This window comes from Neisseria musculi (assembly GCF_014297595.2).
Classification (GTDB): Bacteria; Pseudomonadota; Gammaproteobacteria; order Burkholderiales; family Neisseriaceae; genus Neisseria; species Neisseria musculi.
Window position 1 is genome coordinate 1,763,874 of record NZ_CP060414.2, and the last position, 111,896, is coordinate 1,875,769.

123 protein-coding genes, 5 tRNA genes and 5 pseudogenes are annotated in these 111,896 nt (G+C 52.8%); 89 read left to right on the forward strand and 44 right to left on the reverse strand.

The features are described from left to right. Positions 1-315 precede the first annotated feature (315 nt). Genes H7A79_RS09230 through pilM form a run of 5 tightly spaced genes read right to left on the reverse strand, consistent with a single transcriptional unit; the run spans position 316 to position 5,384 of the window. The gene (locus tag H7A79_RS09230) at positions 316-2,469 is read right to left on the reverse strand and encodes a type IV pilus secretin PilQ (protein ID WP_187000051.1); all 2,154 of its coding nucleotides are present in this window, start codon (positions 2,467-2,469) and stop codon (positions 316-318) included. 14 nt (positions 2,470-2,483) lie between these two features. Continuing rightward, positions 2,484-3,014: a pilus assembly protein PilP gene (locus H7A79_RS09235; RefSeq protein WP_187000052.1), complete on the reverse strand. Its 531-nt coding sequence runs from the start codon at positions 3,012-3,014 to the stop codon at positions 2,484-2,486. 17 nt (positions 3,015-3,031) lie between these two features. Continuing rightward, on the reverse strand, positions 3,032-3,673 hold the full coding sequence (locus tag H7A79_RS09240; protein ID WP_187000053.1) for a type IV pilus inner membrane component PilO: 642 nt from the start codon (positions 3,671-3,673) through the stop codon (positions 3,032-3,034). Positions 3,674-3,676: 3 nt separating this feature from the next. Next, positions 3,677-4,285: a PilN domain-containing protein gene (locus tag H7A79_RS09245; protein ID WP_187000054.1), complete on the reverse strand. Its 609-nt coding sequence runs from the start codon at positions 4,283-4,285 to the stop codon at positions 3,677-3,679. 1 nt (position 4,286) lies between these two features. Continuing rightward, positions 4,287-5,384 carry a type IV pilus assembly protein PilM gene (pilM, locus tag H7A79_RS09250; RefSeq protein WP_135034360.1) on the reverse strand — a complete coding sequence of 366 codons (1,098 nt, stop codon included), beginning with the start codon at positions 5,382-5,384 and terminating at the stop codon, positions 4,287-4,289. Positions 5,385-5,534: 150 nt separating this feature from the next. On the opposite strand from pilM, the gene H7A79_RS09255 reads away from it, so the two are divergent. The 3 genes from H7A79_RS09255 to hpaC all read left to right on the forward strand — a co-directional run bounded on the left by H7A79_RS09255 (position 5,535) and on the right by hpaC (position 9,413). Further along, entirely contained in the window at positions 5,535-7,961 is a 2,427-nt protein-coding gene (locus H7A79_RS09255) for a penicillin-binding protein 1A (RefSeq protein WP_187000055.1), read from the forward strand. Positions 7,962-8,451: 490 nt separating this feature from the next. Further along, positions 8,452-8,895, forward strand: a complete 444-nt coding sequence (gene hpaR, locus H7A79_RS09260) for a homoprotocatechuate degradation operon regulator HpaR (protein WP_187000056.1) — start codon at positions 8,452-8,454, stop codon at positions 8,893-8,895. Positions 8,896-8,903: 8 nt separating this feature from the next. After that, positions 8,904-9,413, forward strand: coding sequence for a 4-hydroxyphenylacetate 3-monooxygenase, reductase component (gene hpaC / locus H7A79_RS09265; protein ID WP_135034357.1), 510 nt, complete (start codon positions 8,904-8,906; stop codon positions 9,411-9,413). 49 nt (positions 9,414-9,462) lie between these two features. Here hpaC and H7A79_RS09270 read toward each other — a convergent pair whose 3' ends face one another. The 10 genes from H7A79_RS09270 to H7A79_RS09315 form a co-directional block, all read right to left on the reverse strand. After that, entirely contained in the window at positions 9,463-11,580 is a 2,118-nt protein-coding gene (locus H7A79_RS09270) for a peptidase domain-containing ABC transporter (RefSeq protein ID WP_187001677.1), read from the reverse strand. Beyond that, positions 11,577-12,872, reverse strand: a complete 1,296-nt coding sequence (locus H7A79_RS09275; RefSeq protein WP_187000057.1) for an HlyD family secretion protein — start codon at positions 12,870-12,872, stop codon at positions 11,577-11,579. The genes H7A79_RS09270 and H7A79_RS09275 overlap by 4 nt, the downstream gene beginning before the upstream one ends. Positions 12,873-13,221: 349 nt before the next feature. Continuing rightward, on the reverse strand, positions 13,222-13,293 hold the full coding sequence (locus H7A79_RS09280; RefSeq protein ID WP_246408141.1) for a hypothetical protein: 72 nt from the start codon (positions 13,291-13,293) through the stop codon (positions 13,222-13,224). A 302-nt stretch (positions 13,294-13,595) separates the two neighbouring features. Then, a complete protein-coding gene (locus tag H7A79_RS09285) occupies positions 13,596-13,739 on the reverse strand; it encodes a class IIb bacteriocin, lactobin A/cerein 7B family (protein WP_214646373.1) in 144 nt (47 codons plus the stop codon). 434 nt (positions 13,740-14,173) lie between these two features. Continuing rightward, positions 14,174-14,281 carry a bacteriocin gene (locus H7A79_RS09290; protein WP_187000059.1) on the reverse strand — a complete coding sequence of 36 codons (108 nt, stop codon included), beginning with the start codon at positions 14,279-14,281 and terminating at the stop codon, positions 14,174-14,176. Positions 14,282-14,570: 289 nt separating this feature from the next. Beyond that, positions 14,571-14,762, reverse strand: a complete 192-nt coding sequence (locus tag H7A79_RS09295; protein WP_187000060.1) for a hypothetical protein — start codon at positions 14,760-14,762, stop codon at positions 14,571-14,573. 86 nt (positions 14,763-14,848) lie between these two features. After that, the gene (locus tag H7A79_RS09300; protein WP_187000061.1) at positions 14,849-15,034 is read right to left on the reverse strand and encodes a hypothetical protein; all 186 of its coding nucleotides are present in this window, start codon (positions 15,032-15,034) and stop codon (positions 14,849-14,851) included. 13 nt (positions 15,035-15,047) lie between these two features. After that, entirely contained in the window at positions 15,048-15,461 is a 414-nt protein-coding gene (locus H7A79_RS09305; protein WP_187000062.1) for a hypothetical protein, read from the reverse strand. Continuing rightward, on the reverse strand, positions 15,446-15,712 hold the full coding sequence (locus tag H7A79_RS09310; protein WP_187000063.1) for a Blp family class II bacteriocin: 267 nt from the start codon (positions 15,710-15,712) through the stop codon (positions 15,446-15,448). The genes H7A79_RS09305 and H7A79_RS09310 overlap by 16 nt, the downstream gene beginning before the upstream one ends. A gap of 350 nt (positions 15,713-16,062) precedes the next feature. Continuing rightward, on the reverse strand, positions 16,063-16,236 hold the full coding sequence (locus H7A79_RS09315) for a hypothetical protein (RefSeq protein ID WP_187000064.1): 174 nt from the start codon (positions 16,234-16,236) through the stop codon (positions 16,063-16,065). Positions 16,237-16,657: 421 nt separating this feature from the next. On the opposite strand from H7A79_RS09315, the gene H7A79_RS09320 reads away from it, so the two are divergent. The 4 genes from H7A79_RS09320 (at position 16,658) to ribD (ending at position 20,487) form a co-directional block, all read left to right on the forward strand. Next, complete coding sequence (locus tag H7A79_RS09320; RefSeq protein WP_187000065.1) at positions 16,658-17,980, forward strand: TolC family protein; 1,323 nt, start codon at positions 16,658-16,660, stop codon at positions 17,978-17,980. Positions 17,981-18,157: 177 nt separating this feature from the next. After that, the gene (nrdR, locus tag H7A79_RS09325; protein WP_135034356.1) at positions 18,158-18,625 is read left to right on the forward strand and encodes a transcriptional regulator NrdR; all 468 of its coding nucleotides are present in this window, start codon (positions 18,158-18,160) and stop codon (positions 18,623-18,625) included. A gap of 59 nt (positions 18,626-18,684) precedes the next feature. Beyond that, positions 18,685-19,245, forward strand: a complete 561-nt coding sequence (locus H7A79_RS09330) for a cytochrome C (RefSeq protein WP_187000066.1) — start codon at positions 18,685-18,687, stop codon at positions 19,243-19,245. 147 nt (positions 19,246-19,392) lie between these two features. Continuing rightward, a complete protein-coding gene (ribD, locus tag H7A79_RS09335) occupies positions 19,393-20,487 on the forward strand; it encodes a bifunctional diaminohydroxyphosphoribosylaminopyrimidine deaminase/5-amino-6-(5-phosphoribosylamino)uracil reductase RibD (protein ID WP_135034354.1) in 1,095 nt (364 codons plus the stop codon). Positions 20,488-20,666: 179 nt separating this feature from the next. Here the strand turns inward: ribD and H7A79_RS09340 are convergent, their stop codons facing one another. Further along, a complete protein-coding gene (locus H7A79_RS09340; protein ID WP_187000067.1) occupies positions 20,667-20,900 on the reverse strand; it encodes a hypothetical protein in 234 nt (77 codons plus the stop codon). Here H7A79_RS09340 and H7A79_RS09345 point away from each other — a divergent pair. From H7A79_RS09345 to H7A79_RS09445, 21 genes and pseudogenes are all read left to right on the forward strand, one after another. After that, the gene (locus H7A79_RS09345) at positions 20,899-22,203 is read left to right on the forward strand and encodes a nucleotide sugar dehydrogenase (RefSeq protein ID WP_187000068.1); all 1,305 of its coding nucleotides are present in this window, start codon (positions 20,899-20,901) and stop codon (positions 22,201-22,203) included. The two genes, H7A79_RS09340 and H7A79_RS09345, sit on opposite strands and share 2 nt — an antisense overlap. A gap of 291 nt (positions 22,204-22,494) precedes the next feature. Further along, on the forward strand, positions 22,495-23,547 hold the full coding sequence (locus tag H7A79_RS09350; protein ID WP_187001679.1) for a Gfo/Idh/MocA family protein: 1,053 nt from the start codon (positions 22,495-22,497) through the stop codon (positions 23,545-23,547). A 15-nt stretch (positions 23,548-23,562) separates the two neighbouring features. Then, positions 23,563-24,603 (forward strand): glycerol-3-phosphate dehydrogenase/oxidase, encoded by a 1,041-nt coding sequence (locus tag H7A79_RS09355; protein WP_135034885.1) that lies wholly within the window; start codon positions 23,563-23,565, stop codon positions 24,601-24,603. Beyond that, entirely contained in the window at positions 24,600-25,181 is a 582-nt protein-coding gene (locus tag H7A79_RS09360) for an acyltransferase (RefSeq protein WP_135034887.1), read from the forward strand. The genes H7A79_RS09355 and H7A79_RS09360 overlap by 4 nt, the downstream gene beginning before the upstream one ends. A 30-nt stretch (positions 25,182-25,211) precedes the next feature. Next, positions 25,212-26,294, forward strand: coding sequence for a DegT/DnrJ/EryC1/StrS family aminotransferase (locus tag H7A79_RS09365; protein ID WP_187000069.1), 1,083 nt, complete (start codon positions 25,212-25,214; stop codon positions 26,292-26,294). Continuing rightward, entirely contained in the window at positions 26,291-26,413 is a 123-nt protein-coding gene (locus tag H7A79_RS09370) for a hypothetical protein (protein ID WP_255518802.1), read from the forward strand. Before H7A79_RS09365 ends, H7A79_RS09370 begins: the two co-directional genes overlap by 4 nt. A 172-nt stretch (positions 26,414-26,585) precedes the next feature. After that, positions 26,586-28,004 (forward strand): lipopolysaccharide biosynthesis protein, encoded by a 1,419-nt coding sequence (locus tag H7A79_RS09375; protein ID WP_187000070.1) that lies wholly within the window; start codon positions 26,586-26,588, stop codon positions 28,002-28,004. Between the two features lie 37 nt (positions 28,005-28,041). Further along, entirely contained in the window at positions 28,042-29,211 is a 1,170-nt protein-coding gene (locus H7A79_RS09380) for a glycosyltransferase (protein ID WP_187000071.1), read from the forward strand. Positions 29,212-29,284: 73 nt separating this feature from the next. Then, positions 29,285-30,523: an O-antigen ligase family protein gene (locus H7A79_RS09385; protein ID WP_343060873.1), complete on the forward strand. Its 1,239-nt coding sequence runs from the start codon at positions 29,285-29,287 to the stop codon at positions 30,521-30,523. A 1-nt stretch (position 30,524) separates the two neighbouring features. Then, a pseudogene (locus tag H7A79_RS09390) lies at positions 30,525-31,612 on the forward strand (glycosyltransferase family 4 protein). Further along, positions 31,609-32,679, forward strand: coding sequence for a glycosyltransferase (locus H7A79_RS09395; RefSeq protein ID WP_187000072.1), 1,071 nt, complete (start codon positions 31,609-31,611; stop codon positions 32,677-32,679). The pseudogene H7A79_RS09390 and the gene H7A79_RS09395 overlap by 4 nt, the downstream one beginning before the upstream one ends. A gap of 9 nt (positions 32,680-32,688) precedes the next feature. Then, positions 32,689-33,861, forward strand: coding sequence for a glycosyltransferase (locus tag H7A79_RS09400; protein ID WP_187000073.1), 1,173 nt, complete (start codon positions 32,689-32,691; stop codon positions 33,859-33,861). A gap of 1 nt (position 33,862) precedes the next feature. Further along, positions 33,863-34,480, forward strand: coding sequence for a sugar transferase (locus tag H7A79_RS09405; RefSeq protein WP_246407854.1), 618 nt, complete (start codon positions 33,863-33,865; stop codon positions 34,478-34,480). Next, on the forward strand, positions 34,467-35,429 hold the full coding sequence (locus H7A79_RS09410) for an ATP-grasp domain-containing protein (protein WP_187000074.1): 963 nt from the start codon (positions 34,467-34,469) through the stop codon (positions 35,427-35,429). The genes H7A79_RS09405 and H7A79_RS09410 overlap by 14 nt, the downstream gene beginning before the upstream one ends. Beyond that, entirely contained in the window at positions 35,422-36,099 is a 678-nt protein-coding gene (locus H7A79_RS09415) for an HAD family hydrolase (protein WP_135034906.1), read from the forward strand. Before H7A79_RS09410 ends, H7A79_RS09415 begins: the two co-directional genes overlap by 8 nt. A gap of 43 nt (positions 36,100-36,142) precedes the next feature. Then, positions 36,143-36,925, forward strand: a complete 783-nt coding sequence (locus H7A79_RS09420) for a formyltransferase family protein (protein ID WP_187000075.1) — start codon at positions 36,143-36,145, stop codon at positions 36,923-36,925. Further along, positions 36,918-38,093 (forward strand): DegT/DnrJ/EryC1/StrS family aminotransferase, encoded by a 1,176-nt coding sequence (locus H7A79_RS09425; protein WP_187000076.1) that lies wholly within the window; start codon positions 36,918-36,920, stop codon positions 38,091-38,093. Before H7A79_RS09420 ends, H7A79_RS09425 begins: the two co-directional genes overlap by 8 nt. Positions 38,094-38,199: 106 nt before the next feature. After that, on the forward strand, positions 38,200-40,101 hold the full coding sequence (locus tag H7A79_RS09430; protein WP_187000077.1) for a polysaccharide biosynthesis protein: 1,902 nt from the start codon (positions 38,200-38,202) through the stop codon (positions 40,099-40,101). A 146-nt stretch (positions 40,102-40,247) separates the two neighbouring features. Next, positions 40,248-41,390 carry a polysaccharide export protein gene (locus H7A79_RS09435; RefSeq protein ID WP_377057706.1) on the forward strand — a complete coding sequence of 381 codons (1,143 nt, stop codon included), beginning with the start codon at positions 40,248-40,250 and terminating at the stop codon, positions 41,388-41,390. Between the two features lie 29 nt (positions 41,391-41,419). Further along, positions 41,420-41,860 (forward strand): low molecular weight protein-tyrosine-phosphatase, encoded by a 441-nt coding sequence (locus tag H7A79_RS09440; protein WP_135034914.1) that lies wholly within the window; start codon positions 41,420-41,422, stop codon positions 41,858-41,860. A 294-nt stretch (positions 41,861-42,154) separates the two neighbouring features. Beyond that, complete coding sequence (locus tag H7A79_RS09445) at positions 42,155-44,320, forward strand: polysaccharide biosynthesis tyrosine autokinase (protein ID WP_187000078.1); 2,166 nt, start codon at positions 42,155-42,157, stop codon at positions 44,318-44,320. Between the two features lie 504 nt (positions 44,321-44,824). On the opposite strand, the gene H7A79_RS09450 is transcribed toward H7A79_RS09445, so the two are convergent. Next, complete coding sequence (locus tag H7A79_RS09450; protein WP_187000079.1) at positions 44,825-45,010, reverse strand: zinc-finger domain-containing protein; 186 nt, start codon at positions 45,008-45,010, stop codon at positions 44,825-44,827. A 263-nt stretch (positions 45,011-45,273) separates the two neighbouring features. Between H7A79_RS09450 and H7A79_RS09455 the strand changes: the two genes are divergently transcribed. Next, complete coding sequence (locus tag H7A79_RS09455) at positions 45,274-45,579, forward strand: LapA family protein (protein ID WP_135034920.1); 306 nt, start codon at positions 45,274-45,276, stop codon at positions 45,577-45,579. A 6-nt stretch (positions 45,580-45,585) separates the two neighbouring features. After that, positions 45,586-46,755, forward strand: coding sequence for a lipopolysaccharide assembly protein LapB (gene lapB, locus H7A79_RS09460; protein ID WP_187000080.1), 1,170 nt, complete (start codon positions 45,586-45,588; stop codon positions 46,753-46,755). 333 nt (positions 46,756-47,088) lie between these two features. Here lapB and pdxA read toward each other — a convergent pair whose 3' ends face one another. After that, a complete protein-coding gene (pdxA, locus tag H7A79_RS09465; RefSeq protein WP_187000081.1) occupies positions 47,089-48,177 on the reverse strand; it encodes a 4-hydroxythreonine-4-phosphate dehydrogenase PdxA in 1,089 nt (362 codons plus the stop codon). 138 nt (positions 48,178-48,315) lie between these two features. On the opposite strand from pdxA, the gene zupT reads away from it, so the two are divergent. Then, positions 48,316-49,125: a zinc transporter ZupT gene (gene zupT, locus H7A79_RS09470; RefSeq protein WP_135034948.1), complete on the forward strand. Its 810-nt coding sequence runs from the start codon at positions 48,316-48,318 to the stop codon at positions 49,123-49,125. A 417-nt stretch (positions 49,126-49,542) separates the two neighbouring features. Here the strand turns inward: zupT and H7A79_RS09475 are convergent, their stop codons facing one another. From H7A79_RS09475 to H7A79_RS09500, 6 genes are all read right to left on the reverse strand, one after another. Beyond that, positions 49,543-50,418, reverse strand: coding sequence for a cell division protein (locus H7A79_RS09475; RefSeq protein ID WP_187000082.1), 876 nt, complete (start codon positions 50,416-50,418; stop codon positions 49,543-49,545). Further along, entirely contained in the window at positions 50,415-52,163 is a 1,749-nt protein-coding gene (locus tag H7A79_RS09480) for a bifunctional biotin--[acetyl-CoA-carboxylase] ligase/type III pantothenate kinase (RefSeq protein WP_187000083.1), read from the reverse strand. The genes H7A79_RS09475 and H7A79_RS09480 overlap by 4 nt, the downstream gene beginning before the upstream one ends. Further along, complete coding sequence (gene rfaE2, locus H7A79_RS09485; protein ID WP_187001681.1) at positions 52,160-52,669, reverse strand: D-glycero-beta-D-manno-heptose 1-phosphate adenylyltransferase; 510 nt, start codon at positions 52,667-52,669, stop codon at positions 52,160-52,162. The genes H7A79_RS09480 and rfaE2 overlap by 4 nt, the downstream gene beginning before the upstream one ends. Positions 52,670-52,831: 162 nt before the next feature. After that, positions 52,832-52,907: transfer RNA gene (locus H7A79_RS09490), tRNA-His, on the reverse strand. 19 nt (positions 52,908-52,926) lie between these two features. Further along, positions 52,927-53,003, reverse strand: a tRNA-Arg gene (locus H7A79_RS09495). 44 nt (positions 53,004-53,047) lie between these two features. Beyond that, a tRNA-Pro gene (locus H7A79_RS09500) sits at positions 53,048-53,125 on the reverse strand. 221 nt (positions 53,126-53,346) lie between these two features. Between H7A79_RS09500 and folD the strand changes: the two genes are divergently transcribed. The 12 genes from folD (at position 53,347) to H7A79_RS09560 (ending at position 62,161) form a co-directional block, all read left to right on the forward strand. Then, positions 53,347-54,204 (forward strand): bifunctional methylenetetrahydrofolate dehydrogenase/methenyltetrahydrofolate cyclohydrolase FolD, encoded by an 858-nt coding sequence (folD, locus tag H7A79_RS09505; protein WP_187000084.1) that lies wholly within the window; start codon positions 53,347-53,349, stop codon positions 54,202-54,204. An 875-nt stretch (positions 54,205-55,079) separates the two neighbouring features. Beyond that, on the forward strand, positions 55,080-55,658 hold the full coding sequence (locus H7A79_RS09510) for a beta-class carbonic anhydrase (protein WP_135034934.1): 579 nt from the start codon (positions 55,080-55,082) through the stop codon (positions 55,656-55,658). 4 nt (positions 55,659-55,662) lie between these two features. Next, entirely contained in the window at positions 55,663-56,271 is a 609-nt protein-coding gene (gene nadD / locus H7A79_RS09515; RefSeq protein ID WP_135034936.1) for a nicotinate-nucleotide adenylyltransferase, read from the forward strand. A 77-nt stretch (positions 56,272-56,348) separates the two neighbouring features. Continuing rightward, the gene (gene rsfS / locus H7A79_RS09520) at positions 56,349-56,741 is read left to right on the forward strand and encodes a ribosome silencing factor (protein ID WP_187000085.1); all 393 of its coding nucleotides are present in this window, start codon (positions 56,349-56,351) and stop codon (positions 56,739-56,741) included. Positions 56,742-56,983: 242 nt separating this feature from the next. Continuing rightward, positions 56,984-57,739, forward strand: coding sequence for a triose-phosphate isomerase (gene tpiA, locus H7A79_RS09525; RefSeq protein WP_135034940.1), 756 nt, complete (start codon positions 56,984-56,986; stop codon positions 57,737-57,739). Between the two features lie 5 nt (positions 57,740-57,744). Further along, positions 57,745-58,101 carry a preprotein translocase subunit SecG gene (gene secG / locus H7A79_RS09530; protein WP_135034942.1) on the forward strand — a complete coding sequence of 119 codons (357 nt, stop codon included), beginning with the start codon at positions 57,745-57,747 and terminating at the stop codon, positions 58,099-58,101. Between the two features lie 52 nt (positions 58,102-58,153). Next, positions 58,154-58,239: transfer RNA gene (locus H7A79_RS09535), tRNA-Leu, on the forward strand. Positions 58,240-58,461: 222 nt separating this feature from the next. Beyond that, entirely contained in the window at positions 58,462-59,706 is a 1,245-nt protein-coding gene (locus tag H7A79_RS09540) for a tyrosine-type recombinase/integrase (RefSeq protein WP_187000086.1), read from the forward strand. Between the two features lie 483 nt (positions 59,707-60,189). Then, on the forward strand, positions 60,190-60,420 hold the full coding sequence (locus tag H7A79_RS09545; RefSeq protein ID WP_187000087.1) for a helix-turn-helix transcriptional regulator: 231 nt from the start codon (positions 60,190-60,192) through the stop codon (positions 60,418-60,420). Continuing rightward, the gene (locus H7A79_RS09550; protein WP_187000088.1) at positions 60,417-60,737 is read left to right on the forward strand and encodes a hypothetical protein; all 321 of its coding nucleotides are present in this window, start codon (positions 60,417-60,419) and stop codon (positions 60,735-60,737) included. The genes H7A79_RS09545 and H7A79_RS09550 overlap by 4 nt, the downstream gene beginning before the upstream one ends. 143 nt (positions 60,738-60,880) lie before the next feature. Then, the gene (locus H7A79_RS09555) at positions 60,881-61,366 is read left to right on the forward strand and encodes a host-nuclease inhibitor Gam family protein (RefSeq protein ID WP_187000089.1); all 486 of its coding nucleotides are present in this window, start codon (positions 60,881-60,883) and stop codon (positions 61,364-61,366) included. Positions 61,367-61,738: 372 nt separating this feature from the next. Continuing rightward, positions 61,739-62,161, forward strand: coding sequence for a hypothetical protein (locus H7A79_RS09560; RefSeq protein ID WP_187000090.1), 423 nt, complete (start codon positions 61,739-61,741; stop codon positions 62,159-62,161). Positions 62,162-62,287: 126 nt separating this feature from the next. Here H7A79_RS09560 and H7A79_RS09565 read toward each other — a convergent pair whose 3' ends face one another. Next, positions 62,288-62,425 carry a hypothetical protein gene (locus H7A79_RS09565; RefSeq protein WP_187000091.1) on the reverse strand — a complete coding sequence of 46 codons (138 nt, stop codon included), beginning with the start codon at positions 62,423-62,425 and terminating at the stop codon, positions 62,288-62,290. On the opposite strand from H7A79_RS09565, the gene H7A79_RS09570 reads away from it, so the two are divergent. From H7A79_RS09570 to H7A79_RS09710, 26 genes and pseudogenes are all read left to right on the forward strand, one after another. Beyond that, the gene (locus tag H7A79_RS09570; protein ID WP_187000092.1) at positions 62,424-62,717 is read left to right on the forward strand and encodes a hypothetical protein; all 294 of its coding nucleotides are present in this window, start codon (positions 62,424-62,426) and stop codon (positions 62,715-62,717) included. The genes H7A79_RS09565 and H7A79_RS09570 overlap by 2 nt on opposite strands. After that, positions 62,710-63,825 carry a DUF7146 domain-containing protein gene (locus H7A79_RS09575; protein ID WP_187000093.1) on the forward strand — a complete coding sequence of 372 codons (1,116 nt, stop codon included), beginning with the start codon at positions 62,710-62,712 and terminating at the stop codon, positions 63,823-63,825. Before H7A79_RS09570 ends, H7A79_RS09575 begins: the two co-directional genes overlap by 8 nt. 175 nt (positions 63,826-64,000) lie before the next feature. Continuing rightward, entirely contained in the window at positions 64,001-64,993 is a 993-nt protein-coding gene (locus tag H7A79_RS09580) for a DUF927 domain-containing protein (protein WP_246407858.1), read from the forward strand. 213 nt (positions 64,994-65,206) lie between these two features. Further along, complete coding sequence (locus H7A79_RS09585; protein WP_246407860.1) at positions 65,207-65,794, forward strand: hypothetical protein; 588 nt, start codon at positions 65,207-65,209, stop codon at positions 65,792-65,794. A gap of 136 nt (positions 65,795-65,930) precedes the next feature. After that, positions 65,931-66,074 (forward strand): type II toxin-antitoxin system RelE/ParE family toxin, encoded by a 144-nt coding sequence (locus H7A79_RS09590; protein WP_187000094.1) that lies wholly within the window; start codon positions 65,931-65,933, stop codon positions 66,072-66,074. A 53-nt stretch (positions 66,075-66,127) separates the two neighbouring features. Continuing rightward, positions 66,128-66,430, forward strand: coding sequence for a type II toxin-antitoxin system RelE/ParE family toxin (locus tag H7A79_RS09595; RefSeq protein ID WP_085363836.1), 303 nt, complete (start codon positions 66,128-66,130; stop codon positions 66,428-66,430). Continuing rightward, the gene (locus H7A79_RS09600) at positions 66,423-66,746 is read left to right on the forward strand and encodes an addiction module antidote protein (RefSeq protein WP_085363837.1); all 324 of its coding nucleotides are present in this window, start codon (positions 66,423-66,425) and stop codon (positions 66,744-66,746) included. The genes H7A79_RS09595 and H7A79_RS09600 overlap by 8 nt, the downstream gene beginning before the upstream one ends. Before the next feature lie 106 nt (positions 66,747-66,852). Then, positions 66,853-67,017 carry a hypothetical protein gene (locus H7A79_RS09605; RefSeq protein WP_181792178.1) on the forward strand — a complete coding sequence of 55 codons (165 nt, stop codon included), beginning with the start codon at positions 66,853-66,855 and terminating at the stop codon, positions 67,015-67,017. A 271-nt stretch (positions 67,018-67,288) separates the two neighbouring features. Next, a complete protein-coding gene (locus H7A79_RS09610) occupies positions 67,289-67,555 on the forward strand; it encodes a type II toxin-antitoxin system RelE family toxin (protein ID WP_187000095.1) in 267 nt (88 codons plus the stop codon). A gap of 37 nt (positions 67,556-67,592) precedes the next feature. Next, on the forward strand, positions 67,593-67,988 hold the full coding sequence (locus tag H7A79_RS09615; RefSeq protein ID WP_187000096.1) for a helix-turn-helix domain-containing protein: 396 nt from the start codon (positions 67,593-67,595) through the stop codon (positions 67,986-67,988). Between the two features lie 372 nt (positions 67,989-68,360). Next, a pseudogene (locus H7A79_RS15305) lies at positions 68,361-69,562 on the forward strand (tyrosine-type recombinase/integrase). A gap of 177 nt (positions 69,563-69,739) precedes the next feature. Next, positions 69,740-70,006 (forward strand): type II toxin-antitoxin system prevent-host-death family antitoxin, encoded by a 267-nt coding sequence (locus tag H7A79_RS09640; protein ID WP_135037280.1) that lies wholly within the window; start codon positions 69,740-69,742, stop codon positions 70,004-70,006. 2 nt (positions 70,007-70,008) lie between these two features. Then, positions 70,009-70,428 (forward strand): type II toxin-antitoxin system VapC family toxin, encoded by a 420-nt coding sequence (locus H7A79_RS09645; RefSeq protein WP_186999912.1) that lies wholly within the window; start codon positions 70,009-70,011, stop codon positions 70,426-70,428. 248 nt (positions 70,429-70,676) lie between these two features. Next, a complete protein-coding gene (locus H7A79_RS09650) occupies positions 70,677-71,339 on the forward strand; it encodes a hypothetical protein (RefSeq protein ID WP_186999913.1) in 663 nt (220 codons plus the stop codon). A gap of 232 nt (positions 71,340-71,571) precedes the next feature. After that, entirely contained in the window at positions 71,572-73,878 is a 2,307-nt protein-coding gene (locus tag H7A79_RS09655) for a phage tail tape measure protein (protein WP_187000100.1), read from the forward strand. Positions 73,879-73,915: 37 nt separating this feature from the next. Then, a complete protein-coding gene (locus H7A79_RS09660) occupies positions 73,916-74,803 on the forward strand; it encodes a phage tail protein (RefSeq protein ID WP_187000101.1) in 888 nt (295 codons plus the stop codon). Then, positions 74,800-75,018, forward strand: a complete 219-nt coding sequence (locus H7A79_RS09665; RefSeq protein WP_187000102.1) for a tail protein X — start codon at positions 74,800-74,802, stop codon at positions 75,016-75,018. The genes H7A79_RS09660 and H7A79_RS09665 overlap by 4 nt, the downstream gene beginning before the upstream one ends. Then, positions 75,006-76,115: a phage late control D family protein gene (locus H7A79_RS09670; protein ID WP_187000103.1), complete on the forward strand. Its 1,110-nt coding sequence runs from the start codon at positions 75,006-75,008 to the stop codon at positions 76,113-76,115. Before H7A79_RS09665 ends, H7A79_RS09670 begins: the two co-directional genes overlap by 13 nt. Then, positions 76,096-76,683: a phage baseplate assembly protein V gene (locus tag H7A79_RS09675; RefSeq protein WP_187000104.1), complete on the forward strand. Its 588-nt coding sequence runs from the start codon at positions 76,096-76,098 to the stop codon at positions 76,681-76,683. The genes H7A79_RS09670 and H7A79_RS09675 overlap by 20 nt, the downstream gene beginning before the upstream one ends. Positions 76,684-76,755: 72 nt before the next feature. Further along, a complete protein-coding gene (locus H7A79_RS09680; protein WP_187000105.1) occupies positions 76,756-77,016 on the forward strand; it encodes a hypothetical protein in 261 nt (86 codons plus the stop codon). A 15-nt stretch (positions 77,017-77,031) separates the two neighbouring features. After that, positions 77,032-77,328, forward strand: coding sequence for a hypothetical protein (locus tag H7A79_RS09685; protein ID WP_187000106.1), 297 nt, complete (start codon positions 77,032-77,034; stop codon positions 77,326-77,328). An 85-nt stretch (positions 77,329-77,413) separates the two neighbouring features. Beyond that, positions 77,414-77,791, forward strand: coding sequence for a GPW/gp25 family protein (locus tag H7A79_RS09690; protein ID WP_187000107.1), 378 nt, complete (start codon positions 77,414-77,416; stop codon positions 77,789-77,791). Beyond that, entirely contained in the window at positions 77,782-78,924 is a 1,143-nt protein-coding gene (locus tag H7A79_RS09695) for a baseplate assembly protein (RefSeq protein ID WP_187000108.1), read from the forward strand. Before H7A79_RS09690 ends, H7A79_RS09695 begins: the two co-directional genes overlap by 10 nt. Next, positions 78,867-79,409, forward strand: coding sequence for a phage tail protein (locus tag H7A79_RS09700; protein ID WP_246407862.1), 543 nt, complete (start codon positions 78,867-78,869; stop codon positions 79,407-79,409). The genes H7A79_RS09695 and H7A79_RS09700 overlap by 58 nt, the downstream gene beginning before the upstream one ends. A 112-nt stretch (positions 79,410-79,521) precedes the next feature. Then, positions 79,522-80,550, forward strand: coding sequence for a hypothetical protein (locus H7A79_RS09705; protein WP_187001755.1), 1,029 nt, complete (start codon positions 79,522-79,524; stop codon positions 80,548-80,550). Further along, the gene (locus H7A79_RS09710) at positions 80,550-81,410 is read left to right on the forward strand and encodes a phage tail protein (protein WP_187000109.1); all 861 of its coding nucleotides are present in this window, start codon (positions 80,550-80,552) and stop codon (positions 81,408-81,410) included. Before H7A79_RS09705 ends, H7A79_RS09710 begins: the two co-directional genes overlap by 1 nt. A 317-nt stretch (positions 81,411-81,727) precedes the next feature. Here the strand turns inward: H7A79_RS09710 and H7A79_RS09715 are convergent, their stop codons facing one another. Further along, the gene (locus H7A79_RS09715; protein WP_246407864.1) at positions 81,728-81,880 is read right to left on the reverse strand and encodes a hypothetical protein; all 153 of its coding nucleotides are present in this window, start codon (positions 81,878-81,880) and stop codon (positions 81,728-81,730) included. 5 nt (positions 81,881-81,885) lie between these two features. Here H7A79_RS09715 and H7A79_RS09720 point away from each other — a divergent pair, with 5 nt between their 5' ends. From H7A79_RS09720 to H7A79_RS09740, 5 genes are all read left to right on the forward strand, one after another. After that, positions 81,886-82,251 carry an HI_1402-related protein gene (locus tag H7A79_RS09720; RefSeq protein ID WP_246407866.1) on the forward strand — a complete coding sequence of 122 codons (366 nt, stop codon included), beginning with the start codon at positions 81,886-81,888 and terminating at the stop codon, positions 82,249-82,251. Positions 82,252-82,325: 74 nt separating this feature from the next. Further along, on the forward strand, positions 82,326-82,745 hold the full coding sequence (locus H7A79_RS09725) for a hypothetical protein (protein ID WP_187000110.1): 420 nt from the start codon (positions 82,326-82,328) through the stop codon (positions 82,743-82,745). Between the two features lie 178 nt (positions 82,746-82,923). Further along, positions 82,924-83,103 carry a Com family DNA-binding transcriptional regulator gene (locus H7A79_RS09730; protein WP_187000111.1) on the forward strand — a complete coding sequence of 60 codons (180 nt, stop codon included), beginning with the start codon at positions 82,924-82,926 and terminating at the stop codon, positions 83,101-83,103. Beyond that, a complete protein-coding gene (locus tag H7A79_RS09735) occupies positions 83,075-83,917 on the forward strand; it encodes a DNA cytosine methyltransferase (RefSeq protein WP_187000112.1) in 843 nt (280 codons plus the stop codon). The genes H7A79_RS09730 and H7A79_RS09735 overlap by 29 nt, the downstream gene beginning before the upstream one ends. A gap of 55 nt (positions 83,918-83,972) precedes the next feature. Beyond that, complete coding sequence (locus H7A79_RS09740; RefSeq protein WP_187000113.1) at positions 83,973-84,743, forward strand: DNA adenine methylase; 771 nt, start codon at positions 83,973-83,975, stop codon at positions 84,741-84,743. 58 nt (positions 84,744-84,801) lie between these two features. Here H7A79_RS09740 and H7A79_RS09745 read toward each other — a convergent pair whose 3' ends face one another. After that, positions 84,802-85,095, reverse strand: a complete 294-nt coding sequence (locus H7A79_RS09745) for a hypothetical protein (RefSeq protein WP_187000114.1) — start codon at positions 85,093-85,095, stop codon at positions 84,802-84,804. Positions 85,096-85,295: 200 nt separating this feature from the next. Next, a pseudogene (locus H7A79_RS09750) lies at positions 85,296-85,982 on the reverse strand (transposase). Between H7A79_RS09750 and H7A79_RS15235 the strand changes: the two are divergent. The 8 genes and pseudogenes from H7A79_RS15235 to H7A79_RS09780 all read left to right on the forward strand — a co-directional run bounded on the left by H7A79_RS15235 (position 85,884) and on the right by H7A79_RS09780 (position 91,190). Beyond that, positions 85,884-86,138 carry a hypothetical protein gene (locus H7A79_RS15235; RefSeq protein WP_377057454.1) on the forward strand — a complete coding sequence of 85 codons (255 nt, stop codon included), beginning with the start codon at positions 85,884-85,886 and terminating at the stop codon, positions 86,136-86,138. The pseudogene H7A79_RS09750 and the gene H7A79_RS15235 sit on opposite strands and share 99 nt — an antisense overlap. A gap of 806 nt (positions 86,139-86,944) precedes the next feature. Then, positions 86,945-88,102 carry an NAD(P)H-dependent flavin oxidoreductase gene (locus H7A79_RS09755; protein ID WP_187000115.1) on the forward strand — a complete coding sequence of 386 codons (1,158 nt, stop codon included), beginning with the start codon at positions 86,945-86,947 and terminating at the stop codon, positions 88,100-88,102. Positions 88,103-88,193: 91 nt separating this feature from the next. After that, positions 88,194-88,867 (forward strand): annotated as a pseudogene (locus H7A79_RS09760) (IS1595 family transposase). Positions 88,868-89,062: 195 nt separating this feature from the next. After that, positions 89,063-89,446, forward strand: coding sequence for a phage portal protein family protein (locus tag H7A79_RS15240; protein ID WP_434968532.1), 384 nt, complete (start codon positions 89,063-89,065; stop codon positions 89,444-89,446). Then, entirely contained in the window at positions 89,344-89,640 is a 297-nt protein-coding gene (locus H7A79_RS09765) for a hypothetical protein (protein WP_434968555.1), read from the forward strand. The genes H7A79_RS15240 and H7A79_RS09765 overlap by 103 nt, the downstream gene beginning before the upstream one ends. Continuing rightward, entirely contained in the window at positions 89,637-90,542 is a 906-nt protein-coding gene (locus H7A79_RS09770) for a phage head morphogenesis protein (RefSeq protein WP_187000116.1), read from the forward strand. Before H7A79_RS09765 ends, H7A79_RS09770 begins: the two co-directional genes overlap by 4 nt. 2 nt (positions 90,543-90,544) lie before the next feature. Next, positions 90,545-90,754 (forward strand): hypothetical protein, encoded by a 210-nt coding sequence (locus H7A79_RS09775; protein WP_187000117.1) that lies wholly within the window; start codon positions 90,545-90,547, stop codon positions 90,752-90,754. Further along, positions 90,747-91,190 (forward strand): phage virion morphogenesis protein, encoded by a 444-nt coding sequence (locus H7A79_RS09780; RefSeq protein ID WP_187000118.1) that lies wholly within the window; start codon positions 90,747-90,749, stop codon positions 91,188-91,190. The genes H7A79_RS09775 and H7A79_RS09780 overlap by 8 nt, the downstream gene beginning before the upstream one ends. A gap of 405 nt (positions 91,191-91,595) precedes the next feature. Here H7A79_RS09780 and H7A79_RS09785 read toward each other — a convergent pair. Beyond that, positions 91,596-92,244: pseudogene (locus H7A79_RS09785) on the reverse strand (IS1595 family transposase). Positions 92,245-92,358: 114 nt separating this feature from the next. Here H7A79_RS09785 and H7A79_RS09790 point away from each other — a divergent pair. After that, positions 92,359-92,682 (forward strand): hypothetical protein, encoded by a 324-nt coding sequence (locus H7A79_RS09790; protein ID WP_187000119.1) that lies wholly within the window; start codon positions 92,359-92,361, stop codon positions 92,680-92,682. Between the two features lie 289 nt (positions 92,683-92,971). On the opposite strand, the gene H7A79_RS09795 is transcribed toward H7A79_RS09790, so the two are convergent. From H7A79_RS09795 to H7A79_RS09815, 5 genes are all read right to left on the reverse strand, one after another. Continuing rightward, positions 92,972-94,303 carry a GTPase/DUF3482 domain-containing protein gene (locus H7A79_RS09795; protein WP_187000120.1) on the reverse strand — a complete coding sequence of 444 codons (1,332 nt, stop codon included), beginning with the start codon at positions 94,301-94,303 and terminating at the stop codon, positions 92,972-92,974. Between the two features lie 133 nt (positions 94,304-94,436). Continuing rightward, positions 94,437-94,613: a hypothetical protein gene (locus H7A79_RS09800; RefSeq protein ID WP_187000121.1), complete on the reverse strand. Its 177-nt coding sequence runs from the start codon at positions 94,611-94,613 to the stop codon at positions 94,437-94,439. Beyond that, a complete protein-coding gene (locus tag H7A79_RS09805; protein ID WP_187000122.1) occupies positions 94,610-95,317 on the reverse strand; it encodes a restriction endonuclease in 708 nt (235 codons plus the stop codon). The genes H7A79_RS09800 and H7A79_RS09805 overlap by 4 nt, the downstream gene beginning before the upstream one ends. An 18-nt stretch (positions 95,318-95,335) precedes the next feature. Next, complete coding sequence (locus H7A79_RS09810) at positions 95,336-95,833, reverse strand: hypothetical protein (RefSeq protein ID WP_187000123.1); 498 nt, start codon at positions 95,831-95,833, stop codon at positions 95,336-95,338. Continuing rightward, complete coding sequence (locus H7A79_RS09815) at positions 95,767-97,122, reverse strand: DUF2868 domain-containing protein (RefSeq protein WP_187000124.1); 1,356 nt, start codon at positions 97,120-97,122, stop codon at positions 95,767-95,769. Before H7A79_RS09815 ends, H7A79_RS09810 begins: the two co-directional genes overlap by 67 nt. Before the next feature lie 189 nt (positions 97,123-97,311). Here H7A79_RS09815 and H7A79_RS09820 point away from each other — a divergent pair, with 189 nt between their 5' ends. Beyond that, the gene (locus H7A79_RS09820) at positions 97,312-98,316 is read left to right on the forward strand and encodes a hypothetical protein (protein WP_246407868.1); all 1,005 of its coding nucleotides are present in this window, start codon (positions 97,312-97,314) and stop codon (positions 98,314-98,316) included. A gap of 53 nt (positions 98,317-98,369) precedes the next feature. On the opposite strand, the gene H7A79_RS09825 is transcribed toward H7A79_RS09820, so the two are convergent. The 3 genes from H7A79_RS09825 to H7A79_RS09835 form a co-directional block, all read right to left on the reverse strand. Further along, on the reverse strand, positions 98,370-98,879 hold the full coding sequence (locus H7A79_RS09825) for a TPM domain-containing protein (protein WP_187000125.1): 510 nt from the start codon (positions 98,877-98,879) through the stop codon (positions 98,370-98,372). Further along, positions 98,879-99,751 (reverse strand): TPM domain-containing protein, encoded by an 873-nt coding sequence (locus H7A79_RS09830; RefSeq protein ID WP_246407870.1) that lies wholly within the window; start codon positions 99,749-99,751, stop codon positions 98,879-98,881. The genes H7A79_RS09825 and H7A79_RS09830 overlap by 1 nt, the downstream gene beginning before the upstream one ends. Positions 99,752-99,889: 138 nt before the next feature. After that, positions 99,890-100,480 (reverse strand): LemA family protein, encoded by a 591-nt coding sequence (locus H7A79_RS09835; protein WP_135034413.1) that lies wholly within the window; start codon positions 100,478-100,480, stop codon positions 99,890-99,892. 188 nt (positions 100,481-100,668) lie between these two features. Here H7A79_RS09835 and rfbB point away from each other — a divergent pair, with 188 nt between their 5' ends. From rfbB to rfbD, 4 genes are all read left to right on the forward strand, one after another. Then, a complete protein-coding gene (gene rfbB, locus H7A79_RS09840; protein ID WP_187000126.1) occupies positions 100,669-101,751 on the forward strand; it encodes a dTDP-glucose 4,6-dehydratase in 1,083 nt (360 codons plus the stop codon). Between the two features lie 105 nt (positions 101,752-101,856). Continuing rightward, positions 101,857-102,735 (forward strand): glucose-1-phosphate thymidylyltransferase RfbA, encoded by an 879-nt coding sequence (gene rfbA, locus H7A79_RS09845; protein WP_135034415.1) that lies wholly within the window; start codon positions 101,857-101,859, stop codon positions 102,733-102,735. Between the two features lie 81 nt (positions 102,736-102,816). Then, complete coding sequence (gene rfbC / locus H7A79_RS09850) at positions 102,817-103,353, forward strand: dTDP-4-dehydrorhamnose 3,5-epimerase (protein ID WP_135034416.1); 537 nt, start codon at positions 102,817-102,819, stop codon at positions 103,351-103,353. Beyond that, positions 103,350-104,222 carry a dTDP-4-dehydrorhamnose reductase gene (gene rfbD, locus H7A79_RS09855; protein WP_187000127.1) on the forward strand — a complete coding sequence of 291 codons (873 nt, stop codon included), beginning with the start codon at positions 103,350-103,352 and terminating at the stop codon, positions 104,220-104,222. Before rfbC ends, rfbD begins: the two co-directional genes overlap by 4 nt. A gap of 588 nt (positions 104,223-104,810) precedes the next feature. On the opposite strand, the gene H7A79_RS09860 is transcribed toward rfbD, so the two are convergent. From H7A79_RS09860 to H7A79_RS09890, 7 genes are all read right to left on the reverse strand, one after another. After that, positions 104,811-105,008 carry a DNA gyrase inhibitor YacG gene (locus H7A79_RS09860; RefSeq protein ID WP_187000128.1) on the reverse strand — a complete coding sequence of 66 codons (198 nt, stop codon included), beginning with the start codon at positions 105,006-105,008 and terminating at the stop codon, positions 104,811-104,813. Positions 105,009-105,017: 9 nt separating this feature from the next. Beyond that, on the reverse strand, positions 105,018-105,776 hold the full coding sequence (gene zapD, locus H7A79_RS09865) for a cell division protein ZapD (RefSeq protein ID WP_135034419.1): 759 nt from the start codon (positions 105,774-105,776) through the stop codon (positions 105,018-105,020). Further along, complete coding sequence (gene coaE, locus H7A79_RS09870) at positions 105,773-106,393, reverse strand: dephospho-CoA kinase (RefSeq protein ID WP_187000129.1); 621 nt, start codon at positions 106,391-106,393, stop codon at positions 105,773-105,775. The genes zapD and coaE overlap by 4 nt, the downstream gene beginning before the upstream one ends. A 110-nt stretch (positions 106,394-106,503) precedes the next feature. Then, complete coding sequence (locus H7A79_RS09875; RefSeq protein WP_187000130.1) at positions 106,504-107,367, reverse strand: prepilin peptidase; 864 nt, start codon at positions 107,365-107,367, stop codon at positions 106,504-106,506. A 1-nt stretch (position 107,368) separates the two neighbouring features. Beyond that, on the reverse strand, positions 107,369-108,607 hold the full coding sequence (locus H7A79_RS09880) for a type II secretion system F family protein (RefSeq protein WP_135034422.1): 1,239 nt from the start codon (positions 108,605-108,607) through the stop codon (positions 107,369-107,371). A 155-nt stretch (positions 108,608-108,762) separates the two neighbouring features. Then, positions 108,763-110,442 carry a type IV-A pilus assembly ATPase PilB gene (gene pilB, locus H7A79_RS09885; protein WP_135034423.1) on the reverse strand — a complete coding sequence of 560 codons (1,680 nt, stop codon included), beginning with the start codon at positions 110,440-110,442 and terminating at the stop codon, positions 108,763-108,765. Between the two features lie 269 nt (positions 110,443-110,711). Next, positions 110,712-110,787 (reverse strand) — tRNA-Phe (locus H7A79_RS09890). Positions 110,788-111,138: 351 nt separating this feature from the next. Here H7A79_RS09890 and H7A79_RS09895 point away from each other — a divergent pair. Next, positions 111,139-111,759: an isochorismatase family protein gene (locus H7A79_RS09895; RefSeq protein WP_135034424.1), complete on the forward strand. Its 621-nt coding sequence runs from the start codon at positions 111,139-111,141 to the stop codon at positions 111,757-111,759. Positions 111,760-111,896: the final 137 nt, after the last annotated feature.

Genomic DNA, 111,896 nt, shown 5'->3' on the forward strand with positions numbered 1-111,896 from the left:
ATACGCAAAGTATTTATTTAAATTTTAACCCAAGGTCCATGCAGAAGGACAATGACTATTAATTACTTGTATCATTTTTAACTCATTTTGAAGTGATCCATATCCATCCTTATATCTGCTACGTTGATATTCACATATTGTTAGCTGTTGGAAGCCCCCAATGAATGCGGTTCTTGAACCCGTAAACCACCATTGTCCATATCGGATATTTTCTGTTAGTGCAAAGCTTAAGTCTGAAAAAGCAATTAACATAAATGATAATATGAATGAGTGTGTAAATTTTTTCATAATATAGCAGCTCCTTTTGTATTAGATTTAGTACCTCAGATTACTACCAACATTATCTACGATACGTGGTGTAATAAAAATAAGCAGTTCTTTTCGAGTTTCTTTTCGGGCACGCGATTTAAACAGATTACCTAATACAGGTATATCTCCTAACACAGGTACTTTAGAGATAGTGTTACTATTATCTTCTTCATAAATGCCCCCAACAATTAGAGTTCCTCCATCTTCGACCATAGTTTGAGTTTGGAGGCGCTTAGTACTAATACAGGGTTCACCAGATTGATTACATGAAAAATTTGGTGAATCTTTGTTGATTTTTACGCTCATGATTATATGCCCATCAGGTGTAATATTAGGTGTTACAGTTAATCCCAATACAGCCTTTTTAAATGAAGTAGATGTCGCTCCACTTGAAGTTGCTTCTTGATAGGGAATATCCGTCCCCGATTCAATGGTGGCTTCATTTCGATCTTGAGTCAGTACACGAGGATTCGAAATAATCTTACCCCTTCCTTGTTCTTGCATTGCAGCCAACTCCAAGCCCAGCGCACCCGATGAAACCGCACGAACCAGCGCAATGCTGGAAGTGGCGGCAGAAACCGGCAGGCTGATATTCGGATTCATGGCCAGCGGCGAGGCAGAAGGAATCGTATTCGAGCCGCTGAGAATCGTATTGGCTCTTGCCAGGTTGTTGTTATAGTTGGTTGTGGTGTTGCCGGTTGCATCCGCCCAATTGGAAGCCCATGAGGAGCGGCCGTTAATCCCGGTATAGCCGAATTTGACGCCGATGTTCCGTGAGAAACTATCTTCTGCTTCAACAATCCGGGCCTCCACCATCACTTGGCGGGTGGGCACATCAAGCTCGTCAATCAGCTTTTGGAATTTTTGGATAACCGTGCGGTTATCGGTAATAATCAAGGTGTTGGTGGCCGGGTCGATTAACGCGCTGCCGCGTCCGCTCAACAATGTGTTGCGGTCGCTGCTGCTGCCGCTTTCGTCTAAACGCAGGATTTTGCGGAACTCTTCTACGTTTTTATATTTCAACTGGAATGTTTGCGACAACAAGGGGCCGAGATCATCGATTTCTTTTTGCGCCTGCAAGGTGGCTTTATCTTTAGCCAACAGCTCTTCACGGGGCGCAACATTAATGATATTGCCCTGGCGGCGCATATCGAGATTGCGCGCCTGCATCACCAAATCCAATGCCTGATCCCACGGCACATCTTTCAAGGAAAGCGTCATTTTGCCGTTAACGGTGTCGCTGGCAACGATATTCATACCGGATTCTTTGGCGAGAATCTGCAGAATGGTACGCACTTCCACATCTTGGAAATCTAAAGAAATTTTGCGGCCGTTAAACGATTTGTTGGGTGTAGCAGACAAACCCTGCGAAGCGATGTTGGCTTTGCGGCTGATTTCAAAACTGAAGCGGCCATTGGCGGATTGTGTGTCTACATCCCAGCTGCCTTGGTTGCGGATAACCAGTTGGGTATCGTTGCCGATGCGTTTCATGGTTACGTTGCGGACGGGGGTGTTGAAATCGCTTACATCCAAGCTGCGTTGCGCCTGGGCAGGCAGCGGGTAGTTTTTCAGCGTAACGGTGATGCGGTCGTTCTGTTTTTTGATATCCGGCTGGCCGGTAAAGCCCAAGGCATTCAACTCAACAATGCCTGAGTTGCGGACACCTTTACGGAAATCGATATTGGCAGATGCAACCGCCTGCTCGCGGCGGGGCGGATGAACTGCAGCAGATGCGGCCGGGTTGGCGGGTTGTTGCGGGGTCCGGGTGGTTTGGCCGGCCGCCTCACTCACATACACCCACACTTCATTGCCTTTGATTTCGGTGTTGTATTGGCCGGCTTTGTTCAAACCCAACAGAATACGGGTACGGTCATTGTTTTGGGCGGCTGTGATTTGGTTAATCAACGGATCGGCGTATTCCAACACAGGCTGCGGCAATTGCACGTTGGTGTTGCTGAAATCCAGAGCGATACGCGCAGGTGTGGTGGTAATGAAGCCGCGCGGAGTGGCTGCATCTTTATCAAATTTGATTTTGATGATTTTCTGGTTATTTGGCAAAGACGATACGTTGATATCGGTAATGTTGCCTGCAAAGGCCGTCTGAACGGCAAAGCCGATGCTGATGGCGGCAAATATTTTTTTAATGTTGCGTGAGTTCATGAGTAAGCCCCTTGTTATTTGTTGGTTTGAGCGGCGTTATTGTCTGCACTGCTGCTCAACGGTAGTTCTGCTTTTCGGTAAGTCCAGTTGCCGTAGGTATCTTCTACAAGCTCTGTAATCGTAATCAGGTCGGCTGTGATGCTTTGAATCCGACCGTGGTTTTGGCCGATGTAGTTGCCGGGTTGTACGGTATAAACATGGCCGTCGGCCTCCACATAACCGGTAACCCGGTTTCCTTTGCTTAAAGTGCCTACATATTTCAGCGTTTCCAAGCTAAAGTTTTCCAACACTTCTTTCGGACGGCTGGCATTCGGTGCGTTAGCCCCTTGTTGCGCGGCATTCAAACGCTTGCTGTCGAAAGCATTCAGGCCGCTGTGGTTAGGCGGTGTATAGGTTTTGGCCTGGCTGACTGAAGGCGCTTCAAAGGGAATCACTTTCAATTTGGATTGCTGGCGGGTTTCGTTCATCCATTGGTTCAAATCTTCGTGAGCCGGGGTGCAGGCGGATAACGCCAATATGCCTGCGAGCAGTATTTTGTTTTTCATGATGGTTCTCTCAGGAGTTATTGGGGTTTCTGTGCTTCGCTGGCTGCTTTGGCTGCTTCAAGCTCGGCTGCCACTTCTTCGGCAGGGCGAGCTTTATAAGTATTGGCCGTGGCACTCAGGGTCAGCAGGTTGCTTTTGTCGTCTTTATTGCTGATTTTTAATGACTCCAAAGTAATAATCCGCGAAAGAGTGCCGACATCTCGAGCAAATTGGCTGATTTGGCTGTATTTTCCGGTGATGGCGATTTCATACGGCAAAACCTGGATAGGCCCGTCATTAACCGAGGCTCCGGGGGCAACGCTGTCCATACGCAGCCCGTTGGTGGCGCCTGCCTGATGAAGCTCCTGAATCAGATTGGGAATTTCGGCATCGGTGGGCAATTGCTTAAGCAAAACGTTGAACGATGAGCGGATGGCATCCAATTCAGCTTTCAGGTTATCCAAGTTTGCCGCTTCGATACTTTTTTTAGTGTAGGTTTCTTTCAACTCGATTTCTTTGGCGCTGGCAGCGTCCAAAGCTTCCAATTGAGAACGGAAAAGGGCAACGTAGCCCAAAACCAAAACACCTGCGACCACCAAACCTGCCAAAGCCAGCTTGCTAGGCATATTCAGCAAATGGAGCGTTTTAATGTCTAGGTTTTTAAGTGAGTTTGCAGCCATGTTTTATTTCCCTTGTGCGGCGGTTTCGGCTTGGGCGGGAGCCTGGCCGTTTGCTGCCGATAATGTGTAATAAGCTTGGTTTAAAAGTACTTTCAATGTAAATTCTTGTGCGTTATCCACTTTTTTGATGTTTAGCAGCTCCGGTTGCATGAAGATGCCCGTACTGGGGATGGAACGCATAAACATGGCGATTTTGTTGTCGCTGGTGGCTTTGCCGCTGACAGTATAGGTAGTCGGATTCTCGGCATTAATGGCTGTCAGGTAAGTGCCTTCGGGAATCAATACATTGAGCGTGTCAATAATATAGGCCGCCTGAAACCTTTTTTCCTGAAGCTCTTCTACCTTTTGCTTTCTGGCAAGAAAATCTTCTTTCTCTTTTTGCAGCTTGTTGATTTCAAGCAAGTCTTCTTCCAACTTGGTAATCTGCCGGCTTAAGAATTCATTACGCTCTTCCTGGCTGCTCACGGCGTTGCCGATACCTAAATAAGTAAGTGCCGACAAACCGATACCTGCCAACAAGGCAAACAGCATCAGCGTTTTAAACTGTTGCTTTTTCTTTTGCTGAATCTCTTCACGATAAGGAAGAAGATTAATCTTGGTTAATTCAATCATGTTACAGTCCCCTTAATGCCAAGCCAAAGGCCAGTGTTAAAGTCGGTGCATCTATTTGTAGTTGTGGGATATCTACTTTACTGCTGTTATTTGCATACAGAATCGGGTGCACACATTCGGTGGCAGTATTGGTATGCGAGAAAATGGTTTCAGCCAAGCCTGGTTGCTGTGATGCGGTGCCGGTAAGCAGGATGTGTTTTACGTTGGAATATTGTTCGCTCGATTGCGTAGCATAGTAAAACTGCAATACCCGTTGTATTTCTTGAGCCACTTGGATATTGAAGCGGTCGGCAACAGCACTTTGGTAATCAGAGGGCTTGGCAGAGGCATTCATCATTTGGGCGGCTTTTTCTTCGGTAACCTGATAAGTGCGCTGAATGAGCTGGTTGAGCTGTTCTGTGCTCACCGGCGTTTCCTGCCGGTAAAGAATTTGGCCGTTTTGGGCGATCACCGCGTACATTTGGGTGGCATGAATGCCGAAAACAGCAATTTTTTCATGCTCGAGCTCGGGAGCATGCTGGTTAATCCAAAAAGAAAAGGCATTGTTTTGCGCGAATAAGTCAATATCCATGGCCGCAAGCGGCAAATCTGCACTCTCAAAGGCTTCGATGCGCGGCTCTATGTCGTCTTTACGGGCAGCGGTCAGCAAAACACGTTGCCCTGCAGGTATAACGGAAGTGCCGACTGTTTGATAATCGAAGTTCATTTCTTCAATAGGCGCAACTTGGGAAACTTCGAACTCCGCAAAACCGTCCAAATCCAAATCGGTTTCTTTCGCGTTATAAACAACGTTTTCAATGGTAGCCAAGCTCTGTGGCAAAGCTGCAACAAAGTTCTTGGCAGAAGCGTGAAGCTGCGCATAGGAATGTTGCAGATATGTAACAAGCTGTTCGTAGTCTTGTATTTTATTGCCCTTGATAATATTTTTAGGCAGCTTGGTGATAACGTATTTTTCCAACTGGATTTGGTTTAAACTACGCCCTGATAATTGCACCATCTTGATGGCGTGTTGGCCGATATCGATACCGACCGCTGAGCGGTGGCTGAGGTTGGATGACGTTTTACTATTTGTATTCTTTTGTTTTTTTGCTAATTGCATGATGTAACGTCCCTGTTATGTGGAGTGAGTAACAGTTGTATCTTCCGTAACGGATTTCATACGGGTTTACAAAAACATAACCTTGTATTGATGAATCTTTACCTATTTTACTTGATTTGATGCTTTTAATGGTAACTTTATTAATTAGTCATGATTAAAAAAATTATAACGACCTGTATAGGTTTGATTTTGGGCTTGGTTTTGTTTGTTGTAGGTTTGGTTGCAATAGCTATTTTGGTTACCTACCCCAAACTGCCTTCATTAGATGCCGTACAACACTACCAACCCAAAATGCCGCTGACGGTTTATTCTTCCGATGGCGAGGTTATCGGTGTTTATGGCGAGGAAAGGCGGTCTTTCACCAGAATCGGCGATTTTCCGCAGGTGTTGAAAAACGCTGTGGTCGCCGCCGAAGACAAACGTTTTTATGACCACTGGGGCGTGGACGTTATCGGCGTGATGCGCGCGGCGGTAGGAAATCTGACCGGCGGTGTGCAGTCGGGGGCAAGCACCATCACCCAGCAGGTGGCACGCAATTTTTATCTGAGCAACGAGCGTACCTTCACCCGTAAATTCAACGAAGCGTTGCTTGCTTATAAAATCGAGCAGTCATTAAGCAAAGATCAGATTCTCGAGCTTTATTTCAACCAAATTTATCTGGGGCAGCGCGCCTATGGTTTCGCGGCCGCTTCACAAATTTATTTCAATAAAGATGTCAAAGATTTAACCTTGGCCGAGGCCACAATTTTAGCCGGCTTGCCGAAGGCTCCGTCAACATTCAATCCGATTGTCAATCCTGAGCGTGCCCAATTGCGCCAGAAATATATTCTCAACAATATGGTTGGGGAAAAGATGATTACACCGCAGGAACGCGATGCGGCTTTGGCAGAAGAGCTGCACTACAAGCGTTATGTGCAGAAAATCAACCAAAACGCCTTGTATGTGGCTGAAATGGTCCGCCAAGAGTTATACGACAAATATGGCGAAGAAGCTTATACACAAGGTTTCAGGGTATATACCACGGTAAACTCCGCCAATCAGCGCGCAGCAACCGAAGCATTGCGCAAAACTTTGCGCGGTTTCGACCGCGGCAGCAGCTACCGCGGTGCGGAACATTATTTGGACCTGAGTAAAACCGATGATGCCGAAGAAACAGCGGGGCAATATCTGTCAACGCTTTACACGGTTGACGGCATGATGCCGGCAGTAGTGCTTGAAGCTTCCCGAAAAGGAGTGAAAATCCAACTGCCCAACGGCAAGCAACCCACATTAGACACGGCCGCGCTCGGTTTTGCGGTCAAGGCCGTAAACAACAAGAAAATGGGCGATGCGCAAATACGCCGCGGTGCAGTGATCAGGGTGAAGCAAAACGGCAAACGCTGGTCGGTGGGGCAGGAACCCCTGCTGCAGGGTGCCTTGGTGTCGCTCGAAGCCAAAACCGGAGCCGTCCGCGCGCTGGTAGGCGGTTACGATTTCCACAGCAGAGCGTTTAACCGCGCCACACAAGCACAGCGCCAGCCCGGGTCGTCTTTCAAACCTTTTGTTTACTCGGCAGGCCTGGCCAAAGGCATGACCATGGCCACCTCCATCAACGATGCGCCGATCAACCTGCCGGGGCAGGGTAAAAACGGCACGGTTTGGAGCCCGAAAAATTCAGACGGCCGTTACGCCGGCTTTATCACTCTGCGCCAAGCCCTAACCGCCTCGAAAAATATGGTTTCTATCCGTATTCTGATGTCTATCGGCGTGGGCTATGCGCAAGAATACATCCAACGCTTCGGCTTCAGGCCGTCTGAAATACCCGCAGGGCTTTCGATGGCATTGGGCACGGGCGAAACCACGCCGATCAAAATGGCTGAGGGCTATACCGTATTTGCCAACGGCGGGTATAAAGTGTCTTCTTATGTTATCGACCGGATTTACGATGGACAAGGCCGTCTGCGCGCCCAGATGCAGCCGCTGGAAGCCGGACGCAATGCCCCTCAGACGATTGATCCGCGCAACGCCTTTATCATGTATAAAATGATGCAGGACGTTGTGCGTTCGGGCACCGCCGCCGGAGCCAGGGCATTGGGCCGTTCGGATATTGCCGGCAAAACCGGCACCACCAACGACAACAAAGACGCATGGTTTGTGGGCTTCAACCCCGATATAGTAACAGCGGTATATATCGGTTACGACAAACCGCGCAGCATGGGCAATGCGGGCTACGGCGGCAGAATCGCCCTACCCGTGTGGGTGGAATATATGCGTTTCGCGCTCAAAGGCGTGCCTGCTGTCGGCATGAAGGCTCCCGACGGCCTGGTTGCCCGCGGCGGCGACTTCTTCTTGAAAGAACGCCAAACTACCAACCCCGACCTGCCGTTGGATAACCGTTCGAGCCGCCCCGTGCGCAGTGACGAACGCGACACCGAGGTGGGCGAAGGCAGACAACGCCCCTCTGCGCCGCAATACCGCCCGATAGAAACTCCGGTGGAGCCCTTAAACAGAGAAAGCGGAGAACGGGGCGAAAGCGGTGCCGACCAAGCTCCCGCAAGGCCGCCGGCACAGTCTTCACAGTTGGATAACTTATTCTGAAAAACCATCAAACCAAGGCCGTCTGAAAAGTTTCAGACGGCCTTTTTCAGACGACTCCGATGATTCCCCCGCCAATTCCGCCTACATTAATCATATTTACAAAACCGATATAGCGAATCCCCCTTCATTTCCCGTGCCGGACGCAAACCTCAAACCATGCGTAACAGGCTCTGTGCTTGGGCGGCCGGCCAAAACCTCCTCCTTTGCGCCGAGGTGCGGCAACGCCGCAACAAAAATAAAGCGAATCCGCCACCGCCCGCAGCTGCCGTTCAGACGGCTGGCATAATTGCAAAAACGCCCGCTTACCGGGCCGCCCGGCCAAGCAGGATGCCGGGAGGAAATTCACAGGCGGCAGATTTTAAACCGGGCCGTCTGAAAGCCTGTTTTCAATGCTTCTGCAAATAGCATTGAGATTCACAGCGTATTGGAATAATATTAGCCGCTAAACAGCCGATATACCATTACATCAGAAAAACAACGGAGAACCGTCATGCCCCACCCCTCGAAACACGCATCTATGAACATCAGCCTGATTCAGGCGCGTGAAGCCCTGATGACGCAGTTCCGCCCCATTCTGCACAACGCCGGCCTAACCGACCAACAATGGCGCATCATCCGCCTTTTGGCCGAAAACGGTACTTTGGATTTCCAAGATTTAGCCAACCAAGCCTGCATCCTGCGCCCCAGCCTCACCGGTATTCTCACCCGTCTTGAAAAAGCCGGACTGCTGGTGCGCCTGAAACCTTCCAACGACCAACGCCGCGTTTATCTGAAACTCACCGCCGAAGGCGGGCAGCTTTACCATTCGCTCGGTGCCGAAGTCGATAAGTGCTACGACCGCATCGAAACCGTGTTTTCAAAAGAAAAAATGCGGCAACTGCAAAGCCTTTTGACCGAACTCTCCCGCATCAGCGGGCATCTCGACCAACCATAATCCCACCCATGACCGACACACACACCGCAACACACCCCCTGCAACAGCCCTTTCGCGATGCTATGGCCTCATTCGCCGCCGGCGTTCACGTTATCACCACAGACGGCAACGCGGGGCGCTACGGCATCACCATGACCGCTGTCGCCCCCATCACCGACCAGCCGCCCACCATGCTGCTGTGCATTAACCGCCAATCGGCCATCATTCCCATACTTTCCGCCAACAACCACTTGTGTATCAATGTGCTATCTGCCGGCCAGCAAGACATCGCCGAACACTTCGCCGGCCTTACCCCGCTGTCGCCCGAAGAACGCTTCAAATACCATATCTGGCACCGCGGCCAAACCGGCCAACTGCAGGTGGAAGGCGCGCCCGCCCACCTGCACGGCAAAATCACCGCCCGGCACGAAATCGGCACCCATCATGTGTTTTACGTGGAAATCAACGAAATCAAAATAAGCAACACCACCGAACCGGTGCTGGTTTACCTCCGCAGAAACTTCAACAGCCTGAAATAAAGCAAGGCCGTCTGAAAAAATGTTTTCAGACGGCCTTATGGCAATTTCCCTATTCTGCCGAATGCTGCGCCTTATGCTGCAAAGCTTCCATATCAATAACCCTGTCGGCCGACTCTATCGTTTCCTTGCGGTGCGCCACCATGATTTTGGTGATATTCAGAAACTTCAAATTGTTATTAATCGCCTGCTCGTTTTCCATATCTAGATGGCTGGTTGCTTCGTCGAGAAACAGGATTTTCGGCTCGCGGTAAAGTGCCCGCGCCAGAATAATCCGCTGCTTCTGCCCGCCCGATAGGGCGTTGCCCATGTCGCCGATCAGGGTTTCGTAACCCATCGGCATCTGCATGATGTCTTCGTGTATCATCGCCATCGCCGCGCATTGCACGATTTTCTGCTGGTCGGGCGTTTCGTCGAAAAAGCAGATGTTTTCGCTGATGGAGCCGGCAAACAATACGTCATCCTGCGTTACGGTGCCGCTCAGGCCGCGGATAAAGCGCGGTGAAAGTTGGTGGATGTCGTGGCCGTTAACCAGCACTTTGCCGGATTCGGGCGTAAGGTTGCCGATTAAGATATTCATCAGCGTGGTTTTGCCGCAACCCGAACTGCCGATAAACGCCAGCGATTCGCCTTGTTTGATATTCAGACTGATGTTTTTCAAAATATACGGCTCGGTTTCGGAATAGCGGAATGATACATCGTCTACCACAATATCGATATCGCCTTCGATCTCGGGGATATAGATTTCCTTGGTTTTTTCCGTTTCGGTTTCGGTAAGCACAATGTCGGCCAAACGCTCGGCATGCAGGCTGAGCATGCGGATTTTGATGTATTGGTCGACCAACTCGCCCACGCGGGTTTCAAATTGGTTTTTATACGCCCAGAAAGCGGTCAGCGCACCAACGGTAAAGCCGCCGTCCAAGATTTTATCTGCGCCTAGGTAAACAATCAGAATACCTTCCACTCCAAATAAAAGCTTGTTGGCGAAATCGAAGATGTTGGTCAGCTTTTGTTTGGTTAAATCGGTATTCACCGTATCGACAAACAGGGTCATCCAAGAGCTGTGCCGCTGTTCGTTTTTTTCAAACAGCTTCACCGTGTGGATGCCACGCACTGTTTCCATAAAATAAGTGTTCTGCTTGGCATCGTGCACAATGTTTTCTTCGGTGGCGTTGCGCAACGGATAGTAAGCGGCAATGCGGATAATGATGTATAAAACCAAAGCGATTAACACCACCGCGGTCAGCAGCCAACTGTAATAAAACATCAACACCAGCGTAAATACCGCCATAATGCCGCTCAACACGCTTTTGAAGGCGGTTGAGGTTAGAGTTTCCTGAATATTATCGATGGCCCCGAAACGGGAAATCACATCGCCCAAATGGCGCTTGGTGAAATAATCGGCAGGCAATTCCAGCAATCTTTTGAATATATTAGCTTTCCACTGCACATTCAGGGTGGTGGTCAGATGCATGTTTACCCATGCCTGCAACAGGCCGGTAAGCTGTTCCAGTATTTTGAGAAGACCGAAGCCCAACGCCAGCGTTATCAGCAAGTTTCTATCGGCGGTAACGATCACATGGTCGATTACCCACTGCATCAGAAACGGGCTGGCCAAGCCGAAAATTTCCAGCGCAAATGCCAACAGCAACACCTGCGCCAGCGAGCGCTTGATACCGGTAACACCCTTCAATAAAGTGAGGATTTTGATTTTCTGTTTGTCTTCTTTGGCCTCGAAATGCGTGTTCGGCCACAACTCCAGCGCAATACCGGTAAACTTCTGCGATACCTCTTCCTGCTTGATTTTACGCATCCCCACAGCGGGATCCATAATCATAATGCCGTCTTTAACCACCTCTTTCAGCACCACAAAATGGTTTAAGTCCCAGTGCAGGATACAGGGCGTACGCAAATTGGGCAGATCATCCAAATCCAGGCGCAGGGCGCGCGAAGTCAGGTTCAAATCATTGGCGAAACGCACGATGTCGGCCAGTGTCAGCCCTTTTTGCGACAAAGAATATTTCTGCCGCATCGTGCGCAAATCGCTATGGTAGCCGTGATAGCCGGCAATCGCAGTCAAGCAGGCCAAGCCGCATTCGGCGATTTCGGTCTGCAAAACAATCGGCAGTTTTTTGCTGAAACCGAAAGACAAACGTTCTACATAACTCATCGCGTCAATTTCCCCGTGATACTGTAAAGCGGGTCGAGCACCCATTCATAAAGCTTTTTACGCTCGTGCAGAATATCGGCCTCGGCCACCATACCGATTTGCAGCGGCTTTTCTTGGCCGTACACCTTTACCGTTTGTTTTGCCAATTTTACCCTCACCAAATACACCGGCTCGTTTGCCTGCGCCTGTATCACCTGGTTTTCACTGTCGGCAGACACGCCGCCCAAACTGGCCAGCTCCTGCTTGCCCAAAGCCGTTTTCGCAATCGAAATAATCTTGCCCTCTGCATGGCCGAACTTTTGGTAAGGATAAGCCTGATAGCGCAGCACCACCCTATCGTTGGGATTGATAAACCCCGCAGCCCGGCTCGGCACATACAGGTTCGCCACCAACTCGGTTTTACCCGGCACAATACTCATCAACAATTGTGAAGGGCTAACCTGCTGCCCCACTTCCACATTGGAAGTGCTCACATAACCCGACTTGCTGGCATGAATCGTCTGCTCCTGCTGCAAATCCAGATTCAACCCTTCCTGAGTGATTTCCGATACCGTACGGTTAAGCTGGCTAAGCTCCGTTTTCTGTTTGTCCGGTAAATCCGCCAGCGTCTGCCTTTGCGTATTCAATTCGCGCAACACGCCCGCCTCTTCCCGCTTGAGCGCATCCAACTGCGATTCCTGATTCAAATGCTCGTTTTCATATTCGATCATCTGCTGCTCGGAAATAAAGCCCTTTTTCAGCAAAGGCCGGTATTTTCCGATAATCTGCGCCGCCAGCTCCACCCGCTTGGCCTGCCCTTTAATCTGGCTGCGCACATCGGCCAACTGGCTCTCCAACCTCGCCACCGCATCGGTTAACGAGCGTGCCTCACCCTGCTGCACCTTTTTCTGCCGCTCGATTTCCTGCAACAGCATATCCTTCTTCATTTCCGCCTCTTTAACCAATCTGGCGCGCACATCTCCGCCGCCGCTGTATCTCGGCATAGAAACCGTCAGCAACTCGTCTCCCTGCTTTACATAATCGCCGTCATTAACCTTTTTGGTCGTTACCACACCCGTATCCGGCGCATACACCCGCACCATCCCCGACACAGGCAAAAGCTGCCCCTCCACCGTGGTTTTGCGCGTATAGCTGCCGAAAAAAGCGAAAATAATCAACACAAACGCCCCTGCCGCCGCGCAGCCCGTTAAAAACACAAAAGAAAACGGCCGCGACAACACCACATGCCCCGTCCACTTATTCTTCTTCGCCTCGAAAATTTCGGGGCGGAAAAAACTGTTGTTTTCAGCCATTTGCAATACCCGAAAGCCTAATAATCGAAAACTTGAAAAACCAAACAAGGTTCAGACCGAAAAAAATGGGCATTGGTTCAAATTAATTTTTAAATAAGAAAAAGCATATGAAAAACGGAAAATCAAAGCAACAAAACTATACCTTATAAAAATATTTCACTCATCACAAACCGCCTGCCGGAGAGGCAGATACATGAAGGCCGTCTGAAAAGTTTTCAGACGGCCTCCGATAACGTAGGGTGTGCGGCAAAGCCGCGTACGCGACATTACCAAGGTTCAAAACAGTGTGTACGCGCCCGAGGGCACACACCTACGCTTGCTTACTAAACTTGCTTAATACATATATGTCTTAACCAAGCCAACGTGCAAGGCCATAACCAGCAGCAAAGCCAGCGCCACCACCTGCAATTATTCCTCCCACAATTGCAACAGCAGGAACAACTCCACCAGAAATATTTTTAAATCAATATTTTACAGCTCATACGCATTTTTGAAATTTGTTACACTTGAAGTCATAATATAATTCCTTTATCAAAATTTGAGTTACTTTAGACTATTCAATCCTACAACAATTCCAGCTAAGAAGCCTACAATAATTGCAACGCCTATAGCTATTGAAGCTCTATATTCATAACATTCTTTAATAAAATTAGATTTAGGCATAACATAGACCCAAAAAATAGAACTAATATACTAAAATTGAAATTTTAGCATTTATTCAGATTATCCCTTGGTTCTATTTACATGGTTCAACCCAACGGAAATACCACCTGCAAATTCAGCAGCAGCACCCCACAAGGCCCAAATAGCAACAGGAATGACACCACCTGTTACTTTATCCAACTCAAAGTGATTCAACTCTTTCATAATCATACTCCTAATATAAAGTTAAAGTTTAAACAAGCTCTCAATTATTTTTGAGAACTTGCCTATTTGACTCCGTAATTTAAAATTTGTTCTACTTTTATTTATTTTTTTTGCAAATTTTATTTATTTATTGTTTACTGATATGTCAAATTAAATTAGATATTTCAAATAGTTAATATATAAATTTAATAATATGGATTTATATCCGGTTATAAAATATACAGGCCGTCTGAAAAGGTTTTCAGACGGCCTGTACAGTTAGAAACAAAGAGAAGGCTACCAAGGCCAGCGTATTTTGGGAACACACCCGCCTTCCCCAATTCCGCCTGCTGCCTTTACCAGATCTTTTCTACTGATTTCTCTCATTTAAATGCTCCTTTCAATTCTTTGAAAATGCTGTTTGGGCAAATATTTTGCCAAGCCCGAAATTTCTCTTACCGGCTCCAAGCAAATCTTTTCCATTTCCAAAAACCCGGGGGAGGAAGGGGAAGAAAGCGGCCTCCTGATACTTGGTTCAATTCATTTTGATTCAATATTTTCATGTCGATACTCCTAAATAAAGACTGTGAAAGAAATATTAAAAATTGCTGCTCTAACAGTAACAATACACTAACAATAGCAGCGGCTATTTCAAATAGAAAAATTTATTTGCTTTAAGGATAAACTCCCTTGGCCGATGCTATCTTAACCACCATGGGAAAATCAGATTTTGCTTCTGCAAACGCAAAATGTTCTCCCATGAAAAGAGATTGGTTCCGCCGGTTACATTCTTGAGCTCTCTCACATTCAACTCTTTAATAAATAGCCTCTTTTCTAAAATAAATTAAATTATCAATACCGCGAATGCTTAAACGCCAAAGTAGTGATATTGCTGCCTCCGGTGGGTGTGGAAAGCTTTACTTTACCGCTCAGCAAATCCTGCCTGTTCGGACTGTCTACTACATTGCCGTCGGCGATGCTGCGGAAAAACACCACTCCGCCGCCCGATATGTAACATTCTTCGGATTTTTTCAATTCCTTCATTATCAAACTCCTTTCCATCTGCTTGAATATGAAGCCGCCTACATCTAAATAACATAGTTTCAAACAGTCTCTAAATTTATCAATACCTACATCAATTCCGGCCTGGGAATCGGTCTTGGCAAAGGAATTTCCCGCCCCGGGGGAATACGCGGGTTTCTGATAATAATCGGCAGTTTGTCCAGCCAATCTAATAATGATGGCGGATAGGATAGGGAAACCAATCCGCCTGCAACTTGGCTGATTTCATCATTTCGAATAAGCTCTTTCATCATAATCTCCTTCTAGTTAGTTAAATATCCAAACCGGATTTGCCAATTTAATTGTTTCATCACAAACACTCTCCAAAAAACGGCCTTGTTTGTTATGGTGCAGGTTTTGAATACCGCCCGTGAAGTTTGGCTGAAAACAAAGTAAACACAGCAGAAACAGCAATCGTTGCAAACAACGAGCAAAACGGAACGGCAAAACGCCCCATAGCTGCAACAGAGTCAATTTCAAAATAAGCGGTAAAATGTCGGCATAATAAAAACCATACCGATAAAAATAAAAAAGATCGCCATAGATATTTTGTGCAAACGAATTGGCGGGAGCCGGCATTTTCCATAAAAATTCATGGGATAAACTCTTGTTACCAAGCCGGCAATCAGCTTCCGTTCTACAACGGAAGCTGATCTCTTTTTGGCTTACCAGTCGTTCCAACCAGCAACAAAACCTCCGATGGCACCTAGGGCTCCGAAGCCTATACCACCTACTGTTGCACCTACGCCTGCGCCTGCGGGTCCGCCGGTAAAAAAGCCTATTGCTCCTCCGCCGGCTGCGCCAACAGCAGCTCCCGCACCAGCACCGTTAGCCGCACTACCGATTGCATCTGTCCATCTGCCGCCACCTGAAACAATATCAAGCTCAGACAAAGATAATTCATGCATATTGTTTAAAGTTAATGTTGGCATTTCAAACCTCCTATAATTGACTACAATTTAAATTGACTACAATTTAAGATAATGACAGATAGCCCAATATGAAAAGAAACTAAATCCTAAGAATGTCAGAAACGATACTGAAAAAACTACCGTGCTTTTCCATGCAAACCCATCGGTAAAAGACTCATAAAGCCAGGCTAACGGTGTTGCTACGGTAAAGGCAATAAAAAGATACATACATACCAAGAGAATGGTTTTAGTCATAATCGTTCCCATCCATAAGCAAGTCAACGCAGAATGTAAGACACAGCCGTACACGCGGTATCAGGATTCAGATATTGTGGCGTACCCTATAATCACACATCCTATCGTTTATCAAATCAATTATTACGTACAGCATCACGGGCGTTTTTCCAAGCATCGCTCAGATTGTTACCAGCTTCTGAAAAACCGTTGCCGATTTCTCCCCAAAAGTCTTTCCAGTCTTTGCGGAAATCATCAAAGTTGTAACCGCCGGCTACTTGTTCCATTTCATGTTGGTTCAGCTTTTTCATAATCATCTCCTTAAAAATAAAGTATTAAAAATCAAAAAACAGGCAACCCGTTAATCAGATGCCTTGGTTTGTATGATGATTTTTGTTTGACTTTGTTCGTTAGATTTTTTTAGTTTCTGCAAAAAGAAAATCAATTAATTTACATGTCGAAGAAATAATAAAAATACAACAGAATATATAATCAACAATGATTTATAGTTTAAATCACAGCATGACGGGCGATACGACATGCGGGCAATCCCATGTAAATGTAAAACCGAAAACTTGTAAATTATTTTCTAAAAAATATATTTTTTATTAAATTTGAACTGAGTTACATATTCAATCCTTCGTATTACATTTAGATTACCCGAAAAAATTGAACTATTTCGAGAGAAAATGCTCTAAAATATTTGCTCGTATTCCATAATCATTAATTCCTATGCCGAAATTAAAACCCCTGCCGTTGATTTTTTCGCTTGCGTTTATCGCACCTGTTGCCAACGCTTTTACACTGCTGGATGCCTGGCGGGCCGCTCTGGATTATTCCGCCGATTATTCCGCTGCCAAACACGAGCGCGATGCGGAATCGGAGAAGAAAAATCAGGCACGGGCAGCGCTTCTGCCGCAAGTTAATGCCAATGCAAGCTACCAACGACAGCCCTATTCTCTTTCGTCCACAACCAAAAGCTACGGCTGGAACGTGCAAGCCACGCAGGTTTTGTTCGATAGAACGCGCTTTGCTCAATATAAGCAAGGCAAGATTGCTGCCGAAATGGCAGATTCACGCTTAGACGGCAAGGAAGACCAATTGAGAATGGATGTGGCGAAAGCCTATTTCGATATTTTGCTGAATAAAGACAAACTCGCGGCCATCAATGATGAAAAAGCTGCTTATGCCCGCCAGCTTGAGCGGGCGCAGGAAATGTTTAAACAAGGTGCAGCCACCATTTTGGATACCCATGAGGCCAAATCAGGATACGATGCGGCTCTGGCAAAAGAAATCGATACCATGACCCAATTGCAAGTGGCTGAAAACACTTTGACCAATCTCACCGGCTTGGATCCCGGCTCAATCAGCCCGGTGAAAAACGATAAGGCTTTATTCGATTTGATCGGCGAAACGCAAGAGCAGGAATGGCAGGCTTTGGCCGAACTGCACAATCCAGAATGGCAGTTGCAGCGCAAAACGCTGGACGATGCAACCCAAGCGTTAAAGGCCGCCAAAGGCAGCCGCCTGCCCACACTAACTGTTAACGGTGGTTATCAAGACAACTACAACACTTACCGCACCCAAGATTATTTCGGTAACAACTTTGATGTAGACTACCGCAGCAAAGGCGGTATGCTTAATGTACAACTGAGCGTGCCGCTATTTAGCGGCGGTAAAATTTCCAGCCAGATTCGCGAAGCCGCCTCACGGGAAATGCAGAATAAAGACCTGCTCACCGCCACCGAACGCAAAATACGGTTAGCAGTAAGGCAGGCTTATCAAACCACCCGCAGCAGTAAAATCCAAACGCTTGCCCAACAACGCCTTTTGGAAACCAACCGCGCCAAACTGGAAGCCACCCAACTGGGACGGCAGGTAGGAGTTCGTAACAATTTGGAAGAAACCCAAGCACAGCAGGAAAAAGCCGATGCAGAACAGAAACTTGCCGAAGCCAAATACACCTATATCCAGGCTTATTTGCAATTGCTGCAAAACGCCGGAGTGTTGGGGGACGAAGAGAAAATAAGCAAAGTAGGCACAATGCTGTTTTAAATTTAAAAGTTATAATCTTAACTATTACCCATCTTTCCATTTATTTTCAGGCAGACTTATGAATATAAATACAACTCTTGTCTTTTTGCCTGCAAAACCGAAAAAACCTTACAAACTATGCGGCAAGAGTGTGTTTACGCTACAATCGCTCCAACCACCACCAGCCGTGCAACGCATATGAAATGCCCTTTTTGCCACCACTCCAACACCCAGGTTACCGACTCGCGGCTTTTAGAGGAAAGCAACAGCATCCGCCGCCGCCGCCGCTGCCCTGCCTGCGGTCAGCGCTTCGGCACCTTCGAAACCATCGAAATGCGTATGCCGCAAATCATCAAAAGCACCGGCAGCCGCGTGCCGTTCAACCCCCACAAACTGCGCACCAGCCTGGAGCGCGCGCTGCACAAACGCCCGATAGACGATGAAACCATAGACGACACCGTCGCCCTTATCGAACAGCGTCTTTACCGCCTGGGCCATAAAGAAGTGTCTTCGCAACTGGTGGGCGAAATGGCGATGGAAGAATTGGCAAAAATCGACCAAGTGGCCTATGTGCGCTTTGCCTCGGTGTATAAAAGTTTCAACGACGTGTCGGAATTCACCCAGGCCATCGCCACCCTGCCCCAAGAGAGTGCAGGCAAGCGTTAAGCCTTTAAGTTTGATATACTGCCAACCGTTTTTTTACCCCACTTACGGAACCTGATTTGATGAAACCCTATGCTTTTGCTTTGGCTGCCGCCGCCCTGTTGGGGTTATGCGCCTGCGGTCAAAAAGCCGAAACTTCCGTGCCTGCCGACAGCGCGCAGGTATCCGCAGCCTCCGATGCCGATGCCGTGCAAACCCTCACCGGCAGCGATGGCAAAATCAGCATCGTGATTCAGGGCAGCCATTTTGCCGATGCCTCGGGCGGCGATCTGCCCAATGGCGTTGATACCGGAGAACTCACGCTGCTGCAGCGCGATGAATCCAGCGGCATCACGATTTATGTTGCCAATCTCGGCACCCCCAAAACCGATGCCGCAACCTACTTCGCCAACCTGAAAGCCGCACTTCATGCCGACAAATCTCTGAGCCAAGTGCAAACCGGCGCCGCCACCGACACGCGCATGAACTACCGCTTCACCCAAAACAGCGCCGATACGCAGTTGCACGAAAACTGCATCGCCATTTACGAAACTGCCGCCCTCTATAACGTGTGCGCTTTGAGCAACACCGCCGGCCGCGAAGATTTGGCCGCCGTGCTGAAAGAAGTGAATTTAACGAAATAACGCCATTTGAGCCGTCTGAAACCGCAAACGCAACGGCAAAACACTTCGACAAAATGTAGCACTGCCGCAAGAAAACCGTTTCGCAGATATACCGCCTGCTTTCAGACGGCCTGAGATTCCCCCCTTACAACCGAGGCCGTCTGAAAAATGTTTGACGCAAACGACACCGCCATGATGCACACCGCCCTTGCGCTTGCCCGCCAAGGGCGTTTTTCCACTTCGCCCAATCCGCGCGTGGGCTGCGTGGTGGCACACGGCACACAAATCGTGGGGCAGGGTTTCCATGTGCGCGCGGGCGAACCCCATGCCGAAGTGCACGCCCTACGCCAGGCCGGTGAAATGGCTCGCGGTGCCGCCGCCTATGTTACGCTGGAGCCCTGCAGCCACCACGGCCGCACCCCGCCCTGCGCCGAAGCACTAATTCAGGCAGGCGTAACACGCGTGGTCGCCGCCATGTCCGACCCTAATCCCCAAGTGGCAGGGCAAGGCTTGGCAAGGCTGCGCGAAGCAGGCATAGCAGTACAATGCGGCCTGCTCGAAACCGAAGCGCGCGCGCTCAACCGCGGCTTTCTTTCGCGTATCGAACGCGGCAGGCCGTTTGTTCGCCTCAAATGTGCGGCAAGCCTTGATGGCAAAACCGCGCTTTCAGACGGCCGCAGCCAATGGATTACCGGCCCCGAAGCCCGCGCCGATGTTCAGATATTGCGCGCCGAGAGCTGCGCCGTGATAACGGGGGCAGGCACTATTTTGGCGGATAATCCGCAATTGAATGTGCGCGCTTTCCCCACCCTGCGCCAGCCTGCCCGCGTGGTGCTCGACAGCCGTCTGAAAACCCCGCTCGAAAGCCGCGTGGTGCAGGACGGCGGCAGCCCCACCCTTATCGCCACTTTAAATAACCAACCGAAATCTTTACAAAAATACACAAACCACCAGCATCTGCAAATTCTAAGGCCATCTGAACTCAACGGGCGCATCAACCTCCACAGCCTGCTGGCTCTGCTGGCAGAGCGGGGGTTCGGCGAAGTGATGGTGGAGGCCGGCGCCACCCTGGCAGGCGCATTCATCGAAGCCGGCCTGATAGACGAAATCGTGTGCTACCAATCGCCCAAAATTTTGGGCGGGCAAGGTAAAGGTTTGTTTTCAATCAAAGAAAACCCACAGATGCTCGCCGCGCAGCCAAGCTGGAAAACCACGCTGCTGGAGCCTTGCGGCCAAGACATCAAATGGGTTTTGCAAAAATAACTTATTTTATTGTAAATATTCTGCAATATCACTCAAACTGCGCTTTTGCTGCCGAAGCGGCGAAAATTTTTGTAAACCCTGCCGGCTGCTTCAATCAGGCGGGCTGCCCGCAACCGAATCAAACGGCCCCTGCCTTTCCGAAGCAGTTTATCCTTTTGCAATATCTATTCAAATATTTATCACATATGCAAATACCGCCCCGCGCCGCCTCGTTGCGCCGCAGGCGGCATTTTCTGCCGCCCCGCCCCATGCACCCGCCCCTCCTGTTTTGTTGGTTTTGTGTAAATCCCGCCCTGCACCCGTACTCTAACGAAACCGCCGCCGCTGTAAACAGTCATAATAATATGCATTTGTAAAATCTTTCTTTTGTAAAATCTTTCTTTCCCTGTCCATTTACTCAGAGAATCTTCCATGAAAAATACCACCATAGAGAAATTTGCCGACAAATCAGCCAAAATCGGCATTGTCGGCTTGGGTTATGTCGGCCTGCCGCTGATGCTGCGTTATGTGGACATCGGCTATCAAGTGTTGGGCTTCGACATAGACGGCGAAAAAGTGCGCAAACTCAACAACGGCGAGAGCTATATCGAGCATATTCCCGCCGGCAAAATCGCCGCTGCCGCCGGCAGCCTGTTTGAAGCCACCACCGATTTCTCGCGCATCGGCGAAGTGGAAGCGGTCATTCTGTGCGTGCCCACCCCGCTCAACAAATACCGCGAGCCGGATATGAGCTTTGTTATCGACACCACCGATGCCGTAAAACCTTATCTGCGCGCCGGCCAGGTGTTGTCGCTGGAATCCACCACCTACCCGGGCACCACCGAAGAAGAGTTGTTGCCGCGCGTGGAAGAAGGCGGCCTGAAAGTGGGCGAAAACGTATTCTTGGTGTATTCGCCCGAGCGCGAAGATCCGGGCAACCCCGATTTTGAAACCCGCACCATTCCGAAAGTGATCGGCGGCCACACCCCTGCCTGCTTGGAAGTGGGCATCGCGCTTTACCAACCGGCCATCGACAAAGTGGTGCCGGTAAGCTCCACCAAAGCAGCCGAGCTGACCAAGCTGCTGGAAAACATCCACCGCGCCGTCAATATCGGCCTGGTGAACGAGATGAAAATCGTGGCCGACAAAATGGATATCGACATTCACGAAGTGATTGCCGCCGCCGCCACCAAACCGTTCGGCTTCGTGGCCTACTACCCCGGCCCCGGCTTGGGCGGTCACTGCATTCCCATCGACCCCTTCTATTTAACCTGGAAAGCGCGCGAATACGGCGTGAACACCCGCTTCATCGAATTGGCGGGCGAAGTAAACTCGGCCATGCCCGAATATGTGGTCAACAAAACCGCGCTCGCGCTCAACGACCACAACCGCTCCATCAAAGGCAGCAAAATTCTGGTTTTGGGCATCGCCTACAAGAAAAACGTAGACGATATGCGCGAGAGCCCCTCGGTCGAAGTGATGGAACTTTTGCGCGGCTTGGGCGCGGAAGTGTCGTACAGCGACCCGCACGTGCCCGTGTTCCCCAAAATGCGCGAACACACATTCGACCTGAAAAGCGAGCCCTTAACAGCTGAAAACATCGCAAAATTCGACTGCGTAGTGTTGGCCACCGACCACGACAAATTCGACTATGCCCTGCTCAAACAGCACGCCAAGCTGATTATCGACACCCGCGGCAAATACCAGGGCAAAGCCGCCAATGTTGTGAAAGCATAAACCCGGAGAGAGGCCGTCTGAAAAGGCTTGTTTTGAACAGCATCATTTTATGGCTCCATTCATTTTTCAGACGGCCTCCTATAGTGGATTCACTTCATTCCCCCTATTTTCGGCGTAGGCAGCAGGCAAAAAACAGTCTGAATCAGATACAAACAGCCCAAACAATAGGAAGCCGGCGCTGTTGCCGCCCAAACAGTTAAAAAACCGCGCTCCCCGAGCCAAAGCACAGCGACGCCATAACGGCAGTCAAGCGGATTCACGCCAAACAGGATGAACACAGGATTAAGCCCGATGTACGAAACCATCAAAAACCGAAAAATCAAATTTGCGCTGGCCGGCTGCGGCCGCATTTCCAACAACCATTTCGGCTCGTTCGAAACCCTGAAAGACGATTGCGAAGTGGTGGCCGTGTGCGACACCGACCCTGAAAACCTGCAAAAAGCCATATCGCGCACCGGCGCCAAAGGCTACGCCTCCTACACCGAAATGCTGGCTGCCACCGATGCCGACATCATCGTGCTCACCACCCCCTCCGGCCAGCACCCCGAACAGGCCGTACAGGCTCTGGAAGCCGGTTTCCATGTGGTTACCGAAAAACCGATGGCCACCCGCCTTCACGATGGCGAGCGCATGGTGAAAGCAGCCGACAAAGCAGGCAAACGGCTGTTTGTGGTAAAACAAAACCGCCTCAACGCCACTTTGCAACTGCTCAAACGCGCCGTAGAAGAAAAACGCTTCGGCAAAATCTGCATGGTGCACCTGAATGTGTTTTGGACGCGCCCGCAGGAATATTACGACCAGGGCGGCGGCTGGCGCGGCACTTGGGAATTTGACGGCGGCGCGTTTATGAACCAGGCCAGCCATTATGTCGATCTGATGGAATGGCTCATCGGCCCGGTTCAAGACGTGCAGGCGATGATTTCCACCCACCGCGACATCGAAACCGAAGACACCGGCGTGGTCAACATCCGCTGGCGCAACGGCGCGCTCGGCTCGATGGCCGTTACCATGTGCACCTACCCCAAAAACCTCGAAGGCTCGATTACCATTTTGGGCGAAACCGGCACCGTGCGCATCGGCGGCGTGGCGGTTAACGAAATCCAAGAATGGAACTTTGCCGACACGCGCGGCTACGATGAGCAGGTAAAAGCCGCCAACTACGAAACCACTTCGGTTTACGGCTTCGGCCACCCGCTCTATTATAAAAACGTGATCGATGTGATGCGCGGAGAAGCCGAGCCGGTTACAGACGGCCGCGAAGGTTTGAAATCGCTCGAGCTCTTGATTGCCGCCTATCTTTCCGCGCGCGACAACAAAACCGTGTCGCTGCCTTTGGTTTACTGACAAGGCCGTCCGGATATGAAAATCGCCGTAGCCGGCGCAGGCATCATCGGCGCGTGCACCGCCTGGGCGGCCGCCAAACAAGGCCACAGCGTTACGCTCTTTGAGCAGGACACCGCAATGGCGCACACCAGCCGCTCGTCTTCCAAGCTGCTCCACGGCGGCCTGCGCTACCTGGAAACCGGCCAGTTTGCGCTGGTGAAAAAAGCCCTGCACGCGCGCCGTTTCTGGCTGAAACACGCCCCCGATTTATGCAGGCCGCTGGAATTGCTGTTTCCCATTTATGCCCGGCGCGGCCGCCCCAAGTGGCAGGTCGGCATCGGCACCCGGCTTTACGACTTTTTGGCCGCCGGCAGCGGCTTTCCGTACAGCGCATGGCTCGGCAAAGCCGAAACACTGGCGCGCTGCCCTACCCTGCTTTCAGACGGCCTCAAAGGCGCATTTTCGTTTTACGATGCACAAATGGACGATTACGCGCTGGGGCAGCGGGTAGTGGAGCAATGCCGCCGCCTGGGCGTGAGCGTGGCCGAGCACCACAAAATCGAAAGTTTCGGCCAACTGGCAGAATTTGAACGCATCGCCAACGCCGCCGGCCCGTGGGCGATGGCGCTGCGCAGCCTTCAGGGCGGCACCCCCGCCTACGCTATCGACTGGGTGCGCGGCAGCCACATCTTTATCGACCGCTTCCAACCGCAGGCGCTGATGCTGCCGGTGCCGCAGGAAAAACGGATTTTCTTTGTGCTGCCCTATCAAGGCAAAACGCTTATCGGCACCACCGAAGTGCGCCAAAGCCACCCTGATGCGCAAAGGCCGTCTGAAACCGAAACCGCCTACCTTTTGGCCGCCTACAATGCCTACCACAGCGAAAAACTCACCGCAAACGACATCAGCGGCAGCTTTTCGGGCGTGCGCCCGCTGATTAAAAGTGCCGCCGACCCCAGCAATGCCACCCGCGAATGGGCATTCGAGCGCGTGGGCAACGTGCTGCACATCTACGGCGGCAAATGGACCACCGCGCAGCTTCAGGGAGAAGCCGCGCTACAGGAGTTATTGAAATGAGCCACTACACCGCACACCCCAGCGCCATCATCGATGAAGGCGCAAAAATCGGCGCAGGCTGCCGCATCTGGCATTTCGTGCACATCTGCGGCGGCGCCGAAATCGGCCAAAACTGCTCGCTCGGGCAAAACGTGTTTGTGGGCAACCGCGTGAAAATCGGCGACAACTGCAAAATCCAAAACAATGTTTCGGTTTACGACAATGTTTATCTCGAAGAAGGCGTGTTCTGCGGCCCCAGCATGGTGTTTACCAATGTCTATAACCCGCGCTCGCTGATCGAGCGCAAAAGCGAATACCGCGACACCCTGGTGAAGAAAGGCGCAACCCTGGGCGCCAACTGCACCGTTGTGTGCGGCGTTACCATCGGCCGCTTTGCCTTTATCGGCGCAGGCGCGGTGGTAAACCGGGATGTGCCCGATTATGCGCTGATGATGGGCGTGCCCGCCCGCCAAACCGGCTGGATGAGCGAATACGGCGAGCGGCTCAACCTGCCCGTAAACGGCAGCGGCCGCGCCGTCTGCCCCCACACCGGTGCCGTTTATACCCTTTCAGACGGCCGCTTGAGCAAATCAGAATAACCCGGATTCCAACACGCGAAAGAAAACACCATGCAGTTTATCGACCTTGCCGCGCAACAGGCGCGCATCAAGCCGCAAATCGATGCCAATATTCAAAAAGTGCTGGCCCACGGCCAATATATCCTCGGCCCCGAAGTGGCCGAACTCGAAGAAAAGCTGGCCGCCTATTGCGGCGCGAAATACTGCATCAGCACCGCCAACGGCACCGATGCGCTGCAAATTGCGCTGATGGCGCTGGGCGTGGGTGCGGGCGACGAAGTCATCACCCCCGGCTTCACCTACATCGCCACCGCCGAAACCGTGGCACTGCTGGGCGCAAAGCCGGTTTATGTGGATATCGATGCAGACACCTACAACATCAACCCCGCCAAAATCGAAGCCGCCGTTACCCCGCGCACCCGCGCCATTATCCCCGTTTCGCTCTACGGCCAATGCGCCGACTTCGACACCATCAACGAAATCGCCGCCCGGCACGGCCTGCCCGTGATTGAAGACGCGGCACAGAGTTTCGGCGCAAGCTATAAAGGGCGCAGATCCTGCAATCTCACCACCATCGCCTGCACCAGCTTTTTCCCCAGCAAACCGCTGGGCTGCTACGGCGACGGCGGCGCGGTGTTTACCAACGATGAAGGGCTGGCAACCGTTATCCGCCAGATTGCCCGCCACGGCCAAGACCGCCGCTACCACCATATCCGCGTGGGCGTAAACAGCCGTCTCGACACCTTGCAGGCCGCCGTTTTGCTGCCCAAGCTGGCTATTTTTGAAGAAGAAATGCAGCTACGCCGGCAGGCTGCCGCCTGGTATGCTGCCGCCCTTGCCGAAGCCGGCATTGCCGCGCCGTTTATCGAAGCCCACAACCAAAGTGCCTACGCGCAATACACCGTGCGCGTGAAAAACCGCGATGCCGTTCAGACGGCCTTGCAGGCAGCAGGCATACCCACCGCCGTGCATTATCCGATTCCGCTCAACAAACAGCCCGCCGTGGCCGATGATGATGCCGTGCTGCCCGTGGGCGACCAAGCCGCCGCAGAAGTGATGAGCCTGCCCATGCACCCCTATCTGACCGAAGCGCAGGTGCGCCGGGTGGCCGAAGCACTCAAAGCCGCCGTTTGACGGTTTCAGACGGCCTGCAAACCCATGAGGACAGCTTTGCTTTCAACAACCGCCGTAATGCGCAAACCAATCCTGCAGGCCGTCTGAAAGCCTTAAAAAAGCAAGCACGGTTGTTATAAAAACTTCCACAAGCCCCTGCGAAGCCGTTTCAGACGGCCGCACGCGTTACAGACAGGTTTCAGGCCGCACGGTATATTCAGACGGCCTGATAAAATACGCAAACCGGCTTGAAACCGGCGGTAAAACAGGTGCTGCCGTGCAAACGGCAGTTTACAATCATCAGGATTTTTGATGAATGCACGAACATTACTGGGCTATGCGCTGGGGCCCATCGGCGGAGCCGCTGTCGGCATCGTTTCGCTGCCGCTGATTTCCTGGTATTACCCCGCCGAAGACATCGGCCGCACGGTGCTGCTGCAAACCGTTGCCTCGCTGATGCTGACATTGGCCGGCTTGGGCTTGGACCAATCGTATGTGCGCGAATACCACGCTGCCGCCGATAAGGCCGCCCTGCTTAAAGCCATTCTTTCGCTGCCGCTGCTCATCACTTTGATAGTGTGCGGCGGTTTGGCATGGCAACGCACGGCATGGCCGTCTGAAATAATATTGGCAATCAGCGATGGCACTTTAGGGCTGCTGTGTTTGATGTTTTTGGCCGGCACGGTGTTTTCGCGTTATCTGCTGCTGATTTTGCGGATGCAGGATAAGGCTTTCGCTTTTTCGCTCGGCCAGCTCTCGCCCAAAGTGTTGATTTTGGTGTTGGTGCTGGTTTATGTGGCCGCCGGCCTGCCCACCGGCACCTTCACGCTGATACTGGCCTATGTTTTGGCTCAGGCCGTTACCATCGTTGTGCTGCTTTGGCAGACGCGCCGCGAGTTGAAGGCCGCCGCCGCCGCGCCGTTTTCCACGCAGCAATTGAAAGAAAGCCTCCGTTACGGTGTGCCGCTGGCTTTGGGCGGGTTGGCCTATTGGGGCTTCACTTCGATAGACCGCTTTCTGCTGAAAGAATTGGCCGGATTATCGGAATTGGGCATCTATTCGATGGCGGTGAGTTTCGGCGCGGCGGCGCTGATTGTTCAGAATATTTTTTCAGTGATTTGGGCGCCGATGGTGTTCAGATGGGTGAACGAAAACACCCACTTGGATAAAATAGGCGGCATTGCCGCCACCATGGCCGATTTGGTAGCCGCGCTCATCTGCATCGTGGGGATTTTTTCGCCGCTGGTTACTTGGGTATTGCCCGAGAAATACGCACCCGTGCAGTTTATCCTGCTCTCGAGTATGCTGTTTCCGCTGCTTTACACCTTAACCGAAGTAACCGGCATCGGCATCAACGTGAGCAGAAAAACTTGGTTGGTTACGGTGTTTTCGCTCACCGCCCTGCTGGTAAATGCCGCGCTTTTATATGTGTTGGCACCTGCGCTGGGTGCCAAAGGTGCGGCCATATCTACCGCTGTGGCTTTTTGGGTATTTTCGGTGTTGAAAAGCGAGGCTTCGGCACGGCTGTGGCTGCCGCTGCCGCGCGCCGGAATCTACGGCACCGTGTCGGCCTGTTTGGCCGTGTGCCTGGCCTACACTTACAGCGGCAACAGCAGCAATTATTATATTTTTGCCCTGCTCTGGCTGGCTGCATTGACCGCCCTATATCGGAAACACCGTGCCGCCATCGGCTCTTTGGCGGCGAAGGTGAAAGGCCGTCTGAAAAAATAGCTGTAAACACACTGGAACAATAACAAGGTAACGCCCTATGCATGTTTTAATCATACCTTCCTGGTATCCTGCCACCGCTGAAGATGTTGACGGTATTTTTTTCCGCCAGCAGGCGCAGGCTTTGCAGCGTTCCGGTTTGCAGGTGGGCGTTATCGCGCCGCTTTTCCGTTCGCTGCGCCGCACCAAAACCATCTTGACCGGCGGCTACGGTATACGCAGTTATATTGAAGAAGCAATACCGACTTATGTGTATAAAAGTATGTATTTCTTTCCGCGCCTGCCGCCGGATCGTGCCCGCTGGGTTAAGGCAGGCAAAAAACTGTTTGAGCGTTATGTGCGCGAGCATGGGCGGCCGGACATTATCCACGCCCACGCCATGAACTTCGGCGGCATATTGGCTTATGAAATCCACAGTGAAACCGGCATTCCTTTTGTGATAACCGAACACAGCTCGACTTATGCGCGAAAACTGATTCACGATTGGCAATGGGCCGCCATGCACCGCTCTGCTGCCGCCTGTGCCGGCCGCATCGCGGTCAGCAAACACTTTTGCGGACTGCTGCGCACCGAATACCGGGGTTTGGATTGGAAATATATTCCCAATATGCTGTCGGCCAAGGCTGCCGCGCCTTTTAACCCCGCCGAAAAACCGCGCGGCAACCATTTTACTTTCTGCTCGGTTGCCCACCTGAATTTCAATAAAGGCTTCGATATTCTGCTGCCGGCTTTTGCCCAAGCCCTGAAAACACACCCCGGCCTCAAACTGCAAATCGGCGGCACGGGTATGGCCGATGCAGAATTGCACGCCTTGTCCGAAAAGCTCGGCCTGCAAAATGCCGTTACTTTTCTCGGCGCACTGAAATATGATGAAGTGTTGGATTTGATGCGCCGCTCTGACGCTTTCGTGCTGGCCAGCCGCAATGAAACGTTCGGCGTGGTTTATATTGAGGCACTCTCACAGGGTTTGCCGGTGGTTGCCACCCGCTGCGGCGGCCCCGAATCCATCGTTACCCCTGAAAACGGCCTGCTGGTGCCCAAAGAAAATGTGCAGGCACTCACTCAGGCTTTAATCGATATCTATGAAAACCGCAGCCGCTACGATGCGGCAACGCTTCGGAACAACTGCCTGAAAGAATTCAGCGAAAAGAGCGTGGTATCGCAAATTACCGAAGAATACCGCCGAATCTTACCGGCAACCCCAGTTTAGGCAGACGGCCGATATGAAAATCAAAAGCCAGAATCTTTATATTTTTATGATATACGGCATGCTTTGCGCCTATATGGCAGGGCCCATGCTGTCGTTTTTGGCGGGCGTTCCGCGCATAGACAACCCGTTGTCGATGGTGTTTGTGCTTTCCACGCTGATGATTGCATTTTTTGAAAACAAACGCTTCAACAGTACCATTGCTTTCACACTCTTGAGCCTGGCCGTCATGGCCGGATGGGCTTCGATACACTTTTTTATCTCATCGCTTACCGCTTCCAACTATGCAGATTTAACGTTTTTTATAACGGTTCCCTGCTTTTTCTATCTGCTGCAATCCATTTTGCTGCACCACCCAAACAGGCTGCAATTCATACGCAGGCTGATTTTGGTGATGACTTTGTTTATCTCTGTGCCGCCCGTGTTTGAACTGCTTGCGGGCATACCGCTGGTGAAGGGCGATGAAGTTATCGCGCTGGAATCGGGCGTTATCAAAGGTTTGTTTTTCAACCCCAACAACTTGGGCACCACCGCGTTGTGTTTTGCCCCTGCCGTGCTGTTTTTTTTCAACCTGCAAAGCCGCTCTTCCAAAGACACGCTTACCGGTTGGCTGCTGTTTCTGTTGCTGGGCTTTATCATCATCATCAGCGCCTCGCGCACGGCCACCATGCTTTATCTGCTGCTGTTTTTGGGCAACCTGATGTATCGCGGCAATGCCTTGATAACGTTTATTGCCGTTTTTCTGGCGGCTGTCGGCCTGTATTCCGTTCCTACCGAATGGATTAAAGAATTTCTGCTCTCGCTTTACGGCAATCCGTTTTTAGAAAACATTTCCTCACGCCTTTATTTGTTTTTATTTGATTTGGAAAGCGACAACTCCGTATCCTACCGGCAGGAAATTTACCACTATTTCTGGAACCACCCGCCTTTGCTGATCACCGGCTACGGCCCCAAAAACTTCCAGGAATATTTCGGCGGCCATCTCAGCGGCAGTTTGGGGTTCAACAACCCCCACAGTTTCATTATCGAGCTTTATCTGGGTTTCGGCGTCATATCGCTGTTAGGGTTTGCCGGATATGTGGCGGCCTATACGGCAGCACTGATTTCCGCCCGCTTGGATAACAGACAGCGCTTTTTCGGCTTGTTCTGCATGGTAGTTTTTTTAATTGGCGGCTTTATCCCCTCTTCGATTCTGCGCCTGCCTTTTATCTGGCTGCCCTGCATTTTGATTTTGATTGATACTGTTTACCGTTTTACCCCCGCCCATGCCCCACCATACCGATACCGACCCTACAGCGCAGCAAACAGGCAATAACATGGAAAAAATCGTTTTAGCCACTTCGATGAGCGGTTTGGGCGGCACCGAAAACGCCACTTTCCGCTAGGCCGGCTGCTGCGCCGATACGGCCACCCCGTCGTGTTGGCTTCTTCAAACGGCCCCTTGATAGAGCAGGCCCGCAATTTGGGTATCGGCTGGTATCCCATCGATTTTTACAGCGGCGGAAAAACCGGCCATCTGAAAAGCATGTGGGCATTTGCCAAAATGCTCAAACGCGAGCGGCCCGACATCATACACTGCCAAATGGCGCGCATCGTGCCGGCCTGCACCATTGCCGCCAAACTGGTTTCACCCGAAACCAAGGTGTTTTACCACGCCCGCGGCCTGCGCGCGGAAACTTATCCGAAAATCGCCTCATGGTTCGACAGGCTGGGGGTCAACATTATTGCCAACTGCAAAACCGAGCGCGACAAAATCATCCGCTACGGCTTTCCGGCAAACCGCATCACCTACACCTATAATGCTTTGCACAAAGTAGAATCGGTGCCTGAAAAAACCGTTAAAGACCATGTGGTTTTAGGCACATTGTCGCGCTTGGACAAACACCGCGCCGTGCATCTGATGTTGGATATTTTCAAAACGCTGGTAAACGAACGCAGCCTGCCCGTCAGGCTCTTGGTGGCCGGCAACGGCGAAGAGGCCGGCAACCTCAAAGCCCAAGCACACCGGTTGGGCATTGCCGGCAAAGTTACCTTTCTCGGCGGCATTCATGATTTGGGCGCTTTTTTCAGAGAAGTGGATATCTTGGTCAGCACACCGTTTTTTCAGGGCGACTACGGTGCCGGCGTGGGCAACAATGTTTTGGAGGCCGCACTCTATAACACACCGGTTGTAACCTACAATATGTCGGGCGTGTCGGAAATCGTGACCAACGGAGAAAACGGCTACTGCATTGCCACCGGCGACAGTGCCGCTTTCGTTGAAGCAGTGGAAACGCTGGTTTACAACCCGGATTTACGCACCCGCATGGGCAAAGCGCTGCACCAGCGTGTCACATCACTGTGTTCCGATGAAGAAATCTACCGCACCACCATGAAAGCCTACCAAATGGAGAACAACCGATGAAAATCATTCTAACCTCTTCCATGAGCGGTTTGGGCGGCACAGAAAACGCCACCTTCCGTTTGGCCCGCCTGCTCCACCAACACGGCCACCATGTTATTCTGGCCTCTTCAGACGGCCCCCTGGTGCAGGATACTAAAGATTTGGGGATTTCCTGGCGCCCTATCGATTTCTACCAAAGCGGAAAAACCGGTTATCTGAAAGCCGCACTGGCCTATACCAAACTGCTGGCGCAGGAAAAACCCGATATCGTGCACTGCCAAATGGCGCGGATTGTTCCCGCCTGTGCCGCTGCCGCCAAACTGGCATCACCGAAAACCAAAGTGTTCTACCACGCCCGCGGCCTTGACCCCGAAACCTACCCGAAAATTGCCAAGCTGTTCGACACGCTCGGCGTTTATATCATCGGCAACTGCAAACACGAGCAGGCCAAGCTCATCCGCCACGGCTTTCCCGCTTCGCGCATCAGCTACACCTACAACGCCCTGCCCAAACCAAACGGCAGCCCGCAGAAAACCGAACGCAGCCAAGTGGTGCTCGGCACGCTCTCGCGCTTGGACAAAGTGCGCGCAGTGGATTTGACGCTCGATGTATTCAAAATCCTAACCGACAGGGGGTTGAACGTGCGCCTGCACATCGCCGGAATCGGCGAAGAAGAAGGCCGGCTGAAACAGCAGGCTCAAGATTTGGGCATTGCCGACAAAATTGCCTTTCTCGGCGGCATACGCGACTTAAACGCCTATTTTCAAGAAATCGACATTTTGCTCAATACACTCAACTGTGAAGGCGATCACGGCGCCGGTGTCGGCAACAATATTTTAGAAGCCGGCATATACGAAACCGCCGTAGTCAGCTATGGCGTTATCGGCATTCCCGAGATGATTATTCATGGCGAAACCGGTTTCTGCACCCCCTTGCGCGACCAGGAAAAATTTGCCGATGCCGTAGAAAAACTGGTTCGCGACCCGGCCTTGCGCACACGCATGGGCAAAGCCCTCAGGCAGCACGTTGAAGCCCTGTGTTCCGATGAAGAAATCTACCGCGCCACGATGGCGGCCTACCGTATGTGAGGCAGAATCATGAACATTACCATTGTCGCCCCCTATTGCTCCCTGCCCTCCGAGCCGCACTTCAACCGTTTCTGGTATCTTGCCGAACTGTTGTCGCAAGAACACGATGTGTTGCTGATTACCAGCAACTTCAGGCATTACGACAAATCTTTCAGACGGCCGGAAGATGCCGCAAATGCCTCAACAGGCCGTCTGAACGTGCTGCTGCTGAATGAAAGCGGCTACACTCAAAACGTGTCGCTTGCGCGCGTGCAGAGCCACCGCGTGTTCGTGAAACACTTTGAGCAATGGCTCGGGCAATGCCGGCCCGGCAGGCAGGATATTGTGTATTCCGCCTACCCGCTGATTGCCACCAATATCCTGCTGGGCAGGCACAAAGCGCGTTTGGGCTACAAACTGATTATCGATGTGCAGGACGTTTGGCCGGAATCGTTTTCATCGGTTATCCCCGCGCTGAAAAAAATCCCACACAACCTGCTGCCGTTTGCCTCACGCGCCAACGCTGCCTATGCCGCTGCCGATGCCCTGGTGGCCGTGTCGCAAACCTATCTGGCACGCGCCCAAGAAGCCAATCCCCGCGCGCCCGGTGAAGTGGTCTATATCGGCGCCGACTACGACAAACTCGCCAAAGCCGAACCCCGCCCGTTTCACGGCGGCAAAACGCGCTTCTTTTATTTGGGCACCTTAAGCTACAGCTACGATATGCAAACCGTGTGCCAAGGCATCAACCGGCTGGCGCAAACCGACAAAAGCATCGAGCTGCACATCATGGGCGGCGGCCCCGATTTGGAAAAACTCAAACAATACGAATCCGAAGCGGTGAAGTTTTACGGCTATATCCCCTACGCCGAAATGATGTCGGTGGCCAAAAGCTGCGATATCGCCGTCAATCCCATCCACTCATACGCCATGCAGTCGGTAACCAACAAACTTTCCGACTATATGGCACTGGGCAAGCCGGTATTGAACAGCCAGCAAGGCAGCGAAACCAACGAAATCCTCACCCTACTGCCGCACGAAAACTACCGCTCGGGCGATGTGGAGGGCTTTGTTGCCGCCGCCCGCCGAATCCTGCAACGCAAAAACGATCCGGTAAACAGCGAAGCAATCATGCACCGTTTCAAACGCAGCATGGCCTATCAGAAAATTGTCCGCCTGGTGGAAGAATTAGGAAGCCGATAACATGAATATGCTGATAAAACGCCTTTTCGACATTGCCGCCTCAGCCGCCGCGCTGGTTCTGCTTGCGCCCGTGTTTTTAGTGTTGGTTTATCTGATACGCAAAAACCTCGGATCGCCGGTGTTTTTCACCCAGGAGCGGCCGGGCAGAAACGGCAAACCGTTTAAAATGATTAAATTCCGCTCCATGCGCGATGCAGCCGATGCAAGCGGCAAGCCGCTTCCCGACAGCGAACGGCTCACCCCGTTCGGCAGAAAGCTGCGCGCCACCAGCCTCGATGAGCTGCCCGAATTGTGGAACGTGCTCAAAGGCGACATGAGCCTGGTCGGCCCGCGCCCGCTGCTGATGCACTACCTTCCGCTGTATAACGCATTCCAATACCGCCGCCACGAAATGAAGCCCGGCATCACCGGCTGGGCGCAGGTAAACGGGCGCAACGCCATTTCGTGGGACGACAAATTCAAATATGATGTATGGTATATCGACAACCACAGCTTTTGGCTGGATATCAAAATTTTATGCCTGACCGTTAAAAAAGTGTTTGTACGGGAAGGTATTTCTGCCGAAGGCGAAGCCACCATGCCTTATTTCACGGGAAACAACCATCATGAAAAAAAATAACATACTCATTTTATCCGCCGGCCGCCGCGTAGAGTTGGTGCAGAATTTCCAAACCGAAGCCGCCCGGTTTTCAGACGGCATCCAAGTGCTTGCTACCGACCTCAACCCCCGCATGTCTCCCGCCTGCCACGCGGCAGACGGCGCATTCAGCGTGCCGCCGATTGCCGCCGCAAACTATATCGACAACATTTTCGATTTGGCGCGGCAACAGGGCATCGGCCTGATTATCCCCACCATCGACACGGAGCTGCAAAAGCTCGCCGATGCCCGCAGCCGCTTTGAAGAAGCGGGCATTCATATTGTTGTTTCAGATTCCGAACTGGTGGCCCTCTGCCGCGACAAACGCGCCACCGCCGGCCTGTTTGAACGCTGCGGCATCGCCACCCCCGAAATCTACGGGCGCGAAAACCTCACCTTCCCCTGCTTTGCCAAACCTTATGACGGCAGCCGCAGCATAGGCGCGAAATATATCCACACCGCCGAAGATTTGTCTTACGATTTGCTCAAAGACCCGAAAACCATCTTCTGCCAATACATCGACATCACCAACAAATTTACCGAATTCACCGTTGACCTGTATTACGACCGCTCAGGCCGTCTGAAATGCGCCGTGCCGCGCGAAAGGCTTGAAGTGCGCTCCGGCGAAGTGAGCAAGGGTGCCACCCGCCGCAACGGCCTTTACACCCTGCTGGCCGGCAAAATGGCGCATCTCGAAGGCGCGCGCGGCTGTATCACCGCCCAGTTTTTCTACAACGGCAGCACGCTTTACGGCATCGAAATCAACCCCCGCTTCGGCGGCGGCTTTCCGCTCACCTATGCCGCCGGCGGCAACTACCCCGGCTGGCTGATAAGCGAATACCTCTACGGCGGCGCAATTCCGTTTTTCGACCAATGGGAAAACAACCTGATTATGCTGCGCTACGATGCGAAAGTATTGGTACATGAATAAACCCATCCGCCCCGCCCAAACCGTGTTGGTATTGGATCTCGATGACACCCTCTATGCCGAACAGCACTACAAACGCTCCGGCATCGAAGCCGTGTGCCGCCACATTGCCGAGCTTTACCCGCAGCACACCGCAGAGGGCCTGATGGCGCAAACCGATCCCGAAAGCAGCCGCTGGCTCGAGCAGCTTTGCGCCTTCTGCGGCTTCAACGACAGCGAAAAACAGTCGCTGTTGTGGGTATACCGGCTGCACCGGCCGAACTTAACCGGCTGTATGCCGTCTGAAAAACTGAAGCAGCTGATGCAGCCGTTTGCCGCCCGCGTGCTGATTTCAGACGGCCGCAGCCTCAGCCAGCGCCGCAAGCTCTCCGCGCTGGGGCTGCTCGATGCCTTCGAACACATCATGATTTCCGAGGCTTGGCAAAGCGAAAAGCCCGATGCCCGCCGCTTTCTCGCCGTTGAAGCGGCCTACCCGGGCAAAACCTGCATTTATGTGGGCGACAACACCAAAAAAGATTTTCTCGCCCCCAACCGTTTGGGCTGGCTCACTATCGGCATTCTGCCGCAGGCGCACCATATCCACCGCCACCGCCCGCAGGATTTCGATGCCGCCAGCCAACCCGCCCTCTGGCTGGACAATATCGGCAGCCTGGCAAATCTGATCGCGGCGTAAGCCCGATTGTAAATACACCCATCCAAGCAAAAAGGATTGCACAATGACCAAAATCCTCTTCATGGGCCGGAAAAAAGTTTCCGCCGCTCTTTTGGAATTTTTATCTGCCCAAAGCGGCATCGAAATTGTCGGCGTATTGACCGACAGCCATCTGCAAGGCTCGCCCACAGCCGCCGCAGCCAAACGCCTGGGGCTGCCGCTCTACACCTTCGACACCGCGCTCGAGGCCATACGCGCAGGCCGTCTGAAATACGATTTGGGCTTATCGGTATTGTATTGGCGCAAACTGCGCGATGAATTTCTCACCGCGCCCGCACGCGGCACCATCAATTTCCACCCCGCCATTCTGCCCGAATACAAAGGCACCGGCGGCTACAATCTGGCGATTATGGACGGCCTTTCCGAATGGGGCATTTCCGCCCACTATATCGATGATTCCATCGACACCGGCGACTTAATCGAAGTGGTGCGCTTTGCCATGAACCCCGACACCGCCACCGCACAATCGCTGGAGCGCGAATCGATGCAGCATTTGGAACAGTTTGCCAAACGCCTGATTATGCAGGCAGTCGAAAGTGAAACCAAACTGCCCGCCTTCCCCAATATCGGCGGCGGCTACACCAGCCGCGCCGAAATGGAGGCCATGAAAGAAATCCGCCCCGGCGATGATGTGGGCAGAAAAATCCGCGCGTTTTGGTTCCCGCCCTACGATGGTGCCTACATTGAAATCGGCGGACGCAAATACACCTTGATCGACCGCCGCATTTTAGAAGAAGTCGCCCCCAAAGATTCCACCAGCCTTTTTGCAGGATCAGCCGATGCTTAACACCTCTATCGCCCCGTGGCCCAGCTTCACCCAAGAAGAGGCCGATGCCGTTTCGCGCGTTTTACTGTCTAACAAAGTGAACTACTGGACAGGCAGCGAATGCCGCGAATTTGAAAAAGAATTTGCCGCCTGGTGCGGCACAGAATACGCCGTTGCCTTAAGCAACGGCACGCTGGCGCTCGATGTTGCCCTCAAAGCCATGGGCATCGGCGCGGGCGATGATGTAGTGGTTACCCCGCGCACCTTTCTCGCCTCTGCCTCAGCCATCGTTACCGCCGGTGCCAACCCCGTGTTTGCCGATGTCGATTTAAACAGCCAGAACATTTCTGCCCAAACCATTCAGACGGCCTTAACCCCCGCAACCAAAGCCGTTATCGTGGTGCATCTGGCCGGTATGCCCGCCGAGATGGACGAAATCATGGCGCTGGCCGAACAACACCGACTGTGGGTGATTGAAGACTGCGCCCAAGCGCACGGTGCCAAATACAAAGGCCGCCCCGCAGGCTCCATCGGCCATGTCGGCGCGTGGTCGTTCTGCCAGGATAAAATCATGACCACCGGCGGCGAAGGCGGCATGGTTACCACCAACGATAAAGATTTGTGGGAAAAAATGTGGTCGTATAAAGACCACGGCAAAAGCTACGATGCCGTGTATAACCGCCCGCACCCGCCCGGCTTCCGCTGGCTGCACGAGAGTTTCGGCACCAACTGGCGCATGATGGAAACCCAGGCCGCCATCGGCCGCATCCAACTTAAGCGCATGGCAGAGTGGACGGCCAAACGCCAAGCCAACGCCGCGCAGCTCGAAGCCGCGCTCAAACCGTTTGCCTGCATCCGCCTGGTAAACGTGCCCGGCCATATCGAACACGCGCAATATAAATTTTATGCGTTTGTGAAACCCGAAAACCTGAAAGCGGGCTGGAGCCGCGACCGCATCGTTGAAGCCCTGACCGAACGCAAAGTGCCCTGCTATCAGGGCAGCTGCTCGGAAGTGTATCTGGAAAAAGCCTTCGACAACACGCCCTGGCGCCCCAAAGAGCGGCTGAAAAACGCTGTCGAGCTGGGCGGCACCAGCCTGATGTTTCTGGTGCACCCGACCATCACGCCCGAAGAAATGGTATTCTGCTGCAAAAACATACAGGAAGTGCTTGCAGAAGCAACGGCATAAAGTTTTCAGACGGCCGAACCGCGCCCGCACGAGGCCGTCTGAAAGCCGCTGTTATCCAAATTGAAAATACGCTTTTCCAAAACCATAACAGCCGGATAATCACACGATGAACCTGGAAACCCTGCTTGCATTGCCCCGCAATGTCAAAAAAACCTGTTTCGTTATCCACGACACTTTGGTGATTTTCGTGGCTTTTTGGTTTGCCCAAAGCCTGAAAGCCGACTATTCGAACGAGTGGGACAGCTTTGCCAACTGGCTGGCGTTTTCCTCCACCGCCGTGCTGACCATCCTGCTGTTTGTGCGGCTGGGGCTCTACCGCGCCGTTACCCGCTATGTGAGCCTGCGCATTCTCAGCACCGCCGTCATCGGCTGCGCCGTGTCGGCTTTGGTGTTTCTGCTCAGCGTGCTGCTGTTTGAACAGCGGTTGCGGCCGGTTTTGCCGGTGGTGTATTTTCTGATGCTGGTGGTGCTGGTTACCAGCTCGCGCATCATTCTGAAAGCCATACTCGCCGACCGCAGCCACAGACAGATGGCCGCCGTGATTATCTACGGCGCGGGGCAGTCGGGCCGCCAACTGCTCGAGGCGGTCAAACAGGTAAACGAATACAACGCGGTAGCATTTGTCGATGACAACCCCGCCATCCAACACACCACCATCTACGATCTGCCCGTTTACAGGCCGTCTGAAATCGAAGATCTGGTCAAACGCTACGGCGTGGAAAAAATCCTGCTGGCGATTCCCAGCGCGCCGCAGGAGCAGCGCAAATTGATTATCGAACGCCTCGAACCGCTGCCCTGCGAAGTGTTGGCGATTCCCGGCATGAAAGATTTGGTCGATGGCAGAATCAGCGTCAGCTCGCTGAAAAAAGTGTCGGTGGTCGATTTGCTCGGCCGCGACCCCGTTGCTCCGCGCCCCGAGCTGATGCGCGCCGACCTTGCCGGCAAAGTGGTGCTGGTAACCGGCGCGGGCGGCTCCATCGGCTCCGAGCTTTGCCGCCAGATTATCCGCTGTCGCCCCGCCAAGCTGCTGCTGTTTGAATTATCGGAATTTTCGCTTTACAGCATCGACAAAGAGCTCAACGAATTTCAGACGGCTTTGGGCATGGATATCGAAGTGGTGCCGCTGCTGGGTTCGGTGCAGCAGCGCGGCCGCCTCTCCAGTATCATGCAGGCCTACGGCGTGCAGACCGTGTATCACGCCGCCGCCTACAAACACGTGCCGATGGTGGAATTCAACACCATCGAAGGCGTGCGCAACAATGTATACGGCACACTCTTTTGCGCGCAGGCCGCCGTGGAAGCCGGCGTGGAAACCTTTGTGTTGATTTCCACCGACAAAGCGGTGCGCCCCACCAACACCATGGGCGCGAGCAAACGCATGGCCGAGCTTTGCCTGCAGGCGCTGGCTGCCGAGCCGGATATGCAGACCCGCTTCTGCATGGTGCGCTTCGGCAACGTGCTCGGCTCTTCAGGCTCGGTGGTGCCGGTGTTTGAAAAACAAATTGCCGCCGGCGGCCCCGTTACCCTCACCCACGAAGACATCACCCGCTATTTCATGACCATTCCCGAAGCCGCGCAACTGGTGATTCAGGCCGGCGCAATGGGCAAAGGCGGCGATGTGTTTGTGCTCGACATGGGCGAGTCGGTGAGAATCATCGACCTGGCCAAACAGATGATCCGCCTGAGCGGCCTGGAAGTGAAAGACGGCCAAAACCCCGATGGCGACATCGAAATCAAAATCACCGGCCTGCGCCCGGGTGAAAAATTATATGAAGAATTGTTAATCGGCGAAGAAGTGCAGAAAACCACTCATCCCCGCATTATGACCGCCAACGAAGTAATGCTGCCGTGGAAAGAATTATCCGACATACTTAACCGTATGGACACGGCCTGCAACGAGATGAACCAACCCGGGCTGCGCCAACTCTTATTGGAAGCGCCCACCGGCTTTGCTCCCACAGACGGCATCTGCGATCTGGTGTGGCGGCAAAGCCAAAAGGCCGTCTGAAATATTTTCAGACGGCCAGGCAGCAACTTCTGCGCCGGCAGCCATATCTACACTCCTGCCGGCCGCACAAACCTGAAACCCAAGGCTGCGCACAGCGGCACCCCGCTGTGCCGGCCCGTGTTGCAACATCAAACGAAAGAGAAAAAGTGAATATTTTCCAACCCTCAGCCATCGGCTTATCGCTGCTCGCCCTCACTTTGGCCGGCTGCACCGTGATTCCCGGCTCCGGCCTGAGCGCGCGCGGCAAAACCGTGGTGTATGAAAACGGCGAAAGCAAAGCCGACACCCGCCTTAACCGCCTCATCAGCATCCGCCCGGTTACCCCCGGTCTGATTGAGCGCATGGAAGAAGCCCCCCGCCGCGCCCTGTCCAACCCCGCGCTCGAGCGTCAGAAATCGGCCTACCGCTACCGCATCGGCAGCGGCGATGTGCTGAACATTCTGGTTTGGCACCACCCCGACCTGAACACGCCCGCCGCCGACAGCCCCAATCCCGACAGCAAACAGGTGAGCAACGGCGCCTGGGTAGATGAAGCGGGCTACCTGGCCTACCCGCTGGCCGGCAGAATCTACGCGCGCGGCAAAACCCTGCCCGAATTGCAGTCGCTGCTCACCGCGCGCCTCAAACGCTATATCAAAAACCCGCAGGTTTCGGTGAACGTGGCCGAATTCCGCTCGCAGCGCGTTTCCGTATCCGGCGCAGTGGGCAAGCCCGGCCAGCTGCCGCTCACCAATGTACCGCTGACACTGGTCGATGCCATCGACCAGGCCGGCGGAGCCGCCGCCAATGCCGACACCGACAATATCAAGTGGACACACAACGGCACCGAGCGCACCGTATCGCTCCAAGATATCCGCCAATACGGCGATTTATCGCAAAACCTGCTGCTGGGTGCCGGCGACATGGTTTATGTGCCCACCAATGAAAACAGCCGCATTTATGTGATGGGCGAAGTGGGCAAACAGGCATCGCTGCCCTTGGGCAACTACGGCCTCACGCTCACTCAGGCACTGGGCAACGCCGGCGGCATCAATCAGGTTACCGCCAACGCTTCGGGCGTGTTTGTCATCCGCAACATGCCGGACGACCGCGAAAAACCCATACACGTTTACCAGCTCAACCTGAAAGACGCATCGGCCTACGCCCTGGCCAACCGCTTCAAACTGCGCGCCAACGATACGGTGTTTGTTACCGCCGCGCCCGTTGCCCGTTGGAACCGCGTGGTATCGCAGGTTACCGCATCCATCAGCAACATTTACTACATCGACAATATTTTCGGCGGACAATAACAGAGTTTCCGGGCAACCCCAAAATCAGAATGTTTCAGAAAATTTTGATTGTATGCGTAGGCAACATCTGCCGCTCGCCCACCGCAGAGCGGCTGCTGCAGCAGAAGATGCCCCATCTTCAGGTATTTTCGGCAGGGCTTAAGGCAGCGGCCGGCAAAGATGCCGATTTACAGGCCATACGCACCGCCCTGCGGCACGGCCTGATTATCGCAGGCCACACCGCCCGCCCGCTCACGGCGGCCATGTGTGAAACAGCCGATTTGATTCTGGTGATGGAACCGCGCCACATCGATGAAGTGGCCGCCGTTCTGCCCGCCGCCCGCAGCAAAACCATGCTGCTCGGCCAATGGCTGCCCAAGCAGCACATTCCCGACCCCTACGGGCAGTCCGATGAAATGTTTGAAGCCGTGTACCGCCTGATTGATGAGGCTGTGGAGCAATGGGCCTTCAGGCTGACAGTACGCCCTTAACACAGAGCATCGCGGTCAAACCTGCCGCCGTTTCAGACGGCCTATGCCGCTTTGTTCAGGCCGTCTGAAAAACACAACGGCAAAACAAACGCCGCTGCAGGCAGGTTAGGCAAACCGCAACGGCGGCACAGGCAGGGATACCCTGCCCCGCACCCTGCCGACCGGCATCTCCGCCTGAGGGAAACGTTCAGACGGCCTGCCCGAGCGGCGGATTAAATACCGTTTAACGGCCGTCTGAAACAACGGCATAAAAATGCACCCGCTTATAAGTTAAGATAAAAGGAATTTCGCAATATGGCAAAACAGTATTCCCCATACAACCGGCCGCAGCACAACGGCGGTGAAATCGATGTGGGCCGGCAGCTCCGCAACCTGCTTCACTATAAATACCCGATTGCCGCCGCCGTGTTGGCCGGCGGCCTTCTGGGCGCGTTATACAGCCTGGCTGCCACACCCGTTTACCGCGCCGATGCCATGCTGGAAATCGAAACCAAGCCAAACCAGATTCTGACCGAAATCAGCAATCTTTTTGCTCCCGAAAACGGCAACCTCACCTTTGAAGCCGAGCTCGATTTGGCACAATCGCGGCTGGTGCTGGGTAAAACCGTTGACGATCTCCAACTGGCGCAAACCGTTACCCCGAAATACTTTCCCGTTATCGGCAATTTGATGCACAACCTCAGCAGCGACATCGAGCCCGAGTTAAACGTGCACACTTTCGAAGTCGGGCAGGAATGGTTGAACCAAACCTTCACCCTCACCGCGCTGGGCAACAAGCTCTACAGCTTAGAGCTGCCCGACGGGCGCACACTTGAAGGCAAAGTCGGCCGCCCGCTGCAACTCAGCCCGCAATCAACGCTTCAGATCAATCAGATTCTGGCCGAAAGCGGCCAACGCTTCACGCTGGTAAAGCATTCGAAATTGAGCGCAATCGAAAACCTCAAACAGAATCTGACCGTGTCGAGCAAAGGCAAAACCAGCCCGATTATTAATCTGGCCTACAAAGGAACCGAGCCGGAAAAAATCACCAAAATCCTCAACAGCATCGCCGATAACTATGTCAGCCAAAACATCAACCGCGATGTTCAGGTGGCCGCCAGCGGTTTGGCCTTCATCAGCAGCGAGCTGCCGCGCCTGAAAGCCACCTTGCAGGATGCCGAAAACAGGCTCAACGAATACCGCAGAAAAAGCGGCTCTCTGGATATTCCTGTTGAATCAAAAGGCGCGCTCGAAAGCCTGGTCAGCATCGAAACCCAGATTACCGGGTTGCGCACCGAAGAAGCGGGGCTGGCCGAACTTTACACTCCCGAACACCCCACTTATAAAGCCGTGCTCGACAAACTGGCCGTGCTGGAAAAAGCCAAAAACAGAATCAACCGCCAAATTGCCGAGCTTCCCAACACCCAGCAGGAAGTTATCCGCCTCACCCGCGATGTCGAAACCAACCAAACCACCTACACCCAATTATTGAGCAAGCAGCAGGAGCTCAACATTATGAAAGCCAGCACCCAGGGCAATGTGTGGATAGTGGATTATGCCGCCGTGCCCGAATTGCCCGTTGCCCCCCGCAAAACCGTGATCACCCTGCTGAGCGCCCTCACCGCCGGCATACTCGCCGCCGGCTGGCTGCTGATACGCTCCGCCCTTCGCAAAGGCATTGCCGGCCCTGAAGAAATCGAACAAACGGGCATGAATGTAGCGGCAATGATTCCGCTTTCCAAAGCCCAAAGCAAACACGATGCCCTCAGCAACCGGTTTAAATCACTCTCAGGCAGCCGCGCCGGCTATCTGTTAAGCCTGGAAGCCTCCACCGATGCAGCCGTGGAAGCCCTGCGCGCCCTGCGCACCAACATCTATTTCTCAATGATCGGCGCCCAAAACAATATCCTGATGATTACCGGCACCTCTCCGGGCGTAGGCAAATCATTTGTGGCTGCCAACCTGGCTGCCGTCATGGCTCAATCAGGCAAAAAAGTGCTGCTGATTGATGCCGATATGCGCAAAGGCCGTCTGAACGAAATGCTGACCGCCTCCCCCGAAAAAGGTTTGTCCGACATTTTGGAAGGCCGGCTCTCTCCCGGCCAGGCCGTTCAAGAAACCGCCATACCCAACCTCAGCTTCATCAGCCACGGCTCATTGCCCGAAAACCCTTCGGAGCTTCTGCTTGACGGCCGCTTCAACACACTCTTGAGCCGCGCCCGCCAACGGTATGACTATGTAGTGGTGGATACCCCGCCGGTGTTGTCGGTAACCGATGCCAACATTGTCGGCCAACAGGCCGACACCACCCTGCTGGTGGCGCGCTACAACGCCACCTCTGCCCGCGAGCTCGAAGCCAGCGCCGGCAGATTAACGCAGAGCAATGTAAAAGTAAGCGGCGTCATACTCAACGGCATGCGCAGCGAAGGCCGCAGCGGCTACGGCTATTACGCTGCCTATACCCACAAGCCAAAAAAATAATCCGCAAACATTCAAGGCCGTCTGAAACATTTTCAGACGGCCTTAACATACAGACATAGCCATATAGCAGACCCGCTTCATTTTTTCATTACACAGCAGGCTGAAAATAAACACCAAGTCCCGTCAACACCGCAACGAAACACCCTAACCCACAGAAAGCAGCAAACAATGCCAACACAAAGCGCAGCACTATAACTGATTATTTTAAAACAAGAAGCCATATCTGCGCCGCCCACAACCCGGCACCTCGTCCCGTTATAATCTATTTCACCATTATTTCCACACCAACCTATTTACTGTAAAAAATCCCGGCATTGTTCACCCCTTCTTTTTTGCCTGCATACCCATTCGGGGATTTTTGAGAATTGCCGAGAATGCCCAAAAGCACAGCAAAGCCGTTTCATTCTTGAGAATTCTCAAAATCACGAAACCATCATTCCAGCAAAAGGCCGTTTAGCATAAAAAGCGCAACCAACCCAACCTTTTCCAACACCTTTACCGTTTTCAATGATGCCCCTTTGCCTCTCCCGCCAATCGGTACACCACACCGCAATACGGACACTCTATAGCGCCGTTCGACTGAATAGGCAGAAACACACGCGGGTGACCGTTCCACACTTCATTTTGCGGGCCGGAGCAATGCAGCGGCAAATCATACGGAGTAACGGTCATCACATTGTGGTCGTTCATATTGTTTCCTTTACAAAAGCCGTTTACCATTCTCATCAGCAGATATTACGATAAGACCGCAGAGTTGGAAAGTGCCACAAAAAGAAGGCGTATTTTAGTAAAAGCAACCGAAAACATTATGCCTGAGTCTTTTATTTGGTATTACTTGCAATTTACCTTACAGCATAAATAAAGTTTTTTCGCTATCAACAAAGCAAATGGTTTAAACTGCCGCTTTCTTCACCTTTCAGACGGCTTGAAACCTTTGCCATACGGAGCATGAGATGAAAATATTTTACACCATCATTAAAATCATCATCTTGTTGATATTCTTAATTCTTGCCATTGGCAACACGCAGAGTGTGCAGTTTTTCTACCTACCCGCCCAAAGTCTGAACGTGCCGCTGATTGTGGTGTTATTCGGCGCTTTCGTTATCGGTTCGGTGTTCGGCCTGTTTGCGCTCTTCGGCCGCCTGCTATCCCTGCGCGGCGAAAACAACCGTCTGCGCACCGAAATCAAAAAATCTGCCCGCGCCGCTGCTGCCAACCCCGCTGTGCCACCGCCCGCGCCGCCGAAACACAAGGAATAGGCCTTTATGGAAAACGAAATCTGGATTCTGCTGCTGCCGATTATCCTTTTGCCGGTTTTCTTCGCAATGGGCTGGTTCGCTGCACGGGTCGATATGAAAACCGTGCTCAGGCAGGCTAAAACCGTTCCAGGCGGTTTTTATAAAAGCCTTGACGCCCTGGTTGACCGTAACAGCGGCAAAGCCGCCCGCGAGCTGGCCGAAGTTACCGACCAGCAACCGCAGTCTTACGATCTGAATCTCACGCTGGGCAAACTTTACCGCCAACGAGGCGAAAACGACAAAGCCATCAATATGCACAGGGCCTTGCTTGATTCTCCGGACACCGTGGGCGACAAGCGCAGCCGAGTACTGTTTGAGCTGGGCTTGAATTACCAGAGTGCCGGCTTGGTTGACCGCGCCGAACAGATACTGACCGGCCTGCAAAACGGCAACATGGCCAAAGAAGCCTGCCAAGTGCTGCTGAGCATCTACCAGCAAGACCGCGACTGGGAAAAAGCCATCGAAACCGCGCAACTGTTGAGCCACAACGAGCAAACCTACCAATTTGAAATCGCCCAATTCTATTGCGAACTGGCGCAGACCGCCCTGTTTCAATCCGATTTTGACACTGCCCGCCACCATGTGGAAAACGCTTTGAACGCCAACAAAAAGTGCACCCGCGCCAATATGATTTTGGGCGACATCGAACAAAAACAGGGGCATTATGCCGCCGCCGTTGAAGCCTACACCGCCATTGAGAAACAAAACCACGCCTACCTGAGCATGGTCGGCGAACGGCTTTACGATGCCTACGATGCACAAGGCAGGCCGCAGGAAGGATTGGGCGTGCTTATCGGCTATATGCACACTTTTCCGCAACTTGATCTCATCAATGTGATTTACGACAAATCACTACTGCTTAACGGCGAAGCCGCCGCCAACCAAACCGCCGTGGATTTGGTTCGGAAAAAACCCGATCTCGGCGGCGTTTACCGCCTGCTCGGCCTGCAACTGAGCGGCCTGCCTCCCGAATGGAAAGCCGATGCCGACATGATACGCGCAGTTGTCGGCCGCCAACTGCAAAAAGCCGTGATGTACCGCTGCCGCAACTGCCACTTCAAATCACAAGTATTCTTTTGGCACTGCCCCGCATGCAACAAATGGGAAACTTTTACCCCCAACCGCATCGAGGTATAACTTTCAGACGGCCTTTCTGCACGCAGATGCGCCCACTCTTGAACCAACCGCTTTACGGTTGTGGGACAGCCCGGCCGCCCCCTTGGTCGGCTTGGCTTCTTTACAGGTTTCCCGCCTTTCTAGCCGGAATTCAAACCGTCAAACCGGCACCGCAAGGAAAAGCCGTCTGAAAAACTTTGTTCAGACGGCCTTTGTGGTATCCGCACACAGATCACTATCCTTATTCTATTGAAAGCTATTAAACGCGTTTCTTATCACTTCCACCCACGGCACAACGACATTTCAAAGCTGGGAGCAGTCCTATTCAGGAAATTTTGTGTTCAACCCGGCGCATTAATCAACTTTCAAATCTTGCGCGGCTTGGTCTTCCGTTTGGCTTGGTTTTCCGTTTGGCTTGGTTTTCCGTTTGTTTTTTATTGTTATGAGATTGCCGTTTTTCGGTTTAGCAGCTGTATGCCGAGCCATTTCCAGCGCAGTGGCAGCCGCCACCATCAAGCTGCCGGAATCGGCTTTACCTGTTCCTGCCAAATCCAGTGCAGTGCCGTGATCAACAGATGTGCGCACAAACGGCAAGCCCAGCGTGATGTTCACCCCTTTGCCGAAACCGGCGTATTTCAACACAGGCAACCCCTGATCGTGATACATGGCCAACACAGCATCGGCATCTTTCAGCATAAACGGCTGAAACAGGGTGTCGGCCGGATAAGGGCCGCGCACGTCTATACCTTGTGCGCGCAAGCTGTCGAGCGCGGGGATAATGATATCGATTTCTTCGCGGCCGAGATGGCCGCCCTCGCCTGCGTGGGGGTTTAATCCTGCCACAAAAATGCGCGGGGAGGTGATACCGAATTTTTTTTGCAGCCCGCAATGCACAATTTTCGCCACCGATTCGAGTTGCGGCTGCGTGATAGCAGCGGCCACGTCTTTAAGCGGCAGATGGGTAGTGGCCAGTGCCACACGCAAACCGCCGCCCGCCAACATCATCACCACCTGCTTGGCAGCACTTTTTTCGGCCAGATATTCGGTATGGCCCGAAAAAGGCATACCGGCATCATTGATAATGCCTTTGTGCAGCGGCGCAGTTACCATTGCGGAAAATGTGCCGTTTTGGATACCTTTATAGGCAGTGTCGAGCAACTCAATCACATAGGCTGCGTTGGCAACGTTCAGACGGCCTGCCCTGCAGGGCATTCTCAAAGGAATATGCAGCACTTCCAACACCCCCTCCTCCGGCTCGGCGGCAGGAGTGAAATCCCTCAGGACAACGGCTTTGCCCAATTTATCGGCACGCGCCTGCAACATGGCTTTATCGCCCAGCACCACCGGGCGGCAAGGCAGGACGGCAGCGGGCAGGTCGAGACAGATATCGGGGCCGATACCGGAAGGTTCGCCGGAAGTAACGGCAATAACAGGCAGAGGCATTTTGCTTCCTTAATCAAAATCCATAACGGCAGCCGGTTATTTTAGCCGATTTTTGTAGAAATTTCGGTTGGCCGGCTATTCTATTTTGTTGAAAAATGGTAGCCTTATTTCTTTAACGGTTTAATGGTAAGAATCAATATGATTGCGGCTACCCTGCAAAATCTAACGGTCGCGTTCGGCATCACCTTGGCCGCCGGCTTGGCAACGGTGCTGGGCAGCGTGTTGGTGTTTGTATCGAAAACACCCAACCCGCGCATACTTTCATTCGGGCTGGCGTTTGCGGGCGGCGCTATGGTTTATGTGTCGCTCACCGAAATTTTTTCCAAGTCGCAACAGTCGTTTACCGCAGTCTACGGGCAAAGTATGGGGCTTGCGGCGGCCACTTTCGCTTTTTTGGCCGGGCTGGGCGTGATAGCTTTGATTGACCGTTTGGTGCCCAACCCTCACGACACCCTGGATGCACACGACCCCGAATTTTACGAAAAATCACGCCACCACATCGCCCGGGTGGGCTTGATGACGGCGTTTGCCATCACTGCCCACAACTTCCCCGAGGGGCTGGCCACTTTTTTCGCCACACTGGAAAACCCTGCCGTAGGTGCACCTTTGGCGCTGGCGATTGCCGTCCATAATATTCCCGAAGGCATTTCTATCGCCGCCCCGGTTTATTTCGCTACCCGTAACAAAGCCTTAACGGTTGCCGTCTGCCTGGTTTCGGGTTTGGCCGAGCCGCTGGGGGCATTGTTGGGCTATTTTGTGCTCAAACCTTTTCTTTCCAGCGCGGTGTTCGGCTCCGTTTTCGGGCTGATTGCCGGTGTGATGGTGTTCTTGGCATTGGATGAGCTGCTGCCCGCCGCCAAACGTTATTCAGACGGCCATGAAACGGTATACGGCCTGACCTCGGGCATGTCGGTGATTGCTTTGAGCTTGGTATTGTTCAACTGGTAGAAATACGCCGGCTTAAGTCTGCTTTTGTTGCCATAATCGTCTCATCTGCCGAGAGCCAGTCTGCCCTGCTCCAAGTTTGCCGCACCTTGCCGTATCCTTTCCGCCACTTGCAGGCTGCTGCTTTGTATTGAAATGCTTTCCGCTACATCAAGGCCGTCTGAAAACTTGCTTTTCAGACGGCCTGTGAAGAAACCGCTTTATTTTCGGCACAAGGGGCAAACCTCAAAGCATACAGAACCGGTTCCGTTACCGCTGGGTCGGCCGGCACAATCATTCTCTTTGAGCCAAGAGTAGCAAACGCTGTAACGGAAACAAAGTGGATTCATGGCAGGCTTAGGCTTTTCCGACTATTTGCCGCTTAAAAAAGATACCCGGCCAAATGCCGGGTATTTTGCGGTTCCAAACTGATTGTGCTGTTTATCTGCACGGCCTGCGGTTCAGTTTTCCGTAGCGCGAAACCACTTTTTGAATTTCCTGCGCAGATTTATCGTCTACATCCATAAACGTTACCTGCATCTTGGCCACACTCAGACCGCCTTCGGGCGAGGCACCGCGATCTTCCTGTTCGTGGATGCGGGTGCCGCCGAAACCTGCGCTTGCCAGGCGCGAAATCAGCACTTGGGCGGCAGAGCGGCTGTGGGTTACGCCTACGCTGATGCCGCCTTCGTAGATGCTGCCGCTGAAGCCTTTGGCAGCCAGGCTGTCGAGCATGGCCGCCGCATCGCCGTCTGCCGAAATCAACACACGGTAGGTTTTCTGCACTTGGCCGGCATCACGCTTTTCAACCGTACGCGATGCGGCGTGCGGCCATTGCCGCAGCAGACCTTTGATACGGTGGTAATCGTCTTCTTCCAGCGTTAGCGATGCCGGGGAAGTGCACAGGTTGTTTTCTTTTTTGGCTTCTGCTGCTTTTTGCCGTTCCTGTTCGCGTTTGGCTTTCTCCAGCTGCTCGCGCTTGGCTTTTTCTTCGCGTTCTTTCTGCGCTTTCGCTTCCAGCTCTTTGGCCTCTTTTTCTTTGGCTTCCCGCTCCGCTTTCTCCCGCATCAAGCGTGATTCATCACTTTCGGATTCGGAAGCGGCAGAAACCTGAATCGGGGCAGCCTCTCTTTCGGGAGCGGAAACCGGAACCGGATGCAGGATTTCTGCCGGCGCCGGCACGGGTTGCTGTTGCGGAACGCCGACACTCTGAGCGGGAGCGGCCGCATTTTTTTGTTTTTCTACAACGCGGCTGGCAACCATTCCGCCAAAAACGATGACGTTTAGTGCCACCAGCACGGCAAATAGCCATTTCATTGTTGCTGTATCCAGTTAAGTAAGCCGTAAATGGCGAGATTATCTACAATTTTAACTGTATTGTCCAAAACAAATGACGGCGGCAACGCCTGCACCACTTTGGCTGCGCCGCCGCCTGTGATAATCAGATCCACCGCCTTGCCTGCCCCGACTTTTTCACGCAGCCGGGCGTGCATCAGCAATACCGAACCGCACACGGCATCCATCATGCCGCTGGCCAGTGCGTTGGCCGTGGTGGTGGGGAAAGGATATACGCGCCCCAACGGGCGGTTGAGATTGGCGGTTTTCAAAGCCATCGCCTCTTTCATTAAGTGAAAGCCGGGCATGATGGTGCCGCCGAGATAATGATTGTTGTCGGTGAGCGCATCCACCGTAACGGCGGTTCCGCAACTGGCCACCACGCAGGCATTTTGTGTGAAGCGGCGGCTGCCCAGCGCGTTAAACCAGCGGTCGGCACCGTGTTCGGTGTGGTTGCGGTAATGGTTGCGTATGCCCAGTGCCTGCGGCATGGAAGAGAGCCATTCAACCGGCTGCGGCAACTGCGCGGCAACCTGGGCTTTTTTGGCTTCGCCGCACACGGCACTGCCGATAATGCGTACACTGCCGCTGCCGCGCTCCTGCCATTCGGTGCCGAGCAGTGTCAGGTCGCGGTAGGGCGAGCGGCCGGTATGGACGATACTGCCGTTTTCGACCCACGCCCATTTCAACTGGCTGTTGCCGCCGTCAAGCAGCAAATATTTTCCGGCGGCGGCCGTCTGAACAGGCGGAGGGTTATCGCCGGGGCGCAGGCTGATTTCACCGCTCACCACAATACGCTCGCCGTTTTCGGTTTGCAGCCGCAAGGCTCCTTGCCCGGTGATGCCTGCCGACACGCCTTCATAAACGGTTTCACCGTTTTGCAGCAGGCGCACGGGACGGTTATGGTCGCGGTCGGCCGCTTGGTAGGCTGCCACAAACGGAGCAAAACCGTATTGCCGGTATCGGTTGAGCATGGTGTCGAGTTCGCCCAGCAAAGCAGCGAGCAAAGCGGCGGAACCCACGGGCGGAGCGGCCGCAGAAACGGCCGCCTGAACCGATGCCGCGTCTTCCACTTCTTTAGGCAGCACAAAATTGATGCCGATGCCGATTACGGCAACGGTTTTACCGCTGCTGCGCACGGTTTCGATCAGAATGCCGCCGAGTTTGCGCCGCCCCACCACCAAATCGTTGGGCCATTTGATTTGTGCGGGTATGCCGAGCTTGGCTAAAGCGGCATGGCAGGCCAATGCCACGGCGGGCGCAAGCGCGCCCAACTCGTTTTGCGGCTTGTCAAACACGCTGCCAAAACTGAACATCAGGCATTCGCCCAAACGGTTTTGCCATACTTTGCCTTGCCTGCCGCGCCCTTTGCTCTGGCTGTGTGCCAACACCAGCAGGCCGTGCGCCTGTTGCGGTGAGACTCTGGCAGCTTCCAGCACGATATCGTTGCTGGATGTACATTCATGATACAGGGCCGTCTGAAAACCGTGTTGCCTGCCGGTTTGCTGCAACTGCGCTTCATCAAATACCGCCAGCGGGCGCACCAGCCGCCATTGGCCATCGTGCTGGCGCAGCAGGCCGCGGATGTGGGGCGGCATCTGCTGCCACAACCCGTTAATCTGTTGGGGTTTCACGCCGGCAGCCAGGCCTAATGCCGAAATATGGTGCGGCAGGCCGTCTGAAAGTGCGGCAAGCAGCTTCCAATGCTGCGGTTTGAGCGGCATCATTTCTGCCCTGCCCCCTCTGCGGCACGGATTTTCTCCAGCGTTTGGGTGGTGGATGTTTGGTGCAGAAACGGAATCGAGTACACTTTGCCGCCACGCGCGAGCGTTTCCTGCGCGCCAACGATTTTTTCCACCGGCCAATCGCCGCCTTTTACTAAAATATCGGGCTTAACCCTCTCTATCAATGCGGCGGGCGTGTCGTCATCAAACCAGGTAACCACATCGACACAGGCCAATGCGGCCGCTACGGCAGCACGGTTTTCAAGCATATTGACCGGGCGGCCGCTGCCCTTGCCCTGCCGTCTCACCGAAGCATCGGTGTTGAGCGCCAACACCAGCGCAGCCCCCGTTTCCCGCGCCTGCGCCAGATAAGTTACATGGCCGCGGTGCAGAATATCGAAACAGCCGTTGGTAAACACCAGCGGGCGCGGCAGCGCGGTAATACGCGCTGCCAGCTCTTCGGGCGGGCAGATTTTGTGTTCAAAAGCGGGCAGCGGCCAATTGCTCATCATGAATTTTCCAGGATGGTAAGATGCCGAGATGATACCGAAGCAGTGCGTTTTGGAAAAGCCGGCACAACGGCTTTTCAGACGGCCGAAATCTTGGCAGGCCGTCTGAAAAGCAGAGATAAAAAAACCGTGTATGAACGCATACACGGTTTTTTTAAGATTTGGGGTGGCTGATGGGGCTCGAACCCACGACAACCGGAATCACAATCCGGGGCTCTACCAACTGAGCTACAGCCACCACAGGAAAACTTTTTATCTGGCACGCCCGACAGGAATCGAACCTGTAACCGCCCGCTTAGAAGGCGGGTGCTCTATCCGGTTGAGCTACGGGCGCGTTGCAGTGTCCGCGCCTTATCGGGCTTTGTTTTGTTCGGGACCTGGTCGGGGCGGTGGGATTCGAACTCACGACCCCCTGTTCCCAAAACAGGTGCGCTAACCAGACTGCGCTACGCCCCGACGAGAAATGCGAACTATACCGAGATGGGCAGCAAACGTCAAGCCCCGCTGCCGGCAAAAACTTTTTGCTTATGCTATCTGTTTCATTTGTTTTGCGATTTAAAGCAATCTGCCTTGCCGGCACCCGGCAAAGGCTGCAGAAAACAAGTGAAAAACTGCGCCGAAAATGCGATAATCCGCGCTCTTCACAAACTCTCCGCACCACAAAGGATAACCCAGCCATGACTGCCCAACTGATTAACGGCAAAGAAATTTCCCGGCAACGCTTAGAAGAAGTCGCCCGACAAACCGCCGAACGCAGCGCGGCCGGTTTGCGCCCTCCTTGTTTGGCGGTGGTGTTGGTGGGCGATGACCCGGCCAGCGCGGTTTATGTGCGCAACAAAAAACTGGCTTGCGGGAAAGTGGGCTTCAAATCGCTTTCCTACGAGCTTCCCGCTGAAACTTCCCAGGAAGATTTATTGCAACTGGTGGATGGTTTAAATGCCGATTCCGAGGTGGACGGCATCTTGGTGCAACTGCCGCTGCCCAAGCAAATCGACAGCCAGGCTGTGCTCGAGCGCATTGCGCCGCACAAAGATGTGGACGGCTTCCACCCCTACAATGTCGGCCGTTTGGTGGTGAAAATGCCGCTGATGCGCCCCTGCACCCCCAAAGGTGTGATGACGCTGCTCGAAGCCTACGGCATTAACCCCGAAGGTAAAAAAGCCGTGGTGGTGGGCGCATCGAATATTGTGGGCCGCCCGCAAATGTTGGAGCTTTTACTGGCACGCGCCACCGTAACCATCTGCCACAGCAAAACCCAAAACCTTGCCGCCGAAGTGGCTGCTGCCGACATCGTGGTGGCCGGTGTAGGCATTCCGAACTTTGTGAAAGGCCAATGGATTAAGCCCGGGGCGGTGGTTATCGATGTGGGCATCAACCGTTTGGATAACGGCAAATTATGCGGTGATGTAGAATTCGACACCGCCAAAGAGCGCGCATCGATGATTACTCCCGTGCCCGGCGGCGTCGGCCCGATGACCATCGCCACTTTGCTGGAAAACACATTGTATGCCGCCAAGCTGCACGATAAAGCTTAAACAGCCGGTAAAAAGTGAAACATTAAGATGGCGGATTAATGCGCAGATGAGTGTTTCGATACCGTGCAGCAAGCCGTAACAACGCTGCAGAGGGCCGGATTGGTTCACTTGCAATACAAGCCTTTTAATCCAATTATTTTTTTGTTTTTAAAAAATAATTTAGATGCCTGCAGCCGGGCGGAATATTTAAGTGTTTTCAAATTTACACAAACATGTGGCAACAATATCAGGCCGTCTGAAAAACCAATATGCTGCTACGGCCTGACTTTATTTTCGGCACAAAGCAACAAGCTGTAGAAAGTATCAATACCACATAGCCGGTTCTGTTGCCGCTTCAGCAGTCGACAAAATCACTCCCTATTGAACATAAAACACAACAACGCCGTAACGAAAATAAAATGGATGCACGATACCCTCCCCTATCAAAGCCGGATGCCGACTGTTTGGCCGTCTGAATACCGTTTGGAATACGGCCCGAGCGCCCACCCGCTAACCAAATAAAGCAGGTTTCACTTTACCGCCAAAAACGGCCGGCCGATGCCGCTAGGAGCATCGGCCGCCACCTTCTTAAAGCAAAGCGGTTGGAAATTGCAAAACCGGGTTTTGCAGCGCACAAACCCGGTTGTGTAAGCTCTATTTAAAACAGATGCTTATTATCCCCGCTTCTATAACGGGTAAAATTCCAAGAGCCGAGATGGCAAGCTTTGATGGCGCAAACCATACAGCAAAACGCATCCATATCATAATGCCATACCGCTATGCATTAATCTGCCATATCCGATACTTTGGAGTATTCCGGCTTTCAGACGGCCTTCTGCACACACCGGCTCCGAAACCGCTATAATGGCCGCACCCACCAAGCTGCCGAAACAGACATGAGCGAACTCGACCATATTTTGAATTTCAACCGGGAATTTGTGGATTCAGGAGAATACGCCCAATTTTTTACCAACAAATTTCCCGAACGCGAACTCGCGATTTTATCGTGTATGGACGCACGCATGGTTGAGCTGCTGCCGCGTGCGCTGGGGCTGAAAAACGGCGATGCCAAACTGATTAAAAACGCCGGCGCCCTCGTTACCCACCCGTGGGGCTCCGTGATGCGCAGCCTACTGGTAGCCGTATTCGAGCTGAAAGTAAAAGAAATCATGGTCATCGCCCACTACGATTGCGGTATGCGCGGCCTCAACCCCGGCACATTTCTCAGCCGCGCCCACCAAAACGGCATTCCCAACGACCGCATCACCACCTTGCGCAACGCCGGTATCGACTTAGACAGCTGGCTCACCGGTTTTGACAACGTAGAAGAAAGCGTACGCCACACGGTCGGCCTTATCCGCCGCCACCCGCTGATGCCCGACAACGTTGCTGTTCACGGCCTCGTTATCCACCCCACCACCGGCAAACTCACCGTGATTGTAAACGGCACTGCCGAATGCCCCATATCAACTTGATTTCATGAAAAATATCGGACTTTTCGGCGGAACATTCGACCCGCCCCACAACGGCCACCTGCACATCGCCCGCGCCTTCGCCAACGAATTAAATTTGGATATGGCAGTGTTTCTGCCCGCAGGCGACCCTTACCACAAAACAGCAAACACCCGCACACCCGCAAAGCACCGTTTGGCAATGACCGAATTGGCTGCCTGTGCCGACAGCCGTTTTGCCGTCAGCGACTGCGACATCGTCCGCAAAGGCGCAACCTACACCTTCGACACCATACAGATCTTCCGCCAGCAATTCCCCACCGCCCGATTATGGTGGCTGATCGGCAGCGACAACCTGCTCCAACTGCACACCTGGAAAAAATGGCAGACCCTAGTCAAACAAACCCATATGGCCGTTGCCGTCCGCACCGGCGGCAGCCTGGCCCAAGTTCCGCGCGAATTACAAAGCTGGCTGGGTCAAGCCCTGCAAAAAGGCAGCCTGCAACTGTTGCAAGCACCGCCTTGCAACATCAGCTCCACCGAAATCCGCCGCCGGCTGCGCCACAGCGAAAGTACCGCCGGGATGATAGACACACAAGTCGCAGCCTATATCGCACGGCACAACCTTTACCGCTAACCATTTTTCAGACGGCCTGATTGGCCGGCAACAGCCTCAGGCCATCTGAACACAACTTCCACAAACAGGAACCGGAAATGAACCCACAAGAACTGCAAGCCCTTCAAACAATGGTAGAAACCGCCGTAAACGCGCTTGAAGACATCAAAGCCAAAGACATCGCCGTGCTCGAAACCCAAGAGAAAACCTCCCTATTTGCCCGCATGATTATTGCCAGCGGCGACAGCAGCCGCCAAGTGAAAGCCTTGGCCGACAACGTAGCCGTTGACTTAAAAGCAGCCGGCTTTGAAATCCTCGGCAGCGAAGGCCAAGACAGCGGCGAATGGGCGCTGGTTGATGCGGGCGATTTAGTGGTGCACATTATGTTGCCCGCCGTACGCGACTTTTACGATATCGACACGCTTTGGGGCGGCAAAAAACCCTCGTTCCACGCCGGCGCACAAAAACCCTGGCACGCAGCCGACCATTAAAAAACCAACATAACAATTGCGGCACTATCGAATACAAAACCGATTTGGATGCAGAAACCGACAGCCAAAAGATAATCTTGACAGACCGTCTGAAACAGTTTCAGACGGTCTGCCCACACCCATAGCTCCAAACATGTATCCACCCGCCAGTTGGTGCAATATCCATTACAACGCACTACATTTTTACCGCAAGGTGCGTTAAAATCCGAAACGTTACGAAGTAAACGAAGGACACCAAAACCATGTGGGATAAAAAATGGGTTATCGGTAACTGGAAAATGAATGGCCGCCTGCAAAACAATAACGCACTGATGCACCGCTTCCGCATCATGCCCACGGCCGACCAAGTGGTTATCGGCTTAGCCGCCCCCACCGTTTACCTGCTGCAACTGCACAATGCCATGCAGATTGTACTCAACAACCGCATTCTCACCTGCGCTCAAGATGTCAGCCGCTTCCCCGACAACGGTGCCTATACCGGCGAAGTGTCTGCCGAGATGATGGCCGACATCGGCGTGGATATCGTATTGATCGGCCACTCCGAGCGCAGCCTGTATTTCGGCGAAAAAAACGATATCCAACGCCAAAAAATGGTAAACGTGTTAAATGTGGGCTTAACTCCGCTGCTGTGTGTGGGCGAAAGCCTGCAAGAGCGTGAAGCAGGGCATGAACAAAAAGTAATCGCCCACCAGCTCTCGATTTTAGAAGGTTTACACACGAAAAACATCGCTGTAGCTTATGAACCGGTATGGGCCATCGGCACCGGCAAAGTTGCCACCACCGGGCAAATTGCTGATATGCACGCTTTTATACACAAACAAATCTTGTCATTGTGCGGCAACGATGTTAATATCCGAATCCTTTACGGCGGAAGCGTCAACGCCGGCAACGCGACCGACATTTTCACCGTACCGTATGTAGACGGTGCATTGGTGGGCGGGGCATCCCTGTCTTACGACTCGTTTACCGCCATTATCTGTGCCGCACAAGAATCATAAGAATCATGGAAGCCTATAAAACCGTTTTTTGGATTATCAACATCTTCGCCGCTTTGGCTGTTATCGTGCTGGTTTTGATGCAGCACGGCAAGGGTGCAGATGCAGGTGCCACATTCGGCTCGGGCAGCGGCAGCGCACAAGGTGTATTCGGATCAGGCGGTAACGCCAACTTTTTAAGCCGCAGTACCGCTATCGCTGCCACAGTATTCTTCGCCACCTGTGTGGCTATGGTTTATATTAATACCCATTCAGGCAAACACGGCTTGGATTTCAGCAATGTGCAACAGAGCCGGCCGGCACAAACACAGCCAAGTGCACCCGTACAATCTACGCCGCAAACTCCTGCTTCTTCAAATCAATAATTATATAGAAGCATTCGGGTATCGAAATTAAATTTTTACAATATAGTTTTTTGCCGACATGGTGGAATTGGTAGACACGCTATCTTGAGGGGGTAGTGACCTTAGGTCGTTCGAGTTCAAGTCTCGATGTCGGCACCATCAAAAGAAAACAGCCCTATTTTTGGGCTGTTTTTTTACGTCTAACACCGTCTAATACCATAAACCAAGATGCAGGCGGGGCGGGGATTTCAGGCTGATTGCCAATGTTTTCAGATGGTTTTAATCTTCTAATCCCGTCTAATACAGACTAATTGAATAAATCAAAAATTTACGGTATCTTTTGCGGTATCTTGAAAATACCACTAAAAAAGTACCGTAAAAATGCCGTTAAACGACCGCCAAATAAAGAACGCCAAACCAGCCGAGAAGCCTTATAAGCTGGCAGATGGGCGCGGCCTTTATTTGCTTGTTAAACCCAACGGCGGCAAATACTGGCGGCTTGATTATGCGATAGACCGAAAGAGAAAAACGCTTGCAATCGGCATTTATCCTACTATCAGCCTAGCCGAAGCCCGAGAAGCCGCCGAAAACGCCCGCCGCCTGATTGTAACAGGGCAAGACCCCAGTGCAGCCAAGCAACAGGCCAAACAAGAGCGGCAGGCCGCCCTACTGAATACCTTTGAAGCAATAACGCGCCGATGGCATAGCGAAAACCTGCACCGCTGGAAGCCCGACAATGCCGCCCGCATTCTCAATCACTTTGCAAAAGACGTTTTCCCGCATATCGGCGGCTTGCAGATAGACGGCATAGCCGTAGCAGACGTAAAAGCCGTAATCAAGCGGATAGCCGCCCGTAATGCGCCCGCCACCGCCGAAAAAATCAGGCAATGGATAGCCGCCGTTTACGGCTATGCCGCCATGCTGGAAATCACAGACCGCAACCCCGCCGCCCCATTGCGGGGATTTTTGGCAAAGGCAGAAACCCGCCATTTGCCCGCCTTGCCGCGTGAAGAACTAACCGAGTTTTTCAGACGGTTGCTACTGGCCGATATTGAGCCGCAAAACCGTATAGCCGTTTTGCTGATTATGTTGGTATTTGTGCGAAGCACCGAGTTACGCGGCGGCAGATGGGAAGAAATCGACCATGCCGCCAAAACTTGGACAATCCCCGCCGAGCGCATGAAACTACCCCGCGCCCACGTTATCCCGCTGGCCGACTGGCCGCTTGAGCTTTTGGCCGAACTGCACACCATCACGGGCGGCAGCCCTTATCTGTTTCCCAGCCGCACCAAAACAGCAGGCTTTATCAGCGAAGCCACCCTAAACCGCATTATCGAGCGGCTAGGCTACAAAGGCACGGCCACGCCGCACGGGTTCCGCAGCTTGGCAAGCAGCGTATTAAACGAACAGGACTTTAACCCCGATGCCATAGAACGGCAGCTTGCCCATGTGCCTAAAGACAAAATCCGCGCCGCCTACAATCGGGCGGAATACTGGCCGCACAGGGCGGAATTTATGCAATTTTTCTGCTTAGAAATGATGAAAAATAATCATAATTTAATCATTTTTTTATCATTTTTGATAAGAAAAAATGAAAATGACAGGGGTAAATCTGATAAATTTTAGCTATCAAAAAATCAGCGGGCGGCAGGCATAAAATTAGCACCCCCCCCCACCCAAAAAATAAAAGAACACGGCCAAAAAACCGTGTTTTTCATATCAGCAGCTTTTTGCCGACAAAAATATGCCAAAAGAGAGCATCTGAAAAATTTTCAGAGCGTTAATTTAGGTTCAGGCAGCAGGGCTTTTTGCCACAGAAATAAGCATTTCTAGGTTAAAAAGTAGCTGGTAAAAGTAAATTATACCGACAAACATTTTTTTAACATGACAAAACCAGCGCAAAAGAGTGTTTAGAACCCGTTTAGACCCCGTTTAAAAAAACGCTATCATGACAAAATCATTTATTATTTATTTTTTAATATTTATATTTTTTTTAAATCAATCATATAAACAAAATCTTTACTTAGTGAAATGCTTTAATTGATTTTATTTTGGCGTTCGTTTTATGCTGAAAAAAGCAATGTAACGGCATAAATCTGGAAGGAAGCCATGACACAACAAACCGTATTAAGAGTAAAGCAGGTATCTAAGCGGTTAGGTATTTCAACTGCTGCTGTTTGGTACAAATCCAATCCCAAGAGCCGCCACTATGACGCAGATTTTCCGCAGCCGTTTAAAGTTTCAGCTAACGCGACAGGCTGGCTTGAAAGTGAAATTAACAGCTATATTGAAAAACTGGCCGCCAAGCGTTTAACCGAACACCACAAGGGAAAATCATGAAAGATTTTAAAATTACAAAAGAAAACCTGCATTTGGTAATTGACTATATGCCCGAAGCGTTCCACAAGTTAAGCGTGGTAATCGGGGAAGATATGGCATTGAAATTATTTGAAAAATATCGCGGCATTAATCTGCCTATCGGCAAGAACAAAACGGCCGCAGGCCGATTGCTTCATCAAAAACTTATTGAAGTAATCGGGGAAAATGCCGCAAACAAATTTACATTTGCCTTTGCAATGTCAAGTGCTAAGTTTTTCAATATTCCAAGATGTATAAAAGACAAACAGGTTTTGAGAGATATTCAAATTAAACAATAGTTTGGCCAAGCATCAAGGCCGTCTGAAACCCCGCACCAATCCCCCCAACCCCACCCCAGCCCCGCCCGTAAAACGGCAGGGGCGGGATTAGTGCAACTCAATCAAACACATAACCATTTGATTTTAATTAAAAAGGAAGATTTATGACCCAGCAAAACACACCAGCCATTACCACACCCGACGAATTGAAAGCAGCCTTTGCCGAATGGCAGGAAATCAACCGCCAAATGCAACAGGCCGAAAATAAACAAGCGGGCAAACTGGCCGCCCTGAAAGCCAAACATGACAGCGAAACCGCCCCATTGGCCGAGCGCATGGCCGAACTGGAAACCCGCATCAAAGCCTATGCCGCCGCCCATCAAACCGAGCTTACAGGCGGCAAAGGCAAAGCCGCAGCCATTGGCACGGGCTTTATCAAATGGCGCAGCGGGCGCGATTCCGTACAGATAAGCAGCGATACAGAAACCGTAATTGCCGAACTCAAACGCCGCCGACTATCCCGCCTGATACGCGTAAAGGAAGAAATCAATAAAACCGCCGTACTGGCCGATGCCGCCGCATTAGCCAAACGCCCGATAAACGGCCTGCAAATCATTAAGGGCGGGCAGGAAATCGTTTTACAGGCATAGAGCCGCCGCGCCGATAATGTAGCCGCCATGCAACACGAAACCCATTAAGCATAAAATGCGCTTGACACCCGCCCACGGCAGGGCAATAATAGCTGCGTTACTGTAAATCCAGTAACCAGCCGTGAGAAGCTGAAACGAAAGGCCAAGCAAGCCGCGCCGAATATCCGAGCTACCCGATAGCCTGAATATCAGCGGCCTTTATCTTGCTTGCATTCCCCCTTGTTTTACCTTTTGCAATGGCAGACGGGGGCAAAGCGGGCTTTATGCCCACTGGTACTTTCGGCCAGTTTCTCACTCTTTGCCCTTTGTCTGCCGCCCCACGCGTGAGAACGTGAGCGGCGGCGGAAAGACCCGAAAGAAAGGTAAAACATCATGACAACAGTCAATCAAACCCAGCAGGCCGCCGCGCCGCAATCTAAACAAAATCCCTTATTCAATTTACAACATGACGGCATAGGCACATTTTTAGCCATTGCTTCAAACCAAATCAGCCAATGGCAACGAGACGGCAAATTAAGCGAAGCCGACACCGTTGTTTTACAAGAGCAAATCAACTGCACTTTGCTTTATATGGGCAAAACCGTATCAGACCTTGCCGCCTGCAATATGGACTACACCAACCAAGACGATAACACCTTATGCGCCGCCTTGAGCATTACAGGCCAAATCATGCAAGAAATGGCGGGTATCAATTATACGCTTGAGCATAACCGCACCACATTGCGCCGTGATGCGGAAAATGCCGCCAAACAGGCAGCACAAAAGCCCAACGGCGAAGAATGGCCAAACTGCTAAAGGCCGTCTGAAACCGCCCCCAATCCCTAAACATCCCCCTTTTTAAAACGCCTTGCCCTGCCCGTAAAACGGCAAGGGCGGGTTTTCTGCACCCGAAAGAAACGTAAGACCCCGTTTAAACCCCGTTTAAAAACGCGCCATATTGCGTTTCGGGCTTTCAGACGGCTTACCCCTTACCCAAACGGCAAACGCCCCAAAAAACGCAGATTTACCCGCCTGCCGAACGGATACGGCAACAGGCAGCACACGAAAGGCAAACGCCATGACAACCCGCCAAGACAAGCAAGCCGTTAAAGCTGCCCAAACCGCCGCCATTTTCACAGGCACATTAGCCGCCTGCATGGTTTCCCTTGCATTTTCATCATGCACCGCCAAACCCGCCCGCGCCCACACCGCGCCGCCTGCCATATTGATAAACACCGTTTCAGACGGCCAAAGCCAAACACCCCGCCACCACACCAGCCAAACCGCCGCCATTCCTGCCGATTGGACGGAAAACCCGCTTGCCGCCGTAGTGTATGAACCCGTATCAGAAAGCGGGGCAGGCCATGAATAACCGCCGTTACGACCTATCCGACCTGAAAGCCGCCGCCGCTGGCCGCTGGCCTGAAATTCATGCCGCGCTTGGCATTCCCCGTGAATACCTTAACCCCCGCAAACATTGCCCCTGCCCCTATTGCGGCGGTAAAGACCGTTACCGCTACACCGACTATCAAGGCACGGGCGCGTTTATCTGCAACCAATGCACCCCCGACGGCGGCAGCGGTTTTGATTTATTGATGCTGGTGTTTGGCTACGACTTTGCCACCGCCGCCAACGAAACCGCCGCCTTATTGGGTTTTTCAGACGGCCAAGCAGGGCAACACCGGCCCCGCGCCCCGTTGCCCCCTGCCAAGCCCGCCGCCCCGCCGAAAGACAAACAGGCCGCTTTGCTGAATCTATGGCACGAAGCCGTACCCATCAGCGGCCAAGACCCCGCCGCGCAATACCTGCACGGGCGGGGCATACCTGATACCGCTTTTCAGACGGCCTTAAATATCCGCTATCACGCAGCCTTACCCCTATGGGCAACCGACACCGACGGCCAAGCGGCCAAGCCGCTGTTAATCGGCCACTTCCCCGCCATGCTGGCCGCCGTAACCACCGCCGACGACCAATTACAGGGCTTGCATAAAACCTACCTTGATGCGGTTTATACCAAGCCATACGGCGAAAACGGCAACCATGCCCCCGCCTTTACCAAACTGAATATCCACCACCCGCACACAGGCGAGCCGTTGCCCGCAAAAAAGATGCAATCCCGCTTACCCGATGCCCTGAAAGGCGCAGCAGTACACCTTTTCCAACCCGACGCACAAGGCCGCCTGATTGTGGCCGAGGGCATAGAAACCGCCTTTGCCGCCCGCGCCCTTTTCGGCCTGCCCGCCGTTGCCGCCTTATCCGCTTACGGCATGGCTTCGTTTATATGGCCGTCTGAAACGCAGGAACTGTTTATTTGTGCCGACCATGACGACAACCGCACGGGCATTAAAGCCGCCCACAGCTTGGCAGTAAGAGCCATCAAGGCAGGCATCAAGGCGCGGATATGGCAGCCCGAAACGGCAGGCTTTGACGCTTTGGACGAACTGAACCGCCGCCAAGACGAACAGACCGCCCCGCCGTAAATCGCCGTATTTGCGTTTTCAGCCCGTTTCCCTTTCAGACGGCTTCACCCCCTTACCTAAGCGGATAACACCCCAAACAGCGCAGATTTACCCGCCTGCCATCTGAAATACACCAGCAAACAAAAAGGGCAGCCGATACAGGCCGCCCAAAACAGGAAAAATCAGGAATACCATCATGAAAAACGAAACCATACACGACAACACCGCCGACACCAACCCCGAAACCATTCAGGCCGCCGCCCTTGCCGAGTTTGAACAAGCAGAATTGCGCCCGCATTTCCAATGCACCAAAAACGGCGTTTTTTACATTGCCGTAGAAACCGACAAACACGGCGAAGTACACGAAAAACCCCCGCTGAAACTGGCAGACCCAATCGAGCTTATCGGGCGCGGCACAGACGAAACGGGCAGCCATTACCGCATTATCCGCTGGCGCGATGCCGTAACCCGCAAAGCCCGCATAGAAGCCCTGCCGATGGCCGAAATCGGCGTAAACTGGCAACGCCTGCAATCACACTGCATTACAATCATGGCAAGCCGCAGAAAACGCGAATTACTGGCCGATTATCTGCAAACCGACGGCAGCAACGAACGCTACACCGTAACCAACCGCGCGGGCTGGTGTGCCGACAATACAGCCTATATCCTGCCCAACGGCGAAGCCATAACCGCCAAAAAACAGCCCGCCAAAGTGATTTACAACGGCGACAAATCACAGGCCGACAGCTACACCGAAAGCGGCAGCCTTGAAGACTGGCAGCAAGGCATAGCCTGCTATATGGCAGGCAACAGCCGCTTATGCTTGGCAATCGGCACCGCCCTAGCCGCCCCGCTTGCCCGTCTGTTGAATATCGAAGCAGGGGGATTCCACCTTTTCGGCGATTCACGCGACGGCAAATCCACCGCCGCCAAAGCCGCATTATCCGTATGGGGCAACCCTGAAACGCTTATGCTGACATGGACAGGTACAGGCTTAGGCTTTACCAACACCGCCGCCGCCCGCAATGACGGCTTACTGGTATTGGACGAAATCGGCCAAGCCAACGCCAAAGCCGTAGCACAAACCGCCTATTCCGTGATTAACGGCGTTTCCAAAGTACAGGGCGCAAAAGACGGCGGCAACCGAGAATTAAGCCGCTGGCGCATTTTCATACTTTCCACAGGCTAAAAGCCCCTAAACAGCTTTCTAAGAACGGCGGGCGTAGAATGGAACGCAGGCCAAGCCGCCCGCCTGCCCGATATTCCCAGCGACGCAGGCAAAGGCTTAGGCATTTTTGACACCCTACACGGCCACGAAAAAGGCGCAGCCTTAAGCGAAGCCATTACCGCCCACGCCGCCCGATACCACGGCACAGCAGGCCGCGCCCTTATCCGCCTGCTATTGGAAGACCCTAAAGCCATCAACGAAGCCCGCGCTATAATGGCCGACTTTATGGCCATGTTGCCCGATACCGACGGCCAAAGCCGCACCGTTGCCTTACGCTTTGCCATAACCGCCGCCGCTTTGGAACTGGCTGCCAAGCACGGCATTACAGGCTTAGGCGCAGGGGTAGGCATGGCAGGCATCAAGCAATGTTTCGACGCATGGCACAGCCGCACAGGCACAGGCAAATATGAAGACAACCAAATCATCAAACAGGCCATAGACTTCATGCAACTTTACGCAGAATCCATGCGCTTTGTGGATTGGAACAGCGAATTTACCAATCAAGACCACGCAGGCTATCGAAAGCGCAAAGAACAGGCGCATTTAGACGAATTTTGGATAATCCCCGCCGTATTTGAAAACGAAATATCCAAAAGTTTTGAAACAAACAAGACTTGTAATGTACTTTTCGGTATTAAATGGCTGAAACGTGATGGAAAAGACAGCCGCTGGCAATTCAAACGCTATGGCAAAGGACGTTTTTATGTGCTGGTAGGCATAGAGCCGCCAAGCCAAGACAGCGACAACCAAGCCGAACAATAGGCCGTCTGAAAGCCCTTAAGGTTTATCGGCAGAAAACCAACCCGACACCAGCCCCGCCGCTGGTGTTTTTTATGGCCGTCTGAAACGGCAGGGCATACGCATTGACAATGTATCCAATCGGATACATAATCAATATATGGAATACCAAATCAAAACCACAAACCACTTTGAAACATGGCTTGCCGCCCTAAAAGACAAACGCGCCAAAGCCAAGAAGGTTTATCGGCAGAAAACCAACCCGACACCAGCCCCGCCGCTGGTGTTTTTTATGGCCGTCTGAAACGGCAGGGCATACGCATTGACAATGTATCCAATCGGATACATAATCAATATATGGAATACCAAATCAAAACCACAAACCACTTTGAAACATGGCTTGCCGCCCTAAAAGACAAACGCGCCAAAGCCAAGATTGCCGCCCGCCTATTACGCGCCCAATTGGGCAACTTAGGCGACCATAAAGCCATAGGCGGCGGAATAAGCGAAATGAGAATAACAGACGGAAAAGGCTACCGCCTTTACTACACCATACGCGGCAATACCGTTATTTTTATGCTGATAGGCGGCGACAAAGGCACACAGCAAGCCGATATAGCCCGCGCCCACCAAATCAAACAGGAATTAAGCCATGACTAAAACCACCATTACCCCATTTGACCCCGCCCGCTATTTGCAAGACGAAGAAGACATAGCCTTATTCTTGGAAGCGGCGGCAGAAGAAGCCATAGACGCAAACGACAACAATATTTTGTTACAGGCCATCAATACCGCCGCCAAAGCGCGGGGCATAATGCAAGTAGCCAAAGATGCGGGGGTATCCCGTGAAAGCCTATACAAATCACTAGCCCCCAATGCCAAACCCCGCTTTGATACCATTACCAAAGTATTACACGCGTTGGGGGTACAAATGACGTTTACGGCCAAGCCACCGCAAACGGCAGAAAAGCCCTAAACTGCCAAATACAAAAAAGGCCGTCTGAACAATTACCCCTTGTTTCAGACGGCCTTTTTAAAACTTATATTACCCAAGCCCGCCCCTTATTGTTTCCTATCAGGAAATGATTTACCAAAAAATCATCAAATTATTTCATAAAAAATTTTTCCCTATACAGGATAACGAAAAATCAGCGGGTATGGCGGGTATGCAATTAAAAACACCCCCGCAAGCCTTTATTTATAAGGGTTTCACGCATACCCGCTTACATAAATTAACGCGGGTATGAGCGGGTATGTGCGGGTATGGCTTTATAATCATAAACTTATAATGTAAAGACGCACCCCATACCCGCACCAACCCGCCTATTTTTTTATATCGGGTATGATTTAATCATTTAATATCAACACCTTAACCCCATCATACCCGCATACCCGCCATTCCCGCAGTGTTTTGCATATATAGCAATGTTTTTTTAGGGCGTTTAATAAGTAAAAAATTGCCACTATTTATAATAAATCTTATAATATAAGAGAAATTTAAGAAAACATAAGCTAATCATGCCTAAAGTATTTTGGACACCCAAAGCCACTAAACAGCTTTTGAAAATTGACCCGAAAAACAGAGCGGCCATTTCCAGCAAGGCCAAAGCCTTATCAGCTTTTCCCGATGTGGAAGCTGATATAAAGAAAATGGCAGGAATGGCCGACACCTACCGCTTAAGGATAGGAAACCACCGTTTGATATTTCAATGGCAGAAAAACCAAGAACCGCACATTATCGAAATCCAGCAGGTAGAAACGCGGCAATCCGTTTATAAAAACTAATCCAGCGGGGCATATCCCGCCCCTGAAAGGCCATCACATGAATATCCAGTTATTAAACGGCGCAGACGGCAAACCCGCATTTGTCGTATTATCCGTAGAAGAATTTAACCGCCTTGCCAAAGGGCAGGCACAAATAGACGAAGCAGGCGAAATATGGGAAAGTATCCCCGTAGAAGCGGGCGAGATGGACGGAAGCCCCAGCGCAGCATTACCGCATGAAATTGTAGAAATTATCCTAGAGCAGAACGTAAGCCCCGCCGCCGCATGGCGCATATACCGTAACCTTACCCAAAGCCAAGCCGCCGAACGGGCAGGCATCACGCAGGCGGCATTAAGCCAAATTGAGAAACAGGGCAGCCGCCCACAGGCCAAAACCCGCGAAACTTTGGCCGAAGTGTATAACTGCCACCCCGACCAACTGGCAGGCTTATAAGGCCGTCTGAAAACACCAGCCCCACCGCCACAAAAACCACAGAATCAGACTAAAAACGCTTTGACTTGCGCAAATTTACGGTACTTTTTACGGTACTTTTTGTTTTTAATAGTTTCATTATTATATAAATCAATATGTTAAATGCAAAGTTTAAGTCTCGATGTCGCCCAAATTTTCGGGCTGTTTTTTTACGTCTAACACCGTCTAATGCCATAAACCAAGATTCAAGCACAGCAAGGATTTTAGCCCGATAAAGGGCATTTTCAGACGGCCTTTATTATCCAATACAGTAAAATCCCGTCTAATTGAATAAACCAAAAAAACGGAGATATATTTGGGATATCTGAAAATACCACTAAAAAATACCCCAAAATGCCGTTAAACGACCGCCAAATAAAGAACGCCAAGCCCGCCGAGAAACCGTACAAACCGGCAGACGGCGGGGGTATGTTTTTGCAGGTCACACCAGCGGGCGGCAAGTTATGGCGGCTGAAATACCGCATAGACGGAAAAGAGAAATTACTTTCAATCGGCAAATATCCCGCCGTTTCTTTGTCTGAAGCCCGCAAAGCCGCCGAAAATGCCCGCCGCTTGCTTCGCAGGGCAAGCCCAGCTGCCGCCAAGCAACAGGGGCCAAGCAGGAACGACAGGCCGCCACCGGAAACAGCTTTGAAAAAATCGCCCGCGAGTGGCATAAAAACCAACTGCCCCGCTGGACAAGCAACCATGCCGCCCGCGTGTTGTATTCTTTGGAAACAGACGCTTTCCCGATGCTTGGAAAGCACCCCGTTACCGAAATCAAAGCCCCGTTACAGCTGGAAACGGTAAGGCGGTAGAAGCGCGTGGGGTACCTGAAACCGCCGCCCGCGTGTTGCAACGTATCAAGGCCGTTTTCAATTACGCCATTCAGACGGGCAATGCCGCAGAGAACCCTGCCTTTGCCCTTTGCGGCGTGATTGTACGTGAAAAGGTCAAACACCGGCCCGCCTTTCCGCAAAGTGAAATCACAGAGTTTTACCACCGTTAAATGCGTGAACCGATGCGCCAAGAAAACCGCATAGCCATGATGCTAATCATGCTTACCTTTGTGCGGGCGGGCAATATCCGCTTTGCACAATGGAAAGAAATTGATCAGCAAGCGGCTATGGGTTATTCCCGCCGAAAAGATGAAGATGCGGGCGACGCATATTGTGTCCTTGTCTGATTGGACTTTAGAGCTACTGGAAAGCCTACACACCGCAACGGGGCATGGTTGTTATCTGTTTCCCAGCCGCACCCATTCAGACGGCCACATCAGCGAAAACACCGCAGGCAAAATCATTAACGTGGGATACAAGGGCATTGCCACGCCGCACGGTTTCCGCAGCCCGGCTGCCGATGTGCCGAATGAAAACGGTTTCCCGCCCGATGTAATCGAGCGACAGCTTGCCCATGTGGAACAAAACAAGGTAAGGGCAGCATACCACCGCACGGAATATCTGCCGCAACGGGTAGAAATGATGCAATGGTATTCAGGCTATTTGCGTGAGCGGTACAACACCGCCCCAGCCCTGATTGATGCAGAAAGAAGCTGATGTTGTGTAGGTTTTAACAACCGCCCATCATTGCCCCGCAATCCCAAATACCGGCAACCCCGCCGAAGCAGCGGGGATTTTTACCGCTTTTTTGTCGGCGGCATAATATGCCGTTGCTTTGCATTGGATTAAATTAAGGTAATAACATTAATCCAAAACAAACGCAGGAGTTTGATAATGGAAAAGATTATGACGAGCAGGAAGTTTAACCACTACACCACCCGCGCCATGCGGGAAGCCGACAGCGCGCCCTTAGTGATAACCAACAGGGGCAAGCCCGCGCATGTGTTATTGAGTTATGACGATTATCGGCAACTGGCAGGCAGGCCGAAAAGCGCGCTTGATGTACTGATGCAAATAGACAGCTCTGATGCTGCCGATATAGAGCTTGAGATACCGCCACGCAGCCAAGCGCAGCGGCGTAATGCCGATTTAGGGGAATAACTGTGTATTTGCTGGATACCAACATAATCAGCGAGATGCGGAAAATCAAACGCGGCACGGCAGACAAAGGGCTTACCTCTTGGCTTGCCACCGCCGACAGCGGCGTTTTCTACACCAGCCCTATTGTTGTGATGGAGCTTGAGCGGGGCATTTTGCTGATGGAGCGCAAAAACCAAACACAAGGAGCGGCATTGCGGGCATGGTATGGCGCAGTAATGGCCGAAATGTTCGCAGGCCGCATCTTGCCCATAGACCGCAACACCGCCGCTATTTGCGCCAAACTTCACACCCCCAACCCAGCCCCTGAAAACGATGCACGGATAGCGGCAACAGCCATACAGCACCGCCTTACATTGGTAACACGCAACACGGCGGATTTTAGAAACACTAAGACCGAACTGTTTAACCCATTTGCAGTTTAAGGCCGTCTGAAAGTATTTTTTGAGTTATCGGGAGTGAAAAAATGAATCAATGGGGAAGTTACGGTTATCTTTTGGAATATGCTGAGAGCGGGCATAGTTTCAGCATCTATGACGTAGCGGAAGATATTGAAAAGACAAGAGCAGGATAAGAAGATTGTTTACATATACCCTCCACAAAAAAGAAAGAAAAAACAATATCAGAGCAGCAGGTATCTGAAATAGAGCGAAATTTAAAAGAATCCAGAGAGATGCACAAAAAGGCCAAACGACTGAGAGATGAAGCGCAAAAAGAGAAAGACAAAGCAGAAAGGCTTAAAAGGGAGCATAAAAAGACACTTGAACAACACATAAAAAGAGCATCTAAGCAGGTTCAAATAGTAGAGAACGATAACAAGCAGCTTAGAGAAAGCCTTGCAAACAGCAAATTGGAATTAGCACGGGCCAAAAATGAATTAAAAATATACGAAAGCATGAAACACCACACGCCAAGCGGTGATGTTGTTATTTTAGAAAATGAGATTATCGCAAAGCTGAAGGCCGAGAATGCAAAGCCCAAGAAAACATACAAGCCGCCGATGGTAGAAATCGAAAGAAAAGGTAGAGAAATAGCGCGGCGCGACTTACAGAGAGCCGCGCTGGAAGCAGCAAAAGAAAAACAATTGATAAAAGAATCCAACAGAAAAGCCGCGCTTGCCCGACACGCAAAAACAAACAAACTAAAAGCACAGGCGATACGGGAGTACAAAGACAGCGGGTTAAGCAAAAATCAGTTTGCCAAACAAGCCGCGTCAAGATTTTATGTATCTGAATCAACGATGCGGAAAAACTGGCTGCAAGGCGTTTTAGCCATTGAGCGATACGCGAAAAACCCATACCCTATGCGCGTAAAAGCCTACTCTATGCGCGCATAGGGTATTATTTTGTCTAAAAAAAAGGCCGATAACAAACAGAACGGCCACGACAGAGCTGGCAATCGGATAAAAGGCAAATCCGACAGCAAACAGCACCAGTATGAACAGAACGGCGAAAGCCAGTCCCAGCATACCGAAAATATTATCGGCAAATGCGGATAATTCGTTCAACAGTTTGGATGCGGACATGATTGACTCAGCAGAAATATTTGGTTTGCAAGGACTTTAACCTATGTCATCTAATTTGGCAATAGCGATTACCGTCGGTGCCAGCGTAGGCAGTGCGCTTGCCGGATTGCGCCGCCTGAATGCGGCCATAGTTACTGTCCGCAGCGATGCGCTGAGTACAGGCCAAAAGCTGAAAAGTCTGGGGTCGACAACCCTTATCGGCGTAACCGGTGCGGTAACGGGAATCAAAGCGGCGACCGGAGTGGTCATGGGGTTGGCTGAAGAAGCCGTTAAATTTGAATCCGCGATGGCGGATGTGAAAAAAGTCGTTGATTTTGAATCGCCGGAGGGGCTGAAAAACCTCCAAAAAGACATTTTGCAGATGACGCGCACCATTCCGATGGCAAAGGAAGAGCTGGCAAAAATCGCCGCATCGGGCGGCCAGCTGGGGGTAGCGGAAAAAGATTTGAAGTCATTTACCGCAACCATCGCCAAAATGGGCGTGGCTTTCGATATGCCTGCCGAACAGGCGGGTGATTCGATGGCCAAGCTGGCCAATGTTTACCAAATCCCGATTGAGCAAATCGGCAAACTGGGTGATGCCGTCAACCATTTGTCCAACTCCAGCCCCGCCAAAGCCAGCAATATTGTCAATGCACTGGGGCGCGTCGGCGGCGTGGCCAAGCAGTTCGGGCTAACCGAGCTTCAGACGGCCTCTTTATCCAATGCCTTTATCAGTTTGGGCAAAACGCCCGAAGTGGCGGGTACGGCCATCAACGGAATGCTGACCAAGCTGATGACGGCCGACAAGCAGGGTAAGAAGTTCCAAGCGGCGCTGGAAGGCATGGGCACGGATGCCAAAGCCCTGAAAAAAGCGATTGCCGAAAACGGCGAGCAGGCTTTGGTGGACTTTTTGAAGCAGATTGAAAAACTGCCGAAAGAAAGCCAAATGGGCGCGCTGGTGGATTTGTTCGGCTTGGAATACGCCGACGATGTGGCGGTGTTGGCCGGCAGTGTGGAAACCTATGAGAAATCCATCAAAGCGCTGCAAAAAGCCGGCAAAGACGGTATGCCTGAATTTACGGGCAGCATGGAGAAAGAATTTGCTGCACGTTCGGCCACTACTGAAAACGGCCTAACGCTGATGAAAAACGGCTTTGCAGAGCTGAAAACGGTAGTCGGAGACCGACTGCTACCCGTGATTAACAAGGTTTCCGCATTTATAGGAAATCTTACCCACAATTTGACCGATTTTGCTACCAAGAATCCGGAAGTCGTCGATGGCTTGTTGTTGTTCGGTGGCGTGATTGCCGGGTTGATTATCGGTTTTTCTGCATTTACTGCCGTGATTGGCGGGTTCTCAATGGGTTGGGTGGTTGCGGCCAGGGCCGTTTCTCCTATCATTTCCGTATTGGGGGCGGTTCTCAAAGCCATGTCGTTTTTTGGGCGCGGCATTATGCAGGTTATCCGTTTCCTGCCCATGCTCGGTTCGGCATTTTTGAAATTGGGTGCCTTCTTAATGGCTAATCCGATTTTCCTTGCCCTTGGTCTGTTGGCCGCAGCCGCTTACCTGCTCTACCGCAATTGGGACAGCGTGGTCGGCGGGGCGAAAGCCCTGTGGCAGGGTTTGGGCAGCTTCTTCAGCGGTTTGTGGGCATCGGTTTCCGCCGCCTTTCAGACGGCCTGGAGCGGCATGACCGCCCGGTTCGGCACGGTTTGGGAGGGCATCAAAGCCTTTGCCCAAGCAGGCATTGCCGCGCTCTTAAACCTGATTCTGACCTTCTCCCCCGTTACCGCCTTTATCACCGCCTTCCAAGCGGTTTGGGCTTGGCTGTCGGGCTTGGGCGCAGCTTTCATGCGCTACGGCAGCATGATGATTGACGGCTTAGTCAACGGCATCAAGGCGGGCATCGGCCGTGCGGTGGAGGCGGTGCAAGGGGTGGTGTCGGCGGTTAAGTCGGCGTTTACCTCAGACCGCAAGGGCATGGCCATCCACTCGCCCAGCCGGGTGTTTGCGGGCTACGGCGGCTTTATGACCGAGGGTTTGGCCATAGGCATCAACCGCGGTGCGGCGCGCCCGCTGGCAGCTGTCGGCAATGCGGCAGGCCGTCTGAAAGACGGATTTACCCGCTGCGCGGGCAGTCTGCGCGCGGATTTGGCGGCGCGGATTTCGGGCGGCAGTGCGGAATTTGCCGCCGCCCGCGCGGCGCAGCCGCAAGCCGCAGGCGGCATCACGGTGAATTTCAACCCGACCATCCACGCGCCGGGCGGCAACCCCGCCCAAATTCAGACGGCCTTGCAGATGGGTTTGCGCGAATTTGAAACAATGTTCAAACGCATGATGGCCGACCGGGAACGGAGGGCTTACTGATGCCGTTTGAACGGGACACGATTTAGGAGGGCGTCAAATGTATGCCATGTTGGGCGGGGTGCGCTTCGAGCTGCTCAACAGCTTCACCTCGCTGGAAACCGAACACGCGGCATGGTTTGCCCGGCACGATGTTTTGCAGGGCAAACCGCGCCTGCAGGCAACGGGCAACGGCCTGGCCGCCATGCGCTTTACGCTGAAGCTGCATTGGCGGCTGGGCAATCCCGACACGGCCTATCACGGCCTGCTGGCCGCCCAAGAAAGCCAGCAGGCACAGGCATTGGTGTACGGCAGCGGCCGCTTTGCCGGCTGGTGGGTGATCGAGCGGCTGGTCGCGCGCACGCTGATACAGGATGCGCAAGGCCGCACAGCCGCGCGCGAAGTGGATGTGGAGCTGACCGAGTTTGCCGGCGACCCCAACAACCCGCTGCCCGCGCCTGCGGTGATGCAGGCGGGCAAAAGCCCGCTGCTGTCGCTTCTGCCCGAATCGGTACAGGCGCAGGCATCGGACATCATGCAGGCGGTGGAAACGGGCGTGAAGATTTACCGCGCGGCGGAAGGCGGCATTGCCGAACTGCTGACCGCGGCCAAAGAACTGAAACACGACCCCGCCGCGCTGCTGAACCTTGCGGGCGATGCCTTGGGCGCGGGCAGCGGCGTGTTGGCCAAACTGAACGGGCTGCCCGAAATCACCGCCGTGTCGGGTGATTTGTCGGCAGCGGGCCAAATGGCGGCACAACTGGGCCAGGCAGGCAGCCTGCTCGGCGACACGGCGGGCAGCCTGCGGCAGGGCGTGGCAAGCGGCACGATAGGCGGCTGGCTGGACGCGGCCGTATCGGGGACGGAATCGGCTGCCGATGCGGCGGCAAACGGCGCGGCCGCCGCAGAAACCTTGACGGCTTATCTTGCCTGCCGAAGGGATTTATGAGCGCAGTTATCCGCTATACCACCCGCGCGGGCGACCGTTGGGATTTGATTGCCCACAAGCATTACGGCAATGCGTTACTGACCGACGGGCTGATGGCCGCCAACCCGCATCTGCCGCTGGCAGAGGCGTTTTCAGACGGCCTCACTGTGTTTGTGCCGGTGTTGGAGACCCAACCCAAAAACAATCAAGAGGATATGCCGCCGTGGATGCGCTGAGTGCTTTTTTAAAGTTGAACGGCTTGGCGGGCGGCGGTAATACGCATCCGGTAACCAAGCCCGACTTTACGCTCAAATACGGGCAGAAAGACATCACCGGCGATGTGGAGCCTTATCTGCTGTCGCTGACCTATACCGATTATCTCGGCGGTCAGTCGGACGAGCTGGAAGTTACGTTTGAAGACACCGACGGCCGCTGGCTGCGCGGCTGGTATCCCGAACAGGGCGACGCGCTGAACCTGTCGCTGGGTGACCAATTCACGGGCTTGGTGGATTTGGGCAGCTTTGAGATTGCCGAAATCGAATACGCTCATCCGCCCAGCGTGGTGTCGCTGAAAGCCTTGGCTACGGGCATTACCAAAGCAAACCGCACCTTGCAGGCCAAAGCCTACGAAAAAACCACACTGGACAAAATCGTGCGTATGGTGGCAGGCCGTCTGAAACTGAAGGTAACGGGCGAAGTGGAACACATCGACATCGAGCGCGTTACCCAGTATCAGGAGCGCGACATCGAATTTTTGGCGCGCTTGGCCAAGCAATACGGCCACACCTTCAAAATCGTCGGCGACACTTTGGTGTTTATGAGCAACGCCAAACTGGCCGAACGCGAACCCGTGGCCGAGCTTTTGCCTGCCGACATGATCCGCGTGCGGCTGCGCGATTTGATTAAAGGCGTGCCGGACAAGGCGGCGGTGTCGGGTTACGACCCCAAAACCAAAACCAAAACCAACCGCACCACCACCCGCCAAGCCGAACCGCGCCGCAAAAAAGCCAAACACACCACCTCGGGCGACACGCTCAAAATCATTGCCAACAAGGGCGAGAGCCAGGCGCAGGTGAACGCCCGCGCCGATGCCGCATTGGCGGCGGCGCAGGAAGAGCAGTGCGCGGGCAGCGTAACCGTGTTCGGCCATGCCAAGCTGGTGGCCGGGCAGGTGGTGGTGCTGCAAAACCACGGCAAATTCAGCGGCCGTTATCTGGTCAGGCAGGCGCGCCACAGTTATGAACGCACGGGCGGTTACACCACCGAACTGGAAATCAAAATGCTGGAATATATCCCCGAAGAGAAAGAGGCCGATGATGCTGCCCGACCATGACTTTACCGCCACGCTGCAGTTCGGCATCGTGGCCGCCGTGGACGAAGCCGGCCACACCCTGCGCGTGCGCCTGCCCGCTTTGGAAAACCTCGAAACCGACTGGCTGCCGATGCTCACCCCCGCTGCGGGCGGCAACCGCTTTTACAGCCTGCCCGACGAGGGCGAACAGGTGGTGTGCCTGCTCGATGCCCGCGGCGAAAACGGCGTGGTGCTGGGGGCGACCTACAACGCCGCCGACAAACCGCCTGCGGCGGATAAAGACAAATGGATACGGCGCTTTAAAAATGGCACGGTGATTGAGCATGACCGAAAAACGGGTGATGTGTTGGTGAGAACCAAAGGTACCGTTACCATTGATGCGCCGAATACTGAGATTAAAGGCAATGCCACGGTACACGGCCTGTTGACTTACCTAAGTGGTATGAGCGCGGGCAACGGCAAAGGTGGTTCGGCGGCAGTAATTACCGGTAATGTGGTGGTAACTGGTGATGTGGTTGCTAACGGCATTAGTCTGGCAAACCATACACACCCGGGTGATTCGGGCGGAACGACAGGTTCGCCCAATTGATTTGGAAAATAAGGAATTTTTACAGGCTATTACTGTCTAATTTATCCAATGTAACAAAAAGGAATGGTTGACATGAAAGTAGTAAAAGGAGCCTCTTGGGTTATGTTAGGATTGTTATTGGCCTCCCCGGTTTTTGCTAAAACTTTTACTTACACAGCTCAGTGCAATATTCAGGTTATTGACCCGAAAAAAGCCCCTAATCCACCTGCACGGGTTACTGGGACAGGAACGGGTAAAACAGCAGATGCTGCTTGTACAGCTGCAAAAAAAGATGCAACCCAAAAAGCACCGGCTGGAACCTATGCCAGACACTGCCAATGTAAACCTGCTTAAATTGGAGAATCAAGAATGCTGCAATATTCAGAAGTAGTGAAAACTGTTGTTTTAAATCCGATTCCTCTACAAGATGATGAATTGAATTTCAAAATTGAAATTCTCAAAAACACTAATGATGAGTTTCGCGCACGCTTGTTTAGGCTGGAAACCTATCGGGTTAAGCCTTCTTTTGTCGAAGACATATTCGCAGATGAAGCACAATATGTACTGGATTTGCATACTGTGCCGGAGCTTACTGTAACATCCAAACATTCAGTTGAAGATTGTTTGCAGTTCGCATTACGAGAATTAGAAAAGAAATTCAGTTAACGGTTTTTTTAAAATGGTTTAAATGCGTTTTGAACGGCTTTCAATCAGAATCCCTATATCCATCAACGATGCAGGGATTTTTTGTATGCACTACACCGCGCCCGTTTCCAAACACTGGCAGCCCGCCCCGGGCGGCAGCGGCCTCTCGCAGGGCGCGGACGACATCGATTTGTGCATCCGCAATATTTTGAGTACCCGCAAAGGTTCGGACGTAACCCGCCCCGAGTTCGGCAGCAATCTGTTTGACTATCTCGATGCCCCCGAAGACGTGTTTATCCCCAACGCCGTGCGCGAAGTGATGCCGGCCGTCAATACATGGGGAAAACGCGCGGTGGTCGAAAAAACCGAATTTAGCGGCCATGCGCCACATATCACGATGACGGTGTTTTGTCGGGTGGCCGACGACGTGTCGGGCGAGATTTTTGAAACGTCGTTGCAATGGGAGCGGGCATCATGGATTTGAGCACACTGAAACGCGAAGACGTGAAAGCGGTGGAAGACGGTTTGGCCCAAGTGCTGGCCGAAACCATCGCCGACTACGAGGCGCGCAGCGGCAAGACCCTGCAGCCCGCGCATATCGAGCGGCTGATTATCAACACCTACGCCTACCGCGAGCATTTGGCCAGAAAGGCGTTTAACGAAGCCTACCGCCAGCAGCACCCGCGCTTTGCCACGGGGCTGATGCTGGATTTGTGCGGCGACGATGTGAACACGCCGCGCCTCGAAGCCTCGGCGGCACGCTGCACCATCCGTTTTACCGCCGCTTTGAGCGGCACTCAGACAGTTCACATCCCCATCGGCACGCAAGTGGCGGCGGGCGAGGCGGTGTTTGCCACCGTTGAGGCGGCCACTTTGTCGGCTGCCGTCCGCCAAGCTGATTTACAGGCCGTCTGCACGCAGAGCGGCGCAATCGGCAACGGCTGGTCGGCCGGCCAAATCAGCAACCTTCTGACCGCGTTTTCAGACGGCCTTGAAGTGAAGGCAGCCAACCTTACCGTGCCCGCAGGCGGCGCGGACGTGGAGTCGGACGAAGCCTACCGCAAACGCATCCTGCTTGCCCCCGAAAGTTTCAGTGTGGCCGGCCCCGTGGGCGCATACGAATATTTCGCCCGCAGGGTGAACCCCGCCATCTGCGATGTGTATGTGGACAACAAAAAAACCGCCTCGGGCGAACCGATAGGCGGGCAGGTGCAGGTTACCGTGCTGATCAAAAACGGCCTGCCCTCGGAAGAGCTGATGCGCGAAGTGGCTCACTCCCTGTCGCACGAGCGCGTGCGGCCCTTGTGCGACACCGTTACCGTGGCCGCGCCCGCAGCGGTGGATTACGCGCTCGATGCCGAGCTGGTTTTGTTCACCGGCACCAATCCCGCCGAAGCCGTGGCCGCCGCCGAAGCGGCATGGGCGGCCTATGAAGCGGGGCGGCGCGAACAGCTCGGCCGCGACATTGTGCCGCTGGATATTCAGACGGCCTTGAAAGTGGCGGGCGTGTACAACGTGGTGCTGCACAGGCTGCCGCTGACTGTGGTTAAGCCCGATCAATGGGCGCGCTGCACATCGGTGCGCATCCGCGCTGCATCGCAGCAGACGGAGGGCTGAGCATGGCCAAACTCAGCTACGCCGCCGTCATCGAGCGCGGCCAACGCTACAGAATGCTGGCCGATTTGGGCCTGCGCCTGAGCGCGGCAGATGCCGCCAAACTGATGCCGCGCCTCGTCCATTTGATTGCGCCCGAGCATTTGGAACTCTTGGCCGAGAGCCGCAGCATTCTCTGGGCAGACGGCTACTGGCTGGCCGAATCCGACCAGATGCGCCGCCGCCTGATTAAAGGCGCGTACCAACTGCACCGCCACAAAGGCACGCCCTGGGCCATCCGCGAAATCGTGCGCCGCCTGGGCTTCGGCGAAGTGCAGATTATCGAAGGCATGGGCGGCAAACGGCACGACGGCGAAATCATGCGCAACGGCACATACAGCCACGGCCACAGCGACCGCTGGGCGCACTACCGCATCATCATGAACAACGTGATTACCAACGACCAGGCCGCGCTCTTGCGCCATACCTGCTCTTGCGCCATACCTTAAGGGCATTCGCGCCCGCCCGCTGCGTATTGGCCGCATTGGACTGCCGGGCCAGCGCATTGAGGCACAACGGCCGCGCCGTGCGCGACGGCAGATTCAACCGAGGAACCGCATAATGGCAAATTTAACCGAAACCGCCCGTTGGGAAGCGGGCATTTACCAGCTGGAAACCTCCGACCCGGTGATGGGCGGCCCCAACGGCATCGACAACCGCCCCGCCCGCGAGCTGGCCAACCGCACGCTGTGGCTGAAAAACGAGCTGGCCAAAGCCGTGCAGAGCATAGGCAGCAACAAAACCGCCGCCGATGCCGCCCTTGCGCTTAAGGCCGACAAAGCGCGGCGGCTGTCGGCCGGCGCGGGCTTGACCGGCGGCGGCGATTTGGGTGCCGACCGCACCATCGCGCTGGCCGTGCCGTCCACCCCCACGCTGGCGGGCGTGGCCAAGCTGGTGAATGCACTGGATTCGTCTGCCGCCGATGCCGCCTTAACCGCCGCAATGGGCAAAAAGCTGCAAGACGAAAAAGTATCAAAAACAGGCAGCGAAACCGTTAACGGTGCAAAAACCTTCACCGACATCCTCACCGCAGGCCGCGCCGAACATTGGGGGAAATACCGTATGCCCGTGCAAAGCTGCGCACATTGGATTTTGGAAACCGACCCCGCTTCAAACATCGAAAACGAAGCCAGCCTGCGCTTCAACATCAAATACGAGCAAGGCGGCCAAGCCCGTTATATCCATTTCCCCGCCCCTCAGGGCGGCAATAAAAACGTGGCTTATCAGGACTGGGTAAACAGCAGGTTTGAAGGCAACCGCTTCAGACGGCCTGTCGTCAAAGGCGGTGCAACCGACGTTACGCTGGACTTAGGAAACCGCGCCTCCATTACCGCCGAACTCGGCGGCGATTATATCGGCCACGGCCATATGCAGCTGGTGCTGCACAATACCAGCGGCAACCACAACATCAGCGGCCTACCGCTGCCCGCCAAATCCCCGGTACAGCTCAACTTCTACATCATGGGCGGCTACTCGTTCATCGATTGCCACTACCTGTTTCCAACCGCAAATTCCGTTCCAGAATCAACTGGAACAACGAAAGCTGGGAGCTTGACTGGGTCGAATACCTCACGCAAAACAACGGCGTGATGCTTTCGGGCAACCAAACCGTCGGCGGCACAAAAACCTTTGCCGCCCGCGCCGATTTTGCGCAAGGCCTGCGCTTTAGCGGCGCGGGCAAAGACCAACCGGCCGCGCTGGGCATGGGCGGCAGCGATGTTTACCTGCACAACCCGCAGTCGAACAAATACCTGCAACTGAAAGACGACGGCACGCTGGCCTACAGCAACGACACCATCCTGCTCGGCAGCCATTTGAGCAGCGCGGTCAATCTGGCCGACACCGCCCGCCCCGCATCGGCCGCCGCCGCCAAAACCGCCTATGACCGGGGCAGTGCCGCGCTTCAGACGGCCGCACAGGCCGCCCCGGCCGGCACCGTTGCCTATTTCGCCGGCCACACCCCGCCCGCAGGCTGGCTCAAAGCCAACGGCGCGCAGGTATCCCGCACGGTTTACGCCGCTCTGTTTGCCGCCATCAGCACCACCTACGGCGCAGGCAACGGCAGCACCACCTTTACCCTGCCCGATTTGAGGGGCGTGTTCCCGCGCGGTGTGGACGACGGGCGCGGCATCGACAGCGGGCGCGGCCTGGGCACCTACCAACCCCACCGGCTTGCGGAGCACCGCCACGCAACAGGCTGGCGGCATGGTACTACGGGCAACGAGTTTGCCCTGATCCGCAGCGAATGGGCGGGGCTGCACAACGTTACCGCCGATGCCGCCTCCAACAACGTGGCCGTAAACTACGGCCATCAGGAAAACTACACCCATGCCGCCGGTTCGTCTTATGCCCACAGCAACGACCGCTACGCCACCAGCCGCGCCTATTACGATGTTCAGGCCGAAACCCGCCCGACCAACGTGGCCCTGCTGGCCTGCATCAAGATTTAGGCCGCCGCTTTTTTCAGACGGCCTGAAGCATGAAACACAGGCCGTCTGAAACCGCAACACGGCGGCCAAGCCGCCCAACCGAAAGGAAAAAACATGACCCAAAATATCCGATGGACAAAACCCGTCTGCCAACTCGATTCAGACGGCCTGTATGTCGGCCAAACCGAAGCCGAGCTTGACGTTTACGCCCGCGACGGCAGCTACCTTATCCCCGGCGGCTGTATCGAAGCGGAGCCGCCCGAAACGCGGGCAGGCCGTGCCGCACGCTGGAACGGCAGCGGCTGGGACTACCTGCCCGACCTGCGCGGGCAGACCGCCTACCGTACTTCAGACGGCGCGGCGGTGCCGATTAAGCAGGCGGGCGCGCTTTCAGACGGCCTGACCTTAACCCCGAGGCCGTCTGAAAGCGCACGAATGGGACGGCAAAAAATGGCAGGAAAACCCCGAACGCGCCGCCGAACTGAAAACACAGGCTTTGGCTTCGGCCAAAGCCGCCAAGCTAGCCGAAATCAACGCCGCCGCCGAAACCTTTGTCAGCCGCGCTGCCGAATTGGACAAAGTGCCCGCCTTCGAAGTCGCCACTTGGCCGCTGCAAGCCGCCGAAGCGCAGGCTTGGGCGGCAAACTCCGAAGCCGATACGCCCGTTTTGGCGGGCATCGCCGCCGCCCGCGGCTTGGATTTGGACAAACTGCGCGCCGCCGCCCTGAAAAAATCCAAAGCCTACGCCGCACTGTCCGCCGCCGTGGCCGGCCAACGTCAGGCTTTGGCGGATAAGCTGGATAAGGCGAAGACGCTCAAAGCAGTAGAAGCGGTAGCGGTGTCTTACACCATGCCCGGTTGATTTTTAATCTGCATTAAATGCCTGCGTCGTGCCCAAACGTTAATATCCCTGCATATTTATGCAGGGATTTCTTTATGAAAATCGCGTTTTACAAAGGCACGCTGCGCGGGTGGGCAGGCTGGTTCAGCCGCTTGGCGCGCTGGGCAGACCAAGGCCGCTACAGCCATTGCGAAGTGGTGTTTTCAGACGGCATGTGCGCATCGGCCAGCTGGTACGACGGCGGCGTGCGCTTTAAAAAGATTGCGTTCAATTCGTTGAATTGGGATGTGGTCGAAATGGACTACACACCCGAAGCAGAGGCAAAAGTGCGCGCATGGTTTAAACGGCACGAAGGCCGTCCCTACGATTTGCGCGGCAGCTTGGGCGTGGTATTCCGTCCGTTTGGTCAAGGCCGGCGCGGCTGGTTTTGCAGCGAGGCCGTAGCCGCCTCACTGGGGTTTGCCGAGCCGTGGCGCATCGGCCCGAATCTGCTGGCCGCACTTGTGAAACGGTAGAAATAAAAAGCCGTCTGAAAACGGTTTCAGACGGCCTTTCAGAAAAAATTTAAGACGGCGACGTATCAGTGAGGACGCACCGATACGCCGGCCTAGCAGGGATAGTCTGCATTAGCCAAAGCCGCCACCTCGCGAGGCAGCGGTATTTTATCACTAATGCATAAGGAATACCCGAAAAATGAAACACCGTTGCAAAAATTGTAACAGACTCTTGGCCGTCGGCACGGGCGACTTTGAAATCAAATGCCCGCGCTGCAAAACCGCCAACGCCATCCGCGCTTTAACAACCGAGAATGCCGCCGAGCATCCAACCTTTCAGAAAGGACGCAATGGATGCCCGGAAAACCCCCAACCCTAAACCCGCTCTCGGCAGCCTCTTCGCCGGCATCGGCGGCTTCGACCTCGGCTTCGAGGCCGCAGGATTTCAGACGGCCTGGCAGGTCGAAATCGACCCCGTCTGCCGCGCCGTGTTGGCCGACCGCTTCCCCCGTGCAGAGCGGCACGAAGACGTGCGCACCTGTCTGCCCGCACTCTCCCGCGCCGATGTTGTCGTCAGCGGCTTCCCCTGCCAAGACGTTTCGGCAATGGGCAAACGGCGGGGCCTTGCCGGAGAACGCACCGGGCTGTTCTTCGATGCAATGTGCATCGTGCAGCCCCTTCAACCGCGCTGGCTGGTGCTTGAAAATGTCCCCGGTCTCTTGTTTTCAAACGATGGCCGCGACTTCCAAACGGTGCTTGAAACGCTTGCCCAATGCGGGTATGTGGGATACTGGCGAGTGCTGGACAGCCGTTATTTCGGAGTCCCCACTAAACGCCGCCGCATATTCGTGGTCGCAGGTTTTCGAGAGCTGCCCCCCGTGGAGTTCTTGGGTGATGCCGGACCAATGGAGCGCCTATCTGGCAAGACGGAAGCGGGCAGCGCCTGGGCGGACGCTCATCCTACGCTGCTTGCGGGTTTCGCCGACGGGACAAGTATCGACATCTCGGGCGGAAATATCGTCGCTGTCGAAAACAGCAGGCATCAGATGGTTGAGCGGCAGCGAGCGTCTGAAGATTATGGGCTTCGGCGCGGACTGGATGCGGCCGACGCTCGCGAGGCTCGGGCTGCCGGAAACGCCGTCTGTCCGCAAGTCGCACAATGGATTGCCGAAAAACTCATCAAAACATTCTGATTAAACCCATCCGAGCGCCGCGAGTGCCGTTTACTCTATATATTAAGGAGAGAAAATGACACCCAAGCCCCAACCCATTGTGCCGTGGATGGGCGGCAAACGCCGCTTGGCCAAACACCTGCTGCCCCTGTTTCCCGAACATCGATGCTATGTGGAGCTGTTCGCCGGCGGCGCGGCCTTATTCTTCCTGCGGCCGCAGCCGGCCAAGTGCGAAGTGCTCAACGACCTCAACGGCCAACTCATCAACCTCTACCGCGTGGTGCAGCACCATTTCGACGAGTTCGTGCGCCAGTTTGAATGGACGCTCACCAGCCGCGAAGTGTTTGCCCGCCTGCAATCCACCCCGCCCGAAGTGATGACCGACATCCAGCGTGCCGCCCGTTTCTTCTACCTGCAACACACCGCCTTCGGCGGCAAAACGGTAGACCAACACTTCGGCACGGCCACAACAGGACGCGGCTTTACCGCCGCCGACATCGCAGGCCGTCTGAAAGCCGCGCAGCAGCGGCTCAACGGTGTGTATATCGAAAACGAGCCGTGGGAAAAATGCTTCAAACGCTACGACCGTCCCCACATCTTCTTCTATGCCGACCCGCCGTATTGGCAGCTTGCAGGCTATGACCGGGCATTCGATTGGCCGCAGTATGAGCTGTTGGCCAAAATGATGGCGGAGAGCAAAGGCAAGGTGATGCTCTCCATCAATGACCACCCCGACATACGCGGACTCTTCAAAGACTTCAGCATCACCCGTTTGGAGTTGGCTTATTCAGTCGGCAGGGATAAAACGCAAAAGACCAGCGGCGAGCTGGTCATCTGCAACTGGTAATTCAGGCAGCCTAAAAGGTAAAAGGGACGATTCCGTCCCTTTTCTTTTATTACCCTTCTTATTGTCCTGAATCGGGGAATGCCTCTTCGGCTGCAAGGTCAAACATCTCATAGATATTTCGGTGCATGCCACAGTCGCTGAATTCCCAGCAGAGGCGGTAGGCCAAATCCGCCCCGGCCGGCGTAGCCAACCAATCTACTTCCTGGCCTGTCCTATCGTACCAGTACATGGCAAGTGCTTTAGCCCAAAATACCGCATCATAGCCGTGTTCGTTTAAAATTTCGTGAAATGTTTTGGGAGCGTTAAACTCTTGAAAAAACGAGCTGTCTCTGTTCATAAGATGGTATTCCATATCATTAATCCCTAAGTACGTTTAAGATGAACACATGATGCCGTAGGTTTATCAAAGAGCCCAGCAATCCCAGCGCGTAGTTTCGGCAGGTGCAAAAAATCCTGCCTTTGTGCGGCAGGATTTGAAACAATGTTGCACCGTGTGAAACAAAATCAAAAACGCTTTATCTCAAAAATCGAGCCGATTTATCGCGCGCGGCTTCAACATGCGATGGCTTCCGGTATAAAATATTCAAGTAGTTTTCTTTGTAGGCTCTTACTTAAATTTATAGAGCTGACGCAGGTTATCCCAAACCCCACACAAAATTCGCAACGTTTTTTTAGCTGCCCACTTGGCGTGTCGAAGTTAAACCTAAACTCACATTCTTTCAAGATTTCGATCGATTCTGCTGTATTTTCGTAGAACTCGCCTTGCCTGATTCCAAAAGTTTTCAATACCGTTGATGATTTTGACGGTCTGCAAACAACTGGGAATGATTGATGCGCTGATGGGTGAACTCACTCACATCCAGAATATCATAGCTTTTACAACAGCCAGTGAGTGTAACCAACGTTATTGGGCATGTTTTTTTGATAACAGGAAGTGAAGTATTCTACCTGACAGGAAGTGAAGTATTCTACCTGGTATTTTTCACCGCAAGGGTAAACATTTTGCTTTGCCGTTTCAGGGTACTGAAGATAGTCCACTTTACCTGTTGCGCCGCGACCACACCTGCCCTTACACCTTCCGCTAAAGTAGTTCTCATCCCATTCAACTATACCCTCAAAACTTCATCGGCATGAAGCCAAATGATGTGCGGTGTCTTGGCTGATTTTTCGGTAGAACAACATGGCGGGATTGGCTTGGATACTGAGAATATCCTCAGCCAAGCGAGTTATAACCTCCATCACAAAAAACACAAGCAGTTTTTTCTGTGTGGACATTGTAGCCTGCAATGGATTATCTCCATTTTAGCAGCCTATCTGGCCATTAATCTACTCAGTCCCAGAGAAAAATATAAAGGCCGTCTAAAATTTCAAATATCCTTTGTGCATACACCATAAAGCCCTTTGTATTAACCTTAGCCAAAAATAGAGTATAATACCTAAATGATTAGGAATCAAAATTCATTTTAAAGGATTCCTCTCAGTATCTTCAACAGCACTTAATACCAATCATCATACCTTATGCCCTTATGCTTGAAACGGAATTCTGTATTCTTTCAAATACAAGTAAAACCTATACTTCGGTACACGTTAAAAATCGCGTCAAGCAATGCTCAGCATAGCCCTAAAAGATTCGGTACCGTTGATATACTGTGTACTACAGGCAAACTTAATTATTACCATGGTGTACTCCTATAATAATATTTTGCAAAGCCATACCGACCCATCCCGGATATCTCCAGTATGAACTACGTTTTCAACCGCAACATGACCTCGGGTGGCCTTCTACAACGTAGGTTTGGAAGCATCCGAAACAGTTCCTGTATAAACTTGCCTTTGCATTTTAGAATGAAGGGAGCGATGATTTTACCGCCCGCACCAAACCGCGCTTGCCGGCAGATACGCTTGGCACCGAAAAATTCCATGATACCACCTCAACATAATCTGCCACCAATGTTCACAAGCTAAGTACCGATGCAATTCCAAGCATGAGCTGTTGATGTTTTCGACACTGATTTTTGTTGGTTTGGCGGTCTGAAGTGGTTAGATCCGAGCTAAAAGTTTATTAATATTTTTGATATTTTGGTGATATTACTTTCTAAGGCTCTGCCTAAAAATCATACACATATTGCTACGTTACAGCAGCCCCAACGACAAATAATTACCAAATTTCACTCAACCCATTGAAATAATAAAGGAAATATATGAAGCACTGTTTTTCCCCTTTGGTTATCCGCGACAAATCATTGATTCCAATTGTGCAGGGCGGCATGGGAATAGGCGTATCCGCATCTAAATTATCTAGTGCTGTAGCCCGGGAAAACGGCTTAGGCACCATTGCCAGCGTAGATTTGCGCCACCTACACGATGATTTGCTGGCCGAATCCAAAATTAATCCTTCCGAAGAGAAGTATGCCAAGCTCAACCACATTGCACTCGACCGCGAAATTCAAAAAGCCAAAGCAAATGCGCAAGGCAAAGGTATGATTGCCGTTAACGTAATGAAAGCTGTGAAAGACCACCAGCACCTAGTCCGACAAGCATGCGAATCAGGTGCCGATGCCATTGTAATGGGAGCAGGATTGCCGCTCGACTTACCCGAAATGACTGATGGCTACCATAAAAACGTTGCCCTACTACCCATTCTTTCCGAGGCGCGCGGCATCAACATCGTATTGAAACGCTGGATGAAAAAAGGCGTTCTGCCCGACGCCATCATCATCGAACACCCCGCGCACGCCGCAGGACACTTAGGGGCAATGACGGTAGAGGGTGTTAATGATGAAAAATTCGAATTCAAGCGAGTGATTGAAGAAACGTTTGAGGTGTTTAAAAAACTCGGTCTAGAAAGTGAAAAAATCCCATTAGTGCTGGCAGGCGGCATGGCCAATTTTGAGAAAATCACTACTGCACTGAAAAACTGGGGAGCTTCCGCAGTACAAATCGGCACTGCATTTGCAGTTACCGAAGAAGGCGATGCCCATTTGAACTTCAAACAAACGCTGACCGGTGCCAAAATGGAGCAGGTGGTAGAGTTTATGTCGGTAGCCGGCCTGCCGGCACGCGGTGTCCGCACCAAATTTCTCGACAACTACATCAAGCGCGAAGCCAAACTTCAAGCCAACGCCAAAGCCGACCCACGCCGCTGCACACAAGGCATCAATTGTTTATCCGTATGCGGCCTGCGTGACGGATTGGAAAAAGTAGGCCAGTTCTGTATCGACATCCAATTGGCCGCCGCTTGGCGCGGTGAAGTCGACAAAGGTTTATTTTTCCGAGGAAAAGACCCACTACCATTCGGCAGTACCATCAAAAGTGTACGCGAAACCATACAATATTTACTGCATGGCCGCTGTGTATAAAAAGGTTAAGCATCAATACAAGTTAGCATCAGAGGACTCTAATTTGGGGCTTAGAAAGAAAAATCAGCAAAAATGATGTTAAGCTTCTGATATACCTATTAAAAACAAATACCAAAAGTTCAGTAAAATTACCGAATCAAAATTCCGTCAAATCCTGCGCCTTTTCACACTTGATTTGACCGCTTCCGATACCGCCAGACTCACCGGCATCAGTACCCAAAGTGCCAATATCTGTTTCTCAAACTGCGTTGCCGTATGGCTGCTGAATGTGAACGGCAAACTCCCTCTGCCGGTGTGGTCGAACTGGACGAATCCTACTTCGGCTCCAAACGCATCCGAGGGCGGGCGGGGGAGAGGGAGGCAAAACCATTATTTTCGGCATCTTAAAACGGGACGACAAAGTCTATACCGAAATCGTGCCGGATACTTCGAAAGCTACACTGCAACAGGTTATTCGAGGGCGGGTTGCTGTTGAAATTGTCATCAATACTGACGGCTGGCGCGGCTATCACGGCTTGGTCGATATGGGCTGTGAAAAGCACTTCAGGGTACATCATGGTGCAGACGAGTTCGCCCGGGGTGCGCAACACATTAACGGCATCGAATTGTTTTGGGGTTATGCCAAAAACCGCTTGGTTAAATTTAACGGTGTACCGAAACAGACTTTTTATTACACTTAAAGGAAACCTAATTTCGCTTCAATCACAGGCATGATGATCTGTATTAGTCTTGCTTAAAATACTGAGAAATCGACCCTTGGGCTAATTTTGCTTCCTAAGCCCCTTAATTTTAAGTACGCCCCTCCACAGCAATATATTTCCTAGCCTTCCCAATGGCTGCACTGATATCACATAGAAAGATAGTGTATCAAAGCATCAACACCGCTTGTGTATTCAATTAGCAACAACAAAGCCGTGCCCTGCTTTTGCGGGGCGCTTTTGTATTCGATATTGTTTATTGATGTTACGCGACAACGACTGCCGCATCGTCGATGGCTGCTTCAACCAATTAATCTGGATAACGGACTTGAACTTCGGCCAAAACAGCCCGCGCCCCAAATTCGTGCTGTATGAACCGGAAGAAGGCGGAAAAGAATTGGTCGAACGCGACCAATTCTGGTCAACTGCGGTGTCAACCTGTCCGAAAGCTACTGGAAACGGGCTTATAACCTGTCGGACGATGACGTTGTTTCGGTTGTTGATGCCGCTGTCTCTAAAGTTGCAGTTGCGACACCGCCACTTTTGGCTAAGCAGGCCGATGTTCCCGAATTTGCCGAGGGCTTGCCGGTTCCGGCCGATGCCGGCACCGTTATCGACACCCTCGCACCCGATGCCGGCCGTCTGAACGAACAAGGCCGAGCTCTGACCGATGCGCTGGTGGTCGAACTGAAAAAAGGCGAAACCGCCGACAACCTGCTCGACCGTCTGGCCGAAGCCTCCCCGAACATGGACGATGCCGACCTGCAAAACGAGCTGGCGCGCGTACTGTTCCTGTCCGAACTGGTCGGCCGAATTGAAGCCAGCGGAGAATTGGCATGAATCCCGAAGACATCAAAGCCGTGTTCGGTATGCAGCCCGAGGCCGCCGTGGCCTATCTGAAACAGAAAGGCCATCACGTGTCTTGGGATTGGCAGGATATGCTGGATGATGCCCATGCCACCGCCTTTACTGTCGCCAAAACGGCCAAGATGGATGTGTTGGACGATATATACAGTGCGGCACTCAAAGCATTGGAAAACGGCCAAACATTAGAAGATTTCGGTCGTGAACTGACACCAGTGTTGCAAGCCAAAGGCTGGTGGGGGCGTAAAGAGGTGTCCAATCCCGACACGGGAGAGGTTCAGACGGCCACGCTCGGCAGCCCGCACCGCCTGAAAACCATCTACCTCACCAATATGCAGTCGGCCTACGTGGCCGGACGCTATGCCGAAATGATGGATTCGGCAGACACACACCCGTATTGGCAATATGTGGCCGTCAACAACAGCCGCACCCGCGAAAGCCACCGCCTGCTGCACGGCAAGGTGTACGCCGCCACTGACCCGGTTTGGGATACCCGCTATCCGCCGCTGGATTACCGTTGCCGCTGCCGCGTCAAACCGCTCTCCGAAGCGCGCGGTGCGGCCAAAGTGCTGCCCAGCCCCAAATTGGAAACGATAACGGTCGATATCCGCACCAACGAATACACCGGCGAAGAGCGCTATGCCCAACGCACCGGCATCCGCATCAACGGCACCTTTGTGGCACCCAACGCCGGCTTCAATGCCAATCAGGGCAAAGCCATGCTCAGCCGCATGGCGCGGGTGGCCGCCGAAAAAGCCCGGGCCGTCCACCCCGACATCGCCCGCACCGCCATGAAAGAGCTGGCGGCAGACAAACGTTTTAAAAACAGCCTACCCAAAGCCGTGCTGGCTTGGGTGTTGGATTTACTGAAAGGGTAAAGATGGCAGAGTTGGACTTAAGCCGGGATATTTATCGGGCAGCCTACACTATTGAAGACAGTGTGGATGTGGGAAGAAATTTAAAAGACGACAACACCATAGTGTTGGACTTCGGGGAAATCAACGTCATCATTGACGATTTTCAAGCATTGGATATGATGCGGAAACTCGCCGCATTTTTTAATTATAAACTGGTGGATTTAGATGCTTGAAATCAGCTTAGATGCCAGTCAACTCGAACACGGTCTCAGCCAACTGTTGAAAAACGCCACCGACACCCGCCCCGTGATGCGTGCCATCGCTACCGAAATGGTCTCACTCACGGAAGACAACTTCGAAAGTGAGGGCTGGGGTGGGCAAAAATGGAAGAGAAGCCGGCGCGTTGCCGACAACGGCGGCAAAACCCTGCAATTATCCGGCCGGATCGCCGCCGGCATCAGCACCCAGATCGGAAACGGCTTTGCCCGTATCGGCAGTAATAAAAAATATGCCGCCATCCACCACCTCGGCGGCCAAGCCGGGCGCGGCAGGAAAGTCAAAATCGAGCCACGCCCCTACCTGCCCATCAACGGAGCAGGACAACTGCAAAAAGGAGCAGAATCCGCCCTACTCGACATCGCCCTAAAATCTCTGAGCAAAGGGTTATAGGCATAAAAAAAACGGGCTGAACCCGCCCGTTGATTTTATTTCACACCGTGCAACAACATTTCAAATCCGCCATCCCACACCAACCCAACCAGTCCCGCCTAATCCCATTTATCTCACACACCCCTATATATTTATCTCACTTGGTTTCATATTATTAAGCTGCACGCGATAAATCGGCGTATTTTGTGAAATAAGCCGTTTTTGATTTTATTTCACACGGTACAACATGGTTTCAAATCCTGCTATACAAGAGCAGAATTTTTTGCGCCTGCCGAAACTATGCACCGAGATTACCTAGCTCTTTCTGCAAGGTACAGCATCATGTTGTTTATCGGATAAACAAATACCGAAAAAAACATCATGGTCGATATTCTCCTTTTCTTAAGGGGCTGAAGTAGATTAGCCCTAAATACCACACCAATCCCGAAAGATTTTCAACTGCTCACTTGGTGTGCCAAAGTTAAAACGAAACCCGCATTCTTTCAAGAATAGGGGAAAAGACTTTCGGTCGATTCCGTTGTATTTGCGCAGCACACGCTTGGCTTGATTCCAAAAATTCCCAATGCCGTTGATGTGGTTTTGCCTCTGGGCAAATGTCTTGCCGTGGTTAATCCTATGGTGGTGAAAACCGCCGACATCCAGGACATCATCGCTGCTTAAACTGTCGGTATACACCACACTGTCCGGCATGATTTTCTTCGCAATAACAGGCAGCAAACTCTCTTTTTTGGCGTTATCCACGACCACGGTATAAACCTTGCCGCCACGTTTGGGAATACCGAAAACCACCACTTTGCCTGCGGCTCCTGTGCCGCGTTTTCCTTTGCGCTTACCGCCGGAGCAGTGCTCATCTGACTCTACGGAACCTTCAAAAACCTGATGCCTCCAAGGCCGAATGACGGCTGATGACGAGGCGGATTTTGCGGTAAAAGAGTATGGCGGTGTTGGGCCGGATACCCAAGACATCGGCAGCCGAACGGCGGTAACTTCCGGCACAAAATATCTGAGTAGTCTTCTGTGCTTTTTTGCTTAATTTACAGTTTGTTATCTTCATTTTAGCAGCCTATCATGACTGCTAATCTACGTTAGCCCCTTTCTTAAAATAAAAATTACGGTTTTTCGGCATCACATCATAGGTCTGCAACGCAATCCACAGAAGTTTGGGAAGTTGACCGCTATCGAAATCTGCAAAGCAACCTCAGAATATGCGGAAAACGCGGCTTTGTTTTGGGGTAACCGCCATGGCCGTCATTTTGCAGACAAGGTTTTGAACAGACTGTACAACAGTTTGAACCGCCAAGCAGCAGTAACGGCAACAAGTGGAGTACATGGACGCTCGGTAGCCATTTTTCTTGAGAAACCAGCCTGTTACAAATCATGCCCGCACTACCTTATTGCTTATTGCAATTCTGACCGCACGGTAATAGAAAAGTCAAACATCAGACTTCTACCTTATTCACTTCTACCTTATTCAGTAGTTGCAGATGACTAACTCTCCGCCAGTCTTTTACATTTTATCGTGGTCGATGATGTCAAATATCGTACGAAACTGAGCCACTCCCCATTTGTTACAAACTGTCTCGCTTTACCATAAAGCGGAACCCAACCTAGATGTTATGCATGTAAACCATCGCAAAAGTGCACCGGCTTTTCCCAGATATATTGCTGTGCAAATTGAGAAATTTGCGGTAATCAACAATATACCCGAAATACCCGAACTAGGCCTGAGTATAACGGGGCACAGGGGAAAACAGGCATAAAGCCTGCGGCCTTTTCCGGTTTTACAGCTTCGCGGCCACTTCTGCCGCTGCTTCCGCTCGTTCGCGCCGGCTCAGCTCGGGCAGATGGGTGTTGAGCGATGACCATTTCTGGCGGCTGCGGGCCTTATTCAGCTCGGCCGGCAGTTTCGCGGCCTGCCACGGGGTTTTGCCGCTCTGCATTTGGATTTCAGCCTGTGCCGCATGGCCGCGCGTTTGCAGGGCGGCAAGCAGATCTAAGGCGCGTGCGGCCAGCAGGGTGAGGGTTTCCGGGTCGATATGCAGGGTTTGTTTGCCCGACAGTTTGTCGGTAATCGTCTGCATATTCGGCAACACGCCGCCGAGCACGCCGCCGATGGCGGTACCCAAGCCGAGCGAGCCGCCGAGCGTAACCATGTCCACGCCCAAGCCGATTAATGCGCCGGTGGCGGCGCCTGTGCCGGTGCGGATGCCGTATTCTTTCAGCAAATCTGCATCGAACGGGTCTTGTCGGAACGCCTTGAGCGCCCATTCGCCGGTGTCGATTTCGTTATGGTAAAAACGGTAGGTTTGGAACAGTTGTTGCTGAAGCTGCCGCTCAAGCTGGCGCACAGCCGCCTGCATGGTCTTCAGCACGGGTTCAGGGTTGTCGCTCTCATCGATTTCCTGCTTATAAGCCGCCACATCGAGCAGAAAATGAGCGATTTCGCTGCGTGCTTCGTGGTCGAGCTGCTGCCATTCGCGGCGGCGCACCGCAATCAGGCGGTCGATAATACTGCGTTGGGGCAGCATGGTGGCCAAACTGCTCCACAAGCGTATTTCTCCTTCAAAATCAAAGGCTACAGTATCAAAACCGCTGTAAACGTGGAGCGTGTGTCGCGCCAGCATCTCCGTCCATCCGCCCAAATCCTGCCCGCCGATAAAGTTGAATACCGGCATCATCGGCTTGGCGCACCACGACAAAACCTTTAGTTCCTCTTTGTATTTATCCAGCACCGGCTCGCGCGCGTCCACCACATACAGTGCCATATCGCTTTGCAGCAGCTGGCGCAGCACTTTGGCTTCCTGATTGAAATCGCCCGCCGCTTCGGGGCTTTCGAGAAACCGCTGCAAACGCTCGATGCCATCTGAACGGCTCGAAGTGTTGACTTCCAGCCAGTCGAACACGCCGCCCGCATCTTCCAGCCCGGGCGTGTCGTAGAGATACACCAGCGTCTCGCCGCCGTCGTTAATCGCGGCCTGCTCCACATGGCGGGTGGTTGCGGGCGCATTTTTCACTTCACCGAAACAGCTGTCGCGCAACAGCGTGCGCAGCAGTGAGGTTTTGCCGGTGTTGGTGTGGCCGACCACGGCCAGAGATAGCGGTTTGTTTTGCATAACTATCGGTTATTCTGAGTTTATCGCGGAACGGGTAAGCTTTTATGATTGGAACAGCCGGGTTAAAGCCCAACCTACGGATTTTTCAGACGGCCTTAATGGCAGGCATTCGCCCGCCATATCCTCAAACCGACTACTGTTTCAGTAATGACGGAATGTCCACAATACCCAATGCTTGTTTGGTTTTTTCTGATAAATGAGGAAGGCTTTCATATATCCAACCTACCAACTCTTCGCCTTCCATAATTTCAATATCGTTTTGCTTGGCCAATTGTTTATTTTCATCTGAAACCGCTGCCGTTGTAATCAACCATTTCTGGCAGGCAACATCATTATTTTTGTAGGCATCAGTTGTTTCAAACCGTGCCCGTCGGTTTCGCCTCTATGGTGTTTAGCCTGTATCAGCAAACAAGTTTTAAAAAATCTACCTTCCTTTTTTGCTTCAATATCTATATCTGCAATATCAGGGGATTGTTTTTTCGTTTTAATTTTTGCTTTATACCCATCAATTTCCAATAATTCTTTAATCAACCTTTCCAAACCGTTTCCGCCGGCAGACAGCCTTATTGTCTCATTACGGATAGATTGAAGCAGTTCATCTTTGAAATTTTTTTCGGCCGCTTTAACATGTTTCGTATAAATATTGCAGGATTGGTAAATATCTTCGTCTTCACTAATTGAATCAATAATTTCTCTAATCTCATCCTGAAACTTTACTAAATCTGCAATGGCAGTTTTAACCTTTAATCTACTCTCCAATTTTTGCAGTAAATCACCACGCTTTATCTTAAACACGCTACCTTTTGACATATAAAATTCTACCGACACCAAATTGCAAGCACGATTTTCCCATTCCGGCTTAAATACTTTCTCACCCTTAACAACACCGATACTGAGCGATTTACCGGATGGAACAACCACAATATCCTCTTCCTTCAAATTAAAAAACCGCTTGATGTTATTTTTTTGCCTGCCAATACCATTCGTGTAGTGTTGTTTAAATGCTTCAAACAAAGCATTAGTATCTTGATATTAGGAAAAATCCACCTTCGGCCAGCCATATCCTACATAGCCTTCCTTAACTGCAAACGAGGGGCAGCGTACCATCAAAATATTCATTTTTTTATTCTTCGTAAGAAAATCGCAGATTTTTCGTGCTTGTTCTTGAAAGTGTAGCTTTTCATCAAGATAAACTAAGAAACTATCTCTATTTTTATCATAAACAATCCGGCCACGGGAAATATGTTCATATTCTATTTCTGCCAATTCCGGAATGCGTTTTTGTATAGTCGGCCAGTAATCGACATGGGTGAACGGGCTGTCCACCAACCCCAATGAATCAACCTGCCCAAAATCAACACCATGAACAATACCCAAAACTTGGTTTTTATAAAACCAAAAATACCGATTTTCACATTTCACCCTTATCAAAAATCCAGATAACCAACTGATTTTATTTTTTATCATTCTTGTTTTACTGCCTCTTGCCCCAGCCTTTCCCTTTGGCTGATTCGGGGCGGGTCCAGCCACGGCAGGCGGCGTTCGGTGAGCGCAGTGTGCCATTGGTTCAAATAGTCTTCAAGGCCGTCTGAAATGTTTTTTTCGGCCAAAAGCTGCACCACCGTCCCGCCCTGCGCAGCTTCGGCCAAGGCGGTGAGTTGGCGCAGGATGCCGCGGTCGGGCATGCTGCGGGCGCGCACGCCGATCAGCAGTTGGGCGGGATTGGCCTGCAAATCGGCTTTCAGCGCGGCGACCGCATCGCGGCCGGCGGCGGTGCCTTTGTTTAGCCACTCTTGCCCCAAAACATGTTGGAACCAGGTTTTGTCCGCCCATTCGGCATCGAGCATCACCGCCCATTTAGGGGCATTGCTGAGGCTGATTTGCGGGGCGGCGCCAACGGTTTCGCTTTGGGTGTCGGCATCGACCACGCGCTGCTGCCATTGCTGGATGATTTGCTGATAATAAGGTTTTTCAAGCGGCAGCGTGCTCATGCTGCGGCGTGAAAGGATGTGGCAGGCAAGCCAGGCGGCGAAGCGGGGCAACAGACCGTAGCAGACGATGCTGCCGATTAGCAGGCCGCCCCATCGGCTTGAAGCGGCAAGATTGTTGTTCAGACGGCTGTTTAACACGGCATCGGCATCAGGTACGGGAAAGCCGAGTTGGGCAGGCAGCCAGCCGAGCGCCTGCACGGCCTGCACGAAAACGGCATCGCTCAAAATGGTGCTTTCCCAATTGAAGGTGTATTGGCGCACGGCCAGCAGTAAAACCGAAGCCGCCAGCATACCCGACAAGGCAGAGAGCCACAGGCGGTGAGTGGTGCGGCCGATGAGCCAGCGGGTAGCGGGCTTGCCCCATTCATCGCTATACAGGCGCAAGATGGCTTGGTTGACGGGATCTTTGCCGCGTATCCATAACGCGGGGTCGGCAAACAAACCGTGCGGTTTGAAGCGCGGCAGCAATACCGCACCCAGCCATAACAACAGCATCAGCGTATGCACGCCGAGCACGCCACAGAGCACGAAGAAAAAATTCAATCCCTGCTGCTGCATCAGCGTTGCGGTGCCGGCAAAGCCGCTGACCAGCCAAAACAAGGTAGCAGCCAGCAGCAGCCGGGCAAACAGGCTGCGCACACGCTCAAGGCTGTCGTGCAGCCTGCGGTCGCTGTCTATCATTTCGGCGCGACGGCAAAGTTTGGCCTCGGCGCTGCCTTCGGCGTGGCGCAGAGCTTCTGTGAGCGGCTGCGGATCGGCGGCAAAAATATAGCCGCGTTCCTGCAAAAGGCGCACCAGTTCGGCGAGCCGGATGGGCGGTGTGGGCATGGTTTTTGGAAGATAAGGCCGTCTGAAAAAACGGAGTTATTCTAACACAGCGCTTCGGGCTTTCAGACGGCCTAAATTGTGGTTTCCAAACAACCCGGCAGCATCTTTGCGGCAGATGCGGTATGCTTTTATGGTTAAAAGTGTTAAAGTTTTCACATGGGCATATCAAAAATTGCAAAGGAGTGCAACATGAACACCCGCCGCCTGATTATCCCCCTGCTGCTGGCCGCGCCTTGTGCCGCATGGGCTTATGAAGCCGCCGAATATGTGCCCGTTAACCCTGCCCCCGCCGCAGAAGCCGCGCCTGCGCCCGAAAACGACACTTGGGTCGACCGTCAGCACGGTGCGGTGAGAAGCCGTTTAAAATCTTGGGCACACAATATAGACGATTGGTTCGGCGAACCCGACCCCGACAACCCTGCCGATGCCAACCTGCGCGTGATGATCGACACCAAATGGAACAAATACGACCATTTTTCGGTGAAACCGCGCATACGCGGCAGGGTGAAACTCCCCGTGTTACAACAGCGCATAAACGTGGTGTTCGGCGACGACTCCCTAGATAACGAACCGCGCAACAACATTCAGGTTTATGAAGAAAACGTCTCCACCGACAACAAAACCTTCGATAAAACCCACAGCCGCGAAAGCAACTCATCGCTGGCATTGCGCTGGTCCGACATCGGCAAACGCTCCGGCATCGACACCGATGCCGACATCGGCATACGCTCCGGCAACGACTTCTACCTGCGCCTGAAAGGCAGCAAAGACTGGCAGCTCGGCGGCGATTTCAGCACCCGTCTCGAGCCAATCTACCGCTACGGCATCGACAGCAAACATTATGTACGCACCAATTGGGAAGTGCGCCGCTTTCCCGAAGGCAACACCTTCACCGCCAACCAGTTCCACCTTCAATACACCCGCAACAATGACGAAGAATGGACGTGGGGCAACAGCCTCTACCGCCAGCACAACCTGCCCGGGCACAAACGGCTCAATTACGGCATCTACACAGGCGGCAACATCGAAGCCCGAAAAGCCAAGCTCAACAGCTACGGCCCGTTTGCAGGCTGGCGGCAGCCTATTTGGCGCGAGTGGCTGTTTGTGCAGACCGAAATCAATTATTTAAACAACCGCGAAGAAAACCGCCCCCACCATATCGGCACGCTGCTGCGGGCAGAGGCTTTGTTTTAGGAGCTGACGTAGATTAGCCCCCTTTTTCCTATTCAGAGAGCCTGAAACTCACCCTATCTGATCACCACGTTGTTCGGCAGGTCGTCTGCCGCCGTCTCTCCGTTACGCGGGAAGTGTGCGGTTAAGATGGCGTTTACCTCCCGCAAGCCGTTTTCCAAGCCTTCTACGAAGGCTCCGCGCTTGAAGGCTTCGCGCATGGTTTCGCAAACGTGCCGCCACTGCTCTTCTCCCACTTTGGCGGCGATGCCGCGGTCGGCCACTACTTCGACAGCATGGTCGGCAAACGACACATACACCAGCACGCCGATATTCAGCCCGGTATCCCACACGCCCAACTCTCCAAACCACTGCCAGGCGCGGGTACGGGGTTGCAGGCCGCCCAACACGGCGCTGCCCGGATAGCGCGATTCGACCACAAAGCGTATCTGTCCTTGATGATGCTGCTCGGATTCGCCGATATGGCGGCTGATACGCTGCAAATCGGCGGTGGGGAAATACCGTTCGACACGAGCGCGCGGGTGCAGCCAATGTTGCCACAAGCGTTTGAATTTGTTTTGTTCCATTACCAGCCTCCCGATGCGCCGCCGCCGCCGAAACCGCCGCCGCCGCCACTAAAACCTCCGCCGCCGAAGCCGCCGCTGCTCCAGCCGCCGCCACCGCGCGAGCCGCCACCGAAGCCTCCCCCGCCGAAACCGCCGCCTCCTGAAACAAACGCCCCGCTGCCGACAACAAACGACACCAACATACCGGCAACCGCAGCCAATGCGCCGACTATCGCGCCGAAACCGAGCAGCAGTGCGGCAGCAAACATCACGCCGCCCGTCAGCAGGCTGCCGGCAAACCGGCCGAACACCGCTTTCAGAAAACCGCCGGCAACAAACGGTAGTATCAACAGCAGAATCAGGTTGTCGCTACCGCCTTCCCCGCTGCTCTCTTGCTGCGCTTGAGGCAGTTGTTCGCCGGCAATCAGCTTCTCAATCTGCACCACGGCGGCGCTGATGCCTTCATCGGTTTTGCCTTCGCGCAGATAGGGGCGCAGAATGTCTTCGAGAATGCGTTTGGCGTACACATCGGGAATCGCGCCTTCTAGGCCGCGCCCTACGGCCAGATGGGTTTTGCGTTCATCGCGCACCAGCAGCAACAACACGCCATCGCTGTGTTGCGCACGGCCGAGTTTCCATTGCTCCATCACGCGCGCGGCATAGTCGAATGGGGTTTCCGGCTTGATTTCGGGCACGGTCAGCACCGCAATCTGGCTGCCTTTTTCGCGGCTGTATTGCAGCAAATGCGTATTGAGTGCCTGCCGCGCCTGCGGCTGCATCATCTGCGCCGTGTCCATCACCGGGTCGGTAAGCTGCGGCACGGCGGCAAACAGCCACGTGCCGGCCAGCAGTAAGGCGGCGAAAACGCCGATTCGCTGTATCACTGTTTGCACGGCTTTCCTTTCCCATCGTTTTTCAGACGGCCTATCGAGATTGGTGCGGCCGTCTGAAAACTTTGCCCCGGCTGCCGGGGCGGAAAACTGTTCAGACGGCCGGTATCCCGCAATCTATGAATCTATGCAGGCCGCCCGTTAAAACTCGACCTTGGGCGCGGCAGATACGGCTTTTTCGTTTTCAACGCTAAACTGCGGACGCGCTTTCATGCCGAAGATTTTGGCCGTGATGTTTTGCGGAAACTGGCGCAGGTTGGTGTTATAAACCTGCACCGCTTTTATATAGTTGTTGCGCGCGAGCGTAACACGGTTTTCGGTGCCCTCGAGCTGGGCCTGCAGATCGCGGAAGTTTTGGTCGGCTTTAAGCTGCGGGTAGTTTTCGGAAACCACCAGCAGGCGGGATAGCGCGCTGCTCAATTCGCCCTGCGCCTGCGCATATTGCTTGAGCTTTTCTTCATCTGCGGCATCTTCGGCAGTCATTTGGATGCTGCCCACCCTGCTGCGCGCGGCGGTTACTTCGGTAAATACCTGCTCTTCGTGTTTGGCGTAGCCTTTAACGGTGTTGACCAAATTCGGAATCAAATCGGCGCGGCGCTGGTATTGGTTGAGCACTTCCGACCAAGCCGCATCGGCCGCTTCGTCCTGTGTCTGCATGGTGTTGTAGCCGCAGCCGCCAAGGGCGGACAGCGAAGCGGATACGGCGATAATGGCCAGCCATTTTTTCAGCATTATGATCTCTCCGTGAAAAAATAATCAAAGGGCTTCAAACGGCCTGAAGTTGCCGGAGCCGTCTGAAAACATTGGGAGTATATAGAAAACCGCCCCGACAACAAACTCTAAACCACAAACGGTTATTGTGCAGCACGGCCTTTTGCCGATACAATTACCGCCGATTACATTAACCGCAAAATCGATTCATGCAGCAAAACACCGTATTTGTAACCGGCGGTGCCGGCTTCATCGGCTCCGCGCTTGTGCGCTACCTTATTGAAAACACCGACACCAAAGTGGTGAACATCGACAAACTCACCTACGCAGGCAACCTGCAATCGCTGGAGGGCGTGGCTGCCAACCCGCGCTATGTGTTTTCGCACACCGATATCTGCGACCGCGCCGCACTCGATGCGCTGTTTGCAGAACACCGGCCTCGCGGCGTGATGCATTTGGCTGCCGAAAGCCATGTCGACCGCAGCATCACCGGCCCGGCCGCCTTTATCGAAACCAATATTGTCGGCACCTACACCCTGCTCGAAGCCGCGCGCCGATATTGGAACACGCTCTCCGAGCCCAACAAGCCGCAGTTCCGCTTTCACCATATTTCCACCGATGAAGTGTTCGGTGACCTCCACGGTTCAGACGGCCTGTTTACCGAAACCACGCCCTACGCGCCCAGCAGCCCCTATTCGGCCAGCAAAGCCTCCAGCGACCATCTCGTGCGCGCCTGGCAGCGCACCTACGGCCTGCCGGCAGTGCTCACCAACTGCTCCAACAACTACGGCCCCTACCATTTTCCCGAAAAGCTGATTCCGCTGATGATACTAAACTGCCTGGCAGGCAAACCGCTGCCCGTTTACGGCGAAGGCAGGCAAATCCGCGACTGGCTTTATGTGGAAGACCACGCCCGCGCCTTGTGGACGGTGTTCACCCGTGCCGATAACGGCGAAAGCTACAACATCGGCGGCCACAACGAGCGGCAGAATATCGATGTGGTGCGCACCATCTGCGCCATTCTCGATGAAATCCGCCCCGTTGCCGGCAATCCTGCCACGGCAGGCCGCATCGCATCATATGCCGAGTTAATCACCCACGTTGCCGACCGCCCCGGCCACGATGTGCGCTACGCCATCGATGCCGCCAAAATCGCACGCGACTTGGGCTGGAAACCGCAGGAAACCTTTGAAAGCGGCATACGCAAAACCGTGCAGTGGTATCTCGACAACGAAAACTGGTGGCAGGCCGTGCTTGACGGCTCATATCAGGGCAAACATTCGGACTCATGATAAAAACGGCTTGTCAAACCGATGGCTTTCAGACGGCCTGCCTCCCCGCCGCCAAACAACATATAAGGCCGTCTGAAAAACAATAACAAAAAGAAAAGGAACAGCATGAAAGGCATTATTTTGGCCGGCGGCTCCGGCACCCGCCTCTACCCCATCACCCGGGGCGTGTCGAAACAGTTGTTACCCGTTTACGACAAGCCCATGATTTATTACCCGCTCTCGGTTTTGATGCTGGCAGGCATCCGTGACATCCTGGTCATTTCCACCCCCGATGATATGCAGGGCTACCAACGCCTGCTCGGCAACGGCAGCAGCTTCGGCATCCACATCAGCTATGCCGTACAGCCCAGCCCGGACGGCTTGGCGCAGGCCTTCATCATCGGCGCACAGTTTATCGGCAGCGACCGCGTGTGTTTGGTGTTGGGCGACAATATCTATTTCGGCGAACATTTCAGCAACAAACTCACGGCAGCGGCCTCGCGCGAAACCGGCGCCACCGTATTCGGCTATCAGGTGGCCGACCCCGAACGTTTCGGCGTGGTGGCGTTTGACGAAAACTTCAAAGCCGTTTCCATCGAAGAAAAACCCGCCCGACCCAAATCCAACTATGCCGTTACCGGCCTGTATTTCTACGACAACGATGTGGTTCAAATCGCCAAACAAATCAAGCCCTCCCCGCGCGGCGAACTGGAAATCACCGACATCAACCAAACGTATCTTGCCCAAGGCCGTCTGAATGTCGAGCTGCTCGGGCGCGGTTTCGCCTGGCTAGACACCGGCACCCACGAGAGCCTGCTCGAAGCCGCCCATTTCGTGCACACCATCGAAAACCGCCAGGGCCTGAAAATCGCCTGCCTTGAAGAAATCGCTTTCGGCAAAGGCTGGCTCTCTGCCGGAGAATTGGCAGAGTGCATCAAGCCCCTGGCCAAAACCGGCTACGGCCGCTATCTGCAAAAGCTGCTCGACAGCGGCCGCAGGGCCTGAAACCGGCTTTTTGTTCAGACGGCCGGCCGCCGCATACAGGCAGGCCGTCTGAAAAACCAACTTTTTTCGATAGGAATTGATATGCAGATTATCGATACCGCTATTTTGGACGTAAAAATCATCCAACCCAAAGTGTTCGGCGACGAGCGCGGTTTTTTTCTCGAAACCTTTGAAAAAAACCGCTACCGCGAAATGCTCGGCATTGAAGCCGATTTCGTGCAGGACAACCACTCGCGTTCGCAAAAAGGCGTGTTGCGCGGCCTGCACTTCCAAACCGAAAACCCGCAAGGCAAACTGGTGCGCTGCGTACGCGGCGAAGTGTTCGATGTGGCTGTCGATATCCGCCCCGATTCGCCCACTTTCGGCAAATGGGCGGGCGTGATGCTCAACGAAGACAACAAAACCCAATTTTGGATCCCCCCCGGCCTCGCCCACGGTTTCGCCGTGTTGAGCGACAGCGCCGATTTTGAATACAAATGCACCGATTTCTATAACCCCAAAGCCGAAGGCTGCCTGATTTGGAACGACCCCGATATCGGCATCGAATGGCCGCTGCGCAACCCGCTGCTCTCCGCCAAAGACCAACAAGGCAAAACCCTGGAGGAACTGTTTAAATGAGAATTCTGCTTACCGGCTCCAAAGGCCAACTCGGCCGCTGTTTCAAAGACCGTCTGCCCGAAGATTGGGAGGTGATTGCAGCCGATTCGGCCACGCTCGACATCACCGATGCCGCCGCCGTGCTGAATATGGCGCGCAGCTTCCAGCCCGATGCCATCGTAAACGCTGCCGCCTACACCGCTGTGGATAAGGCCGAAAGCGAACGCGAAAAGGCATTCACGGTAAACGGCACCGCCGTGCACAATCTGGCCGCCGCCGCCCGCACAGTGAAAGCCCGCTTTATCCACATCTCCACCGATTATGTATTTAACGGGCTCGGTAAAACACCCTACACCGAAGCCTCGCTGCCCGACCCGGCCGGCGTGTACGGCAAATCCAAGCTGGCGGGCGAGCTGCTGGCGCTGGCCGCCCACCCCGACAGCCTGATTCTGCGCACCGCATGGGTATTCAGCGAATACGGCAATAATTTCGTCAAAACTATGTTGCGCCTGGCCGCAGAGCGCAGCGAACTTTCGGTGGTCAACGACCAAATCGGCAATCCCACCTACGCCGGCGATTTGGCGCAGGCTGTCATCGATATGCTCCGCAGCCCTGCCGTTCCGCGCGGCATCTATCATTTTTGCGGCGATAAGCCGGTAAGCTGGTATGAATTTGCCGAGCGTATTTTTCAGACGGCCGATCACAACCCGGCTTTCAAAACGCCTGTGCTCCGCGCCATCAACACCGAAGCCTACCCCACTCCCGCCCCGCGCCCGCCATACAGCGTGCTCGATTGCAGCAGAATCCGAACCGAATCGGGTATCGAGCCTTCCGACTGGCAAAAAGCCTTGGGCCGGGTGGTGGAACAACTGACCGAACAGGCTGTTTGACATAAAACTCTTGACATAAAACTCTGCAACAATCCGCCACATGAAACAATCCGGGAGGCCGTCTGAAACTGTTCAGACGGCCTCCCGGATTGTTTGATTGCGTTATACAGTGAAATGGATACCCACTACCGCCTACTGCTGCGCCCTACCATACCACAGCCCGCCCGCTTTAAAATAATGGGGCTTTGACCCGCTTTGCACTATACCGTTACGGTTGTTACCACACTCCGCATACTGTTTGCTGTTTGCAGCTTGCTGCCCGATACTGAAAATATCCAGGCTCACTACTTATAACATCTGTTTAATTGATCACATCTGCGGCCTGCTTCCCGGTTTATTTTCACCGACATCACCAGGCCCAACGGAAACAAACATTTTCAGAGAGCGCTATACAAAATCTCAAAGCATAACCAAATTTTATTTTTCCGTATCCACTTATGCCCAAATGACGGCAACCCGCTGTTTCAGACGGCCTAAGCAAATCCGGCAAAAAACCCTCTTCCCATGCCCTTCCGTTTTTTGTTTTCACAGCGCACCGGCCAAATCTCTTTTAACGGCTGCGGGAAACAACCGAAAACCAAACATGGCTCAATGCCTGTGATTCAATTCTGCCCCGGACAGCCATTCTTCCTCCCCCGTCTCCACCGTGTAATCCTCATTTACCCAAGCACCTAAATCAATCAACCGGCAGCGTTCGCTGCAAAACGGGCGGAAAGGGTTGTCGGCAGACCATTCGTTTGCCCTGCGGCAAGTCGGGCATTTCACCCAAACATTTTTTTGAGCCATACACATTCTCTAGGTCGGGTCGAAACTGCACATCATCAGCTTAAACGGTACATCTTCGGCTGCCGGCCTGCCCCGTGCATACTCCTGCGAAGCCTCCAAAAAACGGATATGGGTAACGTATTTATTGGCCGAAATTTCAGGCAGCACCTGATGCTGCATGCCCACTTCGATGATTAACATATGGATGCTTTGCGTCAAACTGCTGCTTTGATAACTGCCTTTCTGTGCCACGCAGTCAACCGTAACAGCATTGCCCCGCAAAATAGACAGCAGCATACCGACTGCTTCTTGGGTAGGCAGCAAAGTGGCCGCCCATTTCTGCAAATCGGCCAAGCGGTGCGCGTATGGCTGTTGCTGCCAAAAATAATAGGCCGGCAAATCAAACGGACTGGTGCCGCCGGCCACCGACATACGCTGCTTAATAGCCATCAGCCAATCGTTTTCACGTAAATGCTGGCCGAATTTCTGTTTGATTCCCTGCAAATTTTCGGCCACCGCATGCAGCTGTGCCGATAAAGCGGTCTGCCCTCCTCCAATCCGGCCGACTGCCGCAAACTGCTTTTGCCGCTCCAACTCCTGCAAAATATCCAGTTTCAACTCCGCCCGGCCTGCACATTCCATAATTTCAAACAAGGTGAACAGTGCCAAATGATGCGGCCACGGGCTGTTTTCCTGCCTCAGGCTTTCTGTATGAAAACGCCTGAACAAGTGTTCGATACGTAAAAAACTGCGTACCCGCTCGGAAAGCGGGTGCTCGAAACGAATCATGGGTTTGCTCCCGTAAAACAGGAAAAAAGAGCCAGGTAATAGTGGTGCAGGCGCCGCACCTTGCCTGCCAGCTCCGCCAACGTGCCTTCGTTGGATAAAACATCATCGGCAGCCAACAAACGGTCTCTGCGGCGGGCCTGCGAGGCCATGATGCGTTTGATTTCTTCGGTTTCGAGCCCGCTGCGGCTATATACGCGCCCGACTTGGGTCGTTTCCGAAACATCCACCACCAAAATACGCTCGGTCAGCCCGAAAAATACGGGCCGCTCTATTAAGAGAGGAATATCAACCACTCCGTAAACCTGTCCGACTACACTTTGCCGCTGCCGGATTTCCGCCAAAATCAGGGGGTGCATGATGTTTTCTAAAATCTGTTTGGCCTGAGGCCGTCTGAAAACCATATCCCGCAACGCGGCACGTTTCAGACGGCCTTCCGCATCAAACAGTTGGTTGCCGAGTGCTTTCCGTATTTCGGGTAAAGCTGCACCGCTATCGGCCGTTAAACTGCGGCTGACCGCATCTGCATCAATCACCGGCACCCCCAAGCGGACAAATTCGGCAGCGGCTTGTGATTTACCGCTGCCGATTCCTCCGGTCAATCCTACCCAACATACCATGCTTCAAAGGCCTCCTAACCGTTTGGGTTTTCTCTGCCTGCCGGCATCCTTTCATGCAATTGCCGCCTCTTTTTTTCAAGATAGGGCTTCATACGATATTGTGCAGCATTTTAAAACCCGGAAACACCCAGCCACCATCTCACTGCGGCACTGATTTTGTCGTTTGCAATAAAAACCAACCACCCTGCTACAGCCAAACTGGGGCCGAACGCAAACGGCCGGCCTTTCGCCACCCGCATCACCAACGCGGCAACTATCCCGATCAGGGCGGCTATAAATACCAATACCGGCAATACGCCTGCTCCCAACCATGCGCCCAGCGCTGCCAGCAGCTTGAGATCACCACCGCCCATGCCGATTTTACCGGTTAGCAGTTTGTAAATATAACACAACATCCACAGGCTCATATATCCGCAGACTGCGCCGAGTACGGCTGAAGCAAGCGGTACGAACGTGCCGTCCAAGTTGAACAGCAAACCTAGCCATATCAGCGGCAGAGTTAATTGGTCGGGCAGATATTGTGTGTCGGCATCGATAAAGGCTAACGCAATCAACAGGGCGGTCAAGATCAAACCGCCCAAAGTAACCATGCTCCACCCGTATTGGCACGTTACAGCAGCAAACAATATACCGGTCAGCAACTCTACCAAAGGATAACGCTTGCTGATCGGGGCTTTGCAGCTCCCGCATTTACCGCCCAACAGTAAGTAACTGACCACCGGAATATTCTGCCACGGCTTAACCGGTGTATAACATTTCGGACAACGGGAGTCCGGTTTAATCAAATTAAAGGGCTGCTGCTCTGCCGCCGTCAGTTCCAAACCCAGGTGTTCTTTGGCAAATACCGTCCATCCGCGCTCCATCATCACCGGCACACGGTAAATCACTACGTTTAAAAAACTGCCTGTCAATAAGCCGGTCAAAGCAGCCAAAGGCACCGCAAAGGGTGCCAGCCCGTGAAGAAATGCCAACATCTCAGCCCACCACGTTACCCAAGTTAAACAGGGGCAGATACATAGCCACGAGAATAACGCCGATAATCGACCCAAGCACCACCATGATAACCGGCTCCATCAATGATGAGAGCTGTGCAACGGCATTGTCCACTTCATCTTCATAGAATTCGGCGGCTTTGTTCAACATATCGTCTAACGAACCGGATTCTTCTCCAATAGCGGCCATCTGTAACACCATATTGGGAAACATATCGGTGCCCTGCATACTGGAGGTCAGCGACAAGCCTTGGGTAACTTTGGCACGAATATCTTGAGTGGCCTCTTCATAAAGAATATTGCCGGCTGCCCCGGACACCGAGTCCAGCACCTCTACTAAAGGCACGCCGGCAGTAAACAATGTGGCTGTGGTGCGCGCCCAGCGTGCAATCGTGGCTTTGCGCACAATATCGCCGAAGATCGGCAGCCTGAGTAAAGCCGCATCAACCCGTTTTTGCAACATTGGTGATCTTTTATACCATTGATACAGACCGAAGCCGGCAACAATGGCACCAACCACAATCACCCAGGCATACTTCACCATCAAATTCGATATATTCATCACGATTTGGGTTAATCCGGGTAGTTCTGCACCCATACTGCTATACACCTTGCCGAACTCCGGCAACACAAACACCATCATGATAAACACCAGCACGACAGCTACCACCACAATAGCAATCGGGTAAGTAAGCGCGCTTTTTACTTTCTTTTTGATGGCTTGGGTTTTTTCTTTATATACCGCCAACTTGTCCAACAACGACTCAAGCACGCCGCCCGCCTCACCTGCGGCAATCAGATTGCAATAAAAACGGTCGAAATATTTAGGATGTTTAGAAAATGCCTTGCCCAATGCGCTACCCTGCTCCACATCTGCACGCACCTGCATCAACATCTGCGTCATAGAAGGGTTGGAATGGCCGCGCGCCACGATTTCAAATGCCTGCATCAACGGCAGGCCGGCTTTCATCATAGTAGCAAGCTGACGGGTGAATACGGTAATGTCTTCCTGAGTGATCCGCTTTTTACGCACCGCTTTAACCTTGCTTACGCGTAGCGGTTTAATACCGCGCCGCTGGAGCTTTTTACGCGCCTCTTCTTCGTTTTTGGCCACCACCTCACCACGCACCATTTGCTCGGTGTCTATATTTCTGCCCTCAAAAGAAAAACGCACGCCCTTGTCTTTTTTGGCCGAGCGGCTGCCTATACTGCTTTTGGTCATGTTTTACCCCTTAAAATAATCAAACTGTTTTTTTAGAGACTGTCAAGCAATCAATTTATCCCGTATTCTGATACGAACAGCAGATATCAAAACTGATTGCACAACAAAATTGCAAAGTTGATATAAGATTGATTGATGACAGTTTCTTAAAATCATCAATCGTTGGTGTGAGCTAAAACTTCTTCTAAAGAAGTTATCCCCTGCATTACTTTTAACAAACCGGAACGGCGCAAATCCACCATACCTTCTTTATAAGCCATATTCATAATATCCACTTCGGTGCCGTTATTCATAATCACCCGCTGCATTTCTTCGGTAATCGGCATTACCTCATAAACACCGGCACGGCCTTTATAGCCTTTTCCACGGCAGCTATCACACCCTACTGCACGATACATTACCCAGTCTTTAGCCAAATCTTCGTCTGTAAAACCCGCTTTTTTCAAAGCCGATACAGGCGGGCGTTCCATCGGCGCCTTGCAGGCCTGGCATAAGCGGCGCAATAAGCGTTGCGCCATGATCAGGCTGACCGAACTGGCAATATTGAAAGGAGCCACCCCCATATTCAACATACGCGACAAAGTGGCCGGTGCATTGTTGGTATGCAGAGTAGAAAACACCATATGCCCGGTTTGTGCGGCCTTAATGGCAATATCCGCTGTTTCCAAGTCACGAATCTCGCCCACCATAATGATATCCGGGTCTTGGCGCAGGAAAGACTTCAGCGCTGCCGCAAAAGTAAGTCCCTGTTTATCATTTACGTTTACTTGGTTGATGCCCGGCAGATTAATCTCGGCCGGGTCTTCCGCAGTGGCAATATTCACACTCTCGGTATTCAAAATATTCAAGCAGGTATAAAGCGACACTGTTTTACCTGATCCGGTAGGGCCTGTTACCAGCACCATTCCATATGGGCGGTGAATGGCTTCAAGCAGCATCTCTTTTTGAAAAGGCTCGAAACCGAGCTGATCGATATTGAGCGCCCCCGCATCCGAATTCAAAATACGCATCACTACTTTTTCGCCAAACAGGGTAGGCAGCGTACTGACACGGAAGTCAATCGGGCGGCCGTGCTTGTGAAAAGCAATTTGAATACGGCCGTCTTGCGGCACACGTTTTTCTGAAATATCCAAACGTGCCATCACTTTGATACGCGATGCCAACTGGCCGCGCACAGCCACAGGCGGCTGCACCACTTCGCGCAGCTGGCCGTCCACGCGGAAACGCACCCTCGCCATCTGTTCGTAAAACTCGAAATGGATATCGGACGCACCGGCATTCAATGCATCTGAAAGTGTTTTATGGATAAAGCGGGGAATCGGCCCATCTTCCGCCTCTTCATTATCGATATACAGCGCCTGGGCAGGAGTGGAGGCGTCATGCTCCTTGCTCATTTCGTTCAAGATAGAAGTCGAGCGCTGACCCAGCCACTCAAGCAGGGTGTTCAGTTGATCATCGCACACCACAACTAAATCAACCGATATACCGGAAGCGAAAGCAATTTTTTGAAAACTCTGAATTCGGGTAGGATCAGACACCGCGAAATAAACTTTTCTCCCCCGCTGAAAAATCGGAATACAGCGGTTTTGCAGCATCTGCTCTTCTGAAAGCACATCTGAAAGGATATTGCTGCGCGGATAATAACGCAGATCCAACAACGGATAACTAAACACCCTCGCCAGCAACTCCCCCAACGCTTTGGGCGTAATCACACCTTCTTCAAACAACAGAGGAAGGATGGACTTATTGCTTTTCAATACGCTTTGATACCGTTCGACTTGTGCTGCATCAACGATTTGGCTTTGCACCAATACTCTTAATATACCGACGCTCATGTTGTTATTCCTGCCTGACTGCCTGATATACAGGCAATTGCCATTATTATTAAATATGTCATTCATTATACGGCATCAATGATGATTTTCCGCACGACATAAACCCGCAATGTTGTTTCATACCTGATAAAACTATTCCGGCAAAAACAATATCATTATAAGCGAACAGGCCGGGTAAACCTACCCGGCCTGTATTCAAATACATTCAATTTTATATTTATTCAGCGTAAAAGCAACAGATAAAAAAATAACCGCATGATTGCGGTAAATGGTGGCCAGAGGCGGGATCGAACCGCCGACACACGGATTTTCAGTCCGTTGCTCTACCAACTGAGCTATCTGGCCGTACCTGAGAAAGTATGTATTAAAACAGAATCACCCATACGGTGCAAGTTTTTTGTAAAAAAAGAGTGTTACTTTAAGGTAAGCAGCTATTTTTTCTAAAAATAAAACCGGCATTGTTGCTTACAGAATGCACAATCACTCCTCAAAACATCTGCTTACCGCAAATATTTTGCCTAAACTACCGATTATCTGTAATATAAACCGAATATCCAATATAGGTAAGATTTTAAATAACTGCAAAGTTTTTTTACTTCTTTAAAAGAATCAAATTCTTCAAGAATAAAAACGATGCAAATTATGATAAATACCACACAGCGTGGAATTCTCTTTTCTCCAAAATAGGTGTTTACTATGAGTATTGTTGCCATTGATATACATCCCCAGAAAACATTTTCAGAGCTCTGCCCGAACGAGCTTCCCGTACCGGATGCGCTATCTATTGTTCCCCATCTCAACCGCCAAGCCGCTTGGGCGCACTACCGGGTTTTAACCAAAGACGCGCACAGCCCCCACGAACCATGGCAAACTGAAAGCCAGGAGCACTATCTGCCGATGGAAATGGCCGGAGACTGGGTGAGCCACGCAGTTTTGGGTACCAAAGGTTATGAAAGCCTTCCCGGCCTGCCCCTGCCCGACAACTACCATTTTTTAGTGCATATCGGGTTGGAAAGCCACACCCATACTTTCGGTGCCTGCTTTCACGATATGGCAGAAAATATCAGCACCGGCCTGATAGAATGGCTGACCAGCCGCAATGCCGAAACCTTGATTGTCGGCGGCTTGGCAACCGAATATTGCGTACAGGCCACCGTGCTGCAGCTTTGCTGGTATGGCAAATGGCGCGTAATCGTCAATTTGGACGCCTGCCGCAGCCTGAACACAAAAGAAGAACGCCAGGCCATCTACAATATGGAAAAAGCCGGTGCACTGATTGCACACCACACCGATGATATTCCTACCTTATTGACTTAAAACCAAGAAGCTCCCCGCGTTGTTTACACTTTTCGTTGTTGCTTAAAACCTATTTTTGGAATCTTTGAGCGCGATCAAAAATGCAGAAAGATAGAGCAAATCTGCCCGGCTCTCAAGCATACTCAAAAATCACAACC

Excerpts from the sequence above, each read along its gene's own strand:
- H7A79_RS09230 (WP_187000051.1), bottom strand. The coding sequence starts at position 2,469 with ATGAACTCACGCAACATTAAAAAAATATTTGCCGCCATCAGCATCGGC.
- H7A79_RS09235 (WP_187000052.1), bottom strand. The coding sequence starts at position 3,014 with ATGAAAAACAAAATACTGCTCGCAGGCATATTGGCGTTATCCGCCTGC.
- H7A79_RS09240 (WP_187000053.1), bottom strand. The coding sequence starts at position 3,673 with ATGGCTGCAAACTCACTTAAAAACCTAGACATTAAAACGCTCCATTTG.
- H7A79_RS09245 (WP_187000054.1), bottom strand. The coding sequence starts at position 4,285 with ATGATTGAATTAACCAAGATTAATCTTCTTCCTTATCGTGAAGAGATT.
- pilM (WP_135034360.1), bottom strand. The coding sequence starts at position 5,384 with ATGCAATTAGCAAAAAAACAAAAGAATACAAATAGTAAAACGTCATCC.
- H7A79_RS09255 (WP_187000055.1), top strand. The coding sequence starts at position 5,535 with ATGATTAAAAAAATTATAACGACCTGTATAGGTTTGATTTTGGGCTTG.
- hpaR (WP_187000056.1), top strand. The coding sequence starts at position 8,452 with ATGCCCCACCCCTCGAAACACGCATCTATGAACATCAGCCTGATTCAG.
- hpaC (WP_135034357.1), top strand. The coding sequence starts at position 8,904 with ATGACCGACACACACACCGCAACACACCCCCTGCAACAGCCCTTTCGC.
- H7A79_RS09270 (WP_187001677.1), bottom strand. The coding sequence starts at position 11,580 with ATGAGTTATGTAGAACGTTTGTCTTTCGGTTTCAGCAAAAAACTGCCG.
- H7A79_RS09275 (WP_187000057.1), bottom strand. The coding sequence starts at position 12,872 with ATGGCTGAAAACAACAGTTTTTTCCGCCCCGAAATTTTCGAGGCGAAG.
- H7A79_RS09285 (WP_214646373.1), bottom strand. The coding sequence starts at position 13,739 with ATGAAAGAGTTGAATCACTTTGAGTTGGATAAAGTAACAGGTGGTGTC.
- H7A79_RS09290 (WP_187000059.1), bottom strand. The coding sequence starts at position 14,281 with ATGAAAATATTGAATCAAAATGAATTGAACCAAGTATCAGGAGGCCGC.
- H7A79_RS09295 (WP_187000060.1), bottom strand. The coding sequence starts at position 14,762 with ATGAAGGAATTGAAAAAATCCGAAGAATGTTACATATCGGGCGGCGGA.
- H7A79_RS09300 (WP_187000061.1), bottom strand. The coding sequence starts at position 15,034 with ATGATGAAAGAGCTTATTCGAAATGATGAAATCAGCCAAGTTGCAGGC.
- H7A79_RS09310 (WP_187000063.1), bottom strand. The coding sequence starts at position 15,712 with ATGCCAACATTAACTTTAAACAATATGCATGAATTATCTTTGTCTGAG.
- H7A79_RS09315 (WP_187000064.1), bottom strand. The coding sequence starts at position 16,236 with ATGAAAAAGCTGAACCAACATGAAATGGAACAAGTAGCCGGCGGTTAC.
- H7A79_RS09320 (WP_187000065.1), top strand. The coding sequence starts at position 16,658 with ATGCCGAAATTAAAACCCCTGCCGTTGATTTTTTCGCTTGCGTTTATC.
- nrdR (WP_135034356.1), top strand. The coding sequence starts at position 18,158 with ATGAAATGCCCTTTTTGCCACCACTCCAACACCCAGGTTACCGACTCG.
- H7A79_RS09330 (WP_187000066.1), top strand. The coding sequence starts at position 18,685 with ATGAAACCCTATGCTTTTGCTTTGGCTGCCGCCGCCCTGTTGGGGTTA.
- ribD (WP_135034354.1), top strand. The coding sequence starts at position 19,393 with ATGTTTGACGCAAACGACACCGCCATGATGCACACCGCCCTTGCGCTT.
- H7A79_RS09345 (WP_187000068.1), top strand. The coding sequence starts at position 20,899 with ATGAAAAATACCACCATAGAGAAATTTGCCGACAAATCAGCCAAAATC.
- H7A79_RS09340 (WP_187000067.1), bottom strand. The coding sequence starts at position 20,900 with ATGGAAGATTCTCTGAGTAAATGGACAGGGAAAGAAAGATTTTACAAA.
- H7A79_RS09350 (WP_187001679.1), top strand. The coding sequence starts at position 22,495 with ATGTACGAAACCATCAAAAACCGAAAAATCAAATTTGCGCTGGCCGGC.
- H7A79_RS09355 (WP_135034885.1), top strand. The coding sequence starts at position 23,563 with ATGAAAATCGCCGTAGCCGGCGCAGGCATCATCGGCGCGTGCACCGCC.
- H7A79_RS09360 (WP_135034887.1), top strand. The coding sequence starts at position 24,600 with ATGAGCCACTACACCGCACACCCCAGCGCCATCATCGATGAAGGCGCA.
- H7A79_RS09365 (WP_187000069.1), top strand. The coding sequence starts at position 25,212 with ATGCAGTTTATCGACCTTGCCGCGCAACAGGCGCGCATCAAGCCGCAA.
- H7A79_RS09375 (WP_187000070.1), top strand. The coding sequence starts at position 26,586 with ATGAATGCACGAACATTACTGGGCTATGCGCTGGGGCCCATCGGCGGA.
- H7A79_RS09380 (WP_187000071.1), top strand. The coding sequence starts at position 28,042 with ATGCATGTTTTAATCATACCTTCCTGGTATCCTGCCACCGCTGAAGAT.
- H7A79_RS09385 (WP_343060873.1), top strand. The coding sequence starts at position 29,285 with ATGGCAGGGCCCATGCTGTCGTTTTTGGCGGGCGTTCCGCGCATAGAC.
- H7A79_RS09395 (WP_187000072.1), top strand. The coding sequence starts at position 31,609 with ATGAAAATCATTCTAACCTCTTCCATGAGCGGTTTGGGCGGCACAGAA.
- H7A79_RS09400 (WP_187000073.1), top strand. The coding sequence starts at position 32,689 with ATGAACATTACCATTGTCGCCCCCTATTGCTCCCTGCCCTCCGAGCCG.
- H7A79_RS09405 (WP_246407854.1), top strand. The coding sequence starts at position 33,863 with ATGAATATGCTGATAAAACGCCTTTTCGACATTGCCGCCTCAGCCGCC.
- H7A79_RS09410 (WP_187000074.1), top strand. The coding sequence starts at position 34,467 with ATGAAAAAAAATAACATACTCATTTTATCCGCCGGCCGCCGCGTAGAG.
- H7A79_RS09415 (WP_135034906.1), top strand. The coding sequence starts at position 35,422 with ATGAATAAACCCATCCGCCCCGCCCAAACCGTGTTGGTATTGGATCTC.
- H7A79_RS09420 (WP_187000075.1), top strand. The coding sequence starts at position 36,143 with ATGACCAAAATCCTCTTCATGGGCCGGAAAAAAGTTTCCGCCGCTCTT.
- H7A79_RS09425 (WP_187000076.1), top strand. The coding sequence starts at position 36,918 with ATGCTTAACACCTCTATCGCCCCGTGGCCCAGCTTCACCCAAGAAGAG.
- H7A79_RS09430 (WP_187000077.1), top strand. The coding sequence starts at position 38,200 with ATGAACCTGGAAACCCTGCTTGCATTGCCCCGCAATGTCAAAAAAACC.
- H7A79_RS09440 (WP_135034914.1), top strand. The coding sequence starts at position 41,420 with ATGTTTCAGAAAATTTTGATTGTATGCGTAGGCAACATCTGCCGCTCG.
- H7A79_RS09445 (WP_187000078.1), top strand. The coding sequence starts at position 42,155 with ATGGCAAAACAGTATTCCCCATACAACCGGCCGCAGCACAACGGCGGT.
- H7A79_RS09450 (WP_187000079.1), bottom strand. The coding sequence starts at position 45,010 with ATGAACGACCACAATGTGATGACCGTTACTCCGTATGATTTGCCGCTG.
- H7A79_RS09455 (WP_135034920.1), top strand. The coding sequence starts at position 45,274 with ATGAAAATATTTTACACCATCATTAAAATCATCATCTTGTTGATATTC.
- lapB (WP_187000080.1), top strand. The coding sequence starts at position 45,586 with ATGGAAAACGAAATCTGGATTCTGCTGCTGCCGATTATCCTTTTGCCG.
- pdxA (WP_187000081.1), bottom strand. The coding sequence starts at position 48,177 with ATGCCTCTGCCTGTTATTGCCGTTACTTCCGGCGAACCTTCCGGTATC.
- zupT (WP_135034948.1), top strand. The coding sequence starts at position 48,316 with ATGATTGCGGCTACCCTGCAAAATCTAACGGTCGCGTTCGGCATCACC.
- H7A79_RS09475 (WP_187000082.1), bottom strand. The coding sequence starts at position 50,418 with ATGAAATGGCTATTTGCCGTGCTGGTGGCACTAAACGTCATCGTTTTT.
- H7A79_RS09480 (WP_187000083.1), bottom strand. The coding sequence starts at position 52,163 with ATGATGCCGCTCAAACCGCAGCATTGGAAGCTGCTTGCCGCACTTTCA.
- rfaE2 (WP_187001681.1), bottom strand. The coding sequence starts at position 52,669 with ATGAGCAATTGGCCGCTGCCCGCTTTTGAACACAAAATCTGCCCGCCC.
- folD (WP_187000084.1), top strand. The coding sequence starts at position 53,347 with ATGACTGCCCAACTGATTAACGGCAAAGAAATTTCCCGGCAACGCTTA.
- H7A79_RS09510 (WP_135034934.1), top strand. The coding sequence starts at position 55,080 with ATGAGCGAACTCGACCATATTTTGAATTTCAACCGGGAATTTGTGGAT.
- nadD (WP_135034936.1), top strand. The coding sequence starts at position 55,663 with ATGAAAAATATCGGACTTTTCGGCGGAACATTCGACCCGCCCCACAAC.
- rsfS (WP_187000085.1), top strand. The coding sequence starts at position 56,349 with ATGAACCCACAAGAACTGCAAGCCCTTCAAACAATGGTAGAAACCGCC.
- tpiA (WP_135034940.1), top strand. The coding sequence starts at position 56,984 with ATGTGGGATAAAAAATGGGTTATCGGTAACTGGAAAATGAATGGCCGC.
- secG (WP_135034942.1), top strand. The coding sequence starts at position 57,745 with ATGGAAGCCTATAAAACCGTTTTTTGGATTATCAACATCTTCGCCGCT.
- H7A79_RS09540 (WP_187000086.1), top strand. The coding sequence starts at position 58,462 with ATGCCGTTAAACGACCGCCAAATAAAGAACGCCAAACCAGCCGAGAAG.
- H7A79_RS09545 (WP_187000087.1), top strand. The coding sequence starts at position 60,190 with ATGACACAACAAACCGTATTAAGAGTAAAGCAGGTATCTAAGCGGTTA.
- H7A79_RS09550 (WP_187000088.1), top strand. The coding sequence starts at position 60,417 with ATGAAAGATTTTAAAATTACAAAAGAAAACCTGCATTTGGTAATTGAC.
- H7A79_RS09555 (WP_187000089.1), top strand. The coding sequence starts at position 60,881 with ATGACCCAGCAAAACACACCAGCCATTACCACACCCGACGAATTGAAA.
- H7A79_RS09560 (WP_187000090.1), top strand. The coding sequence starts at position 61,739 with ATGACAACAGTCAATCAAACCCAGCAGGCCGCCGCGCCGCAATCTAAA.
- H7A79_RS09570 (WP_187000092.1), top strand. The coding sequence starts at position 62,424 with ATGACAACCCGCCAAGACAAGCAAGCCGTTAAAGCTGCCCAAACCGCC.
- H7A79_RS09565 (WP_187000091.1), bottom strand. The coding sequence starts at position 62,425 with ATGGCGTTTGCCTTTCGTGTGCTGCCTGTTGCCGTATCCGTTCGGCAG.
- H7A79_RS09575 (WP_187000093.1), top strand. The coding sequence starts at position 62,710 with ATGAATAACCGCCGTTACGACCTATCCGACCTGAAAGCCGCCGCCGCT.
- H7A79_RS09580 (WP_246407858.1), top strand. The coding sequence starts at position 64,001 with ATGAAAAACGAAACCATACACGACAACACCGCCGACACCAACCCCGAA.
- H7A79_RS09590 (WP_187000094.1), top strand. The coding sequence starts at position 65,931 with ATGGAATACCAAATCAAAACCACAAACCACTTTGAAACATGGCTTGCC.
- H7A79_RS09595 (WP_085363836.1), top strand. The coding sequence starts at position 66,128 with ATGGAATACCAAATCAAAACCACAAACCACTTTGAAACATGGCTTGCC.
- H7A79_RS09600 (WP_085363837.1), top strand. The coding sequence starts at position 66,423 with ATGACTAAAACCACCATTACCCCATTTGACCCCGCCCGCTATTTGCAA.
- H7A79_RS09605 (WP_181792178.1), top strand. The coding sequence starts at position 66,853 with ATGATTTACCAAAAAATCATCAAATTATTTCATAAAAAATTTTTCCCT.
- H7A79_RS09610 (WP_187000095.1), top strand. The coding sequence starts at position 67,289 with ATGCCTAAAGTATTTTGGACACCCAAAGCCACTAAACAGCTTTTGAAA.
- H7A79_RS09615 (WP_187000096.1), top strand. The coding sequence starts at position 67,593 with ATGAATATCCAGTTATTAAACGGCGCAGACGGCAAACCCGCATTTGTC.
- H7A79_RS09640 (WP_135037280.1), top strand. The coding sequence starts at position 69,740 with ATGGAAAAGATTATGACGAGCAGGAAGTTTAACCACTACACCACCCGC.
- H7A79_RS09650 (WP_186999913.1), top strand. The coding sequence starts at position 70,677 with ATGCACAAAAAGGCCAAACGACTGAGAGATGAAGCGCAAAAAGAGAAA.
- H7A79_RS09655 (WP_187000100.1), top strand. The coding sequence starts at position 71,572 with ATGTCATCTAATTTGGCAATAGCGATTACCGTCGGTGCCAGCGTAGGC.
- H7A79_RS09660 (WP_187000101.1), top strand. The coding sequence starts at position 73,916 with ATGTATGCCATGTTGGGCGGGGTGCGCTTCGAGCTGCTCAACAGCTTC.
- H7A79_RS09665 (WP_187000102.1), top strand. The coding sequence starts at position 74,800 with ATGAGCGCAGTTATCCGCTATACCACCCGCGCGGGCGACCGTTGGGAT.
- H7A79_RS09675 (WP_187000104.1), top strand. The coding sequence starts at position 76,096 with ATGATGCTGCCCGACCATGACTTTACCGCCACGCTGCAGTTCGGCATC.
- H7A79_RS09680 (WP_187000105.1), top strand. The coding sequence starts at position 76,756 with ATGAAAGTAGTAAAAGGAGCCTCTTGGGTTATGTTAGGATTGTTATTG.
- H7A79_RS09685 (WP_187000106.1), top strand. The coding sequence starts at position 77,032 with ATGCTGCAATATTCAGAAGTAGTGAAAACTGTTGTTTTAAATCCGATT.
- H7A79_RS09690 (WP_187000107.1), top strand. The coding sequence starts at position 77,414 with ATGCACTACACCGCGCCCGTTTCCAAACACTGGCAGCCCGCCCCGGGC.
- H7A79_RS09695 (WP_187000108.1), top strand. The coding sequence starts at position 77,782 with ATGGATTTGAGCACACTGAAACGCGAAGACGTGAAAGCGGTGGAAGAC.
- H7A79_RS09700 (WP_246407862.1), top strand. The coding sequence starts at position 78,867 with ATGGGCGCGCTGCACATCGGTGCGCATCCGCGCTGCATCGCAGCAGAC.
- H7A79_RS09705 (WP_187001755.1), top strand. The coding sequence starts at position 79,522 with ATGGCAAATTTAACCGAAACCGCCCGTTGGGAAGCGGGCATTTACCAG.
- H7A79_RS09710 (WP_187000109.1), top strand. The coding sequence starts at position 80,550 with ATGCTTTCGGGCAACCAAACCGTCGGCGGCACAAAAACCTTTGCCGCC.
- H7A79_RS09725 (WP_187000110.1), top strand. The coding sequence starts at position 82,326 with ATGAAAATCGCGTTTTACAAAGGCACGCTGCGCGGGTGGGCAGGCTGG.
- H7A79_RS09730 (WP_187000111.1), top strand. The coding sequence starts at position 82,924 with ATGAAACACCGTTGCAAAAATTGTAACAGACTCTTGGCCGTCGGCACG.
- H7A79_RS09735 (WP_187000112.1), top strand. The coding sequence starts at position 83,075 with ATGGATGCCCGGAAAACCCCCAACCCTAAACCCGCTCTCGGCAGCCTC.
- H7A79_RS09740 (WP_187000113.1), top strand. The coding sequence starts at position 83,973 with ATGACACCCAAGCCCCAACCCATTGTGCCGTGGATGGGCGGCAAACGC.
- H7A79_RS09745 (WP_187000114.1), bottom strand. The coding sequence starts at position 85,095 with ATGGAATACCATCTTATGAACAGAGACAGCTCGTTTTTTCAAGAGTTT.
- H7A79_RS15235 (WP_377057454.1), top strand. The coding sequence starts at position 85,884 with ATGATGTGCGGTGTCTTGGCTGATTTTTCGGTAGAACAACATGGCGGG.
- H7A79_RS09755 (WP_187000115.1), top strand. The coding sequence starts at position 86,945 with ATGAAGCACTGTTTTTCCCCTTTGGTTATCCGCGACAAATCATTGATT.
- H7A79_RS15240 (WP_434968532.1), top strand. The coding sequence starts at position 89,063 with ATGTTACGCGACAACGACTGCCGCATCGTCGATGGCTGCTTCAACCAA.
- H7A79_RS09770 (WP_187000116.1), top strand. The coding sequence starts at position 89,637 with ATGAATCCCGAAGACATCAAAGCCGTGTTCGGTATGCAGCCCGAGGCC.
- H7A79_RS09775 (WP_187000117.1), top strand. The coding sequence starts at position 90,545 with ATGGCAGAGTTGGACTTAAGCCGGGATATTTATCGGGCAGCCTACACT.
- H7A79_RS09780 (WP_187000118.1), top strand. The coding sequence starts at position 90,747 with ATGCTTGAAATCAGCTTAGATGCCAGTCAACTCGAACACGGTCTCAGC.
- H7A79_RS09795 (WP_187000120.1), bottom strand. The coding sequence starts at position 94,303 with ATGCAAAACAAACCGCTATCTCTGGCCGTGGTCGGCCACACCAACACC.
- H7A79_RS09815 (WP_187000124.1), bottom strand. The coding sequence starts at position 97,122 with ATGCCCACACCGCCCATCCGGCTCGCCGAACTGGTGCGCCTTTTGCAG.
- H7A79_RS09820 (WP_246407868.1), top strand. The coding sequence starts at position 97,312 with ATGAACACCCGCCGCCTGATTATCCCCCTGCTGCTGGCCGCGCCTTGT.
- H7A79_RS09825 (WP_187000125.1), bottom strand. The coding sequence starts at position 98,879 with ATGGAACAAAACAAATTCAAACGCTTGTGGCAACATTGGCTGCACCCG.
- H7A79_RS09835 (WP_135034413.1), bottom strand. The coding sequence starts at position 100,480 with ATGCTGAAAAAATGGCTGGCCATTATCGCCGTATCCGCTTCGCTGTCC.
- rfbB (WP_187000126.1), top strand. The coding sequence starts at position 100,669 with ATGCAGCAAAACACCGTATTTGTAACCGGCGGTGCCGGCTTCATCGGC.
- rfbA (WP_135034415.1), top strand. The coding sequence starts at position 101,857 with ATGAAAGGCATTATTTTGGCCGGCGGCTCCGGCACCCGCCTCTACCCC.
- rfbC (WP_135034416.1), top strand. The coding sequence starts at position 102,817 with ATGCAGATTATCGATACCGCTATTTTGGACGTAAAAATCATCCAACCC.
- rfbD (WP_187000127.1), top strand. The coding sequence starts at position 103,350 with ATGAGAATTCTGCTTACCGGCTCCAAAGGCCAACTCGGCCGCTGTTTC.
- H7A79_RS09860 (WP_187000128.1), bottom strand. The coding sequence starts at position 105,008 with ATGGCTCAAAAAAATGTTTGGGTGAAATGCCCGACTTGCCGCAGGGCA.
- zapD (WP_135034419.1), bottom strand. The coding sequence starts at position 105,776 with ATGATTCGTTTCGAGCACCCGCTTTCCGAGCGGGTACGCAGTTTTTTA.
- coaE (WP_187000129.1), bottom strand. The coding sequence starts at position 106,393 with ATGGTATGTTGGGTAGGATTGACCGGAGGAATCGGCAGCGGTAAATCA.
- H7A79_RS09875 (WP_187000130.1), bottom strand. The coding sequence starts at position 107,367 with ATGTTGGCATTTCTTCACGGGCTGGCACCCTTTGCGGTGCCTTTGGCT.
- H7A79_RS09880 (WP_135034422.1), bottom strand. The coding sequence starts at position 108,607 with ATGACCAAAAGCAGTATAGGCAGCCGCTCGGCCAAAAAAGACAAGGGC.
- pilB (WP_135034423.1), bottom strand. The coding sequence starts at position 110,442 with ATGAGCGTCGGTATATTAAGAGTATTGGTGCAAAGCCAAATCGTTGAT.
- H7A79_RS09895 (WP_135034424.1), top strand. The coding sequence starts at position 111,139 with ATGAGTATTGTTGCCATTGATATACATCCCCAGAAAACATTTTCAGAG.